Genomic DNA, 113,651 nt, shown 5'->3' with positions numbered 1-113,651 from the left:
TCGCGCCGACCTGGCGCTGGACCCGCACGATCATCGGCTCGCCGTGGATCGTGCTGGCGCCCTTGGTGATCTGGGCGATCGTCGCCGTCCCCGTGCTCGGCACGCTCTGGGCGCTGGTGCTGTCCCCGTCCCTGTCCGCCATCACCGACGCCGCCGCCGACCCCGCGATCCTCACGGCACTGTGGGCGCAGATCCTCGCGTGGGACCTGTTCCTCGGTCGCTGGGTCTACCTCGACAGCCGTCGGCGCGGCCTGCATCCGGTGCTGATGGGCCCGCTGCTGGTCGGCGTGATCCTGTTGTCGCCCTTGGTCTTTCCGGTGTACCTCGTGGTCCGTGAGGCCGTCGGGCGTCGAGAGCGGGAGGTGGTCGGCGCAGCGTGAGTGGCGGTGGGGCGACCGGCACGGGTGGACGGGTCACTCCCCGTCGACGGTGGTCGCCCGCGACACCGCCTCCCAGGTGGTGACGTCGTCGCGGACCGCGTCCAGGTGGCCGAGGACCGCGTCCACCGCGTCGGCGCCGAGGGTGAGTCGCAGCGGTGGCTTCTCCGCCGACAACGCCGCCCGGATCGCGGCCGCCGCCTTGGCGGGGTCGCCCGCCTGGGTGCCGTCGCCGCCGGACACCATGTCCCGGGTCGAGCCCACGGTGTCGGTGTAGACGCCCGAATCGGTGCTGAACGCGGCGGCGCCGGGCCCGAACAGTCCGGTCCGGAAGGCGCCCGGTTCGACGATCAGCACGGTGATGCCATAGGGCTCGACCTCGGCGGCCAATGCCTCCGACAGGCCCTCCAGTGCGAACTTCGTGGCGCTGTAGGCGCCGAATCCGGCGAAGGACAGTTGCCCGCCGACGCTGCTCATCTGCACGATCGCCCCGCTGCGTCGGGCCCGCATGTGCGGCAGCACCGCGCGGGTCAGCGCGGCCGGACCGAAGACGTGCAGGTCGAACAGGGCGCGCAACTCGGCGTCGGTGGTCTCCTCGACCGCCCCGACATGGGTGCGGCCCGCATTGTTGACCAGCACGTCGATCCGTCCGTGCCGGGCGACGATATCGGCGACGACGGCCTCGACCCGGTCGGTCTCGGTGACGTCGAGGGCGATGGCCTCGATCCGGTCGGGATGCGCCGCGACCAGGTCGTCGAGGGCGGCGGTGCGCCGTGCCACCGCGATCACCGTGTCGCCCGCGTCGATCGCCGCGCGCGTGATCGCGCGTCCGAAGCCGCTGCTCGCGCCGGTGACCAGCCAGATCTTGGGGGTGCTCATCGAAATCTCCTCGTGTGGTGCTCGTTTCGCTGTGTCACCGATCCTGCGCCCGCCGCCGGGATGCCGTCCAAGACCCGGTGTGATAACCCTTGGTTATGGATGTGCACGGGCGGGATCTGCGCTACTTCGTCGCGGTGGCCGAGCGGCTGAACTTCACCGCCGCCGCGGAGAGCCTGTACGTCTCCCAGCCCGCGCTGAGCAAACAGATCCGCAAACTCGAGCACCAGCTCGGCGCCGCCCTGTTCTCCCGCGACACCCGCTCGGTGGCCCTGACACCGGTGGGCGAGGCGCTGCTCCCGCATGCGCGCCGCGTGCTCGAGGCGTGGACCACCGCCGAAGCGGAGGTGGCGTCCGCCAAAGCCGCGCAGCAGGCGAGTCTGGCGATCGGGATCAGCACCAGCCCCGGGCGCGGCCTGCTGCCCGCCGTCCGCTCCCGGTTCACCGCCGCCTTTCCCGCCGCGAAACCGGTGCTGCGCCAGATCGGCTGGGAGGACCCCACCGCCGGTCTGGCCGACGCCACCACCGATGTCGCCTTCGTCTGGCTGCCGCTGGCCGAGGCACAGCGCTACCGCTGGCTGGTGGTGGCCACCGAACCGCGCCTGGTCGCGCTCCCGGCCGGTCATCGACTCGCCGGACAGGACCGGATCGACTTCGCGGATCTGCTCACCGAACCGTTCCTCGCGCTGCCCGCCTCGGCGGGAGAGTTGCGTGACTACTGGCTGGCGCTCGACGCGCGCGCCGGACGTGCACCGATCATCGGCGCGGAGGTGTCGAGCACGGAAGAGACCTACGAGGCGCTGGTCAACGGCGACGGTGTCGTCCTGCTCGCCGCGGGCAACGCCCCGCTGGTCGCCCACGACGGCGTGGTGACCCGCCCGGTCACCGGCCTCAGCCCGTGCGCGCTGGCCCTCGCCTGGCGCCGCGACGACGACCGCCCGCTGGTCCAGGGTTACGTCCGCGCCTGCGCGCTGGCGACGAAGTCGGCCGGGTGATCGACGTCGCTCGCTGGGCGCCACACTGTGCGGGCCGACGACCTTCGTGTCGTGCTGCCCGACATCCGCGGTGACAGCTGGTGTGCTCGGCCCGCGACACCTGGTCCCGCTGTGCCGAGGATGCGGTGGTGCCCGCCTCGACACCCAGGGTCGCTCGACCATTCGTGTGTCTACGGCGACACCGCCGCACGGCCGCCCAGCGCGATACGCAGTTGTCCGAGCAGGACTTTCGCGGCCGGGCGGCCCGATCGGTCGGCCCGCCAGGCCAGCGCGAGTCGACCGGTGATCCGGGGCTCGACGATCGTGAGCACCCGGATGTCGGCGGGCACGGCGTCGCCGAGGGCTGGAACCACGGCGGTGCCCAGACCGCTCGCGGCCAGGCGCAACAGCAGGGCGGGGGCGGCCGCCTCGAACGCGACGTTCGGGGTGAAACCCGCTGCGGCGCAGGTGCGTTCGAAGACCCCGCGCAGGCCGGTGCCGCGCGGGAGGCAGCTGAGTTGCTGGTCGGCGAGTTCGGCGAGGGTGATGGTGTCGGTAGGGCCGGGCGCGTCGCGGGCGACGGCGGCCACCAGGGGGGTCTCCAGGATCACGTCGAGTTCGATGCCGGGGCGCGGTGGGGCGCCGGTCAGGCCGACCAGGGCGATGTCGAGCTCGTCGCGGTCGAGGGCGTCGAGCATGTTCTCGGCGGTGTCCTCGGTGAGACTGATCCCGACCCGTGGATGATCGTCGTGGAAGTCGGCGAGCACCCGGGCGATATCGAACTCCTCGGTGGCGGCCCCCGAGATGACGCCCAGCCGCACATGTCCGCGCAGCAACCCGGTGAACTCCTGCACCGTGGCGGTGATCCGATCCGTGGCGGCGAGCGCGGCCCGCGCGTGCTCCAGGACCGCGAGACCCACCTCGGTCGGGGTGACGACGCGGGCGCCACGGTCGAGCAGCCGCTGGCCGAGCTCGCGTTCGAGTTGGCGGATCTGCGCGCTGAGCCCCGGCTGGGTCAGGTGCAGGCGCTCGGCCGCCCGGGTGAAGCCGCCCTCGTCGACGACGGTCACGAAGTACCGCAGCTGCCGCAATTCCATAATGATCGATTATAGGAACGAGAAGAACTATCTGTTGTACTTCTGCTTCGGCCGCGCGCAGGGTGGAGTCATGACAGAGAACGCAGCGCAGACCGTCGAGACGCCCCACACCCTCGGACCGGTGTTCCGCCCCGGCCAGACCGGCTACGAGGAGGAGATCGCGGGCTTCCAGACCGCCTACACCCATCGCCCCGCCCTGGTCGTCGGCGCGGCCACCGCCGAGGACGTGCGCGCCGCCGTCGAATACGCGGCCCGGCACCACCTTCCCGTCGCCGTGCAGGCCACCGGTCACGGACTCTCGGTGGCCGCCGACACCGGCGTGCTCATCACGACCACGCGCATGTCCGCCATCACCGTGGACCCCGACGCCAGGACCGCCCGGATCGGTGCCGGAGTGCGGGCGGGCGCGTTGGTCGAGGCTGCCGCGGCCCACGGATTGGCGCCGTTGAACGGGTCCTCACCGTCGGTGGGTGTCGTCGGGTACGTGCTCGGCGGCGGACTCGGCCTGCTCGGACGCGAATTCGGTTACGCCGCCGACCATGTGCGCGCGATCGAACTGGTCACCGCCGACGGCCGGATGCGCACCCTCACCCCGGGTGACGACCTGTTCGACGCCGTCCTCGGCACCGGCGGCAATTTCGGCGTGGTGACCGGCCTCGAACTCGACCTGGTCCCGGTCACCGAGGTCTACGGCGGTCAGCTGATCTTCGCCACCGACCTCGTCGACACCGCGCTGGAGACATGGCGGCAGTGGACGGCGACACTGCCCGACACCCTCACCTCCACCGTCGCCGTCCTCACCTACCCCGACATCCCCGCCGTGCCGGAACCGGTGCGCGGCAAACACCTCGCCTCGATCCGGATCGCCTTCCACGGCAGCGTCGAGGAGGGGGAGCGACTGGTCGCGCCGCTGCGCGCCCTCGGCGACCGGGTGCGTGACGACCTGCGCACCATGCCCTACACCGAATCGCACACGATCCACAGCGATCCCGACTTCCCACACGCCTACGCCGCCACCAACGCCCTGCTCGCCGACCTCACCCCGGCGGCCCTGACCGCGCTGCGCGAACTCACCGCGCCCGGCGGCCCGGTGGACGCGGTCGTCGACATCCGGCACCTCGGCGGCGCCCTGCGCCACGGCGACAGCGCGATCGACCACCGCGACGCCGCCTACGTCGTGCGGGTGATCACCGGCGCCGACGGCGACGCCGAACCCGCCGACCTGACGGCCGTGCGGGAAGCCTTGGCGCCGTGGACGATCGGGCACAGCCCGAACTTCCTCTACGGTGCGGGCGCGGCCGCCGGTCCCGCGCAGACCAGCGGCGGCTACGGCCCGGCGACGCTGCGTCGGCTGGCCGAACTCAAGCGAATCCACGACCCGCGCAACATGTTCCGCTTCAACCGCAATATCGCCCCCGCCTGACATCCGGAATGTCCGATCTTGCCGATTCGGGTGGCATCTACTATCTTGGTGATATCACTCAGATATCGGGAGGATGTCATGGAGCTGCGGACCGCATTCCGCGTCAACGGGTTCGTCGTCTTGCTGGGGTGGCTGGTGCTCACCCTGGTCTTCGCCGCGGTCGCCGTCGTCGCGTTCATCGCCGCCACCCAGCACGACGGGGGCGCCCTGGCCTGGACGGGCGCGGGAGTCGCGGTGTTCGCGGCGGTCGTCGTGCTGCTGCTGGCGACGGGGCTGATCATCGTCGACCCCAACGAGGCCAAGGTCATCACGTTCTTCGGCCGCTACATCGGGTCGGTCAGCGAGCCCGGTTTCTACTCGGTGGTGCCGCTGGCCGACCGTAAGTCGATCTCGCTGCGGGTGCGCAACTTCGAGACCCAGAAGCTCAAGGTCAACGACGCCGACGGTAACCCGGTGGAGATCGCGGCGGTGGTCGTCTACAAGGTGGTCGACAGCTTCAAGGCCGCCTTCGCCGTGGACGACTACGAGGAGTACGTCGAGACCCAGTCCGAGGCGGCGGTGCGCCACCTGGCCACCACCCACCCCTACGACGCCCACGACGACAACCGCACCAGCCTGCGCGACGGCGCCGAAGTGGCCGAGGAACTCACCGTGGAACTGCGCGAGCGCACGCTCACCGCGGGGATCGAGGTCATCGAGGCGCGCATCACCCACCTCGCCTACGCCCCCGAGATCGCCCAGGCGATGCTGGTGCGTCAGCAGGCCGCCCAGGTCGTCGCCGCCCGCACCCACATCGTCGAGGGCGCGGTGGGCATGGTCGGCCTGGCCCTGGACCGGCTCGCCGAAGCGGGCACCGTCGAACTCGACGAGGAACGCAAGGCGGCCATGGTCTCCAACCTGCTGGTCGTGCTGTGCGGCGACCGCGCCACCCAGCCGGTGGTCAACACCGGGTCCCTCTACGCCTGAGCGCTCCATGACCGCGCAGAAGAAGGAACCCAAGAAGGTCCTGCTGCGGCTCGATCCGGCCGTCCACGAGGCACTCGCCAAGTGGGCGGCCGACGACCTGCGCAGCGTCAACTCCCAGATCGAATACGCCCTGCGCCTGGCCCTGGAACAGGCGGGCCGCAAACCCAAGCGCGACTGAGAGGCGTGGCCGCTGTGTATCCGACCATCGATCTGGCGGACTATCCGAGCATCGTCGTCCCGCTGGGCACCAACCAGGGCACGACGGTGCACACCCACCCGCAACAGCAGCTCACGTGGGCGCCCACCGGCGTGCTGACGATGGAGGCCGGGGACTGTCGCTGGGTGGTCCAGCGCTCCCGGGCGCTGTGGATTCCCAGTGGCGTCGCGCACGCGGTATTTCCCACCGCGACCTCGGAGATGCTCTCGCTCTACTTCGAGGCCGACGAGTCACCGGTGCGCTGGACCGGCCCGACGGTCGTCGACGCCACCGGCCTCACCGGGCCACTGCTGTCGCATCTGGTGTCCCTGCCGGAAGACGCCGTCGACCAGCGCCGACGCGCGCAGGCGGTGCTCTGGGATCTGCTCACCCCCATGTCGGTGACCACGCTGCCGACGGTGCTGCCCACCGACCCGACGGCCGCGCGGGTGGCCGCCGCGATCCGCGCCGACCCCGCCGATGCGCGAGGTCTCGACGAATGGGGACGACTGGTCGGCGCCTCGGCGCGCACACTGTCGCGCCGGTTCAAAGCCGAGACCGGCGTGGGGTTCGAGAGCTGGCGGACCTACGAACGGCTCAATGCCGCCCTGCCGCTGCTGGCGGCCGGACGGCCGATCTCGCGGGTCGCCGAAGCGGTCGGCTATCGGACCGCCAGCGCGTTCATCGCGGCCTTCCGCCGCGAGATCGGCACCACCCCGGCCGCGTACTTCGACGGGGTGGTGCCGACCGGCCCTCGGTCCTGACTAGTCCGCCCGGCGACCGCCCAGCCGGAACGCGACCGCGGCGACCAGCGCGGCGGCGAGTCCCAGCAGGGCCCCGGACGTCGAGACCGCGTTCAGACCGGCGACCGCGCCGTCCCTGGCGATGTCGGCGAGCGTGTCCGTCAGCGCGGCGAACTGCGGCGGCACCGCCGAGGCCACCTCGCCGCCCGCGCCCGCGCCGACACCGTCGACGAACTCGGCGCGCATCGGCCCCGGCACCACCACCGGCAGGGTCGCCAGCCCCCGTTCGGCCTCGGCACCCGCGGCGTCGGCGAAGATCGCGCCGAGCCCGGCGACACCGAGGGCCAGGCCGATCTGCCGCAGCGTGCCGAAGGTCGCGCTCGCCATTCCGGCCTTCTCCGCAGGGGCGAAGGTCAGCGCCGCGGCCTGGCTGATCGCGGTGATCGCGCCGAGTCCCACGCCGCCGATCAGCATGGCCGGGACGAAATGCGTCCAGGAATCCCCGGCCTCGACGCGGCCGAGCAGCACCATGCCGAGCGCCACCAGACCCATGGTCGTCGGGATCGACACCGCGATCGGCACCCTCTTCAGCAGCGCGGGCGCCGTCGCGGCGGTGACCAGCGCGGCCAGGCTGATCGGCAGCAGCCGCACCCCCATCTGCAAGGCCGAGTAGTCCATGGTGCCGATCAGGAACACCGCCAGATAGTTGACCGCGGCCATCAGCGTGGCCATGTGCGCCACCGAGACGATGGCGACACCGGCGAAGCCCGGCTTGCGCATCATCGTCACATCGAACAGGGGATGGTCGGTGCGGAACTGTCGGATCATGAACGCGGTCAACAGCACCAGCGCGGCCGCACCGAGGGCGAGTACGGCGGGCGAACTCCAGCCCAGCGCGTTGCCCCTGGTCAGTCCGAACACCCCCGCGACCAGACCGGCGGTGAGCAGCGCGGAGCCGAGCCAGTCGGTACGGGGGTCACCGGCCCGCGCCGACTCCGGCAGCCGCACCGCCGCCACCGCGAGCACCACGATGCCGATCGGCACATTGATCAGGAAGATGGAACGCCACCCGAAGTGGGTCACCAGCAGACCCCCGACCACCGGTCCCGCGACCGAGGCCGCGGCCATCACGGCGCTGTAGATCCCGATGGCCCGCGCCCGGGCGCCGACCTCGGGATAGGCGACCGCCAGCAGCGGCAGCGCGGTGGCGAACAGCAGTGCGGCGCCGACGGATTGGACCGCCCGCAGAATATCGAGCTGCAGGATGGTCTCGGTGAGCGTCAACCCCAGCGAGGCGGCGGTGAACACCGCCATCCCCGCCAGGAACATGCGCCGACGCCCGAACCGATCCCCGGCGGTGGCGAAGGTGAGCAGCAGCCCCGCCAGCGGAATCGAATACGCGTCGATCACCCACTGCAGCCCGTCGAGGGAGCTCCCGAAATCGGCGCGGATATCGGCCAGGGCCGCCGATACGACCATGGCGTCGAGCATGAGCATGAATATCGCGGTGCAGACCAGAGCCAGCACCAGCCCCGGTCGCACCCGGGCCTCATGCGGGCCCCGTCGGGTCACGGTCGTCGTCAACGTGGATCTCCTGACACTGGGTACGAAAACCCACCACGCATCCGAATAGGCTGCGCGGCAATGATTTTCGCTGATGATCGCGGCCGAACAATGCCGCTACACCGACCGTATCCACGCCCCCACCTGGCGTAAATGACGTATCAGGACAAGCAATATCGCCTATCAGACAACCTTCCCCCGGAGCACGGCCGGTCTCAGCTCTCCGCCAACCACCGCAAGACCTCGCCCGCATGCTCGCCCGGCTCCCGAACCGGCGCGAAGACGTGCTCGATCACCCCGTCCCGGACGACCAGGGTCGAGCGCCCGTACAACCGCATGTCGTCGACCTCGAAGGTCGGTAGCCCGAGCGCCTCCGCCAAACGCAGCCCGGGATCGGACAGCATGGCGAACGGCAGACGCAGCCGCTCGACCACCTCACGCTGGTAGTCGCACTCCTGGCTCGACAACCCGAACACCCGCCGCACGCCCGCTGCCAGCAACTCCGCGTGATGGTCCCGGAACCCGCACGCCTGCGCGGTGCACCCCCGCGCGCCCGGAATCGACGTCCACCCGGTCGGCAGGTCCGTATCGGGGCGGCCGGGGAGCGGATAGAGGTAGACAACGGTGCGCCCGTCACCCAGCGCGGCCAGATCGACCTCGGTGCCCTCGGTCGACGTGAAAGTCAGTGCGGGCACGGGTGATCCGGGCAACCGGGTGGCCATGTCGACGTCCTCGGGGGGTGCTGGCGCCCGGACCGGAACCTCCGGCGGTCTCGGCGCCGCGACGCTGTGCCGGTACGCGGCCTCGGTCAACCGGCGGACCAGCCCGTCGCGCCGCTCGGTCAGGACGTCGATCCGGGTCGTCAGATCATCGATGGCGCGCTGGTATTCGGCCAGCGAGGACGGGCAGTCGTCGACATGGCGGGGTCGGGTCTCGGGGTGGTTGGTGGAGTGAGGTGTGGAGGGTGCCAGCCGGATTCGGTGGGCGCCGGTAAATTGTTGCGGTGCCCATCTCGTTCGACATTCCTGGAATGCAGCAGTTGGACAACACGACCTGGGGGAATCCGGCCACTCGTGATGTCGTCGCGTTGACCTATGTCAACGGCAGGCCCGATCTGCCTGCGCGCCTGCACGATCTGCGGCGGCTGCGCAAGCGGCTGGCCGAACACCATGCCCGCACGGGGTGCCTGATCGAGGCGTTCGTGGTGTGGGTGGACGAACTGCCCGCGCTGCTGCGCGTGGAGAAGACACAGCTGCCCGGACCGCGCGGCACGCTCGTGTTCGCCGCGTCGATCGTGGTGCCCAAGGACCGGTGCTCGGCGGTGTTCCAGATCATCTGCCCCGAAACCGGAGTGCCGGGGGCACGCGAGACCGCGATCGGCGCGCAGGTGCACCGCTCGGAGATGTGCCCGCCGCACCCGTACGCGCCGGGATTGCGAGGCAAGCTGCCGTATCTGCTGTCCGACGATGTCCGCTTCGACCCGGTCTTCCCGGACCACGCGCTGACCAGGGCCCGCCGCTGGATCGCCGAGACCGTGCCGAACGTGCGGGTGGACCCGTCCTTCGCGGCGCTGCCGGAGTTCTAGGCGCCCGGCTTCTCGGCGACGAAGATGGCGGTGCCGGGGAAGATCTCTCCGCGCAGGGGCGACCACTGGCCCCACTCGCGGTCGAGCCACTCCGGCCAGTCCGGTTCGACGATGTCGAGCAGGGTCAGCCCGGCGCCGACGATCTCGCGCACGCGGTCACCGATGGTGCGGTGGTGTTCCACATAGGTGGGTTCGCCGTCACCGTCGACCTCCACATAGGGCGTCCGATCGAAGTAGGGGATCCGCGCGACCAGGCCGTCGGGGCCGGGATCGTCGGGGAAGATCCAGCGCATCGGATGGTTCACCGAGAACACCCAGCGCCCACCGGGCCGCAACACCCGGGCGACCTCGCGCATCACCAGCGCCGAATCGGCCACGAACGGCACCCCGCCGAACGCCGAGCAGGCCAGATCGAACGACGCGTCGGCGAAGGGCAGCGCCTCGGCCCCGGCCTGCACCAGTGGCACCCGCGGACCGCCCGCCGCCATCGCCGCCAGGCCGCGCTCGAGCATGCCCATCGACAGGTCCAGCCCGACCGGATGCGCGCCCTGCCCCGCCAACCAGCGCGAACACGGCGCCGATCCGCAGCCGATCTCGAGCACCGACTTGCCCCGCACCTCGCCGAGGAAGCGCATGTCACCTTCGTGCAGGCCCTCGGGACACCAGACGAACTCACCGCCGGGGGAGTCGACGCCCAGGAACTCGGCATGGGTCTGGTGGTACTGGTCGGCGTCGGCGTCCCACCACCGTCTGCTCGCGCGTTCGCTGGCGGCCGAACCGATCTTGGTTCGGGCGGTCGCGGTGGTTCCCAGCAGCGCGTTGGCCTGCGCGTGGCGTTCGTCGTCGGACACGGCGAACAGGGTATCGGCGTGGTGCGGGGGGTGGTTTGCCCGGCTCGACCGGGGTCGCGTACGCTGAGGCACGCGAGTGTCTTTCGAGGGGCCTGTCGGCGCGCCAGTCGCGTGGATACGGTATCCGATGACGGAGTCGCCCGTGCTGAGTTCGATCACCGGCAAGTGTGGCGGTCCGTGCGATACTTCTTCAGTATCCTTCGTCGCCTCGTGGCGGTGATCTCGCAGCGTACCGAAAGATCCAATGTCCGCAACCGACCACAATCCGTCCGGAGCAAACCCACATATGCCCACCACCGTCACCTCGCCGCAGGTAGCCGTCAACGACATCGGCTCCGCCGAGGACTTCCTCGCCGCCATCGACGCCACGATCAAGTACTTCAACGATGGCGACATCGTCGAGGGCACCATCGTCAAGGTCGATCGTGACGAGGTCCTGCTCGACATCGGTTACAAGACCGAAGGCGTCATCCCCTCCCGTGAGCTCTCCATCAAGCACGACGTCGACCCGAACGAGGTCGTTTCCGTGGGCGATGAGGTCGAGGCCCTGGTTCTCACCAAGGAGGACAAGGAAGGCCGCCTGATCCTGTCGAAGAAGCGGGCGCAGTACGAGCGCGCGTGGGGCACGATCGAGGAGCTCAAGGAGAAGGACGAGGCCGTCAAGGGCACCGTCATCGAGGTCGTCAAGGGCGGCCTGATCCTCGACATCGGCCTCCGTGGCTTCCTGCCCGCCTCGCTCGTCGAGATGCGTCGTGTCCGCGACCTCCAGCCGTACGTCGGCAAGGAGATCGAGGCCAAGATCATCGAGCTCGACAAGAACCGCAACAACGTGGTCCTGTCGCGTCGCGCCTGGCTCGAGCAGACCCAGTCCGAGGTCCGCTCCGAGTTCCTGCACCAGCTGCAGAAGGGCCAGGTCCGCAAGGGTGTGGTCTCCTCGATCGTCAACTTCGGTGCCTTCGTGGACCTGGGCGGCGTCGACGGCCTGGTGCACGTGTCCGAGCTGTCCTGGAAGCACATCGACCACCCGTCCGAGGTCGTCGAGGTCGGCAACGAGGTCACCGTCGAGGTTCTCGACGTCGACCTGGACCGCGAGCGCGTCTCCCTCTCGCTCAAGGCCACCCAGGAAGACCCGTGGCGTCAGTTCGCCCGCACCCACGCGATCGGTCAGATCGTGCCGGGCAAGGTCACCAAGCTGGTTCCGTTCGGTGCCTTCGTGCGCGTCGAAGAGGGCATCGAGGGCCTGGTGCACATCTCCGAGCTGGCCGAGCGCCACGTGGAGGTCCCGGACCAGGTCGTGGCCGTCGGCGACGACGCGATGGTCAAGGTCATCGACATCGACCTGGAGCGTCGCCGGATCTCGCTGTCGCTGAAGCAGGCGAACGAGGACTACCACGCCGAGTTCGACCCGTCGAAGTACGGCATGGCCGACAGCTACGACGACGCGGGCAACTACATCTTCCCCGAAGGCTTCGACCCCGACACCAACGAGTGGCTCGAGGGCTTCGACAAGCAGCGCGAAGAGTGGGAAGGCCGCTACGCCGAGGCCGAGCGTCGCCACAAGATGCACACCGCTCAGATGGAGAAGATGGCGGCCGACGCCGCCGCCGAGGCCGCCAACGGCGGTGCCACCTCGGGCAACTACTCCTCCGAGAGCGGCTCGCAGGCCAGCTCCGGCCCGGCCGAGTCCGCCGGTGGTTCGCTCGCCAGCGACGCCCAGCTCGCGGCTCTGCGGGAGAAGCTCTCCGGCAACGCCTGATTCGGGTAGCAGTTCCACACCGAAGGCCCTGGTCCACACGGACCGGGGCCTTCGGCCTTTTCCGAGGGGAGTATCGTTCGCGCCGATCGCTGCATCCCTTCGGACAAAGGTGTCGCGTTGACGTCGACTGCTGGTCCCTTCGCCGGTCTGAACCGGCGTCAGTTCCTCGCCAAGGCGATGGCCGCCGGAGCGGTGGGAACCCTTGCCACCTGGGCGAATCCGATCATCGACCGGGCCTTCGCCGCCGACCCGGCCGGGATGGGCGGGCTCGGTGACATCGAGCATGTCGTGCTGCTCATGCAGGAGAACCGTTCCTTCGACCACTATTTCGGCACGCTGGCCGGGGTGCGCGGCTTCGGTGAGGCGTCCACGGCCTGGCGCCAGTACGGCTGGTCACCCGGAATCGGGCCCACCGCCGACGGTTTCGTGGAGCCGTTCCGCCTCGACACCACCGCGGGCGCCACCCTCGACGGCGAATGCATCAACGACCCCGACCACAGCTGGCTCGGCATGCACCAGGCGTTCGCCGACGGCCGCAACGACGGCTGGATGCCGATGTCGGTGGCCTCGGTGGGCCCGGCCAACGCCCCCGCCGCCATGGGTTACTACCTGCCGCAAGACATTCCGATCCACACCGAGCTGGCGCAGGCGTTCACCCTCTGCGACAACTACCACTGCTCGGTGCTCGGCCCCACCGACCCCAACCGGCTGTACTGGATCAGCGCGACCATCGACCCCGACGGGCTGGCGGGCGGGCCGCTGGTGGAGACGCCGCTGCTGATCCCGAAGAACGTCTACAGCTGGCGCACCTACCCCGAGAACCTGTCCGAGGGTGGGGTGAGCTGGAAGATCTACAGCAATCGCGATGTCGGCCCGGCGTCGTCGATGATCCTGGACGGGATGCTGGGCTGCTTCACCCAGGCCGCCGACCCGAACTCCGAGCTGGCGCGTCGGGGCATCGCGCCGGTGTACCCCAACGACTTCCGGGCCGACGTCGCCGCGGGCACGCTGCCCGCCGTGTCCTGGGTGGTGCCCTCGGTGCTGCACTGCGAGCATCCCGCGCTGCCCGCCGCCTTCGGCGCGCTGGGCATCGTGGAGCTGCTCGACATCCTCACCTCGAATCCGGCGGTGTGGGAGAAGACCGCCCTGATCATCAGCTACGACGAGAACGGCGGGTTCTTCGACCACGTCACCCCGCCCACTCCGCCGCCGGGCACGCCGGGCGAATTCCTCACGGTGCCGCTGGACCGGGTGCCCGCCGCGGGTGGCATCGCCGGACCGATCGGGCTGGGCTATCGGGTGCCGTGCCTGGTGATCTCGCCCTACAGCCGGGGCGGGCTGGTCGCGTCGCAGACCTTCGACCACACCTCGCAATTGCGGCTGCTGGAGACCCGATTCGGCGTCGACGTCCCCAATCTCACGGCGTGGCGGCGCGGCGTCACGGGGGACATGACCTCCACCTTCGACTTCGCCTCCGCACCCGACGCCGCCCGCCCGGTGCTACCGGACCCCCGACCCAAGGCCGACGCGGCGATCGCGCAGTGCGGACCGAACATCGCGGCGGGCACCCTCGGCCAGGGGACGCCGTATCCGGTGCCGCCCAATGCCATGCCCACGCAGCAGCCGGGGACGCGACGCGCGCCGAGCGGTCCGGTGGCGGTGTGAGCTCAGTTCGCGGCGGCGGGGACCCAGTAGACGCTGGTCATGCTGGGGCGCTTGCGCATCGCGGCGAAACTGTGTCTGGCGGGGGAGAGCAGCGCGGTGAACCACGAGCGCCGATATTCGGCGAGACTCGCGGCGACGGCGGGGAATTCGAGGCAGTGCACGCCCCCCGGCATACCCAGACGGTGGCGAGCCCCCCGCTGGTCTCTGCTGCTCATGATCATCCTTCGTCTCGCTGATTCGGCCTTCCGCCTGCGCGAACAGTAGTCGACGCGACGCGCCCGACTGCGGATTTCGTGTCGTGGCGTTCGGGCGTGTCGGATGCGAGACTGGGCCCATGTTGCGGATCGGCCTCACCGGAGGCATGGGAGCAGGAAAGTCCACAGTGGCGCGCACGCTGGTCGAACTGGGGGCGGTACTCGTCGACTCCGACGCGATCGCCCGCGAGGTCGTCGCCCCCGGCACGCCGGGGTTGGCGGCGCTGGTCGACGCGTTCGGCGCGGGGATCCTGGCGGACGACGGCAGCCTGGACCGCCCCGCGCTGGCGGCGGTCGCCTTCGCCGACGACGCGTCACGCAACACCCTCAACGCCATCACCCACCCGCTCGTCGGCGCGCGCACCGCCGAACTGATCGGCGCCGCCCCCGCCGATGCCATTGTCGTGCAGGACATTCCGCTGCTCGTGGAGAACGGACTCGCCCCGCTCATGCAGCTGGTGCTGGTGGTCGGGGCCGAGGTCGAGACCCGGCTGCGACGGCTGGTGGAGCACCGCGGGGTCCCCGAGGCCGACGCGCGGACCCGCATCGCGGCCCAGGCCACCGACGAGCAACGGCACGCCGTCGCCGATGTGTGGCTGGACAACAACGGCGCGCCCGAGGTGGTCACCGAGCAGGTGCGCGCGCTGTGGGAGCGACGGCTGGTGCCCTTCGAGCGCAATCAGCGCGAGGGCGTGCGCGCGCGGGCCGACTACCGGCTGCTGGCCGCCGACCCCGAGTGGGCGGCGCAGGCCCGCCGGATCATCGCCCGTCTGCACCTGCTGTGCGGTGCCTCGGCGGTGCGCATCGACCACGTCGGCTCCACCGCGGTGCCCGGACTGCCCGCCAAGGATGTCATCGACATCCAGGTGACGGTGGCCGATCTGACCACCGCCGAATCCCTGGCCGGTGCGCTGACCGCCGCCGGATTCCCGCTCGCCCCGACGGTGACCCACGACAACCCGAAGCCGACCCCGGGTGACCCGACGGGCACCGATCCGGACCGGTGGGGCAAGCGACTGCACGGCAACGCCGACCCGGCCCGTCCCGCGAACATCCATCTGCGCGTACAGGATTCGCCCGGACAGCGCTTCGCGTTGGATCTGCGCGACTGGCTGCGCGCCGAGCCCGACGCGCGCGAGGACTACCTGGCGGTCAAGCGCGAGGCCGAGCGGGCCGCCGCCGACAAGGCGGGCGAGGCGGCGGGGGAGGCGTATTACGCGGTGAAGGAGCCGTGGTTCGACCAGGTCTATCCGGTGGTCACCGAGTGGGCCCGCGCGCACGCGTGACCTCGATGCCAATCTGTTAAACATCAATGTTTCGGAAACCGGTCGAGCGGTGCCGCGTGCTGTGTAAATTGTGCCGGGTCACTACAGGGTGACTCGATTCACAGGGAAGTTGTAGCGCGTATGACAACACAGCATCGTCAGTTCGGCCGGGCGGGCTTCGGTATCACCGCACTCGGCGCCGTCGCGGCCAGCGTTGTGCTCGCCGCCCCGCAGGCCTCGGCCTGGGTCGGCAACCTCAATGTGGCGGGCGAGAACCACAAGGTCGGCTGCAGTTACAAGCTGACCGCCGCGGTCGAGGTCGATCGGCTGACCTCGGTGAAGTTCACCGACAACGGCGTGGACATCCCCGGCAGCCCGGTCTCGCCCTCGGTGCTCTCGGGCACGGTGAGCATCACCTGGAAGCCGACCACGGCCGGTCAGCACAAGCTCGAGGCGCGCCAGCTGCTGATCAGCGACTCGATCACGGTCACCGTGAGCGAGGCGGCCGCGACCGGCAGCGCGGGCTGCGGCGGCGGCCTGGCCGACCTGCTGCCCAGCCTGTCGGCGGGCTGATCCACCGCTGTTCTCCCGGCACCGCCGGTGACCTCGCTGCCGAGGGTCACCGGCGGTTTCGTCGTTTCAGCGCCAGGTGATGGGCATCCCGAGGTCGGCCAGCCAGTTCTCCAGGTGGTAGCCGTGCGCGGCGATCCCGTCGATGGCGGCGGTGGCGTGTTCGATGGCGGCCTGGCACTCGGCGGGAGAGAGCTGGCCGCTGGTGTTGGCGGCGAGTAGCTCGTCGATGTCGACCAGGCGCACGTCACGGCCGGTGCGGACCAGGACGTCGAGGTAGTGGTCGATCGAGCGCCACAGCGTCGGCGATTCCCGGGTGAACGCGCCGATGTCGACGTAGATGTCCTGCCACTGCTCCACGCCGGGGTTGTAGCCGAACACGGTCGCGCGCAGCGACAGCTCGGGCACGATCCACGACTCGAGGTAGTGGAAGTTGGGGTGATCGGAGTGGCGGGCCATGTAGAGCCCCCACGGCTCTTCCCGGTAGACCTCCACCGGCCGGACGAACCCCTTGGGATCGGTATTCGTCTGCGCCGCGATGTCGAAGTACTCGACCTTGGGTGGGTGCACGTGCACGGTGGATGCCTGCGTCATGATCGCAGAATCTACCGCCGACCTGGTGCGGGCGCCCGCGCGCGGACTCACATCCAGGTCAGCGTGATCCCCCGGGTGCGCAACCACTGCTCGACGTCGTGATCCTGCGCGGCGAGACCGTCGAGGACCACCGCCGCGTGCTCGAAGGCGCGATCGGCGTCGTCGGTGGTGACGTGGCCCGCGGCGTGCGCGGCGAGCAGGGCGCCGGACCCGCGCAGGCTCGACGACCGGCCGCGACGCACCGCCACGTCGAGGAAGTAGTCGGTGGCCTTCCAGCGCTTCGGTCCCACCTGCACGATCTCGGCGATGTCGAGGACGTAGTCGTGGCTGCGGTGATGACCGGGGCGATCGTGCTCGATGGTGAGGCGGATCGACAGGCCGGGCAGCAACCAGGACTCCTCGTAGCGACCGTGCGGCCGGTCGAGGGTGCGTGCCAGATAGATGCCCCAGGGCTGGGTCTCGTACCGGTCGACCGGGCGGATGTAGCCCCTGGTGTCGGTGGCGGTGAGCTCGGCCAGATCGAAGAACTCGACCCGGGGGCGCGCTGGCGGGGACACCGCCGGGGGCGGAGGTTGCGGACCGCGGATCTCGCGCGCGAAATATCCCGCGAATCCGGTGACGGCCGGAGCCGCGACGAGCAGGGGAAGCAGAGCGCTCATGGCCTTGTCCTTCACCACGTGCCGATGATCAACTCAGCGTACGCCCGGATCCGGCCTCGTGCCGGGCGTGTCGTGGGACCCGGGTGTGCGAATGACCTTGGTACATGGGACGTTTCGGACAGGCGGTGGGGATGCCCGCGGTTTGCCGGTCGCCGGTGCGGGTGGGGGCGGCGGCCGCCGCTCGTGAAACTTGTCGGTGGTCGGGCCTAACCTGGTGTGCATGGCATTCGCAACCGAGATTCCGGCGGAAGGGTACGAGGAACGGGGGCACCCGCTCGCGCATTCCGAGCACCGACCCGTCGGCACGATCGAGCGTGCCGGTGGCCGCTTCGAGGTGGTCAGCGAGCACAAACCCGCAGGTGACCAGCCCGCGGCCATCGCCGAGCTGGAACGGCGCGTCACCGCGGGCGAGAAGGACGTGGTCCTGCTCGGTGCCACCGGTACCGGTAAGTCGGCCACCACGGCGTGGCTGATCGAGAAGCTGCAGCGGCCCACCCTGGTGATGGCGCCCAACAAGACCCTCGCGGCCCAGCTGGCCAACGAGTTGCGCGAGATGCTGCCGCACAACGCGGTGGAGTACTTCGTCTCGTACTACGACTACTACCAGCCCGAGGCCTACATCGCGCAGACCGATACCTACATCGAGAAGGACAGCTCGATCAACGACGACGTCGAGCGGCTGCGCCACTCGGCCACCTCGAGCCTGCTCTCGCGCCGCGACGTGGTCGTGGTGGCCTCGGTGTCGTGCATCTACGGCCTGGGTACGCCGCAGTCGTATCTGGACCGGTCGGTGCAGCTCGAGGTGGGCGGCGAGGTCGACCGCGACGCGCTGCTGCGGCTGCTGGTCGACGTGCAGTACACCCGCAACGACATGGCCTTCACCCGCGGCACCTTCCGGGTGCGCGGCGACACCGTCGAGATCATCCCCTCCTACGAGGAACTGGCGGTGCGCATCGAGTTCTTCGGTGACGAGATCGAGGCGCTGTACTACCTGCACCCGCTCACCGGTGACGTGGTCCGGCAGGTCGACTCGCTGCGCATCTTCCCGGCCACCCACTACGTGGCCGGTCCGGAGCGGATGAACCGCGCGGTCGCCGATATCGAGACCGAGCTGGCCGAGCGGCTGGCCGAGCTGGAGAAGCAGGGCAAGCTGCTCGAGGCGCAGCGCCTGCGCATGCGCACCGAGTACGACCTGGAGATGATCCGCCAGGTGGGCTTCTGCTCCGGTATCGAGAACTACTCGCGCCACATCGACGGACGCCCGGCGGGCTCGGCTCCGGCCACGCTGCTGGACTACTTCCCCGACGACTTCCTGCTGGTGATCGACGAGTCGCACGTCACCGTGCCGCAGATCGGCGGCATGTTCGAGGGCGACATGTCGCGCAAGCGCAACCTCGTCGAGTTCGGTTTCCGGCTGCCCTCGGCGGTCGACAACCGGCCGCTGACCTGGGAGGAGTTCGCCGACCGGATCGGTCAGGCGGTCTACCTGTCCGCGACGCCGGGCCCGTACGAGCTGGGGCAGGTCGGTGGTGAGGTGGTCGAGCAGGTGATCCGCCCGACCGGCCTGGTCGACCCTCACGTGGTGGTGAAGCCGACCAAGGGCCAGATCGACGATCTGGTGCACGAGATCCGCGGCCGCACCGAACGCGACGAGCGCGTACTGGTCACCACCCTGACCAAGAAGATGGCCGAGGACCTCACCGACTACCTGCTCGGACTGGGCGTGCGGGTGCGCTACCTGCACTCCGAGATCGACACCCTGCGCCGCGTCGAACTGCTGCGGCAGCTGCGGCTGGGCGAGTACGACGTGCTGGTGGGCATCAACCTGCTGCGCGAGGGCCTCGACCTGCCCGAGGTGTCGCTGGTCGCGATCCTGGACGCCGACAAGGAGGGCTTCCTGCGGTCGAGCACCAGCCTCATCCAGACCATCGGCCGCGCGGCGCGCAATGTCTCCGGTGAAGTGCACATGTACGCCGACAAGATCACCGACTCGATGCGCCACGCCATCGACGAGACCGATCGCCGCCGCGCCAAGCAGATCGCCTACAACGAGGCCAACGGCATCGACCCCCAGCCGCTGCGCAAGAAGATCGCCGACATCCTCGATCAGGTGTATCAGGAGGCCGAGGACGAGGTCGCCGTCGGCGGTTCGGGCCGCAACGCCAGCCGTGGCCGCCGTGCCCAGGGCGAGCCCGGCCGCGCGGTCAGCGCCGGGATCTACGCCGAACGCGACCTGAAGTCCATGCCGCGCGCCGAACTGGCCGACCTGGTCACCCAGCTCACCGCACAGATGATGAACGCGGCCCGCGAACTCCAGTTCGAGCTGGCAGGCCGCTTACGCGACGAGATCGCGGACCTGAAGAAGGAACTCCGCGGTATGGACGCAGCGGGCATCGGCTAGGCAGCGATGTCGGTCCGATCGCCGCGACACCCCCGGGTTTTCGGCCGCCTCGCACCCGAGCGGCGAGACGTAACGCCGCAGGCGAAGTATCGCCGCTCGGGTGCGAGGCCCTCAGGGCCGAAAACCCCGCGGCGCCAGCCGCTATGTCACTGCGTTCATCCATTCGGCGATGCGGCGGTCGGCTTCCTCGCGGGAGACTTCTTCCACGCGGGTGATGACCGCCCAGCGGTGACCGAAGGGGTCGATCACCACGCCGAAGCGTTCGCCGTTGACGAAGGTCTGCGGCTCTTCGGCGGTGCGGGCGCCGTGCTCGATCGCGCGGGCGACGACGGCGTCGACATCGGGGCAGTAGTGCACGATCGAGGTGTGCACCCAGTCCTGCGGGGCGAGGACGTTGTTCTCCGGGATCGGCATGCCGAGTTGGAGGGTGGAGTCGCCGATGAGGAGTTCGGCGTGGGCGGGTTGTCCGTCGGGGCGGTCGGCCCGGCTGAGCACCTTCGCGCCGAACACCGTGGTGTAGAAGTCGATGGCGGCGTTGCCGTCGGGCACGGCCAGGAAACAGGTGATGGAGTGGTAGCCCTCGGGAATGGGGGTGACGGATTCGGTCATGACATCGATCTTGGTCGTCCGGTGCGCGGGGGTCTTGTAAGAACGCGACAGCCGAGCGGGGGAGGTCGTCGTGCCCGGTGAGTCGCCGGAATCCGGTGATCAGCGCGGCATTCTGCATCCGGGGGAGCAGGCCCGGCATCGCCGCTTGGACCGGCTGACGGTCGGGCCTGCGCTGTCCGGTTTCGCGGACCGGTACTGGGTGGTGCGCTGGGATCTGCGCGGCCGCCCGGCCTATCACGCGCAGGTGCTGTCGTTTCCGTGCGTGAACGTCACCTTCGAGCGCAGCGCGGTGCGCACGGGCGGTTTCGTCAACGGGGTGTGCACCACCAAGTACGTGCGGGAATTGAGCGGGGAGGGCGAGACTTTCGGCATCCGTTTCGTCCCGGGTGGTTTCGGGGCGTTCACGGGGATGGATGTCGGTGTGCTGCGCGATGATTCGGCACCGCTGGCCGAGGTGCTTCCGGCCGCGGCGGGGTTGACCGAAAAGGTGCTGGCCGAGACGTCCGACGAGCGCAGGCGGGAAGTGATCGAGGCGTTCTTCGCGGGGCGCGGACGTTCGGACGATCCGCATTTCGCGCTGGTCGCGCGGATCGTGGCGGCGATGGCCGACGATCCGGAGCTCACACGCGTCGATCAGGTCACCGCGCGGTTCGGTGTTCCGGTGCGCACCGTGCAGCGTTTGTTCCGGCGTTATGTGGGGGCCGGGCCGAAATGGGTGCTGTGCCGTTTCCGGTTACAGGACGCCGCCGATCGGCTGGCCCGCGGTGACCGCGTGGACCTGGCCGAACTGGCCGCCGATCTCGGCTATTTCGATCAGGCGCATTTCACGCGCGAGTTCACCGCGGAGATCGGGATGGCGCCGTCGGAATATGCGCGCGCGGCCTCGGTGGAGGTCTGAAATATTGTCATTTCGACTGGTTGTGATGGAACCCATCGATAGTGTCGGCGACGTGAGAACAACTTTTCGTCGAATTTCCCGTCCCGCCCTGCTCGGTGCCGCCTGTGCGACCGTGATGACCGCCGCGGCACTGCTCGCCCCGCACGCGGGCGCCGAGGGCGAACAGCGGGTCGCCGTCGAGGGCACCGACCACAAGGTCGGCTGCTCCTATCAGCTCACGGCCGCCAACGTCGTCGGCTACAGCTCCAGCGACGCGGGCGCCCTTGTCACCTTCTACGACGACGGCCAGGTGATCGGCGCGGTGCAGGTGCCCACGATCGGCACCACCGACACGACCTGGCGTCCGGCCTCGGCGGGTGAGCATCTGCTGACCGCGAAGGTCGACGGCGTCACCACGCACTGGATCGTCCCCGCCACGGTGACCGTCGAGCCGAGCACCGGCAGTGGCAGCGCGGCCTGTGGACTGCCCAGTTTCTCCGGGTGATGTGAGGAAAGTCCCAGCCGCGCACCGGCATTGATTCCGTTGTGATAGGCCACAGTTTCGCGCGTCCGGTCTGTAATCGCCGCAGGTAGCTGTTCACGAGTGTCGCGCAGGCCACCGCACCAGCGTGGACGCCGATCGACACTCCCGGTGTGATCTGTTGCGATTTCTGATAAATCGCCCTGTTTTGGCGTTAGGGTCGACCCAATTGCCGCGCCGACGCTCGATTCCCGGGTGGTTCGGTGCCGGCGCCGACCAAGTTGGAGGAGAGATGACCGCCTACCGGACCATTGTCGTCGGTACTGATGGCTCGGACTCGTCGTACGTCGCCGTCGAGAAGGCCGCCGCACTCGCCGGCGCTGCGGAGGCCACTCTCGTGCTCGCCTGCGCGTACTTCCCGACCGACGATCGCGACGTCGCCGCCGCGGCCGATGTGCTCAAGGACGAGGCCTACCAGGTCCGTGGCTCCGCGCCGACCAACGAGATCCTGCACGTCGCGCGGGAGAAGGCCACCGCCGCCGGTGCCAAGAACATCGTCGAGCGCGCCATCGTCGGCGAGCCGGTCGACTCGCTGCTCGACCTGGTCCGCGAGACCAAGGCCGACCTGCTCGTCGTCGGTAACCGAGGTCTGAACACCCTCACCGGCCGCCTGCTGGGTTCGGTGCCCTCGGACGTGGCCCGCAAGTCGCGTTCGGACGTGCTGATCGTGCACACCGTCCGCTGACCGGACGAACGAAAGCCCCGGACCGCACCGCGATCCGGGGCTTTCGTGTGTGTCAGGCGGGTGCGAGCGCGGCCAGCACCTCGGGCAGGTCCTCGGTGTGCACCACGGCCAGCCGCTGGGTGGCGCGGGTGAGCGCGACGTAGAGGTCGTTGAGACCGCGCGGCGACTCACTCAGGATCGCCCCCGGCTCCACCAGATACACCCGGTCGAACTCGAGGCCCTTCGCGTCGTGCACAGTCAGCACCTGCACCGATTCCCCGGCCAGCGCGGACAGCTCCGGGATCAGCGCCGCGGGCGCGAGCACCGCGCTGGTACCCGGGCCGTGCTCGAGCTCGAGCAGTCGGGCCACCTCCGCGCGCACCCCTTCGGGCCGCACCCGGTGCGCGCGCGGCGGATGACCGGTCTCCCGGACCGAGCGCGGTACCCGACCCTCGGGATCGATCGCGGCCAGCACGTCCCCGGCGACCGTCATGATCTCGGCCGGGGTGCGGTAGTTCACCGACAGCTCGGTGAGCTTCCAGCGTTGCGCCACATAGGGTTCCAGCACCCGCTGCCACGACGACGCACCCGCCGGATCACCGGTCTGGGCGACATCGCCGACCACGGTGATCCAGCGGTTCGGAATGCGTCGCATGACCATCCGCCAGGCCATCTCCGAGAGTTCCTGGGCTTCGTCGACGATGACATGCCCGTAGGTCCAGGTGCGGTCGCCCGCGGCGCGCTCGGCGGTGGTCTGCCGGTTGCCGAATTCCTGGCGCTGGGCCAGCTGGGAGGCGTCGATCAGGTCGTAGGCCATCAGGATCTCGGGGTCGAGTTCGTCCTCGATGTCCTGCGGTGCCGAACCGGTCAGGATGTCGAGCGCGTCCTGGGCCTCGGCCAGCTGGGCGCGCCAGCGGCGGCGGGAGCGCTCGCGTTCCTCGGTGTCGTCGACGCCGAGCAGTTCGGCCAGCTCGTCGAGCAGCGGGGCGTCGGCGGCGGCGAAGGTGCCGTCGTCGGCGCGCACCAGCTCGGCGCGGTCGGCCGGGCTCAGCGACTTGGCCGCGCGGTCGAGCCGGGCCGGGTCGGCGAGCAGATCGGCCAGCACCTCTTGCGGCGACAGGATCGGCCACAGCGCGGTGATGGCGGCCTGCACCTGCGGGTCGGCGCGCATCTCGTCGCCGATCTCGGTGAGGTCTGCGGAGCTGAGCAGGCTCGCCCCGCCGGAGAGATCCGCGCCCATGGTGGCGGCGAGCTGATCGGTGAGCGCGTCGATCACCGAGGACGCGAAGATCGGGCGGGCCAGGTTGTGCGGACGCCGCGAGGAGCGGGCCCGGCCGCGCGCCTTGGTCGCGATCTTGCGATCCAGGGTCACCGGGTAGCCGTCGAAGGACAGCCGCACCGGTTCGGCGGGCACCTCCTGCCGGTCGCGCACGGCCTGCTTGAGCACCTCGATCATGTCGAGGGAGCCCTTGATCTCGCCAGCGCGCAGCGAGTCCTCGCGCACCGCCTTCACCCCGGGATACAGGTCACCGATCGTCGAGAGCAGCACACCGGTCTCACCGAGGGAGGGCAGCACCTGACCGATGTAATCGAGGAAGGTGGCGTTGGGGCCGATGATCAGCACGCCGCTCTTGGCCAGCTGCTGGCGGTAGGTGTAGAGCAGGTAGGCGGCGCGGTGCAGCGCGACCGCGGTCTTGCCGGTGCCCGGCCCGCCCTGCACCACCAGCACGCTCTTGTGCTCGGAGCGGATGATCGCGTCCTGCTCGCTCTGGATGGTCTCGACGATGTCGTTCATGTGCCCGGTGCGGGCCGCGTTGAGCGCCGAGAGCAGCGCGCTCTCCCCGCCCACGCCGTCGTCGGTGCCGATCGCGCCGTCGCGTTCGGCGGCGGCCAGGTCCAGGTATTCGTCGGTGATGGTGGTGACCGCGCGGTTGCGTGAGCGGATGTGGCGGCGGCGGACGACGTCTTCGGGATTGGCGGTGGTGGCCAGGTAGAACGGGCGGGCCAGCGGGGCGCGCCAGTCCAGCAGCAGCGGTTCGTAGTCGTTGTCCTCGTCGAGGATGCCCAGGCGGCCGATGTAGCGCGGCGGCTCGGCGGACTCACCGTCGAGGTCGATCCGGCCGAAGCACAGGCCGTGCTCGGCGGCGTCGTATTTGGCCAGGTCCTCGTGGTAGAGCTGGGTGAACGACTCCCGTTCGCTGCGCGCCTGCGGGGTACCGCCGGTCTCGAGCAGCACGGTCTTGAGGCGGTTCTGCGCGTACGCGCGCATGCCGTCGAGCTTGGTGTAGAGCACCGAGAGGTACTGCTGCTCCTGGTCGAGTTCGCGGCTGTGCGCCGGTTCCGCGGTGCGTTCCTCGGCGAGGCGGTCGGGCAAAACAGGACTCCTTGTCACCGCGTTGAGAACAGAGTTGTCGAGTCTACTTGTCCGCGCGGAGTCGGGGTCCGCGTCCGCGATCAGGACGCGTGGGTGCTGTTGGAACGCCGGTTCGGGCCGAGACCGACATCACGATGGGCCGAGGGCTTGTCGCGGTACATGGCCAGATCGGCGTCGTGCAGGACGGCCTCGGGCGTGCGCAGCTCGTGCGGACCGAGCTCGGTGATCCCGATCGAGGCGGTGACCTCGAGCCGGTGCCCGCGTGCGATGATCGGCTCGGCCATGGTGGTGCGCAGCCGCTCGACCAGCGCGGGCAGGTCCGCGCGCTGGGGATGCCCGGCCAGCAGCACCAGGAACTCGTCGCCGCCCAGGCGCCCGACCACGTCGGAGACCCGCAGCGCGCGCTGCAACCGCTGGGCGACGATCTGCAACACGATGTCGCCGATGGCGTGGCCCAGGGTGTCGTTGATCGCCTTGAACCCGTCGAGGTCGATGAACAGCACCGTGGTGACCAGGCTGCCGCCCTCGTCGGCCAGCGCCGAGGACAGCTGGGACAGGATCAGCGACCGGTTGGCCAGCCCGGTCAGCGCGTCGTGGGTGGCCTGGTACTCGAGCTGACGTCGGCTGGCCCGGTACTCGGTGATGTCGGCGAAGGAGGACACCCCCGAGGAATCCGGGCTGCCGGGATTGAGCAGACGGCAGTTGCACGACAACCACACCTGGCTGCCGTCGGCGTGCTCGACCCCGAAGATGAACTGGGTGACGGCCTCGCCGGTCGCGAGGGTGTGCGCCATCGGATGCCGCGTGGCCGGGAGCGGACCGCCGTCGCGGTCGACCATGGTGACGGGAAGTTCGTCGATGTGCCTGCCGACCACCGCGGTCGTGTCGTCGATGCCCAGGATGCGTTTGCCCGCCGGGTTGATCGATTCGAGCCTGCCGCGCCGGTCGACGACGAGCACGCCCTCCTCGAGCTGGGACACCACCGTGGTGAAGTGTGCCTCGGCGCGCCGGGCCGAGGCCTCCGCGGCCCGCTGGGCGGTCAGATCGTGCACCACCACCTGGTAGGCCAGTTCGTCCTGCCAGACCGTGAGCACCGACACCGTCTGCACGGGGACACTGCGCCCGTCGACGCGGACCAGGTCCATCTCGGTCGGTGGGGAGGCGGCGCCCTCGGCGGTCAGCTGCTCGATGCGCTCGAGCATCGCCGGGATCGAGTCCGGATGGACGAAGTCGGTGATGGACAGGCCCAGCAGGTCCTCGGCCGAGCGGGCGCCCAGCAGCCGCACCATGGCCGGATTGACATAGACGATGGTGCCCGATTCGTGCACACACAGCGCGTCGGGCGTGTGTTCGACCAGCGAGCGGTACCGCTGCGCGAGCTGCTCGGCGCTCGCGGCGTCGGACGATGCTTCTCCCACTGCGATACCCCCGATCTCGGCCTGGTCTGGCGACGGTGCACAGGACTATTGTGGTGACCCTCGATGAGATCCGCGAGGAGCGACGTGAAACCGGACGTGCGTCCCGGCGGTATGGCCCACCGTCTCGATTCTATGTCCATCGCCGGAGTCGGTGTCGTCTCCGGCTACGGCTGGGGGCGGGAAACCCTGTGGCAGGGGCTGCTGGCCGGGAAGCCCGCCGCGCGCCTGCACCCCGGTTACGGGCCCGGACGTGACCAGCACGCCTGGGTCGGCCGGATTCCCGCCCTCGGTGATCCCGCCCACGGACGCGGGGTGTTCGGGCGCGCCGTCACCGCGGTGGCCGCCGAAGCGGTGGCCGACGCCGAGGCCAGGGGCTGGCGCCGGGCGGGCCGCACGGTCGGCATGGTGCACGCGGTCACCCTCGGTGACGTCGCCGACTGGCGTGATTTCTACCTCGTCGACCACGGCCACCGCCGCCCCCGCGACTACCTGCCGCTGCTGCCGTCGACGGCCATCTCGGTGGTGATGCAGGAATTCGGCTTCCACGGACCCGCGATGGACGTGTCCGCGGCGTGCAGCTCCGGCACCGTGGCCCTGCTGACCGCCCAGCTGTGGCTGGCCGCGGGCCTGGTCGACGACGTGCTGTGCGTGAGCACCGACATCTCGGCCACCCCCGACATGCTCGATCACTTCGTCCGGATGGGCGCCGCGGTCGCCGACGTCGACCCGTTCACCGCCTGCCGCCCCTTCCAGGAGGACTCGCTGGGCTTCGTCATGGCCGAGGCGTCCTCGGCGCTGCTGCTCACCGAGGCGGTCGAGGTCCCGTACGCCCGCGTGCTCGGCGGTGCCATGAACAACGACGCCTTCCACGTCGTCTCCGTCGAACCCACCCACGCCCAGCTCATCGCGTGCGCGCGGCAGGCGCTCACCGCCGCCGGGCTCGAGGCCGCCGAGATCGACTATTTCAGCGCGCACGGCACCGGCACCCGCCAGTGCGACGCCGCCGAACGCGCGGTGCTCAGCACGGTCTTCGACGACCGTCCCGCCGTCACCGTGCTCAAGCCGCTGGTCGGCCACTGCCAGGGCGCGTCCGCGGCGGTGGAGATCGCCGCGCTGGCGCTGTCCTACGAGCGCGGCCTCGCCGTCTCGGCGCCGGTGACGGCCCCGGCGCACCCCCGCCTGCTCGACGGCACGGCACCGCTCACCGGCGGCCCGACCATGAAACTGTCGATGGGCATGGGCGGCAACAATGCCGCCGTGGTGCTCGCCGCGGCCTGAGGACACTCAGTCGATGTCGCCGCCGTCGGGCCCGCCCGCCAGCGCGTAACCGCCGGTCGGATGGTCCTGCGGCAGCGGCACGGCCCAGCGCAGTCGGGTACCCGGGAGCTCCGGATGGTCCTCGTCGGTGGCGGCGGGCTGGGCCGGACCCACCTCGAAGCGCCCGCCCGCCTCCTGCGCGCGCTGTTCGAGATTGCGCAGCCCGCTGCGGATGACGTGGTTCGGGATGCCCCAGCCGTTGTCGCTGACCGTGATGGTCAGATCGTCGGCCACCTCGATGACGATGGCGACGGTGTCGGCGCCGGAATGGCGCACCGCGTTGCTCACCGCCTCGCGCACCACCGCCTCGGCGTGATCGGCCAGCTGCGGATCGAGCACCGACAGCGGCCCCGACACCTGGATGGTGGCGCGCAGGGCGATATCGGCGGTCTGGCGCCGGATGGCCACCTCCAGCCGCTGCTGCAGACTCGCGCTGTGCTCGGGGCCGCTGGCGTGCAGGTCGAAGATGGAGGTGCGGATCTCCTGCACCACCTCCTGCAGGTCCATGATCACCGTCGAAAGCCGCTGCCGCACTTCGGGAACCACGGCCTTGGGCAGCGTCGCCTGCACGGTCAGACCGATCGCGAACAGCCGCTGGATGACGTGGTCGTGCAGGTCGCGGGCGATCCGGTCGCGGTCGGCGACGATGTCGAGCTCGCGCATCCGGCGCTGCGCGTCGGCCAGCCGCACCGCCAGCGCGGCCTGATCGCAGAAGGCGGCGGTGAGTTCCATCATCTCGTCCGAATAGGGCGCGAAGCCGGGCGGACGAATGGTCACCAGCACGCCGAGGGTGGCGTCGGGCGTGCACAGCGGCAGCACCAGGGCCGGTCCGGCACACGGGGTTTCGGAGCCGGGGAAGTCGATGCCGAGGGTCACCTCGGCGGTGTTGTCGTAGCGCAGGGGAGTGCGCCGGGTGAACGCGTCACCCAGGGCGGTGCCCGCGATCGGGATGGTCTGCCAGTCCTGCCCGGCGTCGGGCCCGGTCCACTGGGTGATCACGAGTTCGGAGATCTCACCGGGGGATTCGTCGGGCACCGGCACCGAGGCGAGGAACGCCTGGTGCGAGCCGGTCAGGCCGCGCGCGGCGTCGACCACGTGCGCCAGCACCCGGTCGGATTCGGTACCGGCCAGGAACTCGGTGGCGATGTCGCGGGTGGCCTCGATCCACGCCTGGCGGGTGCGCGCCTGCTCGTAGAGGCGCGCGTTGTCCACCGCGATGCCCGCCGCGGCGGCCAGCGCCAGCACCAGGACCTCGTCCTCCTCGGTGAACGGCTGCCCGTTCGACTTCTCGGTGAGATACAGGCTGCCGAAGACCTTGTCCCGAATGCGCACCGGCACACCGAGAAACGTGTGCATCGGCGGATGCCCGGCCGGGAAGCCCACCGAGGAGGAGTGTTTCGTCAGATCGTCCAGGCGCAGCGGGGCCTTCTCCGCGAACACCGCGCCGAGCACCCCGTGCCCGGCGGGTAATCGCTCGATGCGTTCGCGGATCTTGTCCGGCAGGCCCTCGTCGATGAACTGCGCGACCTGCTGATCGTGGCCGCGCACCGCCAGCGCGCCGTAGCGGGCGTCGACCAGGTTCATCGCGGTGCGCACGATGGTGCGCAGGGTCTCGTCCAGATCCAGGCCCGCGGTGACGGTGAGCATGGCCTCGACCAGGCCGTCCATCCGGTCGCGCGAGCCGATCATCACCTCGACGCGGTCGGCCACCTCGCCGAGGAGGTCGCGCAGACGCTGTTGGGAGACGGTCCGCCCCGGCGAATAGCGGTCACCCCGACCGTCATTCGTCATCGCCGTGTCCTTCGCGCCGTGCCGCCCCTACCGATCAGACGCAAAGTCTAGTCCGCAATGTTGGGACTTTCGGCCCTTCACTCGCACCGGCCCCCGATGGTGGCATAGGGCACCGGGAAATGGGATCGAGAAGTGGGGCAAGAGATGAATTCGTTGTCGAGCACCCAGCACTGGACGACCGCCGCGGACCCCGAGCTCGCGGTGACCACCCGTGGCGAGGTACCGGCTCAGGACGTCACCCGGGCGGTCCGCGCCATCACTCGCGTGATGCGCAGGCATCACCTCGACAGTCCGGCTCGCGTGCGCGTCACCGCGCCGCAGGGTTGCGACGAGCCGACCCTGGTGCAGGCCAACATCCGCACCAACGAGACCCTCACCCGCGTGCAGGTGACCGGCCCCGGCGGGTTCGCGGTCACCTTCGCCGCCGAGCGGCTCGACCGCCAGCTCGCGCGTCGCGCCGGTAAGGAGACGCGTGGCGCCTGGCCCGATCCGGCCCGCAGGCCGCTGGCGCAGGTCACCGAGACCCGGCCGATCATCCGTCGCAAGGACTGCGCCCTGATGACCGGCACGCCGCTCGAGGCCAGCACCGTGCTCGACGCGATGGACTACGACGCCTACCTGTTCACCGACGCCCTCACCGGCGAGGACGCCATCGTCACCTGGGCCGACCCGCACGGTGTCAACCTGGCGCGACAGCGGCACACCCTCGCCGTCGACGAGCAGGCCGGGCTGCCGCTGACCGCCAGCGCGATGCCGGTGCGTGTGGTCCAGGACGCCGCTCCCGTCTACGCCGAGGACGAGGCCTCCGACGTGCTGTGCACCGGGGGTCTGCCGTACCTGTTCTTCACCGACAGCCACACCGGCCGCGGCAACCTGCTGTACCGCCGCTACGACGGCGACCTGACGATCGTCGTCCCCGCCTGACCCGTCAGGGTTCCTCGCGGAGTTTGGTGGCCAGGACCGCCGCCTGGGTGCGGCGTTCCACGCCCAGTTTGGCGAGCAGGCGGGAGACGTAGTTCTTCACCGTCTTCTCGGCCAGGAACATGCGGGCCGCGATCTGGCGGTTGGTCAGGCCCTCACCGAGGAGTTCGAGCAGGCGCCGCTCCTGATCGGTGAGGCCCGCCAGCGCCCCCGAGGGCTCGGTGCTGCGTCGCAGCCGGGCCCGCAGCGCGTCGGCGGCCCTGGTGTCGAGTAGCGAGTGCCCCGCGCCCACCTGTTTGATGGCGTCGGCCAGCTTCATGCCGTCGATGTTCTTCACCACATAGCCGCTGGCCCCCGCCAGGATCGCGTCCAGCATCGCGTGCTCGTCGGAGAACGAGGTCAGGATCAGGCAGTGCAGGTCCTCGAACTCGGCCAGCAGATTGCGGCACAGCTCGATGCCGTTGCCGTCGGGCAGCCGCACATCCAGCACCGCGACATCGGGCCGCGCCTCCCGAATGCGCACCATCGCCTCCGCGACACCGCCCGCCTGCCCGATCACACTGAGTTCTGGGTCACCCTCCAGCAGGTCGATCAGTCCACGCCGCACGATCTCGTGATCATCGACCAGAAACACCTCGAGCACTGCGGCTCCTTCATCATGTCGATCGCCCCCACCCTGCCACCCGACCCCCACGCTCAAACTTAGCCCGCACGCCGAAATCCCGGGCGCAGACGAGGAACTGAACAGACAACCCGCACGACAACCACCTCACCCAACCCCGCACATCCCGACCCCGAGGAGGGATCGCCGACGAAGTCGGCGGTTCGCGCCCGTCCCGTCGATCGGGCGCCGTTTCGTAGGCGACGAAGGAGCAAGAAACGGTGCCTGATCGACGGGACCCGAGGGGGCGCGAACTCGAGCGCGCCAGCGCTCCAATATTCCTGTCGGTGGTCCGGCCTAGCATGGCGTGCGGGGGTTCATGTCCGGGTGGCGGATGACGATGGAGAAGGGATTCACCAGGTGGCGGAACGCCTCACTGTGCGCGGAGCGAGGGAACACAACCTGAAGGGTGTGGACCTGGATCTGCCACGCGACAGCCTGATCGTGTTCACCGGTCTGTCCGGGTCCGGGAAGTCGAGCCTGGCGTTCGACACGATCTTCGCCGAGGGTCAGCGGCGCTATGTCGAGTCGCTCTCGGCGTACGCGCGGCAGTTCCTCGGACAGATGGACAAGCCGGATGTCGATTTCATCGAGGGTCTCTCGCCCGCGGTGTCGATCGACCAGAAGTCGACCAACCGTAACCCGCGGTCCACGGTGGGCACGATCACCGAGGTGTACGACTACCTGCGGTTGCTCTATGCCCGCGCCGGTACTCCGCACTGCCCGGTGTGTGGCGAGTTGATCGCCAAGCAGAGCCCCCAGCAGATCGTGGACCAGGTCCTGGCCATGGACGAGGGCTTGAAGTTCCAGGTGCTGGCGCCGGTGGTGCGGACCCGCAAGGGCGAGTTCGTCGACCTGTTCGACCAGCTCAAGACCCAGGGTTATTCGCGGGTGCGGGTGGACGGGGTGGTGTATCCGCTCACCGATCCGCCGAAGCTGAAGAAGCAGGAGAAGCACGACGTCGAGGTCGTGGTCGACCGGCTGGCGGTCAAGTCGGGGTCCAAGCAGCGGCTCACCGATTCCATCGAGACCGCGTTGCGGCTGGCCGACGGCATCGTCGTGCTCGATTTCGTCGATCGGGACGAGCACGCGCACGATCGGGAGCGGCGTTTCTCCGAGCGCCTGGCCTGCCCGAATGGTCATCCGCTCGATATCGAGGATCTCGAGCCGCGCTCGTTCTCGTTCAACTCGCCCTACGGCGCCTGCCCCGACTGCACGGGTCTCGGTATCCGCAAGGAGGTCGACCCGGAGCTGGTGGTGCCCGATCCGGCATTGAGCCTGGCCGAGGGCGCGATCGCGCCGTGGGCGCGCGGGCAGACCGCCGAGTACTTCAACCGGCTGCTGTCCGGCCTGGCCGAGGCGATCGGCTTCTCCATGGACACCCCGTGGCAGCAGTTGCCCGCCAAGGCCCGCAAGGCGGTGCTCGAGGGCAGCTCCGACCAGGTGCACGTCTCCTACACCAACCGCTATGGCCGCAAGCGCTCCTATTACGCCGATTTCGAGGGCGTGATGCCGTTCCTGCACCGGCGCATGGACAACACCGAGTCCGAGCAGATGAAGGAGCACTACGACGGCTACATGCGCGATGTGCCGTGCCCGGTCTGCCACGGCTCACGCTTGCGGCCGGAGATCCTGGCGGTCACCCTGGCCGCCGACGGCACCGACAAGTCGATCGCCGAGGTGGCCGACCTGTCGATCGGCGCGTGCGCGCAGTTCCTGAACTCGCTGACGCTGGGGGAGCGCGAGGCCGCGATCGCCGGTCAGGTGCTCAAGGAGATCCAGGCCAGGCTCGGCTTCCTGCTCGATGTGGGCCTGGAGTATCTGACCCTCTCGCGGGCCGCGGCGACGCTGTCCGGTGGCGAGGCCCAGCGCATCCGCCTGGCCACCCAGATCGGGTCCGGCCTGGTCGGCGTGCTCTACGTGCTCGACGAGCCGTCGATCGGCCTGCACCAGCGCGACAACCGCAGGCTGATCGAGACGCTGCTGCGGCTCAAGAAGCTGGGCAACACGCTGATCGTGGTCGAACACGACGAGGACACCATCCGCGCCTCGGACTGGGTGGTCGACATCGGCCCGCTGGCCGGTGAGCACGGCGGCCGCGTGGTGCACAGCGGCCCGTACACCGAGCTGCTGACCGAGCCCGAGTCGCTGACCGGCGCGTATCTGTCCGGGCGCGAGCAGATCGACATTCCGTTCGTGCGGCGGCCGGTGGACAAGAAGCGCAAGCTCACCGTGGTCGGCGCGACCGAGCACAACCTCCAGGGCATCGACGTGATGTTCCCGCTGGGCGTGCTCACCTCGGTCACCGGTGTCTCCGGCTCGGGCAAGTCCACGCTGGTCAACGACATCCTCGCGACGGTGCTGGCCAACAAGCTCAACGGCGCCCGTCAGGTGCCGGGCAGGCACACCCGGATCAACGGGGTCGATCAGCTCGACAAGCTGGTGCAGGTCGACCAGTCGCCGATCGGGCGCACCCCGCGCTCGAACCCGGCCACCTACACCGGCGTCTTCGACAAGATCCGCACCCTGTTCGCCTCCACCACCGAGGCGAAGGTCCGCGGCTATCAGCCCGGTCGGTTCTCCTTCAATGTGAAGGGCGGCCGCTGCGAGGCGTGCTCCGGTGACGGCACGCTCAAGATCGAGATGAACTTCCTGCCGGACGTCTACGTCCCGTGCGAGGTGTGTCACGGCGCCCGCTACAACCGGGAGACCCTGGAGGTGCACTACAAGGGCAAGACCATCGCCGAGGTGCTGGACATGCCGATCGACGAGGCCGCCGAGTTCTTCGAACCGGTCACCTCGATCCACCGGTATCTCAAGACGCTGGTGGAGGTCGGGCTCGGGTACGTGCGACTGGGTCAGAGCGCGCCGACGCTGTCCGGCGGCGAGGCCCAGCGCGTGAAACTGGCCGCCGAGCTGCAGAAACGGTCCACCGGCCGCACCGTCTACATCCTCGACGAGCCGACCACCGGTCTGCACTTCGAGGACATCCGCAAACTGCTCAAGGTGATCAACGGCTTGGTCGACAAGGGCAACACGGTGATCGTCATCGAGCACAACCTCGATGTCATCAAGACCTCGGACTGGGTCATCGACATGGGTCCCGAGGGCGGTTCCGGCGGCGGCACGGTGGTGGCGACCGGCACCCCGGAGGACGTGGCGGCGGTCTCGGACAGCTACACGGGCCAGTTCCTCGAGGAAGTGCTCGCCGCGACGCCCGCCAAGGCACCGGCCGAGAAGGCCGCGAAGAAGGCTCCGGCGGCCAAGAAGGCACCGGCGGAGACGGCCGCGGCCAAGCGTCTGGCCCGAAAGGCGGCCGCTCTGCGCTGAGCCCGGCTATCCTCCCGCCGGGGACTTTCCGAAAAAGCTGCGGAGTGAAACACTCGTGGGTAACATTCGGGCCGCGCGATCGTGGATGTCGTCGATCGTGGATGTCGTGCAGTACGAAAGGAACGTCCCCATGGATGAAGCCACCACGGCGCTCATCGCCCAGATTCTGTCTTTCCTCAGTGGCGGGTCCTCGCTGGCCTACGAGCCCACCAAGCCGACGGCCTGACCGGCAGAATCGAGAGGAACCACTGATGGATACCGGAAGCTCCACGCTGTTCGCGGCGATCGCCAACATGCTCGCCACCGGCTCGGCCGTCTCGGTCACCCCGGGAACCCCGCCGGGTGGCACGGCCTGAGATCCGCGCACTGAGCGGATCGCACGAAAACGAAGACCCGCCGACGCTCACGTCGGCGGGTCTTGTCGTGTGGTGGGTCAGTACACCGGACCGGTGTACTTCTCGCCCGGTCCGGCGCCCGGCGCGTCCGGCGTCGAGGACGCCTCGCGGAAGGCACGCTGCAGCGCCTGCAGGCCCTCGCGGATCGGCCCGGCGTGCGGGCCGAGGTACTCCACCGACGCGGTGACCAGCCCGGCCAGCGCGGTGATCACCCGGCGCGCCTCGTCCAGGTCGACACCGGCGCCCGAGGCGGGGTCGTCCCCGGCCAGGCCCAGCTTCTCCGCGGCCGAGCTCATCAGCATCACCGCGGCCCGGCTGATCACCTCGACGGCGGGGATGTCGGCCAGGTCGCGCACGGGGGGATCGAGCTCGTCAGTCATGCTGATCAGGCTATAGCGCGGCCGCGCCGGGCCCGCGTCGCCGGGGCGATTCGGCGATAGCGGAATGCGATGCTAGACTTTCCGCTGACGACCGCCCCTGGTTGTGTCATGCAGCCGTGGGGCAGATAAGTGGAGCCCGACTCCCACCGTTTCCGGCGAGCAATCGTCCACGGCAAACGGTCCCGGTCACCCGTCCACCGTGATGGGTTCTCCGTGTGCCCTGCACCCGGAGGTCGACACCGATCCCGCGAGGGTATCGGCTGTGGACGATCGGTCGACATCGGGCCCCGTGGCGGTGAAATACCGCACCGGGGCTTTCGTGTTGAAACAGGGGTTGCAGTTATTGCATGCGGTCGTTACTGACGACACCGCTTGACCTAGGAGGCCCCATCAGCACTGAGACCCGCATCAACGATCGCATCCGTGTTCCCGAGGTCCGTCTCATCGGACCCGGCGGCGAGCAGGTTGGGATCGTGCGTGTTGAAGATGCACTTCGCGTCGCGCTCGAAGCCGATCTCGACCTGGTCGAGGTGGCACCCGATGCCCGTCCACCGGTCTGCAAGATCATGGACTACGGCAAGTTCAAGTACGAGACCGCGCAGAAGGCGCGCGAGTCCCGGAAGAACCAGGTCCAGACCGTGATCAAGGAGCAGAAGCTCCGCCCGAAGATCGACGACCACGACTACGAGACCAAGAAGCGCAACGTCGTTCGCTTCCTCGAGGCCGGGTCCAAGGTCAAGGTCACGATCATGTTCCGCGGTCGTGAGCAGTCGCGACCCGAACTCGGCTTCCGGCTGCTGCAGCGGTTGGCCTCCGACGTCGCCGAACTCGGTTTCGTCGAGACCTCGGCCAAGCAGGACGGCCGCAACATGACCATGGTCCTCGCGCCCCACAAGGGTGCGAAGACGCGGGTGAAGGCACAGCAGGAATCCGCCCCGGCACGTCCGCTGCCGACCGGTCCCGCCAGTGCCGAACCGGCTGCGCTGGTCGAGCCCACCGCGCCTGCCGAGCAGGCGGCGCAGGCCGACCCGCAGTAACACCGATTTCACCGACTAGATAGAGGAATCTCCATGCCGAAGAACAAGACCCACAGCGGCGCCAAGAAGCGATTCAAGGTGTCCGGTCGGGGCAAGCTGCTTCGCGAGCAGGCGAACCGTCGCCACCTCCTGGAGCACAAGTCCACCCGCCGGACTCGTCGTCTGGAAGGCACGGAGTCCGTCGCCGACGTCGATGCCCCCCGCGTGAAGCGGCTGCTCGGTCTCGCCTGATTCTCGGGTGAAGCAGACCGTCGCACCCCGACGATTCCGCGGCCGGGACAACCGGACGCCGACAACTACCGAACTCGGGCGCCTTCGCGCCCCCCAGATGATCAAGGACTGACACAGTGGCACGCGTCAAAAGGGCCGTCAACGCTCAGAAGAAGCGCCGTTCCATCCTCGAGGCCTCCAAGGGCTACCGGGGCCAGCGCTCGCGCCTGTACCGCAAGGCCAAGGAACAGCAGCTCCACTCGCTGACCTACGCCTACCGCGACCGCAAGGCGCGCAAGGGTGACTTCCGCAAGCTGTGGATCGCTCGTATCAACGCCGCCGCGCGTCTGAACGACATCACCTACAACCGCTTCATCCAGGGCCTCAAGGCCGCGGGTGTCGAGGTGGACCGCAAGATCCTGGCCGAGCTCGCCGTCTCCGACGCCGAGGCCTTCGCCGGTCTGGTGGCTGTCGCCAAGGCCGCGCTGCCCGCCGACGTCAACGCCCCGGCCTCGGCCGCCTGAGCTTGACGCACAGCGATTCGTCGGAACGACCCGTGGACGCGCTCTCCGAGCGCAATCCGCGGGTCGTTTCCGCTGTCAAGCTCCAGCGCGCCGCGCAGCGCCGCAAGGCGGGGCTGTTCCTCGCCGAGGGCGCCAATGCCGTCACCGCCGCGCTGGAGACCGGCCGCGTCCGTGAGCTGTTCTATTCGCTCGCCGCGGCCGAACGCGAGACCGCGCTGATCGCCGGTGCCGCCGCCGACGGCGTGCGTACCACCCTGGTCAGCGATCGCGCCGCCGAACATCTCGGCGAGACCGTCACCGCGCCGGGCCTGGTCGCGGTGTGCGAGCTGCTCGATGTGCCCCTCGCCACGGTGCTCGACCGCGGCCCGCGCATCCTCGCCGTGCCGGTCGAGATCGCCGAACCCGGCAACGCGGGCACCCTGGTCCGGGTCGCCGACGCGGTCGGCGCCGACGGGGTGATCCTGGCGGGGGAGACCGTCGACCCGCACAACGGCAAATGCGTGCGGGCCAGCGCGGGCAGCGTCTTCCACGTGCCGATCGCGCGCAGCCGCGACATCACCGCCACGCTCGACGCCATCTCCGCGGCCGGGGTGACCATCCTGGCCACCGCCGCCACCGGCGAGGTCGACCTGGACGACGCCGACGAGATCCTCACCGGCCCGGTCGCCTGGCTGTTCGGCAACGAGGCGCACGGCCTCGATCCCGCCGTGGCCGCCCGCGCCGACCACCGCGTCCGCATCCCCATCCACGGGCGCGCCGAGAGTCTGAATCTGGCCGCGGCCGCGGCGATCTGCCTCTACGCGAACGCGCGCGTGCAGCACGCGAAGTAGCGGTCTCAGCAGCTGGGTGTGATGCCGGACCGTAGGTCGTCGAGGATTTCGGTGGCCCAGGGCAGGGGGATCGCGTCGCTGCCCGCCACCTGCATGGCCGTCATGATCGTCAGCAGCATCCCGGTCGCCACGAAACGGCGTGATTCCAGGGTGTCGGCGCCGGTCAGCTCGCTGATCAGGCGGTAGATCCGGCCGAACCGCTCGCGCATGCGCTCACCGATCACGGGATCAGCGCTGGCGGCGACCCCGTGGAGCAGCAGCAGCGGGAGTTCGCGCTCGGCCAGGAAGACGTCGAAGCTGTGGCCCAGAACGCGCAGCGCCTCGGCGGTCTCGGTTCCGGGCTCGATCGGGGCGCTGCGGAACACCTCCTCGATCCGGCCGCACACCTCGTGCAGCGCGGCCAGGAAAAGCTGCTGTTTGGTGCCGAACAGCCGGATGACATAGGGCTGCGACACCCCGGCCAGCCGCGCGATCTCGTCGGTTTTCGTCGCGGCGTAACCGGATTCGGCGAACGCCTGCACCGCGGCCTCGAGCACCTGCGCGCTGCGCTCGGCGGCGGTCATCCGGGTTCTCGTGCCGCCCATGGATGTGGCTCCTCCTCGAGTTCGCGCGCCGTTGCTCTTGACATGTTATCAGCCGATGCATAACGATGATCAGACTAGTTATCAGTGAATAACAACAAGGGCTGGTCATGACTCAGACACTCGAACCCGGCGACGCCGTTCTCGCCGATCCACCCACGCCCTCGGGCGTGAAATCCGTCCCGGTGGGCGCGGTGATCGCCGCCGTCGGCATTCCGATGTTCATGGTCACCCTCGACAACCTCGTGGTGACCAACGCGCTGCCGGTCATCAAGCACGAACTGAACGCGTCGCTGTCGGACCTGCAGTGGTTCATCAACGCCTACACGCTGTCGTTCGCCTCGCTGCTGCTCACCGCCTCGGCGCTGGGTGACCGGATCGGCCGCCGCCGGGTGTTCCTGGCCGGGATCGCGGTGTTCGTGGCCGCGTCGGCGGCGTGCGCGCTGGCGACCGAACCGTGGATGCTCATCCTGGCCCGCGCCATCCAGGGCGCCGGTGGCGCGGCGGTCATGCCGCTGTCGCTGACCCTGCTCGCCGCGGCGGTGCCCGAGCGGATGCGCAGTGCCGCGATCGGCATCTGGGGCGGCCTGGCCGGTCTGGGTGTCGCGGTCGGTCCGGTGGTCGGCGGCGCGGTCGTCGACGGGCTGAACTGGCAGTGGATCTTCTGGCTCAATGTGCCGATCGGCCTGCTGGCGCTGCCGTTCGCCGCGCGTGTGCTCGCCGAATCCCGTGGCACCGCACGCAGACTCGACCTGCTCGGCCTGGTGCTCTCGTCCGGGGGCGTGCTCGCGCTGGTGTGGGGTGTCATCCACGGCGCCGACGACGGCTGGACCGCGCGGCCGGTGCTCGGCGCGCTGATCGGTGGCGGTGTGCTGCTGGTGGCGTTCGTCGTCTGGGAGCGGGTGGTCACCGACCCGATGCTCCCGCTGCGCATGTTCGCCTCGCGCGGCCTGAGCCTGAGCTACATCGTGTCCTTCGGGTTCTCCGCCGGGGTGTTCGGCGCGATCTTCCTGCTCGCGCAGTTCTTCCAGGTCGTGCAGGGCTACTCGCCGCTGGAGTCCGGTATCCGCACGATGCCGTGGACCATGGTGCCGATGGTGGTGGCGCCGCTGGCGGGTCTGGTCGTCGATCGGGTGGGCCCCCGGGTGCTCATCGCCACCGGTCAGCTGTGCCTGGCCGTCTCGCTGGGCTGGATGGCCCTGATCACCAGCACCGATGTGGCCTATCCCGCGTTCATCGCCCCCTTCGTGCTCGGCGGCATCGGTATGGGTCTGACCTTCGCGCCGTCGTCCACCATCGTCATGGCCAGTGCCTCTCCGGCCGATCAGGGCATGGCCTCGGGCATCAACAGCACCGTCCGCGAGGTGGGTGTGGCCATGGGCATCGCGGTGCTCGCCTCGGTCTTCGCCTCGCAAGGCTCCTACAGCGACCCCCATGCCTACGTGGACGGGTTGATCCCCGCCGTGTGGGTGGGCGCGGGGCTGGTCTCCGTCGCGGCGGTGGTCGCGGCCTTCCTGCCCCGTCACACCACGCGATCCGCGTGATCCGGCGCCGGTGGGCCGCGTACCCGACCTGGCACGCGGCCCACCGGCGTGGGGGCGTCGGGCAGGTAGGTGCTCGGCTCAGGTCGAGCCCACCGCGGCGATCACCGCCGGGACCGCGACGACCTGCTGCGGATCCTCGTACAGGATGACCCCCGGTTCGTCGGAATCCAGCCGCTCCCAGGCGATCCCGTGCTTGTCGAGGATGTCGAGGTAGCCGCTGACCCGGTCGATCATCGTCAACGCCGACGATTTGAACCAGGCCACCGCGCCCGGATGCCGATCACGGTCGTAGACCCGCCGATCAACCTCGTAGGGATTCACCAGATGATCGGTGAACCAATCGTTGCCGCTGCGGCGGAACCGCTCCTGCTCCACGCTCAGTCGACCCTCCGACGACAGACCGTTGACCAGGGCGAATACGCCGGGGAACAACCCACGGCGATTCGGTTCGACCGCCTGGAACCGCACATACAACCGCGGCACCGACGGCTCCGACCGACGATCCGCCCCCACCCTTCTGCTCACTCGGTCTCCTCCTGCTGTGTCGTACCAGACCCGGACGGGTTCTCCGGCCGTTCACACCGGCCCACCGCCCGCGGAAACGGACGCCGTCCCCGAGGATGGATACCCAGGCCGCACAGCGCCAGCCCACTGCCGGGAACCGTCCGGCGCGTACGCCGTCCCAGGGGCGGGGTCGAATCACAAGTCTGTTCAGGCATCGAAACGTCCTGTTCTCGAGTCGAACCGCTGATGTGTTTGATCGGTTGGACGCACATCACCCCCATTCGGTTCCCTCGAATTCCCCGGGGCCGGTCGCGACGCCGTCGAGGCCCCTGAGCTGGACTTGTTGGTCGTAGTCGGGACCCCGCGATGGGCGGTACGCGCCGTGCCGGTAATCCGGATGAATCGCGCGAACCCGATCCCATAGGATTTATCCAGCACCGATGCGGGTTGGCAATGACGCGCCCGTGAACCGATCCCCAGGGGAGAGTCGAGAAGATCGTGGCCGACGACAACAGTGGAGTCGAGCAGAACGCCTCTTTGACCGAGGAGGCACTCGCGGCAGCGGCGGCGGAGGCCGAGAAGGCGTTCGCGGCGGCGGCCGATCTGGATGCGCTGGCGGTCGCCAAGACCGACTACATCGGCGGCAAGTCGCCGATCGCGCTGGCGCAGCGTGGACTGGGCAGTCTGCCCAAGGAGGAGAAGGCCGAGGCGGGCAAGCGGGTCAATATCGCCCGCAAGCGGGTCTCCGACGCCTTCGAGGCCCGCCGCGCCGCGCTGCTGGAAGAGCGTGATCAGGCCGTGCTGGTGGCCGAGAAGATCGACGTCACCGCGCCCGCCCGCCGTCGCCCGGTCGGCGCCCGGCACCCGATCACGGTCATCTCCGAGGAGATCGCCGACGCGTTCGTCGCGATGGGCTGGGAGGTCGCCGAAGGTCCCGAGGTGGAGACCGAGCACTTCAACTTCGACGCGCTCAACTTCCTGCCCGATCACCCCGCGCGCACCATGCAGGACACCTTCCACATCGCCCCGGAGGGTTCGCGCCAGGTGCTGCGCACGCACACCTCCCCGGTGCAGGTGCGCTCGATGCTGGAGCGCGAGCTGCCGATCTATGTCGTGTGCCCCGGCCGCACCTTCCGCACCGACGAGCTCGACGCCACCCACACCCCGGTGTTCTCCCAGGTCGAGGGTCTGGCGATCGACAAGGGCCTGACCATGGCGCACCTGCGCGGCACCCTGGACGCCTTCGCCCAGGCGATGTTCGGCCCGGACACCCGAACGCGCATGCGCCCCAACTACTTCCCGTTCACCGAACCCTCCGCCGAGGTCGACGTGTGGTTTCCGAACAAGAAGGGCGGCGCGGGCTGGATCGAGTGGGGTGGCTGCGGCATGGTCAACCCGAAGGTGCTGATCGCCAGCGGTATCGACCCCCAGGTGTACTCCGGATTCGCCTTCGGCATGGGCATGGAGCGCACGCTGCAGTTCCGCACCAGCATCCCGGACATGCGCGACATCGTCGAGGGTGACGTGCGGTTCACGCTGCCCTTCGGTATCCGGTCCTGAGCGACACCCCCTTTCGACACAGAGAGCGAAACGTCAAGTGCGAGTAGCGCAGTCCTGGCTGACCGAGATCCTGCAGCGCACCACTCCCGAGTGGTCGGTCTCCGCCGAAGAGCTCGACGCGGGCTTCGTCCGCGTGGGCTTGGAGGTGGAGGAGGTCGACGAGCTGGCGCCGATCGGCGGTGACATCGACAAGCCGCTGGTGGTCGGCCGCGTCGCCGAGATCACCGAGCTGACCGAGTTCAAGAAGCCGATCCGCTTCTGCAAGGTCGACGTCGGCAACCCCGAGCTGCAGGAGATCGTCTGCGGCGCCCGCAATTTCGCGGTCGGCGACCTCGTCGTGGTGGTGCTGCCCGGCGGTGAGCTGCCGGGCGGGTTCAAGATCTCCTCGCGCAAGACCTACGGGCACACCTCCAACGGCATGATCTGCTCGGTCGCCGAACTCGGCATCGGCAAGGACCACGACGGCATCCTGGTGCTCGAGCCGGGTTCGGCCGAGCCCGGTGACGACGCCAATGTGCTGCTGGGCACCGACGACACGATCATCGAACTCAACATCACCCCCGATCGCGGCTACTGCTTCTCGGTGCGCGGCCTGGCCCGCGAGCTGGCCTGCGGCTTCGACCTGGAATACGCCGATCCGGCGGTGCGTACGCTGCCCGATGCCGACGCCGAGGCCTGGCCGGTGCGGGTGGACGCCGACTCCGAGTGCACCCGTTTCGGTGTGCGCCGGGTCACCGGGATCAACCCGGACGCCGTGAGCCCGCTGTGGTTGCAGCGTCGGCTGATGCTGTCGGGGATGCGCCCGATCTCCCCGGCCGTCGACGTCACCAACTACGTGATGCTCGAACTCGGCCAGCCGCTGCACGCCTTCGACGCAGCCAAGCTGCACGGCGGCCTGGTGGTGCGCAACGCCCACCGGGGCGAGACGCTGCGCACCCTCGACGACACCGAGCGCACCCTCGACGCCGAGGACGTGGTGATCGCCGACGACTCCGGCGTCATCTCGCTCGCGGGCGTGATGGGCGGGGCGAGCACCGAGGTCGGTGCGGGCACCACCGACGTGGTGCTGGAAGCCGCCACCTGGAATCCGTTGCGGGTGTACCGGACCGGGCGCAGGCACAAGCTGTCCTCGGAGGCGGCCAAGCGCTACGAGCGCGTCGTCGATCCCGAGATCAACCTCGCCGCGCTCGACCGCGCCGCCACCCTGCTGGCCGAGATCACCGGCGGCACCATCGAATCCACGCTCACCGACGTTCGCGTGCCACTGGAACCGGCCGCGCCGATCGTCATGGACATCGACCTGCCCGACCGCGTCGCCGGGGTCACCTACCCGGCCGGGACCGCCGTCCGTCGGCTGGCCCAGATCGGCGCGAGCGTCGACATCGAGGTCAACGACGCGGGCAAGACCGAACTGCTGGTGCGCCCGCCGAGCTGGCGGCCCGACCTCACCCAGCCCGCCGACCTCGTCGAAGAGGTGCTGCGGCTGGAAGGGCTCGAGCAGATCCCGTCGGTGCTGCCCACCGCGCCCGCGGGCCGCGGACTGACCGCCGCCCAACGGCGACGCCGGGCCGTGAGCCGGGCGCTGGCCTTCGACGGCGCCATCGAGGTGCCGCCGCCGGTGTTCCTGCCCGCCGGGGTGTTCGACATCTGGGGTCTGGACGCCGAGGACCCGCGCCGCAACACCACCCGTGTGCTCAACCCGCTCGACGCCGACCGCCCGGAGTTGGCGACCACGCTGCTGCCCGGTCTGCTGGAAGTGGCCGCCCGCAACATCTCGCGCGGCGCCCGCGACCTCACGATCTACGGCATCGCCCAGGTCGTGTTGCCCGGCGAGCAGACGCACGCGGTCGCGGCGCTGCCGGTGGACCGCCGTCCCACCGACGAGCAGATCGCCGAACTCATCGCCTCGCTGCCCGATCAGCCGGTGCACGTGGCGGCCGTGCTGAGCGGCAAGCGGGAACCGCGCGGTCCGTGGGGTGCGGGTCGCCCGGCCGAGGCCGCCGACACCTTCGCGCTGGTCGAGGCCGTCGCCGACGCGGCCGGTGTCACCATCGAGCGGCGCGCCGCCGCTCAGCTGCCGTGGCATCCGGGCCGCTGTGCCGAACTGGTGGTCGACGGTGCCGTCATCGGGTACGCGGGCGAACTGCATCCGGCCGTGCTGGAACGGGCCGGGCTGCCGCCACGGACCTGCGCGTTCGAACTCGACCTCGACGCGCTGCCGCTGGTCGACTCCTGGCCCGCGCCCACGGTGTCGGCGTTCCCCGCCGTGCTGCAGGACGTCTCGGTCAGCGTGGCGAAGGCGGTCCCGGCCGCGAGTGTCGAATCCGCCCTGCGCACCGGCGGCGGTGACCTCCTCGAGGACATCACGCTCTTCGACATCTACGAGGGCGCCCAGGCGGGCGAGGGCCGCAAGTCCCTCACCTACGCCCTGCGCTTCCGCGCCCCCGACCGCACCCTCACCGAGGACGAAGCCAGCGCCGCCCGCGACGCCGCCGTCGCCTCGGCCACCACCGCCGTCGGCGCCGAACTGCGCGGTTAGTCGTCGACTGCCGACGGAAGCAGCCTCCAGACAGTCGCTTCCGTTGGCACTCGGATCAGGACGACATGGCGCGCGCGTAGTCGGGGAATCGCGCGCGCAATACCGCGTCGAAGGCGAGAACCCGCTCGGGTGTGTCCGATTGCCCTCGTCCGGCGCGGGGCAGATACCACCGCATGAGGTCTGCCGCCTCCGGGTGGCCGTGCGCGGCGGTGAAGGCGATCGTGGCCCGCACCTGGTCGGTGTCCACCGATTCGGTTCCCCACCGGTTGTGGGTGCGCTTGGCGCGGGAAACGACGTCCGCGAGGGTCGAGTACCCGGCCAACCACGTCGCCATCGGGCCGTCCAGGTTGCGCGATACCCATCGCACGCCATCGTCGATGTCCTCGGCGCACCACAGGGTTGCGGTACGACGATAGGCGGGGTCGCTGTCGGGATGATCGAAGTCGCACCAGTCGATCTCGCCGTATTCGGGGTGCCAGCGTGTACGTGGGAGATCGGCATTCTCCGGTAGTGCCGTGAGCACGTCCGCCGCGGCGGACGACAGGACACATACCGCGCCTCCGACCCGGACGCCACCGCCCCCCGAACGGTCGAGGGATACGGCGAGTCCCGCGCTGAGGCCGGGGACCGGGGTGTCGGCGGTGAACCAGGTCTGTCGGCCGTCGAGCGACCGCGACGGCCGGAAACCGCTGTCCGCCAGCGCGTCCGCCAGCGCCGTCGGGAAGCCGGTCAGCACGTCCGCCACTCCCGCGGTTTCCAGGATGTCGAACGGCTCCGCCGCGATCCCGACGACGCCGCTGCCACACTGGTACCCGGTTACTGCGGTGGCGAGGCCGAGAACACCGGAAAAGTAGTCCGTCCGCTCGCCCTCGTCATCCGGATAGGGGCGGCCATGATGCTCGACGGCCGTGAGGACGTCGGCGGGCACCTCGCCCCACACCACGAGCTTGTCACAGTCCGCCGTGAGGCCCCAGATCTTGTGGCCGTCGCGCCACAGCGCCAGCTCCGCACCTCCCGAGCCGTCGACCTCACCGACGGCGATCACCTCGCCGCCGCCGGACAGTTCCGCGAGGTCCCAGGTCTCTTCGACAGGTTCTTCCGCATTGTCCTCGACCAACAGGTAGGCCCCGTCGGCCCGGCGTGTGCCGACCAGCCGTCCTTGCGGGGTGTTCGTGCGCACCCCGCTCGGTCGTACGCCGAGTCCCGCCCAGATCTGCTCCGGTGCCCGCCCGTGCACGAGCATCCAATTCGACGTGAATCCCATTTCGCTGCTCCCCTTTTCGTCTCGCCGTGGGAGACGGTAGCGAAGCGGTCCGACACCCACGGCCCGCGACCACGCGGCGCGGGATAGGTTGGACGGCGTGTCGATGATGAAAGGCGCCAATGTGGCGGTGCCTGCTGCCTCGGTCCGGGTCGAATTGGGTTGGTCGGCGGGGGCGGGGGTGCCGGACGCGGACGCGTCGGCGTTGCTGCTCGCGGGGGCCAAGGTGCGTTCCGATGACGACTTCGTGTTCTACAACCAGGCGGTGCATCCGTCGGGGGCGGTGCGGCACGAAGGCAAGCAGCAGGGGGCCACGGTCGTCGACACGTTGTCGGTGAATCTGGCGCAGGTGGAGGCGCAGATCGAGACGATCGTGCTGGCCGCCTCCGCCGACGGGGGGACCTTCGGGCAGTTCCGGGGCCTCTACATCCGGGTGCTCGACGCGGGGACCGGCGGCGAGATCGCGCGGTTCGACAGTACCGGGGCGACCAGTGAGACGGCGTTCGTGCTCGGTGAGCTGTACCGCAGGCAGGGGGCGTGGAAGTTCCGGGCCGTCGGGCAGGGATACGACTCCGGATTGGCCGGTCTCGCCACCGATTTCGGGATCTCCGTCGACGACGAGCCCGCCCCCGCCGCCCAGCCGTACGCGCCGCCACCCGCTCCCGCACCGCACCTCGGCCAACCGCCTGCGCACGGCCAGCCGTTCGCGCCTGCTCCCCACCCCGGGCAGCCCCACGCTCCGCACCCGGCCCCGCCGTTTCCCGCAGCGGGCCAACCGCATCCCGGCCAGCCCGCCCCGGCCCCGTTCCCCTCGGCGGGATTCCCGGGCCAGCCGCCCAGTCCCGCACCACTTCCCGGCCAGCCACCCGCTCCCGCACCGCACCCGGGCCAGCCACCTGCCCCGCCGTTCCCGGGGCAGCCACCCGTCGGCGCACCTCATCCAGGTCAACCACCTGCGCCCGGTCACCAGTTCGGACAGCCCCAGCCGCAGGGCGCCCCGGTCAACCTGAGCAAGGTCTCGCTGACCAAGGAAGCCCCGTCCGTCTCGCTGACGAAGCACGGCGCCACCGGCGGCGTCATGCGGGTGAACCTGAACTGGACCTCCATGGCCGCCACCGGCCGCCTGTTCGGCAAACTGCGGGGCAAGAACATCGACCTCGACCTGTGCTGCTTCTACGAACTGGTCAACGGCGCGATCGGTTCGGTGCGCGCGCTGGATCGCCGCTTCGGCGCGCTCTACGAGCCGCCGTTCATCCACCTGGACCAGGACGACCGCACCGGCGCCAGCATCACCGGCGAGAACCTGTCGATCAATCTCGACTACACCCAGTTCTTCCGGCGCGTCCTGGTCTTCGCCTCGATCTACGACGGCGCCAGCGATTTCCGCGGCGTGCACGCCACGGTCACCCTGCACCCGGTCGGGTCGGCGCCGATCGAGATGACCCTCGACGGCTGCGTCGACAACTCCCGGGACGCGGTGCTGGCCGTGCTCGAGAACGTCGACGGCGAACTCGTGGTGCGCCGCGAGGGCGCGTTCATCCGTCCGCCCGCCGGGCAGCCGGGTGGTGGCGTGATGGAGATCGCGCGGCTCTACCACTGGGACTTCGGATTCCAGGCGGGTCGCGGCAAATGATCCGTCATCCCGCGACCCGGGTGCTGAACGCGCTGGTCTATCACCCGGACAAGCACGTCGCGCAAACCCCCGCCGCGCTCGGCCTGGACTACCGCGACCTGACCATGCGCACCGCCGACGGCATCGACGTGCACGGCTGGTTCGTGCGCGCCGAGCGCCCGCGCGGGCACATCCTCTACGCGCACGGCAACGCGGGCACCATCGGCGACCGGGTCGCGATCATCGCACTGCTGGTCACCGCCGGTTTCGACGTGCTGGCCTTCGACTACCGCGGCTTCGGCCACAGCACGGGCGCGCCGGGGGAGCAGGGCACCTATCTCGACGCGCGCGCCGCCCGCACCGCCCTGCTCGAGCAGCCGGGGGTCGACCCCGAGCGCGTCCTCTACCTGGGCAAATCCCTCGGCGGTGGGGTGCTGCTGGAACTGGCCACCGAGTACCCGCCTGCGGGCATGATCCTCATGTCCACCTTCAGCGGGATGCGCGACGCGGCCCGCTCGGTCTATCCGTTCCTGCCCGCCCCGCTCATCCCGGACGCCTATCCGAGCCTGCGCCGCATCGCGACCCTGCGGGTGCCGATCCTGATGATGCACGGCGACCGCGACGAACTGCTCCCGCTGCGGCACGCCGAACGGCTCTACGCGGCCGCCGCCGAACCCAAGCAGTTGATCGTGGTGCCCGGCGCGGGACACAACGACGTCATCGACACCCTCGGCGCGCGCTGGCCGAAGCTCATCGCCGAATGGTCGGAATTCCTCGACAGCTGAGCCGTGCTGCGTAGCCTGGCGGTATGAGCGAAACCAGCGAGATCCTCGGCCGCCTGGCGGCGCTGCCCGACGCCGACCTGGTGACGGTCCTGCGTGCCGCGGTCGCGGGCAGGCCGGGGCTGGTCGAGGTCGCCGCCGCGCTGGCCCAGGTGGAAGCCGGTCATGCGGAGACCGGATCGCCTGTGAATCTCGACACGGTCGTCGTCGACGCGGATGTGGTGCCGGTCGCATCGGAGCAGGTCGGGGGCACCTTCCCGGTACCGCCGGTACCGCATGGCGGGGTGGGAACCGCCGCACCCACCCCCACCGGCGGATATTCGGCTTCCGGCGTGCCGACATTCGACGCGGTTCGGGATAAGGTCGAGCAGCGCTTCGGCACCGCGCAGGGGATGGGTGAGCTCGATCGGCAGACCCCGGCGGGTCGCAGCGCCGACGAACAGTGGGAGACGCGGGAGAAAGCCGCGCGTGAGCGTCTGGCACAGATCCGGAATTCGATGCATCGCGACGATTCCGGCGCCGACGACCAGTAGCCGAGAGGTCTCCCGTCCAACGACCGTGATGGGTGGACCCGACGATGACACAGGCGCGCCAGATCGCCGAACAACTGCTCGACGCGCAGGTGGAATTCCTGCTCGGCGAGGTCACCGGCGAACGGTTCGCCGAGGTGATCGCCCGCGACGTGGCCGCGGTGCTGGCCGTCGGCGACACCATCGTCTTCGGTGACGTGGTCTCCCTGGAACAGGGTGAGGAGACCGTCGCGACGGTCTTCGACCGCATCGGCGGTAGCCCCGTCATCGCCGATACCGTCGGCATCTTCTCCGACGCCATCTACGACCACATCGCCGCCAACACCGAGTACACCCTCGGTGACGTCGTCGACCGCGAGCCGGTGGAAGCCTTGCTGGAGAAGATCTTCGGCATGCACCAGGCCCAGGAGCGGATTCTGGACCGGCTCACCGAGAGCCCGCTGGTCGCCACCGTGGCCTCCCGGTTCGTCGACAAGCTGATCGGCGACTTCGTGCAGGCCAATCGGGAACGCGCCGAGAAGATCCCGGGCGTCTCCTCGCTGATGTCGCTGGGTCAGTCGGCGGCCAACAAGGCCAAGAAGGTCGCCGACAGCACCTTCGTCGGCGATCTCGCGGGCAAGGGCGCGCTGTTCGCGCTCAAGCGCACCAACAACGCCATCCGCGACATGCTGCGCGACGCCCCCGTGCACTCGGCGGCCATGGAGTTCTGGGACCTGCACGCCGACGAGCCCGTCGCCGGTCTGCGCGAATACCTCACCCAGAAGGACCTCAACGAGCTGGTCCAGATCTGCTACGAGATCGCCGTGACCACCCGCGAGAAGGAGTACTTCGGCCTGCTGGTGCGCGAATGCGTCGAGGTCTTCTACGCGAAGTACAGCGACCGCACCCTCTCGGCCATGCTCCCCGAACTCGGCCTCACCGCCGAGGACATCAGCACCGAGATCCTGCGCTACGGCCCCGCCGTCATCGAAGCCGCCAAGCGCAACGGCGTCCTGGCTGGCCTCCTCCGCGAACGCCTCGAGCCCTTCTTCCTCTCCGACCAGGTCCTCGCCATCCTCACCCCGGCCTGAGTCTGATTCGCGGTCAGGTACGGATCAGTGTGAGATTCCACGTCTCCACCCGGAACGCGGTGTCGGTCACGACGACCGGGGTGTCGATGAAGCGGTGATCGCGCACCGCGTCGCGGAGGATGTCGCGGGCGGTGTCCGACAGCGAGGGATCATCGAACAGTCCGGGCGCGACCTCGACGGTTCCATCGAAAACCCTTGGCTGCGCGGTGATTCCGGGCTGCTGGGGTGTCTGGCGCAGGCCGTCGACGGTGTGCAACAGCAGCTCGCGCGCGGTGCCGTCCGGGAAGGTGAGCCGGAGCGGAGTGGGCGAGACCGCGAGATCGAAGGACGTGATCTCGGCCCGTAGACCACCGGGTGTGGCGTCGGAACCCGGACCCGTGCGATGGATGGAGAGCCGATCGGTGATCTCCCCGGGGATCTTCGGCTGACGGACCCAGCCGGGGGCGGGCAACTGGATGGCGGCGTAGCGCGCGTCGATCCGCTCGGCGAGCATGTCGGGCGCCTCGGGCAGGCCACGCTGGTCGTCGTAGGAGTAGCGGAAGAAGACCTTGTCGGCGCCGGAGATGTCGAAATCGTAGAGGCGCGTGTAGAAGTCACCGTACTGGTTGACGATCAGCGAGGTCGAGGCGCTGGTGGACAGGGCGATGCCGCGGAAGCGCCCACCCAGCGGCGTGGACATCTCGTAGCTGTGATCGACCGGCAGCCACGGGTCCACGTACTGGATGCGGGTACCGTCGTGAGTCAGCGCGAAGACGTGGGAGACCTTCGCGCCGCCCACCGGATGGTCGTTGCCCGCGGTGTCCCGCCACACGTGGTCCTCCCCGGGCGACAGTACCGACCACGACCAGGTGAGCGCGCCCGGCGGCAGCGTGTTGCCGGGGCCGGTCCACAGCGGTGTGCCGTAGCGCCCGCTCCAGTTCCAGTCCTTCGGTGCGCTGAGCGCGCGGTCCATGGTGAAGAATCGGCCGTCGCGGTCGATCGCCATCAGCTCGTCGTCGTCGGCGGAGACTCCAGCGATCCGGCCGGAGAGGCAGCCGGGGAGATCCAGCTGCCGCCAACCGCCCTGGGCGGCGGCCTCTTTGGCGTAGATCTGCCCGCCACGGGTGGCGAAGCTCCAGCGCCGGTCGAACGATTCGGTGGTACCGCGCAGGTACACCTGATCCGGCAGCTCGATGGTGGCGGGCGCCAGCGCGTCCAGGCCCGCGGTGGACTCGTCGACGGTGATCTCCGGGGTCCCGACCGTCCCCATCAGCACGCATCCCGGATCGGCGACACCCGCCGACGGTACCGTCAGGCCCGCGACAACCAACCCCGCCACCGCGAGCGCCGCGCGGCCCCGCCGCTTCACAGCCACCCTGCCGCGCCGCAGACGACCAACGCGAGCGCGTCGACCCCGAAGATCGCACCCACCACGAGGGCCTTGGTCCGTACCCTCTCCAGGTCGTGCACGAGAAAGCACATCGCGAAGAACGGGACATAACCGATGGCGAAGATCAGGAACGGGAATCCGGGTTGCCACCAGGACCATTCCCAGGTCAGTACGCCCGCCTTGCTGAGCGCGATCTCCACCCCGACCGCCGCCGCGGAGTTGACCGCGACGAGCACCGGCCGATTCGGCATCCCCAGAATGCGGGTGTCCCTCGGCGGCAGCATCTTCGCGGCCGCGATGCCCATGATCGCGAACATGAAGCAGATCTCGATATTGAGCCCGATCAGTATCTGATAGGCCGTCGGCCCGACGGCACCCCACACCGGAGCCCGGCCGGTGCCGTGGAAGACCAGCGCGTTCCAGATCTCGTTGAACCAGTCCATGCCCCACAACGCCAGCCCCGCGAAGAAGACATTCCAGTTCCGTCGCTCGACCTCCACCGCGTAGGCGTAGATGACCAGTAACAACAGCGGAATGACGTACCACTTGAACTGGCTCGCATCGCGAAGAATCTCGAGTGCTGCCCGCGCGCTGTCGGTCAACGGGTCACCTCCTGTCCGGAATCGACGATCCGGAGGAGTCTGAAACAGAGTGACATTCTACGTCAAGATGTATATCCGAAGATTCGATCGCGAACTGGGCAAATGACCATCAATCCCCCTGGCGGCGACGAGGGAGCTGCCAGGGGGATTGCGGAGGCGCTCAGCGGGAGCCGAGGGGCGTGCCGAAGAGGGTGGCGAATTTGGCGGCGAGGGTGTCGCCGAGGAATTCGAGGGCGCCCGGGGTGGCGGCCATGGTGGCCGCGTCGCTGATGGTGCAGCCGGGGGCGGCGGGGATGCCGTCGAGGCGCTCGCGCAGCCACAGCAGGGCGGACGGACCACCGACGACTTCGGCGACGATGTGTTCGCTGGCGTGGTCGCGGGTGTAGCTCAGCGAGGTGTTCGGGTCGCGGCAGTAGGTGTCGACCAGGGTGTCGGTGGCCGAGAGCGGCAGGATCTCGTCCCAGGCCGAATGCCACAGGAACATCGGTATGTCGGGCACCGTCCTGCCCATCTTCGTGTCGGCGAGCATGGCGGCGACGGGCGCGTCGTCGAGCGGGTCGCCGTCGGAGGAGATCATGCCGATCATGTTCAGGAACGGCAGCAGCGCCGACTGGTACTGCACGCACAGGGGCGACTTGATCGCGGACAGGCCCTTGCCGACCGGGTCGAGGCGCTGGTCGAGATAGGCGGCGAAGTCGGGATATTCGCGCGTGAGGCCCAGCACCGCCGCGAAGACCAGACCCGAGGTGGCCTGGTTGTTGGCCATGCGCAGCGCGGCACCGAGATCGGCGCCGACACCCCCTTCCGCGGCGCCGACGATGTTCAGTTCGGGCGCGTAGGAGGCGTGCAGTTCGGCGGCGTGCCCGGTCGCGATCGAGCCGCCGGAGTAGCCGTAGAGGCCCACCCGGGCGTCCGGTCCGGCCTCGAGCGGGGCGAAATGGGTCGCCGCGCGGATGCCGTCGAGGGTGATCCGGCCCGCCAGCGGACCGGCGGCGTAGGCCGAGTTCGGGCCCTGGTGATCCGGAACCACGACCGCCCAGCCCTGCGCGAGAGCGGCCTGCGCGAACAGGAATTCGGCCGGGACGACGATCTGTCCGGCGACCGGCGCCACCGAGAGATGTTGCAGCGCGTAGGACGGCGCGCAGTAGCCCGCGGTCGAGTCCTCGGCCAGCTGTACCGACAGCAGCTTGCGCGGCTCGACCGCCGTGCCGCGCGGCTTGATGAGCGTGGCCACCGCGGGGATGGCCTCGTCGCGGCTGTTGTTCGAGCGGTAGGACACCTGCCAGGCGTCCACGTCGATCGGCAGCAGGCCGAAGTCGGCGACGGTGACCTGGCGGGCGGCGATGATCTGCCCCGGCGCGGTCGCGGCGACCACGTCGGCGGGCGGAAGGTAGAAGCCGGGGTCCAGCTCGGGCGGGAGCGGGATCACCGGCGCGGGGGCGATGCCCGTCGGCTCGGCCGGGGCCGGGCCTGCCACGACGGCCGAACTCACCGCGATCACACCGGTGACCAGGGCCAGCCACCGCGCAACGGTAGGAGATGTCATGCGTGCTCAGTCCTCACGTGATTTGAGACGGCACCGTCTCAATGAGGGCTACTATGGCACGGGTGTGGCGTAGATCGCAATCAGCGAGGTTGGGCGTCCGAGGTCAGGGCGTTGAGCAGGGTGGAGAACACCTCGACGAGCTCGTCGACGGGCGGACGCGGATCGTCCAGGCTCCACTGGTGCACGGCACCGTTGACCGCGCCGATGAAGGCCGACATCGCCACCCGCCAGCCACCGGGCGGTGTGCGCGCGTCCGGCACGCCCGCCGCGATCGCCTGGACCACCTCGCCCCACTGGTCCCTGATGCCCGCCCGATGCGCCTCGACCGCCGGGCTCACGCCCACGATCTCCACGAAAGCGACGGTGGCGCACCGGATATCGGCGGTGATGGCCTGGGTGTAGGCGCGGATGGCCACGTCGACCAACGTGCGCAGATCGGTGGACCCACTCGCGGCCAGCGCCTCGGCCACCGCCGCGCGCGCCCGGCCCTGCACGCTGTCGTAGACCGCTACGAGCAGTTCCTCGCGGTCGGCGAACAGCTCGTAGAACTGCCGCCGCGACAGTCCCGCCGCCGCGCAGACATCGGTCAGCGAACTGTTGGCGTAGGACTTCTCCGCGAACACGCTCAGCCCGGCTTCGATGAACAGCGCCCGGCGCTCGACCTGCCGTTCGGCGACCGAGGTGCCGGTGTAGTTGTGTCGAGTGCGCGCCGGTTTCACGCCTCGACCCTACTGACCACGACCCCGGACGGACTGGCCCAGACACCCGCGGCGACGCCGAGCCGCGCCGCCCGCGCCCTAGACTCGGCCGCATGGGTGAGCACAAGCAGCGGATGCTGGCGGGGGAGCTGTACCGGGACAACGATCCGGAACTGGTGGCCGAACGGCAACAGGCACAACGACTCTGCGACGAGTTCAACCGCACCGGCCCCGACGAGACCGACCGACGCAACGCGCTGCTCACCGATCTGCTCGGCGAGATCGGCGAGGGCTCGTGGATCATGCCGCGCTTGCAGTGCGACTACGGCTACCTGATCGAGATCGGTGCCCACAGCTTCCTCAACTACGACGCCATCCTGCTGGACTGCGCGCCCATCGTCATCGGTGACGACTGCTCGATCGGCCCGCGCTGTCAGCTGCTGACCGCCCTGCATCCGATGGACGACCACGACAAGCGCAGGCAGCGCTGGGAATCGGCCGCGCCCATCCGGATCGGGAACAACGCCTGGTTCGGCGGCGGGGTGATCGTGTGTCCCGGGGTGACCATCGGTGACGACGTGGTGGTCGGCGCGGGCAGCGTGGTGACCCGCGACCTGCCCGACCGCGTCTTCGCCGCCGGGAACCCCGCCAGAGTGATCCGCTCGCTGTAGCGCGTCGCCGGGTCGCGCCGGTGGCCGCGCGGCAATACTGTCTGTCCATGGGCGAAGCGCGGATCGAGACGGAACAGGAAGCGACCCGGCCGCTGCGCGAGGACATCCGGTTTCTCGGCGGCATCCTGGGCGACACCATTCGTGACCACGAGGGCCCTGAGGTGTTCGACCTGATCGAACGGGTGCGCATCGAGGCGTTCCGGGTGCGGCGCGAGGAGGTCGAACGCAGCGCGGTCGCCGACATGCTCGACGGCACACCCACCGAGGTCGCCATCCCGCTGATCCGGGCGTTCAGTTACTTCGTGCTGCTGGCCAATCTCGCCGAGGACCTCCAGCGCGACCGCCGCCGCGCCGTGCACGTCGCGGCCGGGGAACCGCCGCAGGACTCCTCGCTGGCCGCCACCTACGCCAAACTCGACGCCGCCGAACTCGACGGCGAGACGGTGGGCGAGCTGCTGGCCGACGCGCTGGTCTCCCCGGTGATCACCGCCCACCCCACCGAGACCCGCAGGCGCACCGTCTTCGACGTGCAGTCCGAGATCACCGGCCTGATGCGCCTGCGCCGCAGGCTCGACCCCGGCGACCCCGGCTACGGCGAGAGCGAACTGCGCATCCGCCGCGCTGTGCTGACGCTGTGGCGCACGGCGCTGATCCGCTTGGCGCGCTTGCGCATCCAGGACGAGATCGCCGTCGGCCTGCGCTACTACGACCTCACCCTCTACGACGTGATCCCCGAGATCAACGCCCAGGTTCGCGCCGCGCTGCGCTACCGCTGGCCCGAGGCCGACCTGTTGGCCCGACCGATCCTGCGCCCCGGCTCCTGGATCGGCGGCGACCGCGACGGCAATCCGTATGTCACCGCCGAGGTGGTGCACACCGCCGCCGAGCAGGCCGCCGGTTTCGCCTTCGGCCGCTACCTCGACGAGCTGGTCGAGCTGGAGAAGTCGCTGTCGCAGTCGGGTCGGCTGGTGCCGGTCAGCGACGCGGTCGCCGCGCTCGCCCGGGCCGGATACGAGGACCCGGCGTTCTTCGCCGACGAACCGTATCGCCGTGCGCTGCACGCGATCCGGGCCCGCCTCAGCGCCACTGCCCGCCGCGCGCTCGGCGTGCTGCCGGAGAGCGGGCTGGATACCGCGGCCGAACCGTATCCGACCCCGCAGGCCGTCCTCGACGATCTCGACGCCGTCGACGTGTCGATGCGGGCCAGCGGTGACGGCCTGCTCGCCGACGACCGGCTCGCGGCCCTGCGCCATGCGATCGAGACCTTCGGCTTCCACCTGCAGGGTCTGGACATGCGGCAGAACTCCGAGGTCCACGAGCAGGTCGTGGCCGAACTGCTCGCCTGGTCCGGCGCGCACGCGGACTACGCGAGTCTGTCCGAGGCCGAGCGGGTCGCCCTGCTCGCCGACGAACTGCGCACCCGCAGGCCGCTGCTGGGTCCGCGCGCGCAGCTCAGCGAGCTGGCCACCAAGGAACTGGGTGTGCTGCGCGCCGCCAAGGACGTGATCGACACCTTCGGCGCGGCGGCCGTGCCGAACTACATCATCAGCATGTGCACCTCGGTGAGCGACATGCTCGAGGCCGCGCTGCTGCTCAAAGAGGCGGGCATCCTCGATCCGGGCACCGCCGAGGGCGCGCCGAGCTGCCCGGTCGGCATCGTGCCGCTGTTCGAGACGATCGAGGACCTGCGCGCGGGCGCGGCGACGCTGTCGGCGGTGCTGGACGTGCCGGTCTACCGCGAGCTCGTCGCGGCGGCGGGGATGCGCCAGGAGGTGATGCTCGGCTACTCCGATTCCAACAAGGACGGCGGGTACCTGGCCGCCAACTGGGCGCTGTACCGCGCCGAACTGGACCTGGTGGAGGTGGCCCGCGAGACCGGCATCCGGCTGCGGCTGTTCCACGGTCGTGGTGGCACCGTCGGTCGCGGTGGCGGACGCAGCTACGACGCCATCCTCGCCCAGCCCGCGGGCGCGGTGCACGGGTCGCTGCGGCTCACCGAACAGGGCGAGGTGATCGCCGCCAAATACTCCGAACAGGGTGCGGCACACCGCAATCTGGAATCACTGATCGCGGGCACCCTGGAATCGACGCTGCTGGACGTGGAGGGCCTCGGCGACGACGCCGAACCGGCTTACGCCCTGCTCGACGATCTCGCCGCCCGCGCCCGCGCCGCCTACGCGCGCCTGGTGCACGACACCCCGGGTTTCGTCGAATACTTCCGCCAGTCCACCCCGGTGGCCGAGGTCGGCGATCTCAATATCGGCAGCCGTCCCGCCTCGCGCAAACCCACCAACTCGGTCTCGGATCTGCGGGCCATTCCGTGGGTGATGGCCTGGAGTCAGGCCAGGGTGATGCTGCCGGGCTGGTATGGCACCGGCACCGCGCTCGAGGACTGGGTCGACGGCGATTCCGCGAAGCTGGCCCGGCTCACCGAGCTCTATCACCGTTGGCCGTTCTTCCGCACGGTGCTGTCGAACCTCGCGCAGGTGATGGCCAAGAGCGATCTCGACATCGCCGCCCGCTACGCCGAACTGGTCGAGGACCCGGAGCTGCGCGCGGAGATCTTCGGCATGATCCGCGACGAACACGCCCGCACCGTCCGGATGTACGAGGCGGTCACCGGCCACGCCGAACTGCTCAGCGACAACCCGTCGCTGGCCGAGTCGATCCACAATCGTTTCCCCTACCTGGAGCCACTGAACCAGCTCCAGGTGGATCTGTTGCGCAGGCTGCGCGGCGGTGACGACTCCGAACTGGTGAAGCGCGGAATCCTGCTCACCATGAACGGCCTGGCCACCGCCCTGCGCAACTCGGGCTAGCGCGCTACTACAGGCACACGCTGACGGTGATCGGTCCCACCGGGATACCGGCGCAGATGGCGACCGAACCGACGACGGGCTGCGCGGTGGCGGCCGAGGCGGTTCCGGCGCCGAGCGCGGTGGCGGACAGGGCGAGCGCGGCGATGGCGAGCGGGCGAGCGGTCTTGGCAAACATAGGTACGTCCTCGATAGTGCGGTACCCCGGGCAAGGGGATTGCCCATAGAAGCATATCCCCGCCGCTCCGGGGCCCGGATCACGGCGAATTCCGGCCGCTACCGGTCCGTGACCACCGCGAGCGCGTCGATCTCCACCAGCATCTCCGCGCGCGGCAGACCGGTGAACACGGTGGTGCGCGCGGGCAGCACGCCGGTGCTGGTGTGCTCGGTGACGAACGCGCCGTACGCCTCGTTCATCGCCGCGAAGTCCTCGCGTTTGGTGAGATAGACGCGCAGCATCACCACGTCGTCGAAGGTGGCGCCCGCGGCGTCGACGATCGCGGCGACATTGCGCAGCGTGCGGGTGGTCTGCGCGGCCACGTCACCGGGGTGCAGGTACTCGTTGGTGGCCGGGTCGACCGGGCCCTGTCCGGAGACCTGGACGAACGGACCCTTGCGCACGCCCTGGGAGAAGATGTGCGCGGGGGCGGGCGCGTCGGTGGTGCGCACGGCGATCTTGTCGGACATGGGGGTCAGCCTTTCCTCGCGGGGATGTCTCGGCGGGGGGCCCAGCCGAGTTCGGCGGAGATGGCGTCGGCGCTCGCCCGGAGTTGGGGCAACAGCGCGAGCACCTGATCGTGGTCGAGCAGCACGTCGGGCACCGAGACCGAGACCGCGGCGACGACCTCGCCGATGCCGTCGCGCACGGGCACGCCCACACAGTTGACGAAGCTCTCGTGTTCCTCGTGGTCCTCGGCGAAGCCCTGCGCGGCGACGCGTTCCAGCTCGGCCAGGTACTGCTCGGGGGTGCGCAGGGTGCGGGTGGTGAAGGGGTGGTAGTCCAACCGCGCGGCGACGGCGGGCCATTCGGCGCGGGGCAGCGCGGCCACGAGGACCTTGCCGACCGCGGTGCAGTGCAGCGGCGCCGGTCTGCCGATGCGCGAATACATCCGCACGGCCTGTTCGGCGTCGACCTTGTCGATGTAGACGGCGTCGCCGGATTCGTAGGCGGCCAGGTGCACGGTTTGCCCGGTGGCGGCGCCCAGCGCGCTCAGGTGTGGGCGCGCCACCGTGCGCACATCGCGGTTCTCCAGTGCGTGACTGGCCAATTCGAACATCCGGGTGCCCAGCGAGTACCGGTGCGCGGCGTCGCGCACCACGAACCGTTCGGCCTGCATGGTCTGTAACAGGCGCAGCACCGTGGACTTGTGCACGCCGAGCCGCCCGGCCAACTCGTCGAGGGACTGCGAGTTCTCGCCGAGGGCGATGAGAATGGTCAGGGCGCGCGACACGCTTTGGCTCATGACTCGATCGTCCCATCCATTACCCGCGGGTAGCGCAGTGCGGCCCAGGCGGCCTCCGGCAGGGCGGCCAGGCGTCGGAGTTCCTGTGCCGGTGGCAGTTTCGCCGCGTCGCCGGGTGCGGTGAGGGCCGCGGCGGCGCACAGGTGGCCGTAGCGCAGGCGGGTGCGCGGGTCGGCGCCGTGCAGCAGGGCCGCCAGGTAGCCACCGGCGAAAGCGTCACCGGCGCCGATCCGCTCGGTGATGTCGAGGGTGAGCGCGGGGACCTCGATCGCGGTGTCGCCGTCGAATCCGGTGACGCTGTGCCGGTCGTTCTTGACGACGAGCTGGGCGGGTTCGGGGAAGGTGGCGCGCAGCTCGGCCGGGTCGCCGGTGCCGAACAGGTCGGCGGCCTCGTCGGCGCCGAGCAGTACCACGTCGGCGCCGCGGATGTGGGCGGCGAGGTCGTCGGCGGCGCAGTCCAGGCGGGAACCCCACAGCGCCGGACGGTAATTGAGGTCGAAGCTGACGAGCGTGCCGTGCCGCGGCCTGGTCAGCAGGGTGTGGGTGAGTGCGCTCGCCGAGGCGGACAGGGCGGGGGTGATGCCGGTGAAGTGCACCAGGTCGGCGTGGTCGAGCAGTGCGCGGGCCGCCGGGGTGGCCAGGTCGGCGGGGGACAGGGCGCTGGCCGCCGAGCCCGCGCGGTAGTAGTGCATGCGGCTGGCGCGGGCGGGCAGGTCCTCGGCCGCGTCCGAGCCGCCGCCGCGTTCCTTGACGTAGAGGCCGGTGGGTCGCTCCGGGTCCACCGTGACCGCGCCGACGTCGACGCCGCTCGCGGCCAGCTGGGTCACCAGGTAGCGGCCGAACCCGTCGTCACCGACGCGCGACAGCCAGCCCGCCGACACCCCCAGCTGGGCCAGCACCACCGCCACATTGGCCTCCGCGCCGCCCGCCCCGCGTTCGAACAGATCCGACAGCTCCAGTGGGCCCGGCCGGGCGATCAGCACCGCCAGCCCCTCGCCGACGGTGACCGCCCGGAGTGGTGCCGATATGGCCTGCGTCACCTCTGTCGCCCTTTCGTGGTTGCGGTCACAGTGGTCTCGATGCACAATAACGAGCAGAAACATTCAGTGCAACTTGCATTGCAAATTATGCAATGCATGGGCGACATGACCGAAGGGACGCTGTGATCATCGACGACGACGCGGTGGACGGGCTGGCCGATCGGGTGCTGGGTCCGCAGGACAAGAGCGTCCCGCCCGCGGCCTGGGGTCAGCGCGTGCGCGAGTACGTCGGCACCGCGCCGGAACTGCGGCAGTGGCAGACCCCGCTGCTCACCCTCGATCGCGGTCGGCTCGACGCCAACCTCGCGGTGATGGCCGAGTGGACGGCCGTCGCCGGGGTCGCGCTCGCCCCGCACGGCAAGACCACCATGGCCCCGCAGCTGTGGCGCGAGCAGCTCATGGCGGGATCGTGGGCGATCACCCTGGCCACTGGCTGGCAGGCGCAGCTGGCGCGCGCGTTCGGCGTCGGCCGGATCATGCTGGCCAATACGCTGGTCGATCCGGTCGGATTGTCCTGGGCCGCCGCCGAATCCGCGCGTGACCCCGAGTTCGGGTTCTACTGCTGGGCCGACAGCGTGGCCACCGTCGCGGCCATGACGGCGATTCTGCGCACCGCACCGCCCGGTCCGCCGGTGCGGGTGCTGGTCGAACTCGGCGGCCCGCACGGCCGCACCGGCGCCCGCACCAGGGCCGAAGCGCACGCGGTGGCGTCGGCCATCCGGGCGAGCGAGCGGCTGACGCTGGCCGGGGTCGCCGGGTACGAGGGGGCGTTGGCCCACGATCGCGGCCCGGCGGGGTTGGCGGCCGTGCGCGACTATCTGACCGAGTTGGCCACCCTGCACACCGAACTGCTCGCCGCGGGCACCTACTCCGGCCCCGCGATCGTCACCGCCGGGGGCAGCGCCTATCCGGAACTGGTCGTCGACGCGCTGGCCGGTCTGGCCACCGCCGACGGCGCTACCACCGTCGTCCTGCGCAGCGGCGCGTATCTGATCCACGACGACGGCTTCTACGCGAGCATCTCCCCGCTCACCGCGCCCGCGGTGACGCCCGGCCTGCGGGCTGCCATGCATGGCTGGGCGCGGGTGGTCTCCCGGCCCGAACCGGAGCTGGCGCTACTCGACGGCGGCAAGCGCGACTTCCCGTTCGACGAGGGCCTGCCGGTCCCGCAACGCGTCGTCGGCGGCGAGCCGCTGCCGCCCGGCACGACGGTGACCGCGCTCAACGACCAGCACACCTTCCTGCGCCTACCCGGCGCGAGCGCCACCGACCTGCCCGTGGGCAGCGTGGTGCGGCTGGGTCTGTCGCATCCGTGCACCGCCTTCGACAAGTGGCGGCTCATCCCGCTGATCGACGACGCCGACGCCGAGCGGCCCCGCGTGCGCGAGCTGATCCGCACCTTCTTCTGACGGATGACCATGACAGAACTGCTCTTTCGCGACCTCGACATCATCGACGGCACCGGCGCCCCGCGCACGCCCGGTGACGTCCTGATCCGCGACGGCCGCATCGCCGAGATCGGCACACCGCGCTCGCTCGACACCACCGCGACGGTCGTCGCCACCGCGCCCGGTGCGGTACTGACACCCGGGTTCATCGATATGCACGCGCATTCGGACCTGCACCTGCTCACCGAGCCCGACCACACCCCGAAGATCACCCAGGGCGTCACCACCGAGGTGATCGGCCAGGACGGCCTGTCCTACGCCCCGATCGACGACGCCGCCCTCGCGGTGGTGCGCAAGCAGATCGCCGGATGGAACGGCAATCCCGTCGACCTGGACTTCGCCTGGCGCACCGTCGGCGACTACCTGGACCGCCTCGATCAGGGCATCACCCCCAACGCCGCCTACCTGGTGCCGCAGGGCACGCTGCGCCTGCTGGTCGTGGGCGCCGAACAGCGCCCGGCCACCACCGCCGAGATCGACCGCATGTGCGCGCTGCTGGCCCAGGGGCTGGACGAGGGTGCCGTCGGCATGTCCAGCGGACTCACCTACACGCCCGGGATGTACGCCGACACCGGCGAACTCGCCGCCCTGTGCGCGGTGGTCGCCGCCGCCGGTGGCTTCTACGCGCCACACACCCGCTCCTACGGCGCGGGCGCGCTCGCGGCCTATGCCGAGATGATCGGGCTGGCCGAGTCCACCGGCTGCGCCCTGCACCTCACCCACGCCACCCTCAACTTCGGCGTGAATCGCGGTCGCGCACCGGAATTCCTGACCATGCTCGCGCGGGCCAGGGCCGAGGGCTGCGATATCACCCTCGACACCTACCCGTATCTGCCCGGCTCGACCACGCTCTCGGCGCTGCTGCCGAGCTGGGCGATGTCCGGTGGCCCGGATGCCGCGCTGGCCCGGCTCGACGATCCCGACGCCCGCGCCCGGATCGCCGTCGACGTGGATGTCAGCGGGTCCGACGGCTGCCACGGGGTCACCGTCGAATGGGAGACCATCCAGATCAGTGGCGTCGGCGACCAGGCGCTGGCGGAACACGTCGGGCGCACCGTGGCCGAGATCGCCGCCGACCGCGAGGTCGCGCCGGTCGAGATCTTCTTCGAGCTGCTGCGCCGCGACGAGCTGGCCACCACCATCCTCCAGCACGTCGGCCACGAGGAGAACGTGCGCGCGATCATGACCGATCCCGGGCACATGGGCGGCAGCGACGGCCTGCTCGTCGGCGCCCGCCCGCACCCACGCGCCTGGGGCACCTTCCCGCGCTACCTGTCCCGCTACGTCCGTGAGCTGGGCGTGCTCGGCCTCGAGGAGTGCGTGCACCACCTCACCGGCCGACCCGCCGCCCGTCTGCGGCTGGCCGATCGCGGACTCGTACGCGCGGGCCACGCGGCCGACCTGGTGATCTTCGACCCGGCGACGATCCACGACACCGCCACCTTCGACAACCCCCGACAGCAGGCGCGCGGCATCCAGCACGTCCTGGTCAACGGTGAATTCGCGCTGCGTGACGGCGTCCCGACCGGCGTACGCGCCGGTCGGGCGTTGCGCGCGGACGCCCGGCGCAAGGAGACCCGATGAACCCGCTGCTCAGCTCGTCCTCGCCCGCCCTGGCGGTGATCCGGGCCGACCGGGCCCTCACCGTGGTCCGCGCTCCCGAGATCCCCGACCCGGCCGCGATGGCCACCGCCCTGGCCGGAGCCGGGTTGCGCGCGGTCGAACTCACCTTCACCACGCTCGGCGTGCTCGACGCGATCAGCACGGCGTCGGCGGTCACCGACGCGGTGATCGGCGTGGGCACCGTGACCACCCCGGCCCAGGCCGAGGCCGCCATCGAGGTGGGCGCGCGCTTCCTGGTGACCCCCGCGCTGCGCCCGAAGGTCGCCGACGTGGCGGTGGCACACGGCATTCCGGTGATCATGGGCGCCTTCACCCCGACCGAGGTGCTCGAGGCGGTCGAGCTGGGCGCCGCGGCGGTGAAGATCTTCCCGGCCCGCGCGCTCGGCCCGGCCTATCTGAAGGACCTGCTCGGACCCTTCCCCGAGGTCTTCCTCATCCCGTCCGGTGGCGTCAATTCCCACAATGCGCGGGATTTCCTCCAGGCGGGCGCGATCGCCGTCACCGCGGGCACCGAAGTGGTCGCCCCGGCGGACGTCACGAACGCGCACTGGTCCCGGATCGGCTCCAGGGCCGCACGCTTCGTCCATTCGCTTGATTGAGAGGTATCCCATGGGCGCCACTGTCGACTGGTTGCGCACCACCACCCCCGGGTTGCTGGTTCTGTGCGGTCTGGCCATCGCCGTACTGCTGTTCGCCATCATCAAGATCAAACTCGAGCCGTTCGTCGCGCTGCTGCTGACCGGTCTGCTGCTGGCACTCGCGGCCGGGCTCCCGGTCGAGCAGATCGTCGGCACCCCGCTCAAAGCCGGTGAGTCCCTGCTGGAAACGGGCTTCGGCGCCATCCTCGGGCACATCGCGGTGATCATCGGCCTGGGCACCGTGCTCGGTGCCATCCTGGAACGCTCCGGTGGTGCCGACGTGCTCACCGACCGGCTGCTGAAGGTGTTCGGCGAGAAGGGCGCGCCGGTCGCGATGGGCCTGCTCGGCCTCATCTTCGGCATCCCCGTGTTCTTCGACATCGGCATCTTCGTGCTCGCGCCGCTGGTCTACGTCGCGGCCAAACGCGGCGGCCGCTCCCTGGTCCTCTACGCCATGCCGATGCTGGCCGGGCTCTCGATGACGCATGCCTTCCTGCCGCCGCACCCCGGCCCGGTCGCCCTGGGCGGCCTGCTCGGAGTGAGCCTGGGCTGGCTGATCATCATGGGATTCGTCTGCGGCATCCCGGGTTTCGTCGCCGCGGGCATCGTCTGGGGTACCTGGATCGGCAAGCGCGTGCAGGTGGCCGTGCCCGGCGAGTTCGTCCCGCTCGAACCCAAGATCGACCCCGACGGCGCCGAGGGCAGCGGCGGCACCGCCGTGCTCACCAAGTCGCCGCCCTCGGTCGCCCTGATCGGCGCGATCATCGCGATCCCACTGGTGCTGATCCTCGGCGCCACCTTCGGATACCAACTGCTGGACGAGGATTCGGCGCTGCTGCAGGTGCTCACCTTCTTCGGTACGCCCGCGGTCGCGCTGCTCATCACCGTGCTGGTGGCGTTCTACGTGCTGGGCATCCGGCGTGGGTCGACCGTGCAGGAACTGAGCACCATCACCGCCGAATCGCTCAAGCCGGTCGGCATGGTGCTGCTGGTCGTCGGCGCGGGCGCGTTCTTCGGCAAGGTCATCTCGGCCACCGGGATCGGCACCGCGCTGGCCGACACCATGTCGGCGGCCGGGCTACCGGTGATCGTGCTGGCCTATCTGATCAGCTGCGGTCTGCGGATCGCGCAGGGCTCGGCGACGGTCGCCATCGTCACCACCGGCGGCATCGTCGCGCCGCTGGTGACCGGGCAGGGGTACTCGCAGATGTCGATCGCGTTGATCGCCATGGCCATCGCGGCGGGGTCGATCATCCTCAGCCACGTCAACGACGGCGGCTTCTGGATCATCGCGAAGTACTTCAACATGACCGTCAAACAGACCCTGCAGACCTGGACGGTGCTGGAAACCGTTCTGTCGGTGGTGAGTTTCGCGGTCGCGGCGCTGCTGTTCGCGATCGTCTGAGCTCAGGCGGTGAGCGCGCGGACCAGCCGGGTCAGCGCCGGGCGCGGGTCGGTGTCGGCGCCGGTGAGCCGGTGCACGATGACCCCGTCGAGATAGTCGACCAGAATGCCCGCCTCGGCGGCACCCACCCCGGCCAGGGCCGCCAGCTCGACCGCCATGGCCCGCAGGCGCCGATGCCCGCGCTGCACGGATTCGCGCAGCGCGGGCATCGTCTGTGCCTCGCCGAACAGCGCCAGCCGCGCCTGGGTGCGGACCCGGCCCCCGGTGGTGGCGTGCACGGCGAACCGGGCCAGTCCCTCCACGAGATCGTCGAGGGTGGACAGGGCCAGCGCCTGATCCAGCGCCGCCCAGTTGGCGTGATCGCGCTCTTCGAGCCGTTCGGCCACCCCGGACAGCAGCGCCGCCCTGGTGCGGAAGTAGTTGGACGCCGAGCCGGTCGGCAATCCCGCCACCTCGTCCACCGCGCGATGGGTCAGCCCGCGCGAACCCCGGGTGCCCAGCACCTCGATGGCCGCGTCGAGGACCTGCTCCCGTTTCGACACCACGCCGCGATACTACGCCCGTAGTGACGATCACTACAGTCGTAGTGTCTGGCACTACAGGAGTAGTACCGTGACCGCAGGACCGGAAGCGAGGAGAGTCGGATGGCTACAGCGATCGTGGTCGGTGGCGGTATCGGGGGACTGGCCGCGGCGCTGGCCCTGCACGGCCGGGGCTGGTCGGTGGAGGTGCTCGAACAGGCGCGGGAGATCACGGCGGTGGGTGCGGGAATCTCGCTGTGGAGCAATGCCTTACGTGCTCTCGATGCCCTCGGTGTGGGGGCGGCGGTGCGCGGGCAATCGATCGACGGGACCTCGGCGGGCATCCGTGATGCCCGGGGTCGGTGGCTGTCGCGCACTGATATCGCGGCCCTGCGCGACCGCTTCGGCACGCCGGTGATCCTGCACCGCGCCGACCTCCTGGACATCCTGCGGACCGCACTGCCCGAGGGTGTCCTGCGCACGGGTATCTCGGTGCGCGAGGCACGCACCGACGGCACCGTCGTGCACTCGGCGGGCACCTCGACCGCCGACCTGATCGTCGGCGCGGACGGACTGCGCAGTGTCGTACGCCGCGCGGTCTGCGGCGAGGTCGTACCCCGCTACGCCGGATACACCGCGTGGCGCGCCGTCGTCGACCTCGCCGACCCGCCGACCGATTTCGGCGAAACCTGGGGCCGCGGCGCGCGTTTCGGTATCGCGCCGCTGAAGGACGGGCGTCTGTACTGGTTCGCCGTCGACAACGCCGCCGAACACACGCCCGCCGGTCTGGACCGGGTCCGCGCCCGCTTCGGCGACTGGCTCGACCCGATCCCGGCCCTGCTCGCCGCCGCTGACCCGGACACGGTGCTGCACAACGACATCTACGACCTGCCCGCCCTGCCCACCTTCGTCGCGGGCCGCATCGCCCTGCTCGGCGACGCCGCCCACGCCATGACCCCCAACCTCGGCCAGGGCGGCTGCCAGGCCCTCGAGGACGCCGTCGTCCTGGCCCGCCACGCCGCGGCCCCCGACGGCCTGACCCGCTACGATCAGGAACGCCGCCCCCGCACCCAGATGATCGCCCGCCGCTCGGCCCAACTCGGCGTCCTCGGCCAACTCTCGGCTGCCCCCCTCGTCGCCTTGCGCGACACCGCCTTGCGCCTGACCCCCGCCTCGGCCCAACTGCGCTCGATGGCCCCGATCCTCGACTGGACCTGCTGAGCCGACACCGGGCGGGTGCAGAGGGTTCCCGCATGGTGGCCGGGTGCCGAGGTCGTCAGTGGGTCGCAGGGCCCAACGCGCTGCGACACCCGGCAATCGAGTCGCCGGAAGAGCGGGCCGACCAGTGGTCGGTGGCCGGTCTGCCGGGCGACGGGCTCGGATGCGACGTGCCAAGTCTGAGGCGGTCGCTGGTCAGCCGCGCGGGTGGTACCGGGCGGTCATGGCGGTGGCGATCGTGGCCAGGCGCGTGCGCAGCTCTTCGGGGGCGAGGACCTCGAGGTGATGGCCGAGGGGGAGCAGGGCGTGGGTGAGGACCTCGACGGACTCGCCGGGGATCGTGATCTCGGCCCACCCGTCGGCATCCGGGGGACCCAGCGAGGCGAGGGCCTCGGTGACGGCGGCCGGGTCGTTCATCAGGCGCAGCAGGCCGAGGTGGGCGGTGTCGACGCGGCAGTGCGCGCGGACGCGCAGGATCGAGCGGGCGAACTCGTCGGCCGCCGTGCGCCAGTGCGCGGACAGGTCGAAATCGGCGGGGCGGGTGAAGGTTTCGCCGGTGGTCTCGGCGGTGACGATCCGGCTCGCCCGGTACGACCGGATATCGGTCGACTCGCGCGCCACCAGATACCAGGTCCCGGCCTTCATCACCAGGCCGAGCGGGTCGACGATCCGGTGCACGACGCGGTCGGGACGCCGGTAACCCAGGGCCAGTCGGCGGTCGTGCCACAGCGCGTCGGCGACCGTGGCGAGGGTGGGGGTGTCGTCGGGGCGGTGGAACCAGCCGGGCATGTCGATGTGGACGCGGTCGGCGATGCGGGTCGCCCGGCCACGTAGTTCCGGGGGCAGCGCGGCGAGCATCTTCAACTGGGCGGTGGCCAGCACCGTGCCGAGTCCGAGGTCGGCGGCCGCGCCCGGGAGCCCGGCCAGCAGCACGGCGTCGGCCTCGTCGGAGGTGAGGCCGGTCAGCCGGGTGCGGTAGCCGTCGATCAGGCGCACCCCGCCGCCACGGCCCGGCTCGCAGTACACCGGCACCCCGGCCTCCGACAGCGCCTCCACATCGCGATAGACCGTGCGCGTCGAGACCTCCAACTCGCGGGCCAACTCGCCCGCCGTCGACCCGCCGGACGCCTGGAGCGACAGCAGTAGCCGCACCAATCTGCTCGCGCGCATACCGCCGAGACTAGCCGGGAAACCTGACAGGAGATGTCCGGTTTGCGTCGTACCGTACGAGATATGACCACGTGGAGCCAGTTCACCCAGGAAGCACCGAGCATCGCCGCGCTGTTCCTGCGCAGGCATCAGGCCACCGGCAACCTGTGCCTGCTCGGCACTGTCCGCGCCGACGGATCACCGCGCATCAGCCCGATCGAACCGATGATCTTCGACGGCATGCTCGTGCTGGCGGGCATGCCGAACACTCGCAAATTCGACGACCTCGCCCGCGACCCCCGCTTCTGCCTGCACACCGCCACCGTCGACACCAAGGTCACCGACGGCGACGCCAAACTCTTCGGCAGCGTCACCGACATCACCGACGTGACCGTCCACCAGCGCTTCGCCCAGAAACTCTTCGACGACAGCGGCTTCGACATCCGCGAGGAGACCTTCGACCACTTCTTCGTCGCCGACCTCACCGGCGCCTCCACCGTCGAGGTCGACGACGACCACCTCGACATCACCGTCTGGAAACCGGGCCAGGGCGAAACCGTGATCCAGAAGCACTGAGTCGCCCCCGACACCGGTGCCGCGCGGCACCGGAGACGAGCGCGCGGGCCGTGCCACGATGACGGCATGGAGCTGCTGGCTGCCGGGGGTGTGGACGGTCCGTCGCCGATCGGGTCGCTGTTCTGGGTGGCGCTGGTCGCGGTGGTGGCGCCGTTGCTGTCGCGGGCGCTGCGCGGGTATGTGCCGGATGTGGTGATCCTGCTGGTGGCGGGGACGGTGCTCGGGCCGTTCGCGCTGGGGTGGGCGTCCGCGGACGGTGGTGTGGATCTGATCGAGGAACTCGGCCTGGGGATGCTGTTCCTGCTGGCCGGGTACGAGCTGGATCCGAAGCTGCTGCGGGGGCACTCGGGGCGGGTGGCCTGGCTGGTGTGGCTGGCGGGGCTGGTGTTCGGGTTCGGGCTGGTCACCGTGCTGGCCAGCGGGGAACCCACGACGAACCACATCGCCGTGGCCATCGCCATGACCTCCACCGCGTTGGGCACGCTGCTACCGATCGTCAAGCAGGCCGGTCTGCTCGACACCCCGCTCGGGCGGGCGGTGCTCGCGCACGGCGCGGTGGGCGAACTCGGCCCCATCGTGGCCATGTCGGTGCTGCTGAGCAGCCACAGCGTGGGCGCGGCGCTGGTGGTGCTCGCCCTGTTCGTGGTGGCCACCCTGCTGGCGGGGGTGATCCCGCTGCGCCTGTTCGCCCGCGTCCCCGATCTCGGCGCGGCCCTGGCCCGGATGGACGGCGGCACCTCCCAGCTCCCGGTCCGCGGCGCGATCCTGCTGCTGCTCGTGCTCATGGTGGTGGCCGAGCGCTTCGACCTGGACGTGGTGCTCGGTGCCTTCGCCGCCGGAATGGTGCTGCGTCGCCTCATCGCGGCCGGACACCCCCGGGTCGACGAACAGCTCGAGACCATCGGCTACGGCCTGCTCATCCCGGTGTTCTTCGTGGTCTCGGGCATGGGCATCGATCTGGCCGCGGTGGCCGACGAACCGCTGATGTGGGCCGGATTCGTGGCCGCGATCGCGGTGGCGCGCGGGGTGCCGGTGTGGCTGAGCGAGCGGTTCGTCCCCCACGGCCGCAATCTCGAGTCCCCGCGCGAACGCGTCCAACTCGCGCTGTTCGCCGCGACCGGGCTGCCGATCATCGTCGCCGTCACCCAGGTGGCGGTCTCGACCGACATGATGACCGCCGAGACCGCCTCCGTCCTGATCGCCGCGGGCGCGACGACGGTATTGTTGTTTCCGCTGGTGGCGCGCCTGATCGGCCGTGGCGCACCGGTCTCGGTCGCACCTGCCCATGAATGAGCTTGCACAGTCGTGCATAATCATCACATGGTTGATTCGTCGGGAGGACCCGTGTTGCGGGTGGCGGTTGCCGGTGCGAGTGGATACGCCGGTGGCGAAGTGTTGCGTCTGCTGCTGAACCACCCGGAGTACCGAGCCGGGCGCCTCGAGATCGGGGCGCTGACCGCCGGATCCAACGCGGGCACCCCGCTGGGTGAGCTGCAGCCGCACCTGTTGCCGCTGGCGGGCCGGACCCTGGAAGCGACCACCCCCGAGACCCTGGCGGGCCACGACGTGGTCTTCCTCGGACTGCCGCACGGCCAGTCCGCCGCCATCGCCGCGGCCCTGCCCGAGTCCACCGTCGTCATCGACTGCGGTGCCGACTTCCGGCTCACCGACGCGGCCGCCTGGGAGAAGTACTACGGCGGCCCCCACGCGGGCAGCTGGCCCTACGGCCTGCCCGAACTGCCCGGCGGGCGCGAGCGGCTGACCGGCGCGCGGCGGATCGCGGTGCCCGGCTGCTACCCGACCGTGGCCAGCGTCGCGCTGGCCCCGGCGATCGCCGCGGGCATCATCGAGCCGAACGTGAACGTCGTCGCGGTGACCGGCACCTCGGGCGCGGGCCGCAAACTCGACGTCGGGCTGCTCGGCTCCGAGGTCATGGGCAGCGTGCGCGCCTACAACATCGCCGGGGCGCACCGGCACACCCCCGAGATCGCGCAGAACCTCAAAGCCGCTGGCGGCGTGGACGTCTCGGTGTCGTTCACCCCCATCCTCGCGCCCATGCCGCGCGGCATCCTGGCCACCTGCACCGCCCCGGTGAAGGTCGACGCGGCCCAGACGCGCGCGGTCTACGAGAAGGCCTACGCCGACGAGCCGTTCGTGCACCTGCTGCCCGAAGGTCAGCTCCCGCAGACCGGTTCGGTGCTCGGCTCCAACGCCATCACCCTGCAGGTCGCCGTCGACGCCGACGCGGGCCTGCTCGTGGTGATCGGCGCGATCGACAATCTGGCCAAGGGCACCGCGGGCGCCGCCGTGCAATCGATGAATCTGGCCGTCGGCTTCGACGAGACCGCAGGACTTTCCACCGTAGGAGTGGCACCGTGACCAGCAAACTGATCCACACGCAGGGCGTCACCGCGCCGCTCGGGTTCCGGGCGGCGGGGATCGCGGCCGGGATCAAGGCCAGCGGCAAACCCGACCTCGCGCTGGTGCTCAACGAGGGCCCCGAATACGCGGCGGCCGGGGTGTTCACCAGCAACCAGGTCAAGGCCGCGCCGGTGCTGTGGTCGCAGCAGGTGCTCGAGACCGGACGGCTGCGCGCGGTCATCCTGAACTCCGGCGGCGCCAACGCCTGCACCGGCCCCGGCGGTTTCCAGGACACGCACACGACGGCCGAGGAACTGGCCGCGGCACTGAGCAATTGGGGCACCGAGACCGGCGCGGGCGAGATCGCGGTCTGCTCCACCGGACTCATCGGTGACCGGCTGCCCATGGACAAGCTCGTCCCGGCGATCACCGAGATCGTGCACGAGATGGGCGGGGGCATGTCGGGCGGTTCCGACGCCGCCCAGGCCATCATGACCACCGACACCGTGCCCAAGGAATCGGCCTTCCACCACGAGGACAAGTGGAACGTCGGCGGCATGGCCAAGGGCGCGGGCATGCTCGCCCCGTCACTGGCCACCATGCTCGTGGTGCTCACCACCGACGCCGTGGCCACCCCCGACCAGCTCGACCAGGCGCTGCGCAAGGCCACGAAGTACACCTTCGACCGGCTCGACGTCGACGGCTCCTGCTCCACCAACGACACCGTGCTGCTGCTGGCCAACGGCGCGAGCGGTGTCACCCCGTCGCAGGAGGACCTCGACGCCGCGGTGTTCACCGTCTGCGACGACCTCGCCGCCCAGCTCATGGCCGACGCCGAGGGCGTCACCAAGCGGGTGCGCGTCACCGTCACCGGTGCCGCCAGCGAGGACGAGGCGCTCACCGTGGCCCGGGCGGTGGCCCGCGACAGCCTGGTCAAGACCGCGCTGTTCGGCTCCGACCCCAACTGGGGCCGGGTGCTGGCCGCGGTCGGCATCGCCCCGGTGACCCTGGACCCGAACCGGATCGCGGTGTCGTTCAACGGCAATCCGGTGTGCGTCGACAGCGTCGGCGCGCCGGGCGCGCGCGAGGTCGACCTGTCCGGCGAGGACATCGACGTGCTCATCGAGCTCCATGTCGGTGAGGGCACGGCCATGGTGCGTACCACCGATCTGTCGCACGCCTACGTCGAAGAGAACTCGGCGTACAGCTCATGAGCAGTGTGGTGCACAGCCTTTCGGCGCTGGACAAGGCGCATGTGCTCGCCGACGCGCTGCCGTGGCTGCAGAAGTTCCGCGACAAGATCGTCGTGGTGAAGTACGGCGGCAACGCCATGATCGACGCCGAGCTCAAGGCCGCCTTCGCCGCCGACATGGCGTTCCTGCGCACCGTCGGCGTGCACCCGGTGGTGGTGCACGGCGGTGGCCCGCAGATCAACGCCATGCTGAAACGCCTCGGTATGGAAGGCGAGTTCCGCGGCGGCTTCCGGGTCACCACGCCCGAGGTGATGGACGTGGTGCGGATGGTGCTGTTCGGGCAGGTCGGGCGCGAGCTCGTCGGCCTGATCAACGCGCACGGCCCGTACGCGGTCGGCATCTCCGGTGAGGACGCGCACCTGTTCACCGCGACCCGGCGCACGGTGACCGTGGACGGCGCGGCCACCGATATCGGCCTGGTCGGCGACGTCACCGAGGTCAATCCCGGCGCGGTGCTCGACCTCATCGACGCGGGGCGGATCCCGGTGGTCTCCACCATCGCCCCCGACGCCGACGGCGTGGTGCACAACATCAACGCCGACACCGCCGCGGCGGCCCTGGCCGAGGGCATCGGCGCCGAGAAACTCGTCGTCCTCACCGATGTCGAGGGTCTCTACACCGACTGGCCCGACCGCTCCTCGCTGACCAGCGAGATCGACGCGGCGGCCCTGGCGGAGTTGCTGCCACGCCTGGACGCGGGCATGGTGCCCAAGATGGAAGCCTGCCTGCGGGCGGTACAGGGTGGGGTGCCCAGTGCCCACGTGATCGACGGGCGCGTGCCCCACTCGGTCCTGCTGGAACTGTTCACCGGAGAGGGAATCGGAACGATGGTGACCGCATGAGTGAAGTAGAGAAGATCCAGCAGCGGTGGTCGGCCGCGATGATGAACAACTACGGCACCCCGAAGGTCGCGCTGGTGCGCGGCGCGGGCGCGGTGGTCTACGACGCCGACGGCAAGCGCTATGTCGACTTCCTCGGCGGCATCGCGGTCAACAGCCTCGGCCACGCCCACCCGGCCATCCTCGAGGCGGTCACCCAGCAGCTGGGCACCCTCGGCCACGTGTCGAACATCTACGCCAACGAGCCGGTGATCGAACTGGCCGAGAAGCTGCTGGCGCACTTCGGTGACGGCGAGGGCCGGGCGTTCTTCTGCAACTCCGGCACCGAGGCCAACGAGGCCGCGTTCAAGATCGCCCGGCTCACCGGCCGGACCAAGATCGTCGCCGCCGAGGAGGCCTTCCACGGCCGCACCATGGGCGCCCTCGCGCTCACCGGTCAGCCGTCCAAGCGCGAGCCGTTCGAGCCGATGCCGCCCGGTGTCGTGCACGTGCCCTACGGTGACGCCGCCGCGCTGGAAGCCGCGGTCGACACCGACACCGCCGCGGTGTTCCTGGAGCCGATGATGGGCGAGAGCGGCGTGGTCGTCCCGCCGTTCGACTATCTGGCCAAGGCCCGCGAGATCACCTCGCGGGCGGGCGCGCTGCTCATCCTCGACGAGGTGCAGACCGGAATCGGCCGCACCGGAACGTTCTTCGCGCACCAGGCCGCCGGGATCGTGCCCGACGCGATCACCCTGGCCAAGGGCCTGGGCGGCGGGCTGCCGATCGGCGCGGTGCTGGCCCAGGGCCGCGCCGCCGAGCTGCTCACCCCCGGTCTGCACGGCACCACCTTCGGCGGCAACCCCGTCTGCGCCGCCGCCGCGCTGGCCGTGCTGCGCACCATCGACGCCGAGGATCTGCTCTCGCACGTGGAATGGGTGGGCAAGAAGCTCAGTGACGGCATCGCCCTGCTCGAGCATCCCGAGATCGATCACGTGCGTGGCGCGGGCCTGCTCATCGGTATCGTGTTGCGGGACAACATCTCCGCGCACGTCGACGAGCGGGCGCGGGAGGCGGGCTACCTGATCAACCCCGCCAAGCCGAACGTGATCCGGCTGGCACCGCCACTGGTGCTCACCGAAACCCAGGCCGACAACTTCATCGCCGACCTGCCGGGAATTCTCGACCAGGCCGCCGCCGATGCGAAGGGAGCGCCCCAGTGACCCTGCGCCACTTTCTGCGCGACGACGACGTGACCCAGGCCGAACAGGCCGAAATCCTCGCCATCGCCGCGGAATTGAAGCAGAACCCGTTCGCGCACCGGCCGCTGGACGGCCCGCGCGGCGTCGGGGTGATCTTCGAGAAGAACTCCACCCGCACCCGCTTCTCCTTCGAACTGGGCATCGCCCAGCTCGGCGGGCACGCGGTGGTGGTCGACGGCCGCGACACCCAGCTGGGCCGTGAGGAAACCCTCGGCGACACCGGCAGCGTGCTCTCGCGCTACGTCGACGCCATCGTCTGGCGCACCTTCGAGCAGTCGCGTCTGGACGAGATGGCCGTCACCGCGACCGTTCCCGTGGTGAACGCGCTGTCCAACGAGTTCCACCCGTGTCAGGTGCTGGCCGATCTGCAGACCATCGCCGAGCGCAAGGGCACCCTGGCGGGCCTGAACCTCACCTATTTCGGCGACGGCGCCAACAATATGGCGCACTCGCTGCTGCTGGGTGGGGTCACCGCGGGCATGAACGTCACCGTGGCGGCCCCGGCCGGATTCGAGCCGCTGCCCTGGATCCTGGAGGCCGCCGCCAAGCGCGCCGCCGAGACCGGCGCGACGGTGTCGGTGACCGGTGATCCGGTGGCGGGGGCGCGCGGCGCGGATGTGCTCGTCACCGACACCTGGACCTCGATGGGGCAGGAGAACGACGGTCTCGACCGCGTCGGCCCGTTCCGGCCGTTCCAGCTCAACGCCGAACTGCTCGGCCACGCCGCCCCGGAAGTGATCGTCCTGCACTGTCTTCCGGCCCATCGCGGCGAGGAGATCACCGACGAGGTGCTCGACGGCGCGCACAGCGTGGTCTGGGACGAGGCAGAGAACCGGCTGCACGCGCAGAAGGCGCTGCTGGTCTGGCTGCTGGCGAAGGCCGCCGCGTGAGACCGCGGCGAAGGTGGGCCTGCGCGCAGGTGCGGCGATGAGCGCTCCCGAGAAGGGTTCGCCCGCGATCGCCCGCACCCGCGCAGGCCGTCAGTCCCGGATCGTGGAACTGCTGTCCGCGCATTCGGTCCGCAGCCAGACCGAGCTCGCGGCGCTACTGGCCGCCGAGGGCATCGAGACCACCCAGGCCACCCTGTCGCGCGATCTCGACGAACTCGGCGCGGTGAAGCTGCGCGCGGCCGACGGCGGCGCCGGTGTCTACGTGGTGCCCGAGGACGGCAGCCCGGTGCGCGGGGTCACCGGCGGCACCGGCCGACTGTCGAAACTGCTCGGTGACCTGCTGGTCTCCACCGACGCCAGCGGCAATCTCGCCGTGCTGCGCACCCCGCCCGGCGCGGCCCACTTCCTGGCCAGCGCGCTGGACCGGGCCGCGCTGCCCTTCATCGTCGGCACCATCGCCGGTGACGACACCATCGCCGTCATCGCCCGCGAGCCCCTCACCGGCGCCGAACTGGCCGCCGAGATCGAACGCCTGGCCTGACCACGATCAGGACGCGGGCGGCGGAACGCGCAGGCCCGCGAGCGTGATCTCGGTGAGCAGCGGGGCCGACTCGGCCGCGGCGGCGCAGCCCGCGCCGATGCCGTGGCCCAGCCGCAGGATGTCGCGCGGGCCGACCTCGGGACGGACGATGCCCGCCTCCTGCACCGGCACCAGCACGCTGCTCGCGGCCTCGCCCAGCAGGGTCGAGCAGGCCGAGAAGGTCTCCGAGGTGCGGTCGATCGCGGCCTTGAGGGTGGTCGCCAGGCCGTGCCGCTCGAGGATATAGGTGACGAGTTCGCCGAACCACGCCTCGAACGCCACCAGCGGCGGCTCGGACCGGCGCAGTTGCTCCGCGCGCGCGGCCAGCGCTTCGATATTGGCGCGGTAGACCGCCTCCATGAGCGCGGTGCGATGCGGGAAGTGGCGGTACAGCGTGCCCGCGCCGACTCCGGCGCGCCGGGCGATGTCGTCGAGCGGTGCGTCGGTGCCGTGTTCGGCGAAAGCGTCACGCGCGCAGGCGATGATGCGCTCGTAGTTGCGGCGCGCGTCGGCGCGCATCGGCCGCGACGGTGCGTCCACGAGAATCCTCCACTGGAAACGGATGAAGTCTCCGTTTAGTCTTGCGGAACCGGAGACTTTCTCCCTATGCTAGCTCTGTCTTAAACGGAGAGTCTCTCCGTTTGCTTCCACTGTCGATGGAGCGTTGGTGACCACCACACTCGTACAACACAACCGGGTCGATCGATCCCGCCCGGCCCTCGTCCTGTTCACCCTGCTGACCTGTCAGCTCATGATCATTCTCGATGTCACCGTGATGAATGTGGCGCTGCCGCACATCCGGACCGACCTGGACTTCAGTCCCACCGGACTGTCCTGGGTGATGAACTCCTACACCCTGGTCTTCGGCGGCCTGCTGCTGCTCGGCGGCCGTGCCGGTGACCTGTTCGGCCGCCGCAGGCTGTTCCTCTGGGGCACTACGTTGTTCACCCTCGCCTCACTGGCGGGCGGGCTGGCGCCCTCGGCGGGCTGGCTGCTCGCGGCGCGGGTACTACAGGGCATCGGCGGTGCCATGGCCGCGCCCAATACCCTGGCGCTGCTCACGACCACGTTCGACGAGCCGAAGGCGCGCATCCGCGTGCTCGCGCTGTTCTCCGGCATGTCCAGTGCCGGGTTCGCCATCGGCCTGATCGTCGGCGGGCTGCTCACCGAGTGGTTCGGCTGGCGCTCGGTGCTGTTCATCAACGTGCCGTTCGGGCTGGTCATCGCGGCGCTCGCGCTGCGCTACCTGCCCGAGGCGCCGCGGCGGCCCGCGCGCCTGGATCTGCCGGGCGCGGTGACCGCGACGGCGGCGGTGGCGGCCCTGGTCTACGGCTTCATCAGCGCCGCGTCGGACGGCTGGGGCGCGCCGGGCACCGACCTCTCGCTCGCGGTGGGCCTGGCCCTGCTCGCGGCGTTCATCGCCGTGGAACTGCGTGCGCCGCAACCCTTGTTGCCGCTGGGTCTGTTCGCCGATCGCAATCGCGCCGCCGGGTACCTCAATATGTTCCTCGGGCCGATGGCGGGCATGTCGATGTTCTTCTTCCTGACCCAGTATCTGCAGGACGTGCGCGGAATGAGTTCGCTGGCCACGGGATTCGCGTTCCTGCCGACGGCCGCGCTGATGTTCACGATGATCCGCTTCGTGCCGCGGCTGCTGGCCCGCTTCGGCCCGAAACCGGTGACCCTGACCGGCACCGTCTCGATGGTCGTCGGCCTGGTCCTGCTGACCCGCCTCACCGCCGACACCGGCTATTTCCCGCTGCTGTTCCTGGCCATGGTCGCGATGGGTTGCGGTATCGGCCTGGCGTTCTCGCCGTTGAACGTGGTCATCATGTCCACGGTGTCGCCGCAGGAGGCGGGCGCGGCGGGCGGCGCGCTGCAGACCATGCAGCAGACCGGTGGCGCGCTCGGCCTGGCCATCCTGGTGACGGTCTTCGGTACCGCCGCGCGCGAGGCGGGCGGGTCACCCACCCACGCCCTGGTCGGCGGCATGACGGCCGCCTTCGCGGCGGCCGCCGTCATCGCGGCGCTGACCGTGGTGGTGGCCCTCACCTTCCGGCGCGGCGGCACCGGCGCGGCGTGAGCCACCCGCCGGATGGCCGTCAGCGGGCCATCCGGCGGGCGCGCAGCACCACCCAGGTGCCCAGGATCAGGGCGGTGCCCGCGCAGAGCAGCAGGAGGGCGGCGGTGGTCGCGTAGGCGGCCCAGGTGGGCAGGAGTTGTTCGAGCCCGCGGACCAGGGCTGCGAGGGCGAAGAGGGCGGCGATTCCCGCGGTGACGGCGGCGACGGTGAGGGCGACGGTCGCCAGGAGAGCGAGTCGGAGGTGGGCTGCCAGGGCGGTCGCCAGGCGGGCGGCCTCGCGGCGGGCCTTGCGGACGGCCGGTGTGTGCAGGAGGGCGGATTCGCGGGTCATGGGAGGTCCTGTCAGTGGGTGAGCAGTGGGGAGCCGACCTTGCTGATGAGCCAGCGGTCGGCGTCCTTGCGCAGCGACATCGTCACCGCGAGCTGGCCGGGCGTGGGGGCACCCTGGGTGCCGAGACTGGTGATGGTCTGGTGGATGACGGCGACGGCTTCGGCACTGGACTCGTCGGCCGAGGTGAGCGCGCACTCGACGGTGCCCACGGTGGAGACCACCTGTCCCTGCACGAGGACATCGCGCAGATCCTTGCTGGTGGCGTCGAATTCGGACTTCCACTCGCCGGTCGCGCCCGCCAGCACGGCCGCGAAATACGTGTCGAGATCCTTGGCGTCGTAGCGGGCCAGGGTCGGGGCGTACGCGCACGCGGCCTGCTGCGCGGCGGTGCGGGCGTCCTCGCGGGAACGCAGGTGGTGATTGTCGACGGCGGACCAGACCGCGATGCCCGAGGCCGCCACCGTCGTGACGATCAGCAACCGGATCACGCCACGGCGGATCACTCGGGGAATTGCGTTGTGGGCCTGGGTGGTACGTGTCGGTTCGTCGAGGGCGACGGTGTCTTCGCTGGTCATCGGGAAATCCTCAGGGGTCATTTCGTGGGGAGGGGAACGGAGAGTTCGTCACCGGTGACACCCGGCGGCGGACCCGACCCGTTGTCGGGACCGGGCGGACGCGGCGCGTTGGCGGCCCCGCGGATCTGGAGCGCGGGATCGCTGGTGACGCAGTAGTTGTAGAGACGGCTGCGCCCGTCGGAGACCTTCGCGGGAGAGACCGGCACCGTCTCGTATTCGCAGGTGGGCCGTGGCCACGCCTCGGCCAGGGTGTAGAAGGCGCCGTCGTGCGCGGGCACGCCGATGGCGGCCACACCGTCGCGCAGGGCCGGGAACAGCGCCGCCATGGCGGGTGTGCGCAGCCGTGCCGCGCGGGTGATGGCGACGACATTGGTGACCAGACCGGTCAGCGGATCGGCGGTCTCGGTGAGCACGCTGCCCAGCGTCGCCAGCCGTCCCGGCGTGCGCTCGAGCAGGTCGCGGACCTCCTGATCGGCCGCGTCGAGCTGATCGAACAGTGCGCCCGAGCCGCGCGCCAGGGTGCCCAGATCGGGTTGGGCCTGCGCGGTGGTCGCCGCGATGACCTGCAGATCGCGGATCAGCTGGGTGGTCTGTGGCAGCAGCCCCGCCAGCCCGGTCATCGCCTGGCTCAGGCCGCTGATGACCGCGCGCAGCACGTCGGGCCCGCCGCCGAGGGCGCGGTCCAGTTCGTCGACGATCACCGTGAGCCGCTGCGGATTCATCCCGCCGATCAGCGCCCCGGTGTCGGCCAGGAAGGCGTCGATGGTCACCGGGGTGCTCACCTGCGCGGCGCCGACGACCGCGCCCTCGGTGAGGAACGGGCCGCTGTCGGTATCGGGGCGGAAGTCCAGGTACTGCTCACCCGCCGCCGACAATCGACCCACGGCCACCGGCGAACCCACCGGAATCCGTGCGGCACTGTCGATCTCGATATCGGCGCGGAGCGCGTCCCCGTCGATCCGCACCGCGCGCACCGCACCCACCGGCACCCCGCGCACCGTGACGGCGCTGCGGGGGAGCAGCCCGCCGGAGCGATCCAGCTGCACCTGCACGCTGTAGGTGGTGCGCAGCGGCCGTACCCCGACGACATCGATCGCCAGATACCCCGAGCCCACCACCAGCAGCCCGACCATTCCCAGCATGGCGAAGGCGGTCCGGCGCTGATACGCCCAGCGCGCGAGGATCACCACCCAACCCGCGGCCCGGTCGATCATCGGGGGCCTCCTTGCACACGGTCGAGTACTCGCGCGAGCACCTGGGTGAGACTGCCGACGAAGGCGGTCACATCGGTGCCGTCGGGCAGCCTGCTGCCCGGCGGATCGGTCAGTGCCCCCACATCCAGGAACGACACCGTCGCCGCCACCGCGAGGGTGGTGCCCTGGGTGCTCGCGCGGACCGCGGGTGCCAGCGCGGTGAACTGGTCGAGCGCGCCCGCCAGGTCGTCCTCCATGCGGGTGAAGCCCGACATGAGCGCCTGCACGCTGTCGAAGAGACCGAGGAAGGCCGGGCCGCTGGTGCTGGTGAAGTCACCGAGCGCGGCGGTCACCGTCGAGACCTGGACGGTGAGATCGGTGATGGCGCGATTGTTCTCGGCGATCACCGCGATGAGGTCGGGGAAGGTGTCGGCGGTCTGCCCGAGGTCGTCCTTGCGGGCCCGCAGGGTGCCGGTCAGCCCGTCGAGCCCGTGCAGCACCGCGTCGATCTGTCCCGTGCGCTGATTCAGCGCGCCGAGCACGGCGGTGAGTTCGGTGAGCAGATGGGCCAGTTGCGGGCCGCGTCCGCCGACGATGGCGTTCAGTTCCGAGGTGATCCGGGCGACCTGGTTCATCGCGCCGCCGTCGAGCAGCAGCGACATGGCCGTCATCAGTTCCTCCACCGAGGCACCGGCGGAGGTGTGCTCGCGGTCGATGGTGTCGCCGTCGCCGAGCAGCGGTGTGCCGGGCCGGGGTTCGGGCAGGGTGACGGCGATGTGGATGTCGCCCAGCGGGGTCGCCTGCCGCAGTTCGGCGCGGGTGCCCAGGGGCAGCGCGATATCGCGGCGCACCTCGAGGTCGACCTCGGCGCGGAAGTTCGTCGTGTCGATCCCGGTCACCACCCCGATATCGGTGCCGCCGATCTTCACCCGCGCCCGTTCGGGCAGGTTGAGCGCGTTGTCGAACACCGCGTGCAGGCGATAGGACGGCCCGTCGACCCCCGGGCGCGGCAGCGGCACCGTGTCGACGGTGCACCCGGCGAGCACGGCGGTGGTCAGCAGGGCGACGGCGAGGCGCAGGGCGGGCCGGTTCACGCGGTGAGTCCCAGCAGTGCGGCGGTCAGCCCGAAGTCCGGCCCGAAATCCTGGAGTTTGCCGGTCCGGCAGCCGTCGGCGCGCAGGGCGAGTCGTTCGCACAGTGTCGCGAGGATCTCGTTGTCCAGCAGCGTCTTGTCGGTGAGCAGGTGCAGGCGCAGCGCCCGGTGTTCGGTGCTGACCGAACGGGCCAGGTTCTCGAACAGCATCGGGGTGACGTCGACGATCTCGGTGAGCCCGCGCGCGTGCTCGCGCATCTGGCCGGTGATCCCGACGAGTCGGCGCACCGCGTCGGTCAGCGGCGCCTTGTTCTCGGCGAGCACGCCCGAGGTGTTGGCGACGAAGTCGTCGATCTGGGCCAGCACCGCCGCCAGCCCGGGTGCCTGCTCGGCGAGCAGGGTGACCAGTTCGGTGAGCCGGGCGCTGAAATCGCGCACGGTCCGGTCATTGCCCGCGACGACGGCAGTGAGGTCGTTGAGGGCGATGATGGTGTTCGAGATCTGGTCGCGATCGGCGAGGGTGACCTCGAGGGCGCCCGCGAGGTTGTCCAGGGTCGCGCGGATGCGGTCGCCGTTGCCGTCGAGCATGGGGAACAGCACCCGGCTGGCCATCGGGCCCTCGGTGTCGTCGCCGCGCAGGGCGGCGCCGAGCTGCTGGAAGTTGCGCAGGATGCGGTCGAGTTCCACCGGAGTCCTGGTGCGCGAGAGGGGAATATGCGTGCCGTCGGTCAGTCGGGGGCCCTCGCCGGAATAGGCGGGGGTGAGTTCCACGTGGCGGTTGGTGATCAGCTGCGGGGAGACCAGCGCGGCCATGGCGTCGGCGGGCAGTTCGGTGTCGCCGTCGATGGTCATCCGCACCTCCACGAAGGTGGCGCGCTGCTCGATCGCGTCGACCCGGCCCACCGGGACACCGAGCACCGACACTTCGTTGCCGACGAAAACCCCTGCCGCGCTCTCGAAATCGGCGCTGATCCGCAGCGCGCCGGGCCGCAGCGCCACCGGAATCGAAGAGCACCCGGCCCCGAAGACCGTGACGACGAGCAGCACGAGAACCTGCATCACCGCGCGCATCACCGGCACCCCTCCACGGCCTGGGCCAGACACAGCCAGTTGTCCGGGAACAGCCACGGCATATAGACCTCGCCGTAGGGTCCCTGCCCGAGGCCGTTGGTGAACTGGCGCACCGTCACCGGCATCACCTGATACAGCGCGTCGAGATTGTCGCGATTCTTCTCCAGCCCTTCGGACATGGTGTTCAGGCTCTGGATGAGCGGGCCGAGCCTGCCCCCGTTCTCGACACCCATGTCCCGCAGGATCTTCGAGGCGGCCGCGACATTGCCGAGCAGCTCCCGCACCAGCTCACGGCGGCGCGACACCGCGTCACCGATGGCCTGCCCGCGCGTGAGCAACAGCAGCACACTGTTCTGGTTGTCGGCGATCAGCCCGGAGACCTGGTCCATGCTGGTGAGCAGCTGGTCCACCTCGTCGCGGCGCGTGGCGACCACTTTCGCCAGCGCGCCCACGCTGTCGAGCGCCTGCGCGGTGAGCTGCGGTGAATCGCCCATCTGCCTGCTCACCGCGTCGAGGCTCGCGCGCAACGCCTCCGGATCGAGCCGTTCCAGATGCTCGAAGGAGTTGCGGTAGGTGGGATCGTTCACCACCTTGGCCAGGTTGTAGGGAACGGTGGTGGCGGACAGCGGAATCCGCGCCGAGCCGAGATCGGTGCGCAGACCGGGATCGAGTTCGACGTGCATCTTGCCGAGAATGGTCGACATCTCGATGGCCGCCTTGGCGTCACCCCCGAGCCGCACATCCTTGCGCAGACTCATCGCCACCACCACCCGATCACGTTCCAGTCGCACCGATTTCACCGTGCCGACCTCGATTCCGGCGATGTCCACACTGTTGCCCGCGCGCAGTCCCGCGGCCTGGGCGAACTCGGCGTGCACCGTCGCCTTGCCGAGTTCGGCGCGCGAGAGCACCCCGGACCCGAGGACCAGCGCGACCACCGCCGCCCCGGCCGCGATCCCCAGCCACAGCGGCCGATTGCCGAACGAGCCGCGTAGCGCGGTGAGCGCGCGGGTGTACAGGGACGTGATCATCGACAGACCTCCGAATGCGCGGTGCCACCCACCTGCGGCAGCAGCCCACGTGGGAACAACACACCCCACAGCGAGACGTCCAGACTGCAGATGTGGGCATTGATATAGGTGCCGTTGCCGCTGATCCTGGCCAGTCCGGCCAGGACCAGCGGGAGTTCGATCGCCGAGCGGTCCAGCCGCTCGCCGTTGGCCAGCAGCAACTCCACCCCGGCGCTCGCCTGCTGTTGGGCCAGCGCCATCCCCGGGGCGACCTGCCCGATCAGCTCGGTGAGTTTCGTCGTCGACTCCGCGATCCCGGTGACGGCGCCGCTGAGCGCCGAACCCTGCTCGTAGAGCCCGGTGACCAGCGCCCGCGACTGGGTGATCAGCGTTTCCAGCTCACCGCTGCGACGGGCCAGGCCAGCGATCACATCGCTGAGATTGCCGATCACGGCACCGAGGATCTGATCGCGCTCCCCGAAGGTCGCCGCCAGCGCCGCGGCCTGGGTGATCAGCGCCGAGAGCGAAACCCCGTCGCCCTGCAGGGCTTGTACGAGGGTCTCCGACAGCGAGTTCACCTCCTCCGGCTGCAGCAGGCTGAACAGCGGTTCGAAACCGGACAGCATGGTGGAGACGTCGAAGGAGGATTCGGTGCGCTCCAACGGAATCGAGTCGTCCGGGGCCAGCGGGTGGCCCGGTGACTCGCCCGCGGCGAGGGCCACATAGCGCTGGCCGATCAGATTCTGATAGCGGATCGACGCGGTCGTGGTGGTGGTGAGTTGCTGCCGCGCCCGCACCGCCAGGGTGACCTCGGCATGGCGGCGATCCACGAGCTCGATGGCGTCGACCCGACCGACCCGCACACCCGCGATCCGCACATCGTCCCCCTCGCGCAGCCCGAGGACATCGGCGAAGGTGGCGCGATAGCGGTGGGTGTCGCCGGGCACCGAGCGCTGCAGCGTGGACCAGATGGTGACCGTCGCCAGCACCGAGAGCACGACGAAGACGGCCAGGCCGGGATAGAAAGCGCGCGAACGCATGTCAGCGTCCTCCCGTCGGGGTGGCGGTGAGTGTGGTGCCGGACAGGATCGCGCCGAGCAGCATCACCTGGGTCAGATTCGGTCGGCCGCCGACGAGCGCCGCGACGGCATGGGGGCCGGTCAGCGCGATGGGGCGTCCGGTCGGTGCGGGGAGCCCGTCTGCGGGACTTCCTGGCGGCGCGGTGATCGAATGCTCTGCCAGAGTCGCCGGTGCTGCCGGAGCTGCGGAGGTCGCCGGAGCCGCCGGGTCTGGCGCCGCCGGAGTCGCTGAGACTGCCGGAGTCGTAGCGGCCGCCGGAGCTGTCGGTGCGGGGACGGTGATGCCTGGGATCACCAGTCCCGGAATCGTCGGGAGGGTGAGTCCGGGGATCGCAGGAAGCGACAGCTCGGGGAGCGCGGGGCCCGGTGCGGGCCCGGCCGACTCGAGCCAGCCGGGGATCAGTGAGGCCGGATACTGCTGCGGTGCGGCGACTTCCGGAACCGTCGCGCCGCCGCAGCGTGGACCTGCCTGGCTGCCGTAGTGCGGGCAGTCGGCGGCCGTGTACTGCTGGAACGGGGTGAGCGAGACGGTGATCTCCCAGCGCATCTGGTTGCTCGGACCCCAGTTGAACACGGTGGCCAGCCGGGACAGCGACGTGTCGAGTTCCCGCACGGTGTCGGTGAGCGCGGTCGGGTCGGCCGCCAGCGCGCCGAAGGTCTCGTCCAGGCCGACGACGAGTTCCTTGCCCGCGTCGGGATTGCGGGCGAACAGCGCCTGGGTCGCCTCGGTCGCGGCGCTCGCGCTGGTGAGCAGGTCGATGAGCTGCGCGCGGCGGTCGGTGATGGTGCGCGCGGTCCGCACCGAGCGGCCGAGCGCGTCCACCAGTTCCGGCGCCGACCGGTTCACCGCCGCGGTCGCCGCGCCGAGATCGCCGAGCAGATCACCGATTCCCGGGATCGCGCGCACCTCGGTGATCCACTGGTCGAGCCGTTCGACGGTGGAACCGGGCAGCCGCGCGTCGCCGTCGAGGGCGTCGGCCAGGGTGGCCAGCACGCGGGCGAGCTTGGCGGGTTGGATGCGGTCGAGCACATCGCGCAGCGTGGTCAGCGTGGTCTGCAGGGCGACGGTGGCGCTGCCCGTGTCCTGGGCGATCTCGGCACCCGCGCGCAGGCCCGCGGCCGAGCGGCCGTTGTCGACCAGTTCGATCGCGGTGACACCGAAGATATTGGCGGGCACGACCCGGGCGGTGACCGTCGACGGAATCGCCGCCGCGGCAGCGGGTTCCAGACGCAGGTCCACACGCTGCCGCACGCCCTTCCCGGCGATCTCCACCCCCGACACCGAGCCGACGAGCAGCCCCCGGAAGCGGACATCGGCGCGGGCGGGCAGGCCGTCGCCGGTGCTGGTGAGCAGGGCGGTCACCGCCACGGTGTCCTCGAAGCGGCCCGTCGAGCGCAAACCGAGCAGCGCCACGACCGTCGACAGCGTCGCCGTCATCGCGACACCGGCCAGCCCGAGCCGTCGCCGCGACCAACCGCGGCCACCGGGATCCACAGACATCGGCGCCCCTATCCCGAGATCCGGATGCCGGGGTCCACGCCCCAGATCGCCAGGGTGAGCAGCAGATTCAGGAAGACCACCACGATGATCGTCAGCTTGATCGCCCGCCCCGCCGCCAGCCCGACACCCTCGGGCCCACCGGCGGCCACATAGCCGGAATGGCACTGGATGAACGTCGCGACCAGCACGAACGCCACCGCCTTGACCACCGACCAGCCGATGTCGCCGGGATCGAGGAACTGGTGGAAATAGTGGTCGTAGGTGCCGAGTCCGGTGCCGCCCAGGAAGAACACCGTCACCTTCGTGGTGAGGTAGGCCGTCGCCATGCCGATGGCGTACAGCGGCAGGATGGCGACCGCGGCGGCCAGCATGCGGGTGGTGATCAGGTAGGGGAGTGGGCGGATCGCCATGGCCTCGAGCGCGTCGATCTCCTCGGCGATCCGCATCGACCCGATCTGCGCGGTGAACCGGCATCCGGCCTGCGCGGCGAAGGCGATGGTGGCCAGCAGCGGGGCCAGTTCACGGGTGGTGGCGAAGCCGGAGATGGCGCCGGTCAGCGGGCTCATCGTCAGCAGGTCCAGGGCGGTGTGCGATTCCATGCCGACGGTGACACCGCCGAAACCACACAGGATCAGCACCACACCGACCGTCCCGCCGCCCACCACCAGGGCACCGTTGCCCCAGGTGACGTCGACGATCAGCCGGACCAGTTCCTTGCGGTAGTGCCGCAGCACGAACGGGATCGCCAGCAGCGATTCGACGAACACCACGCCCTGGTGTCCCAGACGGACATTCGCGTCGGCCAGCGGGCGGGTCGCCGCGGACAGCGCCCGCCACGGTCGCAGCGCGGGCGGCAGATAGCTGGCCACCTCAGAGCACCTTCGACGGGAAGACGGTGTTGTAGATCTGGGTCAGCGCGATATTGGCCGCGAACAGCACGATCGCCGAGCTGACCACCGCCGAGTTCACCGCGTTCGCGACCCCGCCCGGACCGCCCTGGGTGTGCAGGCCCGCGTCGCAGGCGATGATCGCGGTGAGCGCGCCGAACACCGCCGCCTTCACGATCGCGACCACCAGATCGGCGGCGACCGCGAACGAGGCGAAGGTGCTGATGTAGGAGCCCGGGGTGCCGTCCTGGACGAAGACATTGAACGCGTAACCGGTGGCGAAGCCGATGAACACCACGAACCCGCACAGCAGCATGCTCACCGCGACCGCGGCCAGCAGGCGCGGCGCGACCAGCCTGCGCACCGGGTCGACCCCCATCACCCGCATGGCGTCGATCTCCTCGCGAATGGTCCGCGAGCCCAGATCGGCGCAGATCGAGGACCCGACCGCCCCCGCGATCATCAGCGAGGTGACCAGCGGCGCGCCCTGCCGGATGATGCCCAGCCCGTTCACCGCCCCGATGAAGGTGGTCGCCCCGACCTGTCCGACCAGCGACCCGATCTGGATCGAGACCACCACCGCCACTGGGATGGCGACCAGCAGCGTCGGCGTGGCTGAGACACCGGCCATGAACGAGCACTGCCGGAGGAATTCGGTGAGCGGAAACCGGCGGTGGACCAGGGCTCGGACCAGCTCGGTGAGCGCCCGACCAGCCATGGTGACCTGTCGGCCCGCGGTCTCGACCGACCGCTGGGGATGTCCGCGCCACCAGCGTTGTGCGAACTCCACGACGAGCTCGCGATCTGCTGGTTCGGTCGGTTTCTCGATGGTCGCGACGATGATGATCACCCCGGGATGCGGTCCGATCGCCGGTGGTCGGCGGGCGGAAGTGGCTGGCGAGCTGTAGTGCGCGTAGCGAAAATCTACACGCGTGTAGCGAACTGTCTGAGACAGTAGCAACCCTAGCTGGAGCTGTCATCGATTCGGTAGATGCTCGTGGAATCCCGCGACCGGCACTCGTCGACGGGAACGTTTTCGACTCGGTCGAGAAGTGTTGTCGCAGTGAATGATTGATCGCACGAGCGAGCAGCCGATTTCGCCGTTCGGCAAGCGGTCGTTCCAGTTCCGGTCGATCAGGAGTGCCGCGCCTGATTCCGGTTCGGGAAGCTCAGTGCGGCGGGAGGCGCCGCCAGGTCCAGTCGACCCGCACGTCGAGGGGCGCGTCGACGGTGACTATCCGTGGCTCGGTGTTGAGCCCGTCGGGTGGGCCGGATTGTGCCTCCACCGAGAGCGATTCCGTCGGCAGCGTCCAGACGACCACGTCGTGGACCGTGCTGGTGATGGTGAATTCCAGGAAACCCGGCCAGGTCAGGCGGGCGTGGACACCGTCGGGCATGGCGAAACAGTCGTCCCAGGGTGGTGGGGTCGGCGGGATGTGCCTGCCGGTGGGGAGGTAGTTCTCGCCGCGTTCGTACTGCCAGGCCGGGTGGAATTCGAGCTCGACCGGGCCGCGCGCGGGAGCGAGCTCGCGCAGGAACCACGGGTGCCAGCCACCCTGGGCGGGGAACGGGTCGCGATCGGTGGTGATGCGCATCGCCAGACTCAGGCCGGTGCCGGTGAGGGTGAAGGTCTGGGTGACGGTGCCCGCGAACGGCCACGGATCGGTCAGCCGGTACCGCAGGGTGGCCGTGCTCGCGGTGGCGTCGACCACCTCCCACGCGCCGTGGCGGGCGGTTCCGTGGATCGCGTGCGGCGGATTGTCGATCGGCATGGTGTAGGTGTGCTCACCCACGCTGAACCGGCCGTAACCCAGCCTGCCCGCCCAGGGGGCCATGACGAAACACCCGGTGCCCGGGTCCTGTCGGAGCAGTTCGGTGCCCGCGATGGCCAGGCTGTGCAGCGCACCGCCGTCACCGGGGGCGACGATCAGTGCCGCGTCGTCGGCGTGGAGGCGCACATCCTGGGCTGCCATGTCCGGAGACTAACGGCGCGCACCCACGGCCCGCCGCCTCCCACGCCGAGATCAGGTGAACGGATACTGCCCGCCGCCCCCGCCGCCGCGCTGATCCGGTGTCGCGACATCGATGATGTCCTGCACGAGCTGAACCACCGCCCGGCCGACATCGAGCACGCCGTTGCCGAGAGTGGAGAATTCCTGCGCGATGTAGTGGAGCATCTCGTTCGTCCTCACGTCCGTGGAGCCGAATAGTGCACTCCCAGGGTGCCATACACCCCCGACACGAGCCGTACATTCGACCGCGTGCGCCCCGACACCCCGTTCGAGCCGGTCCCCGATCCCCGCCCCACCGACGCGGTCTGGCCCGAGATGACCTGGCCCGTCCCCGCCGACGCCCGACTCACCGGCGAGACGGTGACCTTGACACCCTTCGACCCGGACGTCGACCCCGCCGACCTCTACGACGCGCTCGCCGCCGACGCGGTCTGGCGGCACCTGCCCTGGCGCCCCGCCGACGCGGCCGACTTCGGCCGCTACCTGCGCGATCTCGCCTCGCTGCCGGACTGGCACGTGTGGATCGTGCGCTCTCGCGCGGGAATCGGCGACCGCCCGGCTGGTTCGATACTCGGCCTCACCTGCTACCTGGACGCGCGCCCCCGTGACGCGTCGCTGGAGATCGGCTTCACCGCCTACACGCCCTCGGTGTGGGGGAGCGCGGTGAACCCCGACGCGAAACTGCTCGTGCTCGAGTACGCGTTCGAGGTGTTGCGCGTGGGTCGGGTGCAGTTGAAGACCGATGTGCGCAATCAGCGGTCGCAACGGGCCATCGCTCGGCTCGGCGCGGTCTACGAGGGGACGTTGCGCAGGCACTTCCGGCGGGGCGACGGGACCGTGCGGGACAGCGTGCTGTTCTCGATCGTCGCGGAGGACTGGCCGCGCGTGCGGGCGCGGCTGGAAGGACGGCGCGGCGGGCGGTCAGGCGGTGCCGAGGAAGTTGAGGATGGCCAGCAGGAGGGGCGCGGAGATGTCGAAGCCCATCCGGGCCAGGTCGAGGCCGGTGGTGGCCAGTGACTCGTAGTGGTCTGACAGGACGCCCAGGATCTTGTCTTCGTTCATGGTGCTCCCTCTCGGTCTCGCGGGGTCAGTAGAGGAGGTCCCGCAGGATCGGGGCGCCCATCTCGATGACGACCTTGGCGACGGTCAGGCTGAGATTGCCCAGACCGACCACGACGGTGCTGATCAGCTCGTAGTTGTCCTGGGCGAACTGCTGCAGTTCATGCATGGTTACCACTCCCTCGACCCCGACCGATTGGTAGCTGATGTGACCAGCGTCTCACATCCGAGAGGCGTCGCCAAGGTACGCGCCGGGGCGGCTACCCCCGGGTATGAATGAGATTGCATCATCATGCATAATCATTTGTAGCAACGGCGCGAGCCGACCGGCGGCCGGAGCATTCATACTGCTCACGGCAGCTCGTGCAGATGTACGTCCCAGACTTCGAGGAGCACAACAGACATGTCCGATCGCGTCGTACTCGCCTACTCCGGTGGGCTGGACACCTCCGTCGCCATCAGCTGGATCGCGAAGGAGACAGGTTCGGAGGTGGTGGCGGTGGCCATCGACCTCGGCCAGGGCGGCGAGGACATGAACGTGGTGCGCCAGCGCGCCCTGGACTGCGGCGCCGTGGAGGCCATCGTGGTCGACGCGCGCGACGAGTTCGCCGACGAGTACTGCCTGCCCACCATCCAGGCCAACGCCATGTACATGGGTCAGTACCCGCTCGTCTCGGCCATCAGCCGCCCGCTGATCGTCAAGCACCTGGTCGAGGCCGCCAAGTTCCACAACGCCACCACCGTCTCGCACGGCTGCACCGGCAAGGGCAACGACCAGGTCCGCTTCGAGGTCGGCATCGGCGCCCTGGCGCCCGACCTGAACGTGATCGCCCCGGTCCGCGACTACGCCTGGACCCGCGAGAAGGCCATCGCCTTCGCCGAGCAGAACAAGCTGCCGATCAACGTCACCAAGAAGTCGCCGTTCTCCATCGACCAGAACGTGTGGGGCCGCGCCGTCGAGACCGGGTTCCTCGAGGACCTGTGGAACGCGCCGACCAAGGACGTCTACGACTACACCGCCGACCCGACGGTGAACTTCGAGGCGCCCGACGAGGTCATCATCACCTTCGACAAGGGCGTGCCGGTCGCCATCGACGGTCGCCAGGTCACCGTGCTGCAGGCCATCGAGGAGATGAACACCCGCGCCGGTCGCCAGGGCGTCGGCCGTCTCGACATGGTCGAGGACCGCCTCGTCGGCATCAAGAGCCGCGAGATCTACGAGGCGCCCGGCGCCATCGCGCTGATCACCGCGCACCAGGCCCTCGAGAACGTCACCATCGAGCGCGAGCTGGGCCGCTACAAGCGCCAGGTCGAGCAGCGCTGGGGCGAGCTGGCCTACGACGGCCTGTGGTTCTCCCCGCTCAAGCGCGCCCTGGACGCCTTCGTCCAGGACACCCAGCAGCACGTCACCGGTGACATCCGGATGGTGCTGCACGGTGGTTCCGCCGTGGTCAACGGTCGCCGTTCCGAGCAGTCGCTCTACGACTTCAACCTGGCCACCTACGACGAGGGCGACACCTTCGACCAGTCCCTCGCGAAGGGCTTCGTGCAGATCCACGGCCTGTCCTCGAAGGTCGCCGCGCGTCGCGACCTGAACCAGAAGTAGTAGTAACCACGTCGTAGTCTCGACACCGGCCGGTCCCGTCCACGGACCGGCCGGTGCCGTGCCCAGCCATGCCCGCCCCTGCCGACCGGAGGAGAACCCGATGACCCACAGTGGAACCAACGAAGGTGCCCTCTGGGGTGGGCGATTCGCGTCCGGCCCGGCCGAGGCGATGGCCGCGCTGAGCAAGTCGACCCACTTCGACTGGGCCCTCGCGCCCTACGACATCCGCGCCTCCAAGGCGCACGCCCGCGTGCTGCACAAGGCCGGGCTGCTCTCGGAATCGGACCTGTCCGGCATGCTCGCCGGGCTCGACGCCCTCGCCGCCGACGTGGCCTCGGGCGCCTTCGGACCCGCCGAGTCCGACGAGGACGTGCACGGCGCGCTCGAGCGCGGCCTGATCGAACGCGTCGGCACCGAACTCGGCGGTCGGCTGCGGGCGGGGCGTTCGCGCAACGACCAGGTCGCCACGCTGTTCCGGATGTGGCTGCGCGACGGCGTGCGCCGGGTCGCGGCCGGTGTGCTCGATGTCGTCGACGCGCTCGTGGCCCAGGCCGCCGCGCACCCCGACGCCGTGATGCCGGGCAAGACCCACCTGCAGGCCGCCCAGCCGGTACTGCTCGCCCATCACCTGCTGGCCCACGCGCACCCGCTGCTGCGTGACCTGGAACGCCTGCGCGACTTCGACAAGCGCGCCGCCATCTCGCCCTACGGTTCGGGCGCGCTGGCCGGTTCCTCGCTGGGCCTGGACCCCGAGCAGATCGCCACCGAACTCGACTTCACCGCCTCGGCGGCCAACTCCATCGACGCCACCTCCTCGCGCGACTTCGCCGCCGAGGCCGCCTTCGTGCTGGCCATGATCGGGGTCGACCTGAGCCGGATGGCCGAGGAGATCATCCTCTGGAGCACACCGGAATTCGGGTACGTCACCCTCGCCGACGCCTGGTCGACCGGTTCGTCGATCATGCCGCAGAAGAAGAACCCCGACGTCTCCGAACTCACCCGTGGCAAGGCCGGTCGCCTCATCGGCAACCTGACCGGTCTGCTGGCCACGTTGAAGGCCCAGCCGCTGGCCTACAACCGGGACCTGCAGGAGGACAAGGAACCCCTGTTCGACTCGGTCGCCCAGCTGGAACTGCTGCTGCCCGCCATCGCGGGCCTGGTCGGCACCCTCACCTTCCACACCGACCGGATGGCCGAACTCGCCCCCGCCGGATTCACCCTCGCCACCGACATCGCCGAATGGATGGTGCGCCAAGGGGTTCCGTTCCGCGTCGCCCACGAGGCCGCCGGTGCCTGCGTGCGCGCCGCCGAGGCCCGCGGGGTCGGTCTCGACGAACTCACCGACAAGGAATTCGCCGCCGTCGACCCGGCGCTGACCGGGGGCGTGCGCGAGGTCCTCACCGTCGAGGGGTCGATCGCCTCCCGCAATGCCCGGGGCGGCACCGCGGGCGTGCGGGTGGCCGAACAGCTGGCCGAGGTCGCCGCGTCGGCCGCCGACGCCCGCGCGTGGCTGCGCTGACACGTGCCATGACCCTGCTCTTCCTGGCGCTGGCCATCGCCACCGAGGTGACCGCGACCGTCTCGCTGAAACTCTCCGAGGGATTCACCAAACTGGTGCCCTCGATCGTGGTGGTGATCGGCTACGCCACGGCGTTCTTCTTTCTGTCCCAGGCGTTGAAGCGGGGCATGGCGATCGGCGTCGCCTACGGGATCTGGTCGGCGGTCGGGGTGGCCGCGATCGCCGGGATCGGCGTGCTGTTCCTGGGGGAGCGGCTCACGCTGGTGCAGGTCGGCGGCATCGGCCTGGTGATCCTCGGCGTGCTCGCCCTCGAACTCGGCGGCGCGCACTAGCCCGCTACAGCTCCGCCCGCACCCGGAATCCGGCGTCACGCAGGGCGTCCAGGACATCGTCGCGATGGGCGGGACCGCGGGTCTCGGCCGTGAGCGAGACCTCGACCTCGTCGACGGCCAGCCACATGCCGGTGCGGGAGTGGACGATGTCGACCACGCTCGCCCCCGCGCGCCCGACGACCCCGAGCAGCGCCGACAGCGCCCCGGGCCGGTCGGCGATGGTGACCCGCATCGCCAGATAGCGGCCCGCGGCGCTGAGTCCGTGCCCGATCACGCGGGTGAGCAGCAGCGGATCGATATTGCCGCCGGACAGGATCGCCACCACCGGACCGGGCAGGTCGCGCAGGGCAGGGGAGAGCAGCGCGGCGACTCCCGCCGCGCCCGCGGGCTCGACGATGAGCTTGGCGCGTTCCAGACACAGCAGCAGCGCCTTGGACAGCGCGTCCTCGTCGACGGTGACGATCTCGGTGACCAACTCGGCCACATGCGCGAACGGCACCGCGCCCGGCAGGCCGACCGCGATCCCGTCGGCCATCGTCGCCATCCGCGCCGCCCGCACCGGGGTGCCCGCGGCCAGCGAGTCCGGCCACGCCGCCGCCTCGGCCGCCTGCACCCCGACGACCCGCACCCGCGGCGCCAGCGCGCGCAGGGCCACCGCCACCCCGGCCAGCAGACCACCGCCGCCCGTCGGCACGACGACCGTGCCCACCTCCGGGACCTGCTCGAGGATCTCGAGCGCGACGGTGGCCTGCCCGGCGACGATGTCGGGATGGTCGAACGGGTGGATCAGCGTCGCCCCGGCGCGCTCGGCGAATTCCTGGGCGGCGAGCAGGGATTCGTCGATGGTGTCACCGATCTGGTGCACCTCGGCGCCGTACGCGCGCGTCGCCACGAGTTTCGGCAACGAGGCTCCGACCGGCATGAACACCGTCGAGGTGATCCCCAGCTCGGCCGCCGCCCACGCCACCCCCTGCGCGTGATTGCCCGCCGAGGCGGCCACCACCCCGCGCGTGCGTTCCTCGGCGGGCAGGTGCGCGATCCGGTTGTAGGCGCCGCGCGGTTTGAACGATCCCGTGCGCTGCAGGTTCTCGCACTTGAGCAGCACCGGCGCGCCCACCCGATCCGACAGCACGCGCGACGCCACCGTGGGTGTCCGCCGGATGACCGGCGCCAGCAGCGCCGCGGCAGCTTCGATCCGCTCGAGCCCGACGGTCTCCATGGGCCACATCGTGCCAGGACGGGCGCGGTCGAACGGGTCGGCGCGAGCTCGTGTCGGCGCTGGGCGCGGGCCGCTCGCCCAGGCGAACCGGCACGCCGCGCCGTCGAGTGTCAGCGACTCAGCGGGCAGCCTTGGCGATGTTGTGGGCCACGGTGCCCAGGCGGGTGAGCCGCGCGTCGCCGAGCGGGGTCAGCTTGCCGCCGAGCCGGTTGGTGACGAAGGCCAGCGACAGCCCGGTCTCCGGATCGGCGAACGCGCCGGAGCCACCGAGCCCGAAGTGGCCGAAGGCCGAGATGGGATCGGCCTTGGACGGCTTCATCGGGACACCGTGGAAACCCAGCGCCCACGGAATGCGGAAGGCCAGCACGTAATCCGGGGTGAAGACCTGCCGGGTACTGAACCGGCGGATCGAGTCCGGGTCGAGCACGCGGGTGCCGTCGAGTTCGCCGCCGTTGGCCAGCGCGGCGTAGAGGCGGGCCAGCGCCCGCGCGGAGAAGACCCCGTTGACGCCGGGCATCACCGAATCGTGCACGCGCGGGTCGACGATGAGCTCCGCGAAACCCCGCGGGGTGGTCTCCGCGGCGGCGGCGAATCGGGTGCGGGTGAGCAGGTCCGAACCCCGATCCCAGTTCATACCCGCCGCGCGCAGCCGCGGGAAGGTGGTGGCGATGCGGTGCCGCTGCTCGGCGGGCACCCGGAACCAGAGTTCCTCGGCGCCCAGCGGTTCGGCGAGCTCGGTGTGCACCACCTCGGTGAACTCGCGCCCGGTCACCCGGTGCACCAGTTCGGCGGCCAGATGGCCGTAGCTGATGCCGTGGTAGCCGCTGGTCACGCGATGCCGGGGGTCGGGGGTGGCGGCGGCGAGCGCGGCGGTGACGGCAGCGTCGTCGAAGAAGGATTCCACCGGGCCGGGCAGCAGTCCGCGCAGCCGGTGCAGGCCCGCCCGATGGGTGAGCACGTCGCGCACGGTGATGTGGGACTTCCCGGCCGCGGCGAATTCCGGCCAGTACTCGGCCACCGCGGTGTCGTAGTCGATCTGCCCGCGCTCGGCGAGCTGGTGGATCACCGTGGAGGCCACACCTTTTCCGGTGGAGAAACCCAGCGCGACCGAGTCGGCCGTCCACGGCACGCCCGGGCTCGCGTATCCGGCCCAGACATCGACCACGGGCTCACCGTGCAGGTAGACGCACAGGGCGCCGCCGCCGTGCGCGGGTGTGCGGAACAAGCGATCGAAGATGGCCACCAAGCGGACGAAACGTCGATCCACCGACTGCGTTGTCGAAACTCCCATGAGCCGAGCATGCCACCACCGGTGGGGGACCGGTCGGTTCGGTCGGCCCCGCACCGGTGGTCAGGCGCTGATGGATTCGGCGGTCAGCGCGTCCAGGACGGCGTCGAGATCGTCGACGTCGACCACGAGCCGGGTGAAGTCGGGCCCGTCCAGATCGATGCGGACCGCGCTACCACCGAAAGTGGTGTCCCAGAACTCTTTCCGGCCCTTGCCGCGATAGACACCGGCGGCGATCACACCGGGGATGAAGGTGCCGGGGGCGCGCACCCACGGCGGGCGCAGATCCACCTCGGCGGTGGTGATCTCGGTGATCGCGGCGCGGTCGATCACGACCTGCTGGCGCAGGGCGAGGAGGCGGTGCCCGCCGAGTACATGGACCGTCACCGTGTCGTCGTGAACCTCGACCTCGACCATCGCTACCTCACTCACCTCTGCGGAACCTGTCCCTGTCCAGGATGGGTGCCTGGCCTGGTCGGCGACTGTGGCGATCCTGTGATTTGGCCAAGGAACCGGAAGACATCGGAAGATATAGATATGCGCATCTATCAGTGGTGCGCTCAGGGGGTCCGTCGCGTCGGCGGGGAGGGGGAAAGACGCGAGGAAGCGGGCGCTGAGCTGGCGTTGTGATGTGAATCGCCGGAACATGCGGCGTGTCACAGCCGACACATAATGGAGGTCCGGTGTGGTTAGCTCATATGAGCACATCGGGGTGTGTGAGGTGTGTCACTTTCAGCAGGGTAGGCCAGGTGGGAACAGTGGATATCAGTCCAAAGGGTGTGGTCGGTTCGGTGCAGCGGTTGCTGGCTACCGCGCAGAACGGGCTGGAGGTCATCCGCTTCGGCGGGTTGGCGCACGATGTGGAGTCCTCGCCGTTCGAGGTGGTCGAGCGCAGGCGGATGTACCGGCTGCGGCACTACTTCCCGGACGAGACCACGGCGGGTCGTCCGGTGGCACTGCTGGTGCCTCCGTTGATGGTCAACGCCGACATCTGGGATGTGAACGCGGCGGGCGGTGCGGTAGGGATCCTGCACGCGAGCGGAATCGACTGCTGGGTCATCGATTTCGGGTCGCCCGCGACCGAAGAGGGTGGCTGGGAGCGTGACCTGGCCGATCACGTGCTCGCCGTGAACTCGGCGATCGACACCGTGTGCGAGGCGACCGGCGCGCAGGTGCACCTGATGGGGTACTCGCAGGGTGGCATGTTCGCCTACCAGACCACGGCCTACCGCTACGGCAAGGGCGTGGCCTCCATCGTCACCTTCGGCAGCCCGGTCGACATCGTCGCGGGCATGCCCTTCGGGCTGCCCTACGGACTGGTCTCCGAGGTCGCCGATTTCCTGGCCGACCACGTGATGCACCGGCTCCCGATCACCGAATCGATGGTGCGGGTGGGCTTCCAGATGCTCGACCCGGTCAAGACCGCCAAGTCGCGCATCGACTTCCTGTTGCAGCTGCACGACCGGGAGGCGTTGCTGCCCAAGGAACGTCAGCGCCGCTTCCTCAACAGCGACGGCTGGGTGGGGTACTCGGGTCCGGCGGTGGCCGATCTGCTCAAGCAGTTCGTCGCGCACAATCGGATGATGCTGGGCGGGTTCGTGATCCGCGATCACCCGGTGTCGCTGGCCGAGCTGAAGTGCCCCATCCTGGCCTTCGTCGGCGAGGTCGACGACATCGGTCAGCCCGCGGCCGTGCGCGGCATCGTGCGCGCCGCGCCGAACGCCGAGGTCTACGAGGCGAGCCTGGTGGCCGGGCACTTCGGCCTGGTCGCCGGTTCCATGGCGACCAATCACACCTGGCCGCTGGTACGCGACTGGATCGGCTGGATGGACGGCGGCGCCGCGCTGCCCGAAGAGATCGTTCCCATGCGCGAGCACGTGCCCAGCAACGCCCCGCGCACCGCGGCGACCCGGGTGGTGCACACCGCGGCCTCGCTCGCCGAGGCGGGCGCGGGCGTGGGCAAGGCGCTCGAGGGCATCGCCAGCAGCACGCTGCGCGGGTCGTTCGAGATCGCGGGGGAGGCCGCCCGCGCGCTGCCCCGGCTCACCCGCCTCGGCATGATCCAGCCGCACACCCGCATCTCGCTGGGCAAGCTGCTCACCGAGCACGCGCGCCGCGCCCCGCACAAGGACCTGGTGCTCTTCGACGACCGGGTGCACACCAACGCGGCGGTCGAGGAACGCGTCGACAACATCGTGCGCGGCCTGATCTCGGTGGGCATCCGTCCCGCGACCCGCGTCGGCATCATGATGGAGACCCGGCCCAGCGCGCTGGCCTCGGTCGCCGCGCTCTCGCGCCTGGGCGCGGTGGCGGTGCTGCTCGCGCCCGGCGCGGAGCTGGACCGCGCCATCGAGCTCACCGGCGTGCAGACCCTGATCACCGATCCGGAGAACCTGCGCGCGGCCGCGGCGACCGGCGCCAGGGTGCTGGTGCTCGGCGGTGGCGCGGCCCGGCAGCTGCCGGTGCCGACCGGCGAGCGGGTGATCGATCTCGAACAGATCGACCCGGCGAAGGTGCGCGTGCCCGCCTGGTACCGCCCGAATCCGGGCCTGGCCCGCGAGCTCGCCTTCGTCCTGGTGCTCGGCTCGGGTGACCGGCTCGAGGCCAAGTACATCACCAACCACCGCTGGGCCCTGTCGGCCTTCGGCACCGCGAGCGCGGCCGACCTGGACCGCCGCGACACCGTCTACTGCCTGGCCCCGCTGCACCACTCCTCGGGACTGCTGGTGAGCCTCGGCGGCGCGATCGCCGGTGGCAGCCGGATCGCGCTGGCCCGCCCGATGGACATGGACCCGGGCCGCTTCGCCGCCGAGGTGCATCGCTACGGCGTCACCGTGGTCACCTACACCTGGACCATGCTGCGCGATCTGCTCGACGCGCAGGTGTTCCCGGCCGGACACAACCATCCGATCCGGCTGTTCATCGGTTCCGGCATGCCCGCCGGGCTGTGGCGGCGCACCGTCGAACAGTTCGACCCGGCGCGGGTGCTCGAGTTCTACGCCTCCATCGACGGCGATGTGGTGCTGGCCAATGTCGACGGTGCCAAGATCGGTTCCAAGGGCAGGCCGGTGCCGGGCACCGCGCGCGTCGAGCTGGTGGCCTACGACCCGATCAGCGAGCAGATCCTGGTGGGCGACAACGGGTTCGCGCGTCGCTGCGCCGACAACGAGCCGGGCCTGTTGCTGGGCAAGGCCGTCGACGGCGGCGACATCTCCGACGGCGGGCTGCGCGGAGTGTTCAAGGCGGGCGACGCCTGGTGGCCCACGGAGAACCTGTTCCGCCGCGACAGCGACGGCGACTACTGGCTGCTGGACCGCCGCGACACCGTCATCCGCACCGCGCGGGGCCCGGTGTTCACCCAGCCGATCGTCGACGTGCTCAACGACATCACCGCCGTCGACATGGAGGTGGCCTTCGCCCTGCCCACCGCGACGGGCACCCTCGCCGCGGCCGCGCTGAGCGTGCGGACCGGTCACAAGATCGAACCCGGTGACGTCACCGAGGCCATGCGGGCTCTCGAGCCCGACCAGCGCCCAGACCTGGTCTACGTCGTCGACGACATCCCGCGCAGCCCCAGCTTCCGGCCCTCGGCGGCCGCCGTGCAGGCCGCCGGGCTGCCGCAGCCGGGACCGGACACGTGGATCTACGACCGCTCGAGCGATACCTACGGGGTGCTCACCGCGGCCGCGGCGGCGGCACTGTTCGAGAGGAACTGACAGCGTCCCCGCGTGGCCTTCGCGGCCACGCGGGCGCTACACCCGGTAGGCGGTGACCGCGTCGATGACGCGACCGAGTCGCGCGTCGTCGAGCATCGGCCACAGCGGCAGCCGCAGGATGGTCGCCGAGAAGTTCGCCGAGCGGACACACGGCACCGGGGTGCGGCCGTACTTGAGCCCGGCCGGGCTGGAATCCAGCGGGATGTAGTGGAACGGCGCCACGATGCCCTGCTCGGCCAGGTGCCGGATGAGGCCGTCGCGACTGTCCTCGGTCGGCATCCGCAGATAGAACAGGTGCGCGGTGTGGCCGCGATCCTCGGGGACGGTCATCGGACGCACGTCGTTGGCCGCCGCCCAGCCGGGCAGCGCGGCCGCGTAGGTGTCCCACACGCGGTGCCGGTTCGCCTGGATGGTGTCGAATTCGGCCAGCTGCGCGTCGAGCACGGCGGCGTTGAGTTCGCTGGGCAGATAGCTCGAGCCGATGTCCTGCCAGGAGTACTTGTCCACCTGACCGCGCAGGAACCGGGCGCGGTCGGTGCCCTTCTCGCGCATGATCTCGGCGCGGCTCATCAGGATCTCGTCGGAGAGCAGCAGCGCGCCGCCCTCGCCGCAGTGCACGTTCTTGGTGTCGTGGAAACTCTGGGTGCCCAGGGTGCCGATGGTGCCCAGTTGCCTGCCGCGCCAGGTGCCGCCGAGGCCGTGCGCGTTGTCCTCGATGACGGCCAGACCGTGCTGGGCGGCCAGCTCGAGCAGCGGTGCCATGTCGGCGGCGACACCGCCGTAGTGCATCACCAGGATTGCCTTGGTGCGCTCGGTGACGGCGTCGGCGGCCGCGGCCGGGTCGATGTTGCCGGTGCTGTCGTCGATGTCGACGAACACGCAGGTGGCCCCGCGCAGCGCCATCGCGGTCGCCGCGGAGGTGAAGGCGAAACTGGGGACGATCACCTCGTCGTCGGGGCCGAGTTCGAGCAGCAGCGCGCCCAGTTCGAGCGCGTGCGTGCAGGAGGTGGTGAGCAGGGCGTGCTCGGCGCCGGTGATCGCCTTGATCCTGGCCGTGGCCGACTTGGTGAACTGGCCGTCGCCGTGGCTGTGATCGGAATCGAGCACGGTCATCAGGTTGGCGCGTTCGGCGGCGGCACGGAACGGCCTGCTGAAGATGATGCGATCGCTCACTCGCGGTGACCCTTCTCCGTCGCGGCGGCCTCGATGCGATGGTGCACGGCCGACGCGTGCATCGTATCCGGGCGCGGAGTGGGGGTCTGCACGGTCAGATACAGCGGTTTACCGACCAGGATGTGCAGCGCGACACCGAGATACTCGGCGATCAGCCCGAGCGAGAACAGGATCGCCCCCGAGCACAGCAGCAGCACGACGATGATCGAGGCCCAACCCTCGGGGTCGTTGTTGTCGTTGTTGGTCAGCGCCTGCACCACGACCACCGCGGCCATGATCACCCCGGCCAGCGCCAGCGAGATCCCGAGCATGCTCACCAGCCGCAGCCCGCGGGTGCCGCTGCACAGCACCATCTTCCAGAACAGCGAGAACAGCCGCCGGTAGTTGTAGCCGGATTCCTCGCGGCCCTCGGCGCGCAGCACCACCGGCACCGACACCGTGCGCCCGACCACCCAGGTGAGCGCCACGTCCAGGTAGGCGCCGTTGGCGGCGACCTCGGCCAGCTGACGGCCGATGTCGCCGCGGATCAGCCGGAAGCTCTCGAACCGGGTGGAATCGGGGAAGGCGAACACCGTGGCCAGCACGATCTTGGCGCCGCGCGAGGTGAGATTGCGCAGGAAACCGTGCGGGCGGGTGTTGGCGGGCTTGGAGTAGATCAGGTCCGCGCGCGAGGCCAGCGCGGCGTCGAGGAAATCGGCGATGAAGGCGGGGTCGTGCTGACCGTCCTCGTCCATGGTGACGATCCAGTCGCCCCGCGCCGCCGCCATACCCGCGATCGTCGCCGCGTCCTGGCCGAAGTTGCGGCTCAACCAGACCGCGCGCACCTGCGGATAGGTCCGCTCGAGGTCCTGCATCACCACATCGGAGCGGTCGGGGCCGTTGTCGTGGACGAGGATGATCTCCTCGATGGCGAACCGCGCGCCCGCCACGGTGGTGGTGGGACCGGTGAGCCGGTCGAGTTCGGCGACCAGCGCCGCGATCGTGTCCTCACCCCGATAGACCGGGACCACGACCGATACCGAGTGGACCGTGCCGGGTCCGTCGCCGCTGTCGGGAGCGCCCGTGTGCGGCACGGCGCCGAGCCGGGACGAGTGTGCGGTAGGAATCGGCATCGTCGACTTTCGGTGTGACCGGAACAGACCCAACAGTGCTGGGAACTTTAACACCGCACCACGGCGAGTCGGCTGCTGCGCCATGGCCCGTGCGGCGGTGCCTATTCCGCCGGTTACCTGTAGGGTCTGGTCCTCGTGGTGGAAAGTAGAACCCCTCCCCGTCGGGCCGTGTACCTGTGGGGCTTGCTCACCTCTCTCGGCGTGATCGCCGGATACGGCGCGGTTCTGCTCGCCAACGTCCGGCACTTCTACACCGACGACACCGAATCCCAGTACGTCCCGCTGTGGGTGATGCTGGGCAGGCGGCTGCGCGACGGTGATCTGCCGGTGATGGTCCCTGAGCACTGGATGGCGGGCAACTACTCCATCGAGGAAGCGGGACTGCTCAATCCGCCGCAGCTGCTGATCGACCTGATCGCGCCCTCGGTGGACAATCTCGTGCTCTACGCGACCGTGGTGAAGCTGATCTTCGCGATCATCCTGGGCCTTGGCGTCTACCGGATCTGCCTGGCCTACGGCTCGCGCGTGCAGTGGGCGGCGCTGGCCGGTGTGTCCATCCCGTTCACCGGCTGGCTGTTGTTCTTCGACGAGGCCAGCTGGATGACGGCCTTCACCGGCACCGCGTGGATGGTGCACGCGTGGGCCTCGGGCGTGCGGTACGCGCGCGGTCGCGGCGGGCCGATCCCGGTGTTCGTGTACCTGTATCTGGCGATCTCGGTGCAGTACATCTTCCCCGCGGTCGAGGCCGGTCTGATGATCGGCGCCGTGGCGGTCGGCGAGCTGGTCTACCAGCGCGCCTGGCGTCCGTCGCTGAAACTGCTGACGGTCTCGGGCCTGGCGGCGCTGGCGGGCGTGGCCACCTATCTGCCGAGCATGCTGTCGGCGAAGGTGACCTGGCGCGGTACCGCCCAGATCAACAACGACCAGTTCCTCACGGTGCCGTGGTCGGAATCGCTGAACGCCAGCCTGCCCTCGACGCTGCCCGCCTTCACCTCCTGGTGGGGCTACGTCCAGCCGCTGCCGGTCGTCTACATCGCCTGGTTCCTGATTCCCGGCCTGGCCTTCATCGACTGGGGCAGGGCCCGCGCGGCCTGGCGCGAGCTGACCGGCATCGCCGTCTTCGCCGCCGCCGCGCTCATGTGGACCGCCGGACCCGGCACGATCGGCCCGCTGCGCTGGCCCGCCCGCGTGCTGCCGATGGTGGCGCTGGGTCTGCTGCTGCTGGTCTGTGTGCTGCTCGGGCGTTTCGCCACGGTGAAGGACTGGCGTTCGCGGTGTGTCGCGGCGGCGGTGCTGATCGGGCTGCTGTGGGTGCGCTCGTTCTCGGCCGACCCGCATCATGTGCCCGCGCATCTGCTCGCTGCGGCCGCCATCGCCGCGCTCGGCGCTGGCATGGTGTGGCTGGCGCTGCGCAAGGGCACCTCGGCGGCGGTCGCGCTGGCGATCGTCGCGGTGTTCCCGATCGCCTATGTCCAGGTCGAACGCGCCCAGCCCACACCGATGAGCTGGAACCTGCCCAGTGATCGGGCCGCGGCGCGCGCGGCGTTCCCGGAGTTCGCTGGCACCACGCTGCAACTGGGTGACCGCGCGCTGATCCAGCCGGGCGAGCGCAGTCTCGACGGCGCGTACGGATCGCTGGTGTTCGGCAACTACGCCAAGGACATCGAACGCACCTACGTCAGCGGCTACACCCCCAACGGCCATTTCTGGTTCGGTGACATGCTCTGCATGCGCTGGGACACCAGCGTGTGCCCCGACGCCTACCGCCGCGCCTTCGCGGTCGAGCCGTCCACCGGCAAGACCATCGTCGACCTGATGAACGTCGACCGGGTCGTGCTGCAGACCGCGCTCTACCCCGACGCGCGCAGTCAGCCCGCCCCGACCGGCTGGAAGTGGGTCGACTACCCGGGCCACGAGAAGTACATCGCGGTCCTCGAACGCGAGGACGGCCTGATCTCCGCCCGCAACGGCCGGATCTCCGCGGCCGAGGACGTCACGGCGGTCTCGCTGTCGGAGACCGACACCACCAGCCGGGTGCGGGTCAGCTCCGAGACCGGCGGCCGGGTCGTGTTCGCGCGGCTGGGCTGGCCCGGTTACCGGGTGACCCTGGACGGCAAGGACATCCCGTTCCAGGTCGTGGCCAAGAGCTTCGTCGCCGTCGACATCCCCGCGGGCACCCGCGCGGCCACCCTCGACCTGACCTGGCGTCCGCCGGGCTGGAAGATCGGCGGCGCCGCCATCGCCACCGGCCTGCTCGGGCTGGCCATCCTGCAGTGGCTGTACGTGCGCGGACGCAGACCCGAGGACGAGCCGGAGGCGCCGGTGGAGACTCCGGTGCCCGACGACGACCCCGAGCTCGTGGACGCGCTGCGATGACCACCGAGGCCGCGGCGGCGGGCGGCGGTGTCCTCGAGACGCCGGGTCCGCTGCTGCGGATCGTGAAGCGTCAGGAGTTGGCCTTCGCCGTCGTCGGCGGGTTCAACACGCTGCTCGGCATGGCGCTGGTGGTGTTCTGGCTGCGGGTGCTCGGTGACGGGCGGCCCGGTCTGGCCGTCGTCGCCGCCTACGCGGTGAGCACCGTGGTGGCCTTCGTGCTGCACCGCACGCTGGTGTTCCGGGTGCGCGGCCGGGTGCTGCGCGACTTCCTGGCCTTCTGCGGCGTGAACGCGGGCGGCCTGGTGCTCAATGTGATCCTGGTGGAGTTCGCTGTCACCGGCCTGGGTTTCCCGGCCGAGCCCGCCTCGGTGATCGTGATGGGCCTGGTCGCGGTCCTGAGCTTCTTCGGGCACCGCTACATCTCGTTCCGGCGGGCGCGGTAGGTTAGGGGCATGGCGCACGAATCCACCCTCGACGCAACCCTGCTCGGCCTGCTGGCCTGCCCCCAGGACAAGGGCCCCCTGCAGCTGGTGCGCACCGAAGACGGCGCGAGCGTGCTCTACAACCCCCGCCTACGCCGCGCCTACCCGATCGACAACGGCATCCCGGTCCTGCTGATCGACGAGGCCCGCGACGTCACCGACACCGAACACGAATTCTTCGCCTCGGAGTCCTGACCACCCACCCCCGCTCGAGTTAGGCTCACCTTACCGGGTGAGCCGTCCGGGCCACCCGCGCCCGCGCACGAGAGGGTGTCCGATGGCACCCACGCCGTGCGCGCGGTCCGCTTCGACGCCGCCCTGCGGCCGTGGCTGGCCGCGCACCCCGGCGGCACCGTGGTGGAACTCGCCGCCGCGTGCACTGGCTGTGCGTGGACGTGCCCGAGGCGATCGAGATCCGCACCCGGTTCCTGCCGCCCGGACCTCGCAGCCGGTATCTGCCGATCAGCGCCCTGGACCTGTCCTGGCTCGACGAGGTCGACTCCCGGCGCACGGCGTCTTCGTCACCGCCCAGGGGCTGTTCATGTACTTCGACCCCGCCGACGTGCGCGGCCTGGTCACCGCGATCCTGGATCGCTTCCCTGGCGTGGAGCTGATGTTCGACACCATCCCGCCCTGGTTCTCCCGCAAGACCCTGCGCGGCTTCCACAAGACAGCGGACTACACCGCCCCGCCGATGCCGTGGGGTGTGCGGCGTGGCACCGTCCCGGCCTTGCTGCGGGAGTGGAGTTCCCGGATCGCGGAGATCGAGATCGCCTGCTACGGACCGTCACACGGCCCGGTCGCGACTCTCACGCCGATCTTCGACCGGGTGCCGGTGCTGCGCGACATCCCGCCCAGCATCGTGCGGGTGCGGGCCGCCGCCTGAGCGAATCACGCGGGGAGGGAACCGATTTCGCCGGTGAGGTAGCGCTGCACCGTCGGCCCGACCGCGGCGACCACCTCGGGCAGGGGCATGGAGGCCACCGGTTCCAGGCCGATGACCTTGCGGGTGATCAGCAGACCCATCATCTGCCCGGCCACCAGCGCCATGCGCGCGTGCCCGTCGTCCTCGGGGGTGGCGATGCGGGTGCGGACCCGCTCCAGCACCACCTCCAGCAGGAACGAGCGGGCGAGATTCGGCTCCCCGGCGATCATGCTGCGCGCCATGGCCACCACGCCCGGGCCCGCGGGGGAGTCCCACACCGCGACGACCGTTCGCACGATCGTGTCCCCGAGCTCGTCCACCGGCGCCGCGGCCACGGTGGACAGCGTGGCCTCGGGGTCGGCGGGGAACTCCACGACGGCCGCGAACAGCTGCTGTTTGGTCCCGAAATAGTGGTGCACGAGCGCGGGGTCCACCCCTGCCTCGGCGGCGACGGCCCGGATCGAGGTCTTGTCGAATCCGGCCTCGGCGAAACGGGCCCGGGCGGCGTCCAGGATCGCCGTCTTCGTGTCGGCCTTGCCCGGCCTGCGCCCGCTGCGCCTACTGCCCTCGCCGCCCATGCTGTCCTCCTCGTGCCCGCTATCGATTCACGCGGTGCGCCGACGCAGCGTGGCCGCGGCCAACACCAGCGCCACCACCGCGAACCCGGCGACGACGGCGATGTCCCGCCACATCGTCGCCGTCGGCTCGGGGTACACCGAGACCTGCTGCAGGGCGTCCACCGCGTAGCTCAACGGCATCACATCGCTGAGCACCTCCAGCCAGCGGGGCAGCTGATCGCGCGGAACGAGCAACCCGCACAGGAAGATCTGCGGTGCCACGATCACCGGCATGAACTGCACCGCCTGGAATTCGGTCCGCGCGAACGCGCTGGCCAGCAGGCCCAACCCGACCCCGCACACGGCGTCGACCATCGCGATCAGCATCACCCAGCCCGGATTGCCCGCCGCCTCCATTCCGAGCAGCCAGAACGCGACCGCGCACGCGACCGCGGCCTGCGCGGCGGCCGCCAGCGAGAACGCGGTGCCGTACCCGGCGAGCAGATCGAACTTGCTCAGCGGCGTGGTGAGCAGGCGTTCGAGGGTGCCCGAGGTGCGTTCGCGCTGCATGGCGATGGCCGTGATCAGGAACATCACCACGAACGGCAGGATGCCCAGCATGGTGATGCCGACCCGGTCGAACATGGTCAGCGGCGCGTGCGGCGGGCGCGGAGCGTCCTGATAGATGAAGTAGAGCAGGGCCATCAGGACCGCGGGCACCACCAGGATCATCACGACGGTGCGCCGGTCGTTGCGCAGCTGACGCAGGATCCGGCCGGTGGTGGCGGTATAGGGCCGCAGGACGGTGGTCATGCGCGGGCTCCCCTCGTGATCAGGGTCAGGAAGGCGTTCTCGAGGTTCTGCTCGTCGGTGTCGGCGCGCAGCTCGTCCGGGCTGAGCTGGGCCAGCAGTTCGCCCTCGCGCATCAGCAGCAGGGTGTCGCAGTGGTCGGCCTCGTCCATCACGTGACTCGACACCAGCAGGGTGGTTCCGGCCGCGGCCAGCTCGTGGAACTGCTTCCACAGTTCCACCCGCAGGACCGGATCCAGCCCGACGGTCGGTTCGTCGAGCACCAGCAGTTCGGGCTTGCCGACCAGCGCGCAGGCGAGCGAGGCCCGGGTCTGCTGACCGCCCGAGAGCTGGTTGCCCAGCTGATCGGCGTACTCGCGCAACCCGACGGCGGTGAGCGCGTCCTCGGTGTCGGCGCGCTCGCGCCCGTAGAGCGCGGCGTAGTAGGCGACGTTCTCGCGCACGCTGATATCGGCGTAGATGCTCGGCGCCTGGGTGACGTACCCGACCCGACGCCGCAGCCCGGCGCTGCCCGCCGGTTCGCCGAGCACGGTGACGGTGCCCGACTGCACCAGCTGGGTGCCGACGATGCTGCGCAGCAGCGTGGTCTTCCCGCAGCCGGACGGGCCGAGCAGCCCGGTGATCGACCCGCGCGGGATCCGCGTCGAAAGACCGTGCAGGACAGTGCGTTTCCCGCGCCGGACGGTCAGATCGGTGACCTGGACGGCATCGGGGGGTGGGGGAGTGTGCGACATCGGCCGACTCAATTCATCGAGTGTTGAATTCACTACGTGATGAATTTAGCGCGGCCGATGTCCCACGGCAAGGGTCAGTGGGCGTGTCCGTGCGGCGTGCCCGCCCGCTGCCCGGGTTCGACCACCACGAACTGGCCCATCATCCCGAGGTCCTCGTGCCAGAGCAGGTGGCAGTGATACATGTACGGGGTGTCCGGATCGGCCGGTCCGTCGAAGCGCAGCGCCAGCCGCGCGGTGGTGTTCGGTGGCAGGAAGATCGTGTCCTTGGGCCCGGTCAGCGCGGGTGGCGGCGCGCCACCGTCGTAGTCGAGCACCCGGAACTGCACGTCGTGGACGTGGAAGTTGTGCGGCATGCCGTCGGTGTTGGTCACCACCCACGTCTCGGTGGTGCCCCGGGTGACGGTCGTATCGATGCGATCCATCGCCATGGCCGCGCCGTTGATGCCCGACAGCGTCAGATCGAACCGGCGCTCGGTCACCGAATCGCTGCCGTCAGGGGTGGACGCGGGGACGAGCGTCGCGGGCAGCGGCGCGGATTCGCGCAGGGTGGGCGCGGCCCGCAGTTCCAGGATGTCGAAGCGGTCGTCCCCACCGGCGAACCGGTTGCCCCAGAAGTCCAGTCCGGCGTCGAGACGTTCGCTGCGCAGCACCGTCCGCTCACCGGGCCGCATCCGCACCACGATCTCGGCGCGTTCACCGGGGGAGAGTTGGACCCGGTCGAGCGTGGCCGGGCCTTCCAGCAGCCCGCCGTCGGAACCGATCAGCGCGAAGGGTCGCGCGTCGTCGAAGGCGAAGGTGTAGATCCGCGCGGTCGAGGCGTTGAGCAGGCGCAGCCGCACCAGTTCGTCGCCCACCTCGTGATACGGGGCCAGGGTGCCGTTGACGAGCGTGCGGTCGCCCAGGAAACCCACATCGCGGAAGATGCTGTGCGCGCCGTCGAGCTCGTCGCCCCGCAGGCGCATGTCCTGCACGATCACCGGAAGATCGTCGACGCCATAGGTGTGTGGCAGGGGCAGGGCCGAGACGGCGGCGTCGTCGATCAGGAACATGCCCGCCAGGCCGCGCCGGACGTGGTCCTCGGTGGCGCCGTGTGGATGCGGGTGGTACCAGAGGGTCGAAGCGGGTTGTGCCACCGTCCATTCCGGCGTCCAGGTGGCGCCCGGCTCGACCATCTGGTGTGGTCCGCCGTCCATCGCGGCGGGCAGATGCATGCCGTGCCAGTGCACCGTCGACGCCTCGGGCAGCTGATTGCTGATCCGCACCCGCACGCGTTCCCCGGCGCTCGCCCGCAGGGTCGGGCCCAGGTAGCTGCCGTTGAAACCCCAGGTCTCGGTGTCGGTTCCGGGCTCGAACGCGGTGGTGCCGCCGCGCATGTCGAGGGTGAACGTCCGGGTGCCGTCGGCGTCGACGGTGGACTCGGCCAGCGGCGGGATCGCCAGCGGACGGGTGAATTCGGTACCGACGGTGGAGATGTCGGCCGTAGCCCAGATCCAGCCGACGCCACCGGCGATCGCGGTGAGCAGGACGACGACGAGCGTGCCCGCGCCGAGCAGGGCACGGCGCACACGGCGCGGGGGAGAAACCATGTCCCGACGGTAGGGACGGCACGCCCGCGCGCACATCGGGGAGCGACCCCCAACCCGACCCCGAACTCCCCCTGATTCTCGGCATTCCAGCAGGTCACGCGGATGTGATCTGAATCACAACCCATGGTTGTCACGTTCCGCCCGGCCGGTTTGTCCCCTGGATGACCGACCGAGAAGGAGCGCCACCATGAGCACCACCCCGCAGCACATCGTCGTCCTGGGCGCCGGATACACCGGTCTGCTGGCCGCCGTCCGGCTCGCCCGCCGCACCCGTCGGCTCGACGTGCGGATCACCCTGGTCAACCCCTCGCGCCGATTCACCGAGCGACTGCGCATGCACCAGATCGCCGTCGGCCAGGAACTCGCGCACCACGACATCCCGGCCCTCCTGGACGGCACCGGCATCCGCTTCGTCCAGGGCCGGGCCACCGCCCTCGACCCCGCGGCCCGACGCGTGCACCTCGAGGGCGCAGGCGACCTCGCCTACGACGAGCTGATCTACGCCCTCGGCAGCACCACCGACACGACCACGGTCCCCGGCGTCGCCGACCACGCGTGGACCCTGAACGATCCGCGCGTCGCCCACGGGTTCGCGGGCGCACTCGCCCGGCTCGCGCGGACGGGCGGCACGGTGACCGTCTGCGGCGCGGGCCTGACCGGCATCGAGGCCGCCGCCGAGATCGCCGAGACCCACCCAGCCCTGCGCGTCGTGCTGGTCGGCGCGACGGAACCCGGCGCGATGATGGGCGAGCGCGCCCGCGCCTACCTCACTACCGCGCTCGACCGGCTCGGCGTCGTCCGCGAGATCGGCCAGCGCGTCACGAAGGTGCTGCCCACCGCCCTCGAACTCACCGACGGCGGACAACTCCCGAGCGATCTCACCCTCTGGACCAGCGGCGTGCGCGTCCCACCCCTGGCCGCCGAGGCCGGAATCCGCACCGACGAACGCGGCCTGATCGTCGTCGACCCCACCTTGAAGTCGGTGTCACACCCCACGATCCACGCCATCGGCGACGCCGCCGCCGTCCACCAGCCGTGGGGCGCCGTGCACGGCACCTGCCAGAGCGGCCTGCCCACCGCCGCCTACACCGCCGACACCATCGCGGCAGGACTGCGCGGAAAATCGGTGCGCCCGTTCCGTTTCGGCTACGTCCACCAGCCGGTGAGCCTGGGTCGCCGCGACGCCGTCATCCAGTTCACCCACGCCGACGACACCCCGCGCCGAATCCATCTCACCGGCCGCGCCGCCCGGATCTACAAGGAGATCGTGAGCAGCAGCCCGATCCCCACCGTCAAGGGCAGCAAGAAGATGACCATGACCGTCCAACTGTCGAAGGGCGGCAGGGCGACCCGCCACCTGGCCTGACGCGCCCGCGCGCCCGAGGAAAGAAGCATGCGTCATGGTGGAGCACATGTCCGACCAGGATCCGTTCCTCGAACACCGTCGCCTGCTGTTCGCGACCGCCTACCGCATGCTCGGCACGGTCACCGACGCCGAGGACATCCTCCAGGACGCCTGGCTGACATGGCACGCCGTCGACCAGGCCACCGTCGACCACCCCAAGGCGTATCTGGTCCGCGCCGTCACCAATCTCGCGCTCAACCGCCTCACCTCGGCGCGCGTCACCCGCGAGCGGTACGTCGGCCCCTGGCTGCCCGAGCCGGTGCTGACCTCGCCCGATATCGCCGAGGACACAGCCATGGCCGACACCGTCTCGACCGCCATGCTGGTGGTGCTGGAAACGCTCACCCCGGTCGAACGCGCGGTCTTCCTGCTGCGTGAGGTCTTCGGCTACTCGCACGCCGAGATCGCCGACACCCTCGACCGGTCCGAAGCGAGTGTGCGTCAGATCGCGCATCGCGCCCGGGATCACGTGCGGTCGCGGCGTCCACGGTTCGACACCGACCGGGCCGCCCGCGCCCGCGTCACCGAGCGGTTCATGGCCGCCTGCGCGGGCGGTGACCTCAACGCGCTGATGGATCTGCTCGCCCCGGACGTCACCTGCTGGTCCGACGGCGGCGGTGTCGTCACCGCGGCCCGCAGGCCGATGCACGGCCCCGACCACGTCGCGCGCTGGATCCTCGGCGTCCTGGCGAAACCGGCGTCGGCCGGTGTGGAGCTCACCGCCGCCGACATCAACGGCGAACGCGGCGCCCTGGCCTGCTTCGCGGGCGATCCGGGCGCCGCCTTCACCTACGACCTGGTCGACGGCCGCATCCAGAACCTGCGCTTCCAGGTGAACCCGGGCAAGCTGAGCGGCCTGTACCGGGGCACCGACCTGCTCGGCTGAGCGCGGGCTCGCGGATGGGCGACAATGGTCGTCGTGTCCGCTCAGGAACTCGCCGTCGATCCACCGACCGCCGCGCGCAGACTGCTCGGCGCCACCCTGTCGTCGGGTCCGGTGGCCCTGCGCATCGTGGAGGTCGAGGCCTACGGCAGCGATGCCGCTGGCCCGTGGCCTGATCCGGCCGCCCACTCCTGGCCCGGACCGACGGCCCGCAACGCAGTCATGTTCGGCCCGGCCGGACGGCTCTACATCTATCGCTCGTACGGAATTCACTTGTGTGTCAACGTCACCACCACCTTCGACGGCGTCGCGGGCGCGGTGCTCGTGCGCGCGGGCGAAGTGGTCGACGGTCTCGAGATCGCCCGGCAGCGGCGTCCCGCGGCCCGCACCGACATCGACCTCGCCCGCGGCCCCGGCAATGTGGGCAGCGCCCTGGCCGTCAGCCTCGACGACTACGGCGCCGAACTGTTCGACCCGTTCTCCACCGTCCACCTGACCCTGCACCCCCCGGTGCCCAGCACCGCGATCGCATCGGGCCCGCGCGTCGGGGTGAGCCTCGCCGCCGAGGTGCCGTGGCGCTTCTGGCTCCCGGCCTCCCCGGCGGTCTCGGCCTACCGCCGCAGCCCTCGCGCCCCGGCCGTCGGCACACCGCCTCGCCCCTGAACCCGGACCGGGCCTGAGCGGCATCACGTACCGGACCTACCCGGGCGCCCGCCACGAGGTGCGCACTGATCTGGCGTGGGTGACCCGCGCCCGCGTCCGAACCCGGATACGGAAAGATGGAACACCGTGACCGGTGACATCTTCGACGAACTGACCTGGCGCGGCCTCATCGCGCAGTCCACCGACCTGGCCGAGCTGCGCGCGGCCGCCGCCGCGGCGCCCCTGACCCTCTATGCCGGGTTCGATCCCACCGCGGCCAGCCTGCACGCGGGCCACCTGGTCCCGCTGCTCGCGCTCAAGCGTTTCCAGCGCGCCGGTCATCGTCCGATCGTGCTCGCGGGCGGCGCCACCGGCCTCATCGGCGACCCGCGTGATGTCGGCGAACGCACCATGAACTCCTCCGACACCGTCGCCGAATGGGCCCAGCGCATCCGCGGCCAGCTCGAGCGGTTCGTCGACCTCGACGACTCGCCCACCGGCGCGGTGATCGCGAACAACATGGACTGGACCGGTCAGCTCACGGCCGTGGACTTCCTGCGCGACATCGGCAAGCACTTCTCGGTGAACGTGATGCTGGCCCGCGACACCGTCAAACGGCGGCTCGAGGGCGAGGGCATCTCCTACACCGAATTCAGCTACATGCTGCTGCAGGCCAACGACTACCTGCAGCTGCGCCGCGAATACGGCTGCACGCTGCAGGTCGGTGGCTCCGACCAGTGGGGCAACATCATCGCCGGTGTCGAGCTGAACCGCCGCGTCGACGGCGCCCACGTGCACGCGCTCACCGTGCCGCTGGTGACCTCGGCCGACGGCAAGAAGTTCGGCAAGTCCACCGGCGGCGGCAGCCTCTGGCTCGACCCCGAACTGACCAGCCCCTACGCCTGGTACCAGTACTTCGTGAACACCGCCGACGCCGACGTCGTGCGCTACCTGCGCTGGTTCACCTTCCTGAGCCGCGAAGAACTCGACGCGCTCGAACAGGCCACCGCCGAACGCCCATTCGCCCGCGAGGCCCAGAAGCGCCTCGCCGCCGAGATGACCACCCTGGTGCACGGCGAAGCCGAGACCCACGCCGTCGAACTTGCCAGCCAGGCCCTGTTCGGTCGCGGTGACCTGCGCGAACTGCCCGAGGCCACCCTCGGCGCGGCGCTGCGCGAGGCCGCGGTCGACGGCAAGGTCGCCGAGGTGACGCCGGGGGAGCCGAGCACGATCGTCGATCTGCTGGTCGCCTCCGGTCTGTGCGAGAGCCGTGGCGCGGCCCGACGCGCGGTCAACGAGGGCGGTGCCTCGGTGAACAACGAACGCGTCGCCGACATCGACTGGACCCCGTCCGACACCGACTACCTGCACGGGCAGTGGCTGGTGCTGCGTCGCGGAAAGAAGAACATGGCCGGTGTCCGTCGGATAGCCTGAACCCGTCGCGGAGGTCTGAATCACATCCGTGTGATTCAGACCGACGCGCCGCCTGGCCGCGCCGCGTCTACCAGCGCAGATACCCTGCTGTCCAGGCGATTTGACGCGGCGTTATCCGGCGCGTAACTTATTGGAAGTCAGAGCGACACGGACACCAACCCGGAGCCGAGACGCTGGTCTTCGAGACCGGCGGGGCGAGGGAAACGCGGTAGGACGGGGAAGCGCCTGACAGCGCCTCAACTGTAGTGATCAGAGTTACGATTGACATCGTCTGGACGCGTAGTTAGGCTGGAACAGTTGCCCTGCGGAAGATCTGAAGAATTTCGGTGATTCT

General features: G+C 70.1%; 108 protein-coding genes (1 of these 108 running past the window's edge). 58 read left to right on the top strand and 50 right to left on the bottom strand.

Annotation, left to right across the window (positions count from 1 at the left end):
* Window positions 1-380, top strand: partial view of an ABA4-like family protein gene (locus QC180_RS28435; protein WP_278265929.1) — the 3' portion only. 61 nt of this gene lie to the left of the window's left edge; the window shows 380 of its 441 coding nt (coding positions 62-441); the start codon falls outside the window, past its left edge; the stop codon is at window positions 378-380.
* 33 nt (window positions 381-413) lie between these two features.
* On the opposite strand, the gene QC180_RS28430 is transcribed toward QC180_RS28435, so the two are convergent.
* On the bottom strand, window positions 414-1,256 hold the full coding sequence (locus QC180_RS28430; protein ID WP_278265928.1) for an oxidoreductase: 843 nt from the start codon (window positions 1,254-1,256) through the stop codon (window positions 414-416).
* Between the two features lie 95 nt (window positions 1,257-1,351).
* On the opposite strand from QC180_RS28430, the gene QC180_RS28425 reads away from it, so the two are divergent.
* Entirely contained in the window at window positions 1,352-2,248 is an 897-nt protein-coding gene (locus tag QC180_RS28425) for a LysR family transcriptional regulator (RefSeq protein WP_278265927.1), read from the top strand.
* A 170-nt stretch (window positions 2,249-2,418) separates the two neighbouring features.
* Here the strand turns inward: QC180_RS28425 and QC180_RS28420 are convergent, their stop codons facing one another.
* Window positions 2,419-3,324 (bottom strand): LysR family transcriptional regulator, encoded by a 906-nt coding sequence (locus QC180_RS28420; RefSeq protein WP_278265926.1) that lies wholly within the window; start codon window positions 3,322-3,324, stop codon window positions 2,419-2,421.
* 70 nt (window positions 3,325-3,394) lie between these two features.
* Here QC180_RS28420 and QC180_RS28415 point away from each other — a divergent pair, with 70 nt between their 5' ends.
* From QC180_RS28415 to QC180_RS28400, 4 genes are all read left to right on the top strand, one after another.
* The gene (locus QC180_RS28415; RefSeq protein WP_278265925.1) at window positions 3,395-4,747 is read left to right on the top strand and encodes an FAD-binding oxidoreductase; all 1,353 of its coding nucleotides are present in this window, start codon (window positions 3,395-3,397) and stop codon (window positions 4,745-4,747) included.
* A gap of 78 nt (window positions 4,748-4,825) precedes the next feature.
* Window positions 4,826-5,713 carry an SPFH domain-containing protein gene (locus tag QC180_RS28410; RefSeq protein ID WP_278265924.1) on the top strand — a complete coding sequence of 296 codons (888 nt, stop codon included), beginning with the start codon at window positions 4,826-4,828 and terminating at the stop codon, window positions 5,711-5,713.
* A gap of 7 nt (window positions 5,714-5,720) precedes the next feature.
* A complete protein-coding gene (locus tag QC180_RS28405; RefSeq protein ID WP_278265923.1) occupies window positions 5,721-5,891 on the top strand; it encodes a type II toxin-antitoxin system antitoxin in 171 nt (56 codons plus the stop codon).
* A 5-nt stretch (window positions 5,892-5,896) separates the two neighbouring features.
* Window positions 5,897-6,673, top strand: coding sequence for an AraC family transcriptional regulator (locus QC180_RS28400; RefSeq protein ID WP_278265922.1), 777 nt, complete (start codon window positions 5,897-5,899; stop codon window positions 6,671-6,673).
* Here QC180_RS28400 and QC180_RS28395 read toward each other — a convergent pair whose 3' ends face one another.
* Window positions 6,674-8,236: an MFS transporter gene (locus tag QC180_RS28395; RefSeq protein WP_278265921.1), complete on the bottom strand. Its 1,563-nt coding sequence runs from the start codon at window positions 8,234-8,236 to the stop codon at window positions 6,674-6,676.
* Window positions 8,237-8,430: 194 nt separating this feature from the next.
* Window positions 8,431-8,910: a peroxiredoxin gene (locus QC180_RS28390; RefSeq protein ID WP_278265920.1), complete on the bottom strand. Its 480-nt coding sequence runs from the start codon at window positions 8,908-8,910 to the stop codon at window positions 8,431-8,433.
* A gap of 335 nt (window positions 8,911-9,245) precedes the next feature.
* Here QC180_RS28390 and QC180_RS28385 point away from each other — a divergent pair, with 335 nt between their 5' ends.
* Window positions 9,246-9,800, top strand: a complete 555-nt coding sequence (locus QC180_RS28385) for a hypothetical protein (RefSeq protein WP_278265919.1) — start codon at window positions 9,246-9,248, stop codon at window positions 9,798-9,800.
* On the opposite strand, the gene QC180_RS28380 is transcribed toward QC180_RS28385, so the two are convergent.
* The gene (locus QC180_RS28380; protein WP_278265918.1) at window positions 9,797-10,651 is read right to left on the bottom strand and encodes a class I SAM-dependent methyltransferase; all 855 of its coding nucleotides are present in this window, start codon (window positions 10,649-10,651) and stop codon (window positions 9,797-9,799) included. The genes QC180_RS28385 and QC180_RS28380 overlap by 4 nt on opposite strands.
* A 286-nt stretch (window positions 10,652-10,937) precedes the next feature.
* Here QC180_RS28380 and rpsA point away from each other — a divergent pair, with 286 nt between their 5' ends.
* Window positions 10,938-12,407 carry a 30S ribosomal protein S1 gene (gene rpsA / locus QC180_RS28375; protein WP_278265917.1) on the top strand — a complete coding sequence of 490 codons (1,470 nt, stop codon included), beginning with the start codon at window positions 10,938-10,940 and terminating at the stop codon, window positions 12,405-12,407.
* Between the two features lie 177 nt (window positions 12,408-12,584).
* On the top strand, window positions 12,585-14,072 hold the full coding sequence (locus QC180_RS28370) for a phospholipase C (RefSeq protein WP_278266016.1): 1,488 nt from the start codon (window positions 12,585-12,587) through the stop codon (window positions 14,070-14,072).
* Between the two features lie 2 nt (window positions 14,073-14,074).
* On the opposite strand, the gene QC180_RS28365 is transcribed toward QC180_RS28370, so the two are convergent.
* A complete protein-coding gene (locus QC180_RS28365) occupies window positions 14,075-14,287 on the bottom strand; it encodes a hypothetical protein (RefSeq protein ID WP_278265916.1) in 213 nt (70 codons plus the stop codon).
* A gap of 119 nt (window positions 14,288-14,406) precedes the next feature.
* On the opposite strand from QC180_RS28365, the gene coaE reads away from it, so the two are divergent.
* Window positions 14,407-15,612: a dephospho-CoA kinase gene (coaE, locus tag QC180_RS28360; RefSeq protein WP_278265915.1), complete on the top strand. Its 1,206-nt coding sequence runs from the start codon at window positions 14,407-14,409 to the stop codon at window positions 15,610-15,612.
* Window positions 15,613-15,732: 120 nt separating this feature from the next.
* Window positions 15,733-16,164 carry a hypothetical protein gene (locus QC180_RS28355; RefSeq protein ID WP_278265914.1) on the top strand — a complete coding sequence of 144 codons (432 nt, stop codon included), beginning with the start codon at window positions 15,733-15,735 and terminating at the stop codon, window positions 16,162-16,164.
* Between the two features lie 66 nt (window positions 16,165-16,230).
* Here the strand turns inward: QC180_RS28355 and QC180_RS28350 are convergent, their stop codons facing one another.
* Window positions 16,231-16,755: a ribonuclease FAU-1 family protein gene (locus tag QC180_RS28350; RefSeq protein ID WP_278265913.1), complete on the bottom strand. Its 525-nt coding sequence runs from the start codon at window positions 16,753-16,755 to the stop codon at window positions 16,231-16,233.
* A gap of 47 nt (window positions 16,756-16,802) precedes the next feature.
* The gene (locus QC180_RS28345; RefSeq protein WP_278265912.1) at window positions 16,803-17,414 is read right to left on the bottom strand and encodes a DUF402 domain-containing protein; all 612 of its coding nucleotides are present in this window, start codon (window positions 17,412-17,414) and stop codon (window positions 16,803-16,805) included.
* 220 nt (window positions 17,415-17,634) lie between these two features.
* Between QC180_RS28345 and uvrB the strand changes: the two genes are divergently transcribed.
* On the top strand, window positions 17,635-19,815 hold the full coding sequence (gene uvrB / locus QC180_RS28340; protein ID WP_278265911.1) for an excinuclease ABC subunit UvrB: 2,181 nt from the start codon (window positions 17,635-17,637) through the stop codon (window positions 19,813-19,815).
* A 141-nt stretch (window positions 19,816-19,956) separates the two neighbouring features.
* On the opposite strand, the gene QC180_RS28335 is transcribed toward uvrB, so the two are convergent.
* Window positions 19,957-20,424 carry a VOC family protein gene (locus tag QC180_RS28335; RefSeq protein WP_278265910.1) on the bottom strand — a complete coding sequence of 156 codons (468 nt, stop codon included), beginning with the start codon at window positions 20,422-20,424 and terminating at the stop codon, window positions 19,957-19,959.
* 70 nt (window positions 20,425-20,494) lie between these two features.
* On the opposite strand from QC180_RS28335, the gene QC180_RS28330 reads away from it, so the two are divergent.
* The 3 genes from QC180_RS28330 (at window position 20,495) to QC180_RS28320 (ending at window position 22,527) form a co-directional block, all read left to right on the top strand.
* Window positions 20,495-21,322, top strand: a complete 828-nt coding sequence (locus QC180_RS28330) for an AraC family transcriptional regulator (RefSeq protein ID WP_278265909.1) — start codon at window positions 20,495-20,497, stop codon at window positions 21,320-21,322.
* Window positions 21,323-21,374: 52 nt separating this feature from the next.
* Complete coding sequence (locus tag QC180_RS28325) at window positions 21,375-21,806, top strand: hypothetical protein (protein WP_278265908.1); 432 nt, start codon at window positions 21,375-21,377, stop codon at window positions 21,804-21,806.
* 268 nt (window positions 21,807-22,074) lie between these two features.
* Window positions 22,075-22,527 (top strand): universal stress protein, encoded by a 453-nt coding sequence (locus QC180_RS28320; RefSeq protein ID WP_278265907.1) that lies wholly within the window; start codon window positions 22,075-22,077, stop codon window positions 22,525-22,527.
* A 52-nt stretch (window positions 22,528-22,579) separates the two neighbouring features.
* On the opposite strand, the gene QC180_RS28315 is transcribed toward QC180_RS28320, so the two are convergent.
* Both QC180_RS28315 and QC180_RS28310 read right to left on the bottom strand, forming a co-directional pair.
* Window positions 22,580-24,880: a HelD family protein gene (locus QC180_RS28315; protein WP_278265906.1), complete on the bottom strand. Its 2,301-nt coding sequence runs from the start codon at window positions 24,878-24,880 to the stop codon at window positions 22,580-22,582.
* 80 nt (window positions 24,881-24,960) lie between these two features.
* Window positions 24,961-26,298 (bottom strand): diguanylate cyclase domain-containing protein, encoded by a 1,338-nt coding sequence (locus QC180_RS28310; protein WP_278265905.1) that lies wholly within the window; start codon window positions 26,296-26,298, stop codon window positions 24,961-24,963.
* A gap of 132 nt (window positions 26,299-26,430) precedes the next feature.
* Here QC180_RS28310 and QC180_RS28305 point away from each other — a divergent pair, with 132 nt between their 5' ends.
* Window positions 26,431-27,576, top strand: a complete 1,146-nt coding sequence (locus tag QC180_RS28305; protein WP_278265904.1) for a beta-ketoacyl synthase N-terminal-like domain-containing protein — start codon at window positions 26,431-26,433, stop codon at window positions 27,574-27,576.
* Window positions 27,577-27,582: 6 nt separating this feature from the next.
* Here the strand turns inward: QC180_RS28305 and QC180_RS28300 are convergent, their stop codons facing one another.
* Window positions 27,583-29,406 carry a sensor histidine kinase gene (locus tag QC180_RS28300; RefSeq protein ID WP_278265903.1) on the bottom strand — a complete coding sequence of 608 codons (1,824 nt, stop codon included), beginning with the start codon at window positions 29,404-29,406 and terminating at the stop codon, window positions 27,583-27,585.
* 144 nt (window positions 29,407-29,550) lie between these two features.
* On the opposite strand from QC180_RS28300, the gene QC180_RS28295 reads away from it, so the two are divergent.
* Complete coding sequence (locus tag QC180_RS28295) at window positions 29,551-30,330, top strand: hypothetical protein (RefSeq protein WP_278265902.1); 780 nt, start codon at window positions 29,551-29,553, stop codon at window positions 30,328-30,330.
* 4 nt (window positions 30,331-30,334) lie between these two features.
* Here the strand turns inward: QC180_RS28295 and QC180_RS28290 are convergent, their stop codons facing one another.
* Window positions 30,335-30,970: a response regulator transcription factor gene (locus QC180_RS28290; protein ID WP_278265901.1), complete on the bottom strand. Its 636-nt coding sequence runs from the start codon at window positions 30,968-30,970 to the stop codon at window positions 30,335-30,337.
* A gap of 378 nt (window positions 30,971-31,348) precedes the next feature.
* Here QC180_RS28290 and uvrA point away from each other — a divergent pair, with 378 nt between their 5' ends.
* Window positions 31,349-34,318, top strand: a complete 2,970-nt coding sequence (uvrA, locus tag QC180_RS28285) for an excinuclease ABC subunit UvrA (RefSeq protein WP_278265900.1) — start codon at window positions 31,349-31,351, stop codon at window positions 34,316-34,318.
* A 433-nt stretch (window positions 34,319-34,751) separates the two neighbouring features.
* Here uvrA and QC180_RS28280 read toward each other — a convergent pair whose 3' ends face one another.
* Window positions 34,752-35,093 (bottom strand): DUF1844 domain-containing protein, encoded by a 342-nt coding sequence (locus QC180_RS28280; RefSeq protein WP_278265899.1) that lies wholly within the window; start codon window positions 35,091-35,093, stop codon window positions 34,752-34,754.
* Between the two features lie 347 nt (window positions 35,094-35,440).
* Between QC180_RS28280 and infC the strand changes: the two genes are divergently transcribed.
* From infC to QC180_RS28260, 4 genes are all read left to right on the top strand, one after another.
* Window positions 35,441-36,130 carry a translation initiation factor IF-3 gene (gene infC, locus QC180_RS28275; RefSeq protein WP_278265898.1) on the top strand — a complete coding sequence of 230 codons (690 nt, stop codon included), beginning with the start codon at window positions 35,441-35,443 and terminating at the stop codon, window positions 36,128-36,130.
* Window positions 36,131-36,163: 33 nt separating this feature from the next.
* The gene (gene rpmI, locus QC180_RS28270) at window positions 36,164-36,361 is read left to right on the top strand and encodes a 50S ribosomal protein L35 (RefSeq protein WP_278265897.1); all 198 of its coding nucleotides are present in this window, start codon (window positions 36,164-36,166) and stop codon (window positions 36,359-36,361) included.
* A gap of 116 nt (window positions 36,362-36,477) precedes the next feature.
* Window positions 36,478-36,864 carry a 50S ribosomal protein L20 gene (gene rplT, locus QC180_RS28265; protein WP_067498536.1) on the top strand — a complete coding sequence of 129 codons (387 nt, stop codon included), beginning with the start codon at window positions 36,478-36,480 and terminating at the stop codon, window positions 36,862-36,864.
* A gap of 32 nt (window positions 36,865-36,896) precedes the next feature.
* Window positions 36,897-37,694 carry a TrmH family RNA methyltransferase gene (locus tag QC180_RS28260; RefSeq protein WP_278265896.1) on the top strand — a complete coding sequence of 266 codons (798 nt, stop codon included), beginning with the start codon at window positions 36,897-36,899 and terminating at the stop codon, window positions 37,692-37,694.
* A gap of 5 nt (window positions 37,695-37,699) precedes the next feature.
* Here QC180_RS28260 and QC180_RS28255 read toward each other — a convergent pair whose 3' ends face one another.
* Entirely contained in the window at window positions 37,700-38,278 is a 579-nt protein-coding gene (locus QC180_RS28255; RefSeq protein ID WP_278265895.1) for a TetR/AcrR family transcriptional regulator, read from the bottom strand.
* Window positions 38,279-38,385: 107 nt separating this feature from the next.
* Between QC180_RS28255 and QC180_RS28250 the strand changes: the two genes are divergently transcribed.
* On the top strand, window positions 38,386-39,819 hold the full coding sequence (locus QC180_RS28250) for an MFS transporter (protein ID WP_278265894.1): 1,434 nt from the start codon (window positions 38,386-38,388) through the stop codon (window positions 39,817-39,819).
* Window positions 39,820-39,897: 78 nt separating this feature from the next.
* On the opposite strand, the gene QC180_RS28245 is transcribed toward QC180_RS28250, so the two are convergent.
* Window positions 39,898-40,302: a hypothetical protein gene (locus QC180_RS28245; RefSeq protein ID WP_278265893.1), complete on the bottom strand. Its 405-nt coding sequence runs from the start codon at window positions 40,300-40,302 to the stop codon at window positions 39,898-39,900.
* 519 nt (window positions 40,303-40,821) lie between these two features.
* On the opposite strand from QC180_RS28245, the gene pheS reads away from it, so the two are divergent.
* Both pheS and pheT read left to right on the top strand, forming a co-directional pair.
* Window positions 40,822-41,883: a phenylalanine--tRNA ligase subunit alpha gene (gene pheS, locus QC180_RS28240; protein WP_278265892.1), complete on the top strand. Its 1,062-nt coding sequence runs from the start codon at window positions 40,822-40,824 to the stop codon at window positions 41,881-41,883.
* A 37-nt stretch (window positions 41,884-41,920) separates the two neighbouring features.
* The gene (gene pheT / locus QC180_RS28235) at window positions 41,921-44,422 is read left to right on the top strand and encodes a phenylalanine--tRNA ligase subunit beta (protein WP_278265891.1); all 2,502 of its coding nucleotides are present in this window, start codon (window positions 41,921-41,923) and stop codon (window positions 44,420-44,422) included.
* Window positions 44,423-44,477: 55 nt separating this feature from the next.
* Here the strand turns inward: pheT and QC180_RS28230 are convergent, their stop codons facing one another.
* On the bottom strand, window positions 44,478-45,806 hold the full coding sequence (locus QC180_RS28230; RefSeq protein ID WP_278265890.1) for a hypothetical protein: 1,329 nt from the start codon (window positions 45,804-45,806) through the stop codon (window positions 44,478-44,480).
* Here QC180_RS28230 and QC180_RS28225 point away from each other — a divergent pair.
* From QC180_RS28225 to QC180_RS28210, 4 genes are read left to right on the top strand one after another with little or no spacing between them, the layout of a single operon-like run.
* On the top strand, window positions 45,790-47,316 hold the full coding sequence (locus QC180_RS28225; RefSeq protein ID WP_278266015.1) for a TerD family protein: 1,527 nt from the start codon (window positions 45,790-45,792) through the stop codon (window positions 47,314-47,316). The genes QC180_RS28230 and QC180_RS28225 overlap by 17 nt on opposite strands.
* On the top strand, window positions 47,313-48,080 hold the full coding sequence (locus tag QC180_RS28220; RefSeq protein WP_278265889.1) for an alpha/beta hydrolase: 768 nt from the start codon (window positions 47,313-47,315) through the stop codon (window positions 48,078-48,080). The genes QC180_RS28225 and QC180_RS28220 overlap by 4 nt, the downstream gene beginning before the upstream one ends.
* A gap of 23 nt (window positions 48,081-48,103) precedes the next feature.
* Window positions 48,104-48,610 (top strand): hypothetical protein, encoded by a 507-nt coding sequence (locus QC180_RS28215; protein ID WP_278265888.1) that lies wholly within the window; start codon window positions 48,104-48,106, stop codon window positions 48,608-48,610.
* Window positions 48,611-48,654: 44 nt separating this feature from the next.
* Window positions 48,655-49,677, top strand: coding sequence for a hypothetical protein (locus tag QC180_RS28210; protein WP_278265887.1), 1,023 nt, complete (start codon window positions 48,655-48,657; stop codon window positions 49,675-49,677).
* Window positions 49,678-49,690: 13 nt separating this feature from the next.
* Here QC180_RS28210 and QC180_RS28205 read toward each other — a convergent pair whose 3' ends face one another.
* The 4 genes from QC180_RS28205 to QC180_RS28190 form a co-directional block, all read right to left on the bottom strand.
* The gene (locus QC180_RS28205) at window positions 49,691-51,025 is read right to left on the bottom strand and encodes a hypothetical protein (RefSeq protein ID WP_278265886.1); all 1,335 of its coding nucleotides are present in this window, start codon (window positions 51,023-51,025) and stop codon (window positions 49,691-49,693) included.
* Entirely contained in the window at window positions 51,022-51,648 is a 627-nt protein-coding gene (locus QC180_RS28200; protein WP_278265885.1) for a hypothetical protein, read from the bottom strand. Before QC180_RS28200 ends, QC180_RS28205 begins: the two co-directional genes overlap by 4 nt.
* Window positions 51,649-51,808: 160 nt before the next feature.
* A complete protein-coding gene (locus tag QC180_RS28195; protein ID WP_278265884.1) occupies window positions 51,809-53,194 on the bottom strand; it encodes a lipase family protein in 1,386 nt (461 codons plus the stop codon).
* Between the two features lie 80 nt (window positions 53,195-53,274).
* A complete protein-coding gene (locus QC180_RS28190) occupies window positions 53,275-53,913 on the bottom strand; it encodes a TetR/AcrR family transcriptional regulator (protein ID WP_278265883.1) in 639 nt (212 codons plus the stop codon).
* Between the two features lie 92 nt (window positions 53,914-54,005).
* Here QC180_RS28190 and QC180_RS28185 point away from each other — a divergent pair, with 92 nt between their 5' ends.
* The gene (locus QC180_RS28185; protein ID WP_278265882.1) at window positions 54,006-54,563 is read left to right on the top strand and encodes a sugar O-acetyltransferase; all 558 of its coding nucleotides are present in this window, start codon (window positions 54,006-54,008) and stop codon (window positions 54,561-54,563) included.
* Window positions 54,564-54,610: 47 nt separating this feature from the next.
* Entirely contained in the window at window positions 54,611-57,382 is a 2,772-nt protein-coding gene (ppc, locus tag QC180_RS28180) for a phosphoenolpyruvate carboxylase (protein WP_278265881.1), read from the top strand.
* 7 nt (window positions 57,383-57,389) lie between these two features.
* Here ppc and QC180_RS28175 read toward each other — a convergent pair whose 3' ends face one another.
* From QC180_RS28175 to QC180_RS28160, 4 genes are all read right to left on the bottom strand, one after another.
* Complete coding sequence (locus QC180_RS28175; RefSeq protein WP_278265880.1) at window positions 57,390-57,557, bottom strand: hypothetical protein; 168 nt, start codon at window positions 57,555-57,557, stop codon at window positions 57,390-57,392.
* A 98-nt stretch (window positions 57,558-57,655) separates the two neighbouring features.
* A complete protein-coding gene (locus QC180_RS28170; RefSeq protein ID WP_278265879.1) occupies window positions 57,656-58,066 on the bottom strand; it encodes a RidA family protein in 411 nt (136 codons plus the stop codon).
* A 5-nt stretch (window positions 58,067-58,071) separates the two neighbouring features.
* Entirely contained in the window at window positions 58,072-58,842 is a 771-nt protein-coding gene (locus QC180_RS28165; protein WP_278265878.1) for an IclR family transcriptional regulator, read from the bottom strand.
* Window positions 58,839-59,882, bottom strand: coding sequence for a sugar kinase (locus QC180_RS28160; protein WP_278265877.1), 1,044 nt, complete (start codon window positions 59,880-59,882; stop codon window positions 58,839-58,841). The genes QC180_RS28165 and QC180_RS28160 overlap by 4 nt, the downstream gene beginning before the upstream one ends.
* 92 nt (window positions 59,883-59,974) lie before the next feature.
* On the opposite strand from QC180_RS28160, the gene QC180_RS28155 reads away from it, so the two are divergent.
* The 4 genes from QC180_RS28155 to QC180_RS28140 are packed head-to-tail and all read left to right on the top strand — an operon-like array spanning window position 59,975 to window position 64,996.
* Entirely contained in the window at window positions 59,975-61,291 is a 1,317-nt protein-coding gene (locus QC180_RS28155) for a type III PLP-dependent enzyme domain-containing protein (protein ID WP_278265876.1), read from the top strand.
* A 9-nt stretch (window positions 61,292-61,300) separates the two neighbouring features.
* The gene (locus tag QC180_RS28150) at window positions 61,301-62,914 is read left to right on the top strand and encodes an N-acyl-D-amino-acid deacylase family protein (RefSeq protein ID WP_278265875.1); all 1,614 of its coding nucleotides are present in this window, start codon (window positions 61,301-61,303) and stop codon (window positions 62,912-62,914) included.
* Entirely contained in the window at window positions 62,911-63,552 is a 642-nt protein-coding gene (locus tag QC180_RS28145) for a bifunctional 4-hydroxy-2-oxoglutarate aldolase/2-dehydro-3-deoxy-phosphogluconate aldolase (protein ID WP_278265874.1), read from the top strand. The genes QC180_RS28150 and QC180_RS28145 overlap by 4 nt, the downstream gene beginning before the upstream one ends.
* A 10-nt stretch (window positions 63,553-63,562) precedes the next feature.
* Window positions 63,563-64,996, top strand: a complete 1,434-nt coding sequence (locus tag QC180_RS28140; RefSeq protein WP_278265873.1) for a GntP family permease — start codon at window positions 63,563-63,565, stop codon at window positions 64,994-64,996.
* A 2-nt stretch (window positions 64,997-64,998) separates the two neighbouring features.
* Here QC180_RS28140 and QC180_RS28135 read toward each other — a convergent pair whose 3' ends face one another.
* Window positions 64,999-65,541, bottom strand: coding sequence for a TetR/AcrR family transcriptional regulator (locus QC180_RS28135; RefSeq protein WP_278265872.1), 543 nt, complete (start codon window positions 65,539-65,541; stop codon window positions 64,999-65,001).
* 99 nt (window positions 65,542-65,640) lie between these two features.
* Here QC180_RS28135 and QC180_RS28130 point away from each other — a divergent pair, with 99 nt between their 5' ends.
* Complete coding sequence (locus QC180_RS28130) at window positions 65,641-66,738, top strand: FAD-dependent monooxygenase (RefSeq protein ID WP_278265871.1); 1,098 nt, start codon at window positions 65,641-65,643, stop codon at window positions 66,736-66,738.
* A gap of 192 nt (window positions 66,739-66,930) precedes the next feature.
* Here QC180_RS28130 and QC180_RS28125 read toward each other — a convergent pair whose 3' ends face one another.
* Complete coding sequence (locus QC180_RS28125; RefSeq protein WP_278265870.1) at window positions 66,931-67,905, bottom strand: helix-turn-helix transcriptional regulator; 975 nt, start codon at window positions 67,903-67,905, stop codon at window positions 66,931-66,933.
* Between the two features lie 63 nt (window positions 67,906-67,968).
* On the opposite strand from QC180_RS28125, the gene QC180_RS28120 reads away from it, so the two are divergent.
* The 8 genes from QC180_RS28120 to QC180_RS28085 all read left to right on the top strand — a co-directional run bounded on the left by QC180_RS28120 (window position 67,969) and on the right by QC180_RS28085 (window position 75,585).
* The gene (locus tag QC180_RS28120; RefSeq protein ID WP_278265869.1) at window positions 67,969-68,460 is read left to right on the top strand and encodes a pyridoxamine 5'-phosphate oxidase family protein; all 492 of its coding nucleotides are present in this window, start codon (window positions 67,969-67,971) and stop codon (window positions 68,458-68,460) included.
* Between the two features lie 66 nt (window positions 68,461-68,526).
* Window positions 68,527-69,753, top strand: a complete 1,227-nt coding sequence (locus tag QC180_RS28115; protein ID WP_278265868.1) for a cation:proton antiporter — start codon at window positions 68,527-68,529, stop codon at window positions 69,751-69,753.
* 27 nt (window positions 69,754-69,780) lie between these two features.
* A complete protein-coding gene (gene argC, locus QC180_RS28110; protein ID WP_278265867.1) occupies window positions 69,781-70,839 on the top strand; it encodes an N-acetyl-gamma-glutamyl-phosphate reductase in 1,059 nt (352 codons plus the stop codon).
* A complete protein-coding gene (gene argJ / locus QC180_RS28105) occupies window positions 70,836-72,035 on the top strand; it encodes a bifunctional glutamate N-acetyltransferase/amino-acid acetyltransferase ArgJ (protein WP_278265866.1) in 1,200 nt (399 codons plus the stop codon). Before argC ends, argJ begins: the two co-directional genes overlap by 4 nt.
* Window positions 72,032-72,916 (top strand): acetylglutamate kinase, encoded by an 885-nt coding sequence (gene argB / locus QC180_RS28100; protein ID WP_278265865.1) that lies wholly within the window; start codon window positions 72,032-72,034, stop codon window positions 72,914-72,916. The genes argJ and argB overlap by 4 nt, the downstream gene beginning before the upstream one ends.
* Window positions 72,913-74,115 carry an acetylornithine transaminase gene (locus QC180_RS28095; protein WP_278265864.1) on the top strand — a complete coding sequence of 401 codons (1,203 nt, stop codon included), beginning with the start codon at window positions 72,913-72,915 and terminating at the stop codon, window positions 74,113-74,115. The genes argB and QC180_RS28095 overlap by 4 nt, the downstream gene beginning before the upstream one ends.
* Window positions 74,112-75,044: an ornithine carbamoyltransferase gene (argF, locus tag QC180_RS28090; RefSeq protein WP_278265863.1), complete on the top strand. Its 933-nt coding sequence runs from the start codon at window positions 74,112-74,114 to the stop codon at window positions 75,042-75,044. Before QC180_RS28095 ends, argF begins: the two co-directional genes overlap by 4 nt.
* 37 nt (window positions 75,045-75,081) lie before the next feature.
* Window positions 75,082-75,585, top strand: a complete 504-nt coding sequence (locus QC180_RS28085) for an arginine repressor (protein WP_278265862.1) — start codon at window positions 75,082-75,084, stop codon at window positions 75,583-75,585.
* A gap of 6 nt (window positions 75,586-75,591) precedes the next feature.
* On the opposite strand, the gene QC180_RS28080 is transcribed toward QC180_RS28085, so the two are convergent.
* A complete protein-coding gene (locus tag QC180_RS28080; protein WP_278265861.1) occupies window positions 75,592-76,164 on the bottom strand; it encodes a TetR/AcrR family transcriptional regulator in 573 nt (190 codons plus the stop codon).
* 127 nt (window positions 76,165-76,291) lie between these two features.
* On the opposite strand from QC180_RS28080, the gene QC180_RS28075 reads away from it, so the two are divergent.
* Window positions 76,292-77,707, top strand: a complete 1,416-nt coding sequence (locus QC180_RS28075) for an MFS transporter (protein ID WP_278265860.1) — start codon at window positions 76,292-76,294, stop codon at window positions 77,705-77,707.
* Window positions 77,708-77,726: 19 nt separating this feature from the next.
* Here QC180_RS28075 and QC180_RS28070 read toward each other — a convergent pair whose 3' ends face one another.
* From QC180_RS28070 to QC180_RS28015, 12 genes are all read right to left on the bottom strand, one after another.
* Window positions 77,727-78,038 (bottom strand): hypothetical protein, encoded by a 312-nt coding sequence (locus tag QC180_RS28070; protein WP_278265859.1) that lies wholly within the window; start codon window positions 78,036-78,038, stop codon window positions 77,727-77,729.
* An 11-nt stretch (window positions 78,039-78,049) separates the two neighbouring features.
* Window positions 78,050-78,613 (bottom strand): hypothetical protein, encoded by a 564-nt coding sequence (locus QC180_RS28065; protein ID WP_278265858.1) that lies wholly within the window; start codon window positions 78,611-78,613, stop codon window positions 78,050-78,052.
* Between the two features lie 17 nt (window positions 78,614-78,630).
* Window positions 78,631-79,827 (bottom strand): MCE family protein, encoded by a 1,197-nt coding sequence (locus tag QC180_RS28060; RefSeq protein ID WP_278265857.1) that lies wholly within the window; start codon window positions 79,825-79,827, stop codon window positions 78,631-78,633.
* On the bottom strand, window positions 79,824-80,900 hold the full coding sequence (locus QC180_RS28055; RefSeq protein WP_278265856.1) for an MCE family protein: 1,077 nt from the start codon (window positions 80,898-80,900) through the stop codon (window positions 79,824-79,826). The genes QC180_RS28060 and QC180_RS28055 overlap by 4 nt, the downstream gene beginning before the upstream one ends.
* Complete coding sequence (locus QC180_RS28050; RefSeq protein ID WP_474646555.1) at window positions 80,897-81,970, bottom strand: MCE family protein; 1,074 nt, start codon at window positions 81,968-81,970, stop codon at window positions 80,897-80,899. The genes QC180_RS28055 and QC180_RS28050 overlap by 4 nt, the downstream gene beginning before the upstream one ends.
* On the bottom strand, window positions 81,970-83,001 hold the full coding sequence (locus QC180_RS28045) for an MlaD family protein (RefSeq protein ID WP_278265854.1): 1,032 nt from the start codon (window positions 82,999-83,001) through the stop codon (window positions 81,970-81,972). Before QC180_RS28045 ends, QC180_RS28050 begins: the two co-directional genes overlap by 1 nt.
* Window positions 82,998-84,020, bottom strand: coding sequence for an MlaD family protein (locus tag QC180_RS28040; protein WP_278265853.1), 1,023 nt, complete (start codon window positions 84,018-84,020; stop codon window positions 82,998-83,000). The genes QC180_RS28045 and QC180_RS28040 overlap by 4 nt, the downstream gene beginning before the upstream one ends.
* A 1-nt stretch (window position 84,021) precedes the next feature.
* Window positions 84,022-85,560 carry an MCE family protein gene (locus QC180_RS28035; RefSeq protein ID WP_278265852.1) on the bottom strand — a complete coding sequence of 513 codons (1,539 nt, stop codon included), beginning with the start codon at window positions 85,558-85,560 and terminating at the stop codon, window positions 84,022-84,024.
* 8 nt (window positions 85,561-85,568) lie between these two features.
* A complete protein-coding gene (locus QC180_RS28030) occupies window positions 85,569-86,429 on the bottom strand; it encodes an ABC transporter permease (protein WP_474646554.1) in 861 nt (286 codons plus the stop codon).
* A gap of 1 nt (window position 86,430) precedes the next feature.
* The gene (locus QC180_RS28025; RefSeq protein WP_474646557.1) at window positions 86,431-87,276 is read right to left on the bottom strand and encodes an MlaE family ABC transporter permease; all 846 of its coding nucleotides are present in this window, start codon (window positions 87,274-87,276) and stop codon (window positions 86,431-86,433) included.
* Window positions 87,277-87,616: 340 nt separating this feature from the next.
* Window positions 87,617-88,420 carry an aldose epimerase family protein gene (locus QC180_RS28020; protein WP_278265851.1) on the bottom strand — a complete coding sequence of 268 codons (804 nt, stop codon included), beginning with the start codon at window positions 88,418-88,420 and terminating at the stop codon, window positions 87,617-87,619.
* 51 nt (window positions 88,421-88,471) lie between these two features.
* The gene (locus tag QC180_RS28015; protein ID WP_278265850.1) at window positions 88,472-88,624 is read right to left on the bottom strand and encodes a hypothetical protein; all 153 of its coding nucleotides are present in this window, start codon (window positions 88,622-88,624) and stop codon (window positions 88,472-88,474) included.
* An 84-nt stretch (window positions 88,625-88,708) separates the two neighbouring features.
* On the opposite strand from QC180_RS28015, the gene QC180_RS28010 reads away from it, so the two are divergent.
* Window positions 88,709-89,476: a GNAT family N-acetyltransferase gene (locus QC180_RS28010; protein ID WP_278265849.1), complete on the top strand. Its 768-nt coding sequence runs from the start codon at window positions 88,709-88,711 to the stop codon at window positions 89,474-89,476.
* Window positions 89,477-89,546: 70 nt separating this feature from the next.
* Here QC180_RS28010 and QC180_RS28005 read toward each other — a convergent pair whose 3' ends face one another.
* Window positions 89,547-89,687, bottom strand: coding sequence for a hypothetical protein (locus QC180_RS28005; RefSeq protein ID WP_278265848.1), 141 nt, complete (start codon window positions 89,685-89,687; stop codon window positions 89,547-89,549).
* Between the two features lie 234 nt (window positions 89,688-89,921).
* Between QC180_RS28005 and QC180_RS28000 the strand changes: the two genes are divergently transcribed.
* From QC180_RS28000 to QC180_RS27990, 3 genes are all read left to right on the top strand, one after another.
* The gene (locus QC180_RS28000; protein WP_278265847.1) at window positions 89,922-91,124 is read left to right on the top strand and encodes an argininosuccinate synthase; all 1,203 of its coding nucleotides are present in this window, start codon (window positions 89,922-89,924) and stop codon (window positions 91,122-91,124) included.
* 100 nt (window positions 91,125-91,224) lie between these two features.
* Window positions 91,225-92,643 (top strand): argininosuccinate lyase, encoded by a 1,419-nt coding sequence (gene argH / locus QC180_RS27995; protein WP_278265846.1) that lies wholly within the window; start codon window positions 91,225-91,227, stop codon window positions 92,641-92,643.
* A gap of 8 nt (window positions 92,644-92,651) precedes the next feature.
* Window positions 92,652-92,975 carry a DMT family transporter gene (locus QC180_RS27990; RefSeq protein WP_278265845.1) on the top strand — a complete coding sequence of 108 codons (324 nt, stop codon included), beginning with the start codon at window positions 92,652-92,654 and terminating at the stop codon, window positions 92,973-92,975.
* Between the two features lie 4 nt (window positions 92,976-92,979).
* On the opposite strand, the gene ilvA is transcribed toward QC180_RS27990, so the two are convergent.
* From ilvA to QC180_RS27975, 3 genes are all read right to left on the bottom strand, one after another.
* Window positions 92,980-94,203, bottom strand: coding sequence for a threonine ammonia-lyase (gene ilvA, locus QC180_RS27985; protein ID WP_278265844.1), 1,224 nt, complete (start codon window positions 94,201-94,203; stop codon window positions 92,980-92,982).
* 109 nt (window positions 94,204-94,312) lie between these two features.
* Window positions 94,313-95,485: a serine hydrolase domain-containing protein gene (locus QC180_RS27980; RefSeq protein WP_278265843.1), complete on the bottom strand. Its 1,173-nt coding sequence runs from the start codon at window positions 95,483-95,485 to the stop codon at window positions 94,313-94,315.
* A gap of 60 nt (window positions 95,486-95,545) precedes the next feature.
* Window positions 95,546-95,914, bottom strand: a complete 369-nt coding sequence (locus tag QC180_RS27975; protein WP_278265842.1) for a hypothetical protein — start codon at window positions 95,912-95,914, stop codon at window positions 95,546-95,548.
* Between the two features lie 266 nt (window positions 95,915-96,180).
* On the opposite strand from QC180_RS27975, the gene QC180_RS27970 reads away from it, so the two are divergent.
* Window positions 96,181-99,198 (top strand): AMP-binding protein, encoded by a 3,018-nt coding sequence (locus QC180_RS27970; protein WP_278265841.1) that lies wholly within the window; start codon window positions 96,181-96,183, stop codon window positions 99,196-99,198.
* Between the two features lie 36 nt (window positions 99,199-99,234).
* Here QC180_RS27970 and rffA read toward each other — a convergent pair whose 3' ends face one another.
* Window positions 99,235-100,371, bottom strand: coding sequence for a dTDP-4-amino-4,6-dideoxygalactose transaminase (gene rffA / locus QC180_RS27965; RefSeq protein WP_278265840.1), 1,137 nt, complete (start codon window positions 100,369-100,371; stop codon window positions 99,235-99,237).
* Window positions 100,368-101,483, bottom strand: coding sequence for a glycosyltransferase (locus tag QC180_RS27960; protein ID WP_278265839.1), 1,116 nt, complete (start codon window positions 101,481-101,483; stop codon window positions 100,368-100,370). The genes rffA and QC180_RS27960 overlap by 4 nt, the downstream gene beginning before the upstream one ends.
* A gap of 168 nt (window positions 101,484-101,651) precedes the next feature.
* Between QC180_RS27960 and QC180_RS27955 the strand changes: the two genes are divergently transcribed.
* The 4 genes from QC180_RS27955 (at window position 101,652) to QC180_RS27940 (ending at window position 105,227) form a co-directional block, all read left to right on the top strand.
* Window positions 101,652-103,859 (top strand): hypothetical protein, encoded by a 2,208-nt coding sequence (locus QC180_RS27955; RefSeq protein WP_278265838.1) that lies wholly within the window; start codon window positions 101,652-101,654, stop codon window positions 103,857-103,859.
* On the top strand, window positions 103,856-104,302 hold the full coding sequence (locus QC180_RS27950; RefSeq protein WP_278265837.1) for a GtrA family protein: 447 nt from the start codon (window positions 103,856-103,858) through the stop codon (window positions 104,300-104,302). The genes QC180_RS27955 and QC180_RS27950 overlap by 4 nt, the downstream gene beginning before the upstream one ends.
* Window positions 104,303-104,311: 9 nt before the next feature.
* Window positions 104,312-104,536 (top strand): Trm112 family protein, encoded by a 225-nt coding sequence (locus QC180_RS27945; RefSeq protein WP_278265836.1) that lies wholly within the window; start codon window positions 104,312-104,314, stop codon window positions 104,534-104,536.
* A 346-nt stretch (window positions 104,537-104,882) separates the two neighbouring features.
* Entirely contained in the window at window positions 104,883-105,227 is a 345-nt protein-coding gene (locus QC180_RS27940) for a hypothetical protein (RefSeq protein WP_278265835.1), read from the top strand.
* A gap of 5 nt (window positions 105,228-105,232) precedes the next feature.
* On the opposite strand, the gene QC180_RS27935 is transcribed toward QC180_RS27940, so the two are convergent.
* The 4 genes from QC180_RS27935 to QC180_RS27920 form a co-directional block, all read right to left on the bottom strand.
* Complete coding sequence (locus tag QC180_RS27935; protein ID WP_278265834.1) at window positions 105,233-105,844, bottom strand: TetR/AcrR family transcriptional regulator; 612 nt, start codon at window positions 105,842-105,844, stop codon at window positions 105,233-105,235.
* 27 nt (window positions 105,845-105,871) lie between these two features.
* The gene (locus QC180_RS27930) at window positions 105,872-106,636 is read right to left on the bottom strand and encodes an ABC transporter permease (RefSeq protein ID WP_278265833.1); all 765 of its coding nucleotides are present in this window, start codon (window positions 106,634-106,636) and stop codon (window positions 105,872-105,874) included.
* Complete coding sequence (locus tag QC180_RS27925) at window positions 106,633-107,367, bottom strand: ABC transporter ATP-binding protein (RefSeq protein ID WP_278265832.1); 735 nt, start codon at window positions 107,365-107,367, stop codon at window positions 106,633-106,635. Before QC180_RS27925 ends, QC180_RS27930 begins: the two co-directional genes overlap by 4 nt.
* Before the next feature lie 74 nt (window positions 107,368-107,441).
* Window positions 107,442-108,953 carry a multicopper oxidase family protein gene (locus QC180_RS27920; protein WP_278265831.1) on the bottom strand — a complete coding sequence of 504 codons (1,512 nt, stop codon included), beginning with the start codon at window positions 108,951-108,953 and terminating at the stop codon, window positions 107,442-107,444.
* Window positions 108,954-109,140: 187 nt separating this feature from the next.
* On the opposite strand from QC180_RS27920, the gene QC180_RS27915 reads away from it, so the two are divergent.
* The 4 genes from QC180_RS27915 to tyrS all read left to right on the top strand — a co-directional run bounded on the left by QC180_RS27915 (window position 109,141) and on the right by tyrS (window position 113,317).
* On the top strand, window positions 109,141-110,319 hold the full coding sequence (locus QC180_RS27915) for an NAD(P)/FAD-dependent oxidoreductase (RefSeq protein ID WP_278265830.1): 1,179 nt from the start codon (window positions 109,141-109,143) through the stop codon (window positions 110,317-110,319).
* A gap of 46 nt (window positions 110,320-110,365) precedes the next feature.
* Window positions 110,366-111,244 carry an RNA polymerase sigma-70 factor gene (locus QC180_RS27910; RefSeq protein ID WP_278265829.1) on the top strand — a complete coding sequence of 293 codons (879 nt, stop codon included), beginning with the start codon at window positions 110,366-110,368 and terminating at the stop codon, window positions 111,242-111,244.
* Between the two features lie 33 nt (window positions 111,245-111,277).
* On the top strand, window positions 111,278-111,904 hold the full coding sequence (locus tag QC180_RS27905; RefSeq protein WP_278265828.1) for a DNA-3-methyladenine glycosylase: 627 nt from the start codon (window positions 111,278-111,280) through the stop codon (window positions 111,902-111,904).
* A 126-nt stretch (window positions 111,905-112,030) separates the two neighbouring features.
* Window positions 112,031-113,317 (top strand): tyrosine--tRNA ligase, encoded by a 1,287-nt coding sequence (gene tyrS / locus QC180_RS27900; protein WP_278265827.1) that lies wholly within the window; start codon window positions 112,031-112,033, stop codon window positions 113,315-113,317.
* Window positions 113,318-113,651 lie beyond the last annotated feature (334 nt).

The sequence above is a fragment of the Nocardia anocheti genome, assembly GCF_029675105.1.
Taxonomy (GTDB): domain Bacteria; phylum Actinomycetota; class Actinomycetes; order Mycobacteriales; family Mycobacteriaceae; genus Nocardia.
Note: the sequence above shows the minus strand (reverse complement) of the source record. Positions and strands in the feature narration are given on the sequence as shown.

Bases quoted from the DNA above. Each gene is read 5' to 3' on its own strand.
- QC180_RS28430 (WP_278265928.1), bottom strand. From the start codon at position 1,256: ATGAGCACCCCCAAGATCTGGCTGGTCACCGGCGCGAGCAGCGGCTTC.
- QC180_RS28425 (WP_278265927.1), top strand. From the start codon at position 1,352: ATGGATGTGCACGGGCGGGATCTGCGCTACTTCGTCGCGGTGGCCGAG.
- QC180_RS28420 (WP_278265926.1), bottom strand. From the start codon at position 3,324: ATGGAATTGCGGCAGCTGCGGTACTTCGTGACCGTCGTCGACGAGGGC.
- QC180_RS28415 (WP_278265925.1), top strand. From the start codon at position 3,395: ATGACAGAGAACGCAGCGCAGACCGTCGAGACGCCCCACACCCTCGGA.
- QC180_RS28410 (WP_278265924.1), top strand. From the start codon at position 4,826: ATGGAGCTGCGGACCGCATTCCGCGTCAACGGGTTCGTCGTCTTGCTG.
- QC180_RS28405 (WP_278265923.1), top strand. From the start codon at position 5,721: ATGACCGCGCAGAAGAAGGAACCCAAGAAGGTCCTGCTGCGGCTCGAT.
- QC180_RS28385 (WP_278265919.1), top strand. From the start codon at position 9,246: ATGCAGCAGTTGGACAACACGACCTGGGGGAATCCGGCCACTCGTGAT.
- rpsA (WP_278265917.1), top strand. From the start codon at position 10,938: ATGCCCACCACCGTCACCTCGCCGCAGGTAGCCGTCAACGACATCGGC.
- QC180_RS28370 (WP_278266016.1), top strand. From the start codon at position 12,585: ATGGCCGCCGGAGCGGTGGGAACCCTTGCCACCTGGGCGAATCCGATC.
- QC180_RS28365 (WP_278265916.1), bottom strand. From the start codon at position 14,287: ATGAGCAGCAGAGACCAGCGGGGGGCTCGCCACCGTCTGGGTATGCCG.
- coaE (WP_278265915.1), top strand. From the start codon at position 14,407: ATGTTGCGGATCGGCCTCACCGGAGGCATGGGAGCAGGAAAGTCCACA.
- QC180_RS28355 (WP_278265914.1), top strand. From the start codon at position 15,733: ATGACAACACAGCATCGTCAGTTCGGCCGGGCGGGCTTCGGTATCACC.
- QC180_RS28350 (WP_278265913.1), bottom strand. From the start codon at position 16,755: ATGACGCAGGCATCCACCGTGCACGTGCACCCACCCAAGGTCGAGTAC.
- QC180_RS28345 (WP_278265912.1), bottom strand. From the start codon at position 17,414: ATGAGCGCTCTGCTTCCCCTGCTCGTCGCGGCTCCGGCCGTCACCGGA.
- uvrB (WP_278265911.1), top strand. From the start codon at position 17,635: ATGGCATTCGCAACCGAGATTCCGGCGGAAGGGTACGAGGAACGGGGG.
- QC180_RS28335 (WP_278265910.1), bottom strand. From the start codon at position 20,424: ATGACCGAATCCGTCACCCCCATTCCCGAGGGCTACCACTCCATCACC.
- QC180_RS28320 (WP_278265907.1), top strand. From the start codon at position 22,075: ATGACCGCCTACCGGACCATTGTCGTCGGTACTGATGGCTCGGACTCG.
- QC180_RS28305 (WP_278265904.1), top strand. From the start codon at position 26,431: ATGTCCATCGCCGGAGTCGGTGTCGTCTCCGGCTACGGCTGGGGGCGG.
- QC180_RS28300 (WP_278265903.1), bottom strand. From the start codon at position 29,406: ATGACGAATGACGGTCGGGGTGACCGCTATTCGCCGGGGCGGACCGTC.
- QC180_RS28295 (WP_278265902.1), top strand. From the start codon at position 29,551: ATGAATTCGTTGTCGAGCACCCAGCACTGGACGACCGCCGCGGACCCC.
- QC180_RS28280 (WP_278265899.1), bottom strand. From the start codon at position 35,093: ATGACTGACGAGCTCGATCCCCCCGTGCGCGACCTGGCCGACATCCCC.
- infC (WP_278265898.1), top strand. From the start codon at position 35,441: ATGCGGTCGTTACTGACGACACCGCTTGACCTAGGAGGCCCCATCAGC.
- rpmI (WP_278265897.1), top strand. From the start codon at position 36,164: ATGCCGAAGAACAAGACCCACAGCGGCGCCAAGAAGCGATTCAAGGTG.
- QC180_RS28255 (WP_278265895.1), bottom strand. From the start codon at position 38,278: ATGGGCGGCACGAGAACCCGGATGACCGCCGCCGAGCGCAGCGCGCAG.
- QC180_RS28250 (WP_278265894.1), top strand. From the start codon at position 38,386: ATGACTCAGACACTCGAACCCGGCGACGCCGTTCTCGCCGATCCACCC.
- QC180_RS28225 (WP_278266015.1), top strand. From the start codon at position 45,790: ATGATGAAAGGCGCCAATGTGGCGGTGCCTGCTGCCTCGGTCCGGGTC.
- QC180_RS28220 (WP_278265889.1), top strand. From the start codon at position 47,313: ATGATCCGTCATCCCGCGACCCGGGTGCTGAACGCGCTGGTCTATCAC.
- QC180_RS28215 (WP_278265888.1), top strand. From the start codon at position 48,104: ATGAGCGAAACCAGCGAGATCCTCGGCCGCCTGGCGGCGCTGCCCGAC.
- QC180_RS28210 (WP_278265887.1), top strand. From the start codon at position 48,655: ATGACACAGGCGCGCCAGATCGCCGAACAACTGCTCGACGCGCAGGTG.
- QC180_RS28195 (WP_278265884.1), bottom strand. From the start codon at position 53,194: ATGACATCTCCTACCGTTGCGCGGTGGCTGGCCCTGGTCACCGGTGTG.
- QC180_RS28185 (WP_278265882.1), top strand. From the start codon at position 54,006: ATGGGTGAGCACAAGCAGCGGATGCTGGCGGGGGAGCTGTACCGGGAC.
- ppc (WP_278265881.1), top strand. From the start codon at position 54,611: ATGGGCGAAGCGCGGATCGAGACGGAACAGGAAGCGACCCGGCCGCTG.
- QC180_RS28175 (WP_278265880.1), bottom strand. From the start codon at position 57,557: ATGTTTGCCAAGACCGCTCGCCCGCTCGCCATCGCCGCGCTCGCCCTG.
- QC180_RS28170 (WP_278265879.1), bottom strand. From the start codon at position 58,066: ATGTCCGACAAGATCGCCGTGCGCACCACCGACGCGCCCGCCCCCGCG.
- QC180_RS28165 (WP_278265878.1), bottom strand. From the start codon at position 58,842: ATGAGCCAAAGCGTGTCGCGCGCCCTGACCATTCTCATCGCCCTCGGC.
- QC180_RS28155 (WP_278265876.1), top strand. From the start codon at position 59,975: ATGCATGGGCGACATGACCGAAGGGACGCTGTGATCATCGACGACGAC.
- QC180_RS28150 (WP_278265875.1), top strand. From the start codon at position 61,301: ATGACAGAACTGCTCTTTCGCGACCTCGACATCATCGACGGCACCGGC.
- QC180_RS28145 (WP_278265874.1), top strand. From the start codon at position 62,911: ATGAACCCGCTGCTCAGCTCGTCCTCGCCCGCCCTGGCGGTGATCCGG.
- QC180_RS28140 (WP_278265873.1), top strand. From the start codon at position 63,563: ATGGGCGCCACTGTCGACTGGTTGCGCACCACCACCCCCGGGTTGCTG.
- QC180_RS28130 (WP_278265871.1), top strand. From the start codon at position 65,641: ATGGCTACAGCGATCGTGGTCGGTGGCGGTATCGGGGGACTGGCCGCG.
- QC180_RS28125 (WP_278265870.1), bottom strand. From the start codon at position 67,905: ATGCGCGCGAGCAGATTGGTGCGGCTACTGCTGTCGCTCCAGGCGTCC.
- QC180_RS28120 (WP_278265869.1), top strand. From the start codon at position 67,969: ATGACCACGTGGAGCCAGTTCACCCAGGAAGCACCGAGCATCGCCGCG.
- QC180_RS28115 (WP_278265868.1), top strand. From the start codon at position 68,527: ATGGAGCTGCTGGCTGCCGGGGGTGTGGACGGTCCGTCGCCGATCGGG.
- argC (WP_278265867.1), top strand. From the start codon at position 69,781: ATGGTTGATTCGTCGGGAGGACCCGTGTTGCGGGTGGCGGTTGCCGGT.
- argB (WP_278265865.1), top strand. From the start codon at position 72,032: ATGAGCAGTGTGGTGCACAGCCTTTCGGCGCTGGACAAGGCGCATGTG.
- QC180_RS28095 (WP_278265864.1), top strand. From the start codon at position 72,913: ATGAGTGAAGTAGAGAAGATCCAGCAGCGGTGGTCGGCCGCGATGATG.
- QC180_RS28085 (WP_278265862.1), top strand. From the start codon at position 75,082: ATGAGCGCTCCCGAGAAGGGTTCGCCCGCGATCGCCCGCACCCGCGCA.
- QC180_RS28070 (WP_278265859.1), bottom strand. From the start codon at position 78,038: ATGACCCGCGAATCCGCCCTCCTGCACACACCGGCCGTCCGCAAGGCC.
- QC180_RS28065 (WP_278265858.1), bottom strand. From the start codon at position 78,613: ATGACCAGCGAAGACACCGTCGCCCTCGACGAACCGACACGTACCACC.
- QC180_RS28060 (WP_278265857.1), bottom strand. From the start codon at position 79,827: ATGATCGACCGGGCCGCGGGTTGGGTGGTGATCCTCGCGCGCTGGGCG.
- QC180_RS28050 (WP_474646555.1), bottom strand. From the start codon at position 81,970: ATGCGCGCGGTGATGCAGGTTCTCGTGCTGCTCGTCGTCACGGTCTTC.
- QC180_RS28045 (WP_278265854.1), bottom strand. From the start codon at position 83,001: ATGATCACGTCCCTGTACACCCGCGCGCTCACCGCGCTACGCGGCTCG.
- QC180_RS28040 (WP_278265853.1), bottom strand. From the start codon at position 84,020: ATGCGTTCGCGCGCTTTCTATCCCGGCCTGGCCGTCTTCGTCGTGCTC.
- QC180_RS28035 (WP_278265852.1), bottom strand. From the start codon at position 85,560: ATGTCTGTGGATCCCGGTGGCCGCGGTTGGTCGCGGCGACGGCTCGGG.
- QC180_RS28020 (WP_278265851.1), bottom strand. From the start codon at position 88,420: ATGGCAGCCCAGGATGTGCGCCTCCACGCCGACGACGCGGCACTGATC.
- QC180_RS28015 (WP_278265850.1), bottom strand. From the start codon at position 88,624: ATGCTCCACTACATCGCGCAGGAATTCTCCACTCTCGGCAACGGCGTG.
- QC180_RS28005 (WP_278265848.1), bottom strand. From the start codon at position 89,687: ATGCATGAACTGCAGCAGTTCGCCCAGGACAACTACGAGCTGATCAGC.
- QC180_RS28000 (WP_278265847.1), top strand. From the start codon at position 89,922: ATGTCCGATCGCGTCGTACTCGCCTACTCCGGTGGGCTGGACACCTCC.
- argH (WP_278265846.1), top strand. From the start codon at position 91,225: ATGACCCACAGTGGAACCAACGAAGGTGCCCTCTGGGGTGGGCGATTC.
- QC180_RS27990 (WP_278265845.1), top strand. From the start codon at position 92,652: ATGACCCTGCTCTTCCTGGCGCTGGCCATCGCCACCGAGGTGACCGCG.
- ilvA (WP_278265844.1), bottom strand. From the start codon at position 94,203: ATGTGGCCCATGGAGACCGTCGGGCTCGAGCGGATCGAAGCTGCCGCG.
- QC180_RS27980 (WP_278265843.1), bottom strand. From the start codon at position 95,485: ATGGGAGTTTCGACAACGCAGTCGGTGGATCGACGTTTCGTCCGCTTG.
- QC180_RS27970 (WP_278265841.1), top strand. From the start codon at position 96,181: ATGAGCACATCGGGGTGTGTGAGGTGTGTCACTTTCAGCAGGGTAGGC.
- QC180_RS27960 (WP_278265839.1), bottom strand. From the start codon at position 101,483: ATGCCGATTCCTACCGCACACTCGTCCCGGCTCGGCGCCGTGCCGCAC.
- QC180_RS27950 (WP_278265837.1), top strand. From the start codon at position 103,856: ATGACCACCGAGGCCGCGGCGGCGGGCGGCGGTGTCCTCGAGACGCCG.
- QC180_RS27945 (WP_278265836.1), top strand. From the start codon at position 104,312: ATGGCGCACGAATCCACCCTCGACGCAACCCTGCTCGGCCTGCTGGCC.
- QC180_RS27940 (WP_278265835.1), top strand. From the start codon at position 104,883: ATGTACTTCGACCCCGCCGACGTGCGCGGCCTGGTCACCGCGATCCTG.
- QC180_RS27935 (WP_278265834.1), bottom strand. From the start codon at position 105,844: ATGGGCGGCGAGGGCAGTAGGCGCAGCGGGCGCAGGCCGGGCAAGGCC.
- QC180_RS27930 (WP_278265833.1), bottom strand. From the start codon at position 106,636: ATGACCACCGTCCTGCGGCCCTATACCGCCACCACCGGCCGGATCCTG.
- QC180_RS27925 (WP_278265832.1), bottom strand. From the start codon at position 107,367: ATGTCGCACACTCCCCCACCCCCCGATGCCGTCCAGGTCACCGATCTG.
- QC180_RS27920 (WP_278265831.1), bottom strand. From the start codon at position 108,953: ATGGTTTCTCCCCCGCGCCGTGTGCGCCGTGCCCTGCTCGGCGCGGGC.
- QC180_RS27915 (WP_278265830.1), top strand. From the start codon at position 109,141: ATGAGCACCACCCCGCAGCACATCGTCGTCCTGGGCGCCGGATACACC.
- QC180_RS27910 (WP_278265829.1), top strand. From the start codon at position 110,366: ATGTCCGACCAGGATCCGTTCCTCGAACACCGTCGCCTGCTGTTCGCG.